Raw genomic sequence first — 108453 nt, forward strand, 5'->3', positions numbered from 1 at the left:
AGCAGATCTTACGGTTATTACAGCTGAATTTGTTCGAGCGACGCGACCTCGAAAGCCTATTCAACCCCCCGAAAATAGAGGCTTCGCCGCAACTGGTGTTGCTTTAGAAACTATGGGACAGCAGTGAGTGGGGATGAATTCGCAAGGAGTGAGAAACACCGACACATGCACTCAAAAGTTTTTACTCTTCCACCTTCAGAATATTCCGCCAAATGCTCTTTGACAATCTATCTCAAAATCTCGAATTGAGCTTCCGGTAACGTACACCGCAGTGTTGCGGAAACCAACCAGTGCATTCAGGACACATTTAATGGACGACATTCAGACCGCTGCCTGTATTAGTGCACATACGCACCCATCGTCGTTAAACAAAAAGCCTTTAAACCTAGCCCCTCATCGCTAACGCCTAACGCTCTATATTCTCAAGATACCAGCGGTAGGTATTCTTCAGCCCGTCTTCAAGACTCACCTTATGCCGCCAGCCAAGACTGTGCATCCGGGACACATCCTGAAGCTTCCGAGGCGTGCCATCTGGCTTTGACTGATCAAAACGCAGGTTACCTGAAAACCCCACGACATTACCAACGGTTTCCGCAAGCTCCCGAATGGTAACATCCTGCCCCGTACCTAGATTCACAAAGCACGGTTTCGGATAGCTTAACAGTTCTGGTTTGATCAGGTCGTCAGGCTGCTCCATGAGAAAAAGACACCCCGCTGCCATATCATCCACATAGAGCAGTTCCCTGCGCGGTGTACCGGTGCCCCATACCACAACTTCAGCAGCATTTTGCACCTTGGCCTCATGAAAGCGACGAATCAGAGCGGGCAGAACGTGGCTATTTTCAGGATGGAAATTATCGCCAGGTCCATATAAGTTGGTCGGCATGACGGCAATGAATTTTGTACCATATTGGCGGTTGTATGATTCACACATCTTGATGCCGGCGATCTTAGCCAGTGCGTAAGGCTCGTTGGTCGGCTCCAGCAGGCCGGTTAGCAAGTGTTCTTCCTTCATGGGTTGTGGCGCAAGCTTGGGATAAATACAGGATGAACCGAGAAAGAGCAAGCGCTTGACGCCATGCAGGTATGACTGGTGAATCACATTGTTCTGGATCATCAGATTCAGATAGATGAACTCGGCCGGGTAGGTGTTGTTGGCATGTATGCCGCCCACCTTGGCTGCAGCCAGGAAAACGTAATCTGGCTTCTCTTTCTGGAAAAAATCAGACACGGCCTGTTGGTTGGTGAGATCAAGCTCCTTGATTTCGGGCAGTAGCAAATTGGCATATCCACCAGCGCGCAGCTGCCTGACCAGAGCAGAACCAACCAAGCCGTTTGAGCCGGCAACGAATATTTTCGAATTCTTGTCCATTAAAGACAAACTCCAATTGTTTATATATTTTTGCTCTTAGCTACACTGCAGCAATTAGGTTTCCAGTGAAACTGGCAGTTCATAACCATACATTTTCAGCAGTGCATGACGTTGCGCAATTTTGAGATCTTCAGCGACCATCTCGGCGCACAATTCCTGCACAGCTATTTCCGGCACCCATCCAAGCTTCTCCTTGGCCTTAGTAGGATCGCCCAAAAGTGTCTCAACCTCCGCTGGTCTGAAATAGCGAGGATCAACGCGAACAATTATATCTCCGGGCTTAAGTGCAGGAGCCTTGTCTCCTTCAACCCGTTCCACTATCCCATGTTCATCAACCCCTGCCCCTTCGAAGCGAAGGGTAATACCCAGTTCTGCCGCAGCCCAGTGAATAAATTGCCTGACACTGTACTGAACGCCAGTGGCAATAACAAAATCTTCAGGTTTTTCCTGCTGCAGCATCATCCACTGCATTCTGACATAGTCTTTGGCATGTCCCCAGTCGCGTAACGAATCCATATTCCCCATATACAGACATTCATCAAGTCCTTGGGCTATATTGGAAAGTCCACGGGTGATCTTTCGGGTAACAAATGTTTCACCCCGACGTGGCGATTCGTGATTGAAAAGAATACCGTTGCATGCATACATACCGTATGCCTCGCGGTAGTTGACCGTGATCCAGTAGGCATACAGTTTCGCTACGGCATAAGGGGACCTGGGGTAGAACGGTGTGGTCTCTTTCTGCGGGATCTCCTGTACCAGGCCATAGAGCTCAGACGTGGATGCCTGATAAAAACGGGTCTTCTTCTCCAGGCCCAGCAGTCGGATACTCTCCAGAAGCCGAAGAGTTCCTGTCCCGTCAACATCAGCAGTATACTCAGGCGATTCGAAGCTGACAGCAACATGGGATTGAGCACCCAGATTGTACACCTCATCCGGCTGAACTTCCTGCAGGATACGGGTAAGGTTGCATGAATCGGTCAGGTCGCCGTAGTGAAGCCTGAAGTGGGCATTCTGAATATGAGGGTCCTGGTAAATATGATCGACGCGCTGGGTATTGAACAACGAGGCCCGGCGCTTGATGCCATGTACTTCGTACCCTTTTTCAAGAAGAAACTCTGCAAGATAGGAACCGTCTTGACCGGTGATGCCGGTAATAAGTGCTCTTTTCATAGTTTCCCGCATTCCAATTAATTTGCATCTTCTTAAAACGCTAGTGTTGTTACCATATTACGACCTCAAAGGCAACTCAATACTGGGTTCATTGTTAATAATTAATGGCATTTGCGAATCTTCTCGATAATGTTGGTTGTGGATTTGCCATCGACAAAGGTCACCAATTCGACCCTGCCGCCATAGGATTCCACCACCTCCTTGCCTACCACCCTTTCCGGCGTGTAATCCCCACCCTTGACCAGCACCAGGGGTTGCAGGGTCTCGATGAGCCTTAAGGGCGTATCTTCACCGAAGATCACCACGTAATCGACGCAATCCAGGGCTGCCAAGATATGGGCACGCTCGTCCTGACCGATTAACGGCCTGGTCTCCCCCTTCAGTCCACGGACGGACGCATCGCTATTGAGGCCGACGATGAGCAGATCGCCGAAAGTCCGAGACTTCTGCAGATATTTCACATGCCCCACATGGAGAAGGTCGAAACAGCCGTTGGTGAAAACCACCCGCTTGCCCTTTGCCTTCTCTTCGGCAATGATCGTAGCCAGCACATCCAGGTTCTTGATCTTTGCATCACTGTCCGGATGACCATGACCGATCTCGGCAATGATCTCCGCCGGCGCAACCGTCGAGGTGCCCAGTTTGCCCACGGCAATCCCGGCAGCCACATTGGCGATCCCCGCCGCCTCGGCCATGGAAAGGCCGCAGGCAAGCCCCAGGCTCAGAACCGACAGCACCGTGTCGCCAGCACCGGTCACATCGAAAACTTCGCGAGCCACGGTGGGGATGTGGGTAGGCGCCGCATTCTGCAGAAAGAGGGACATGCCCTGTTCACTGCGGGTGATGAGCAGAGCATCCAGGTCAAGGCTGGAGAGGAGCTTGTCCCCCGCCTTGAGCAGTGTCGCTTCATCGGTGATAGCCATATGGGAAGCCGCTTCCGCCTCCTTGCGGTTGGGGGTGAGGATGGTGGCGCCGCGGTACTTGGCATAGTCGATTCCCTTCGGATCGACCACCACCGGGATGCCGAGACGCCTGCCGGCGGATGTGATCGCCGCAAGTACCTTGCCGGTCAGGACCCCCTTGAGGTAATCGGAGACGAGGATGACGTGGAAGCGGGAAGCCTCGGAGGCAATGAAAGCCAGCAACTTCTCCTCGAACTCCGGCGAGATCGCATCTTTTGATTCCCGGTCGATTCGGACGATCTGCTGATTGGCGGCGATCACCCTGGTTTTTTTGCTGGTCCTGCGCAGGGGGTCCTCGAAGACGCCGGAAATGTCCACTCCCTTGCCGGTGAACGCATGGCGTAGATGGGTGCCGTTCTCGTCACCGCCGATGACGCTGCAGACCGCGACCTGGCAGCCCAGCGCCACCAGGTTGTTGACCACGTTGCCGGCGCCACCGAGACGCAGGTCTTCCCGCGTCACATCCACCACCTGTACCGGCGCCTCGGGCGAAATCCGTTCCGCTTTCCCCCACAGGTACTCGTCCAGCATCAAATCGCCGATAACCAGGGCGTTGACCTCCCTGGCGCGGGTAAAGAGTGATTCCAGGTCTTTTCTTTCCATGTTTTTCCCTCCGGGAAAAGGTTCTATGTTCTATATTCTATGTTCTATATTCTATGTTCTATATTCTATGTTCTATGTTCTGGGTTCCAGGTAATACTTCAGCCTTTTCTGTCGGAGGTTTTCAGGAAACGGATGAATCCATTGATCAAATTAGTGATTGTGGTACATCGAAAAACTATTGCCTTGAAGGCATCCCCGTCAAAATAGCCTATATCCAAAGCTGCGTAGGCTTGGCTTTTCACCTCGGAAGCCGAGCCCCGAGCAATAACCAGAAATTGAATGAACTCTCGGTTGCTGGCCCTGTCGAATCCCTCAGCGATATTCGACATCACCGAAATTGCTGCTCGTTGCATCTGATCTTTAAAACCAAAGTCATTACAAGCAGAGAGGCAACTATATATCTCTCTCACCAGGATTCGCGCTTCCTTCCACGACTCAATATCCTCAAATCGCTCAATTTTCACCCAGCCCTCGCTTCACAACCTAGAACATAGAACCTAGAACGTAGAACCGATTCTATCGAGTATTCCCGCCGCCAGGAGCGGAATCATTATCTCGTGATGGCCGGTGATGGTGTAGCCTCGGCTTTTCCCCGAAGTAGGGCGTTTGACCACGTTCTGCAGCGGGCGGTAGTGCTGCTGCATGTCGAAATTGGCCGTGGTGAAGTGATCAACGTGGTGCCCCAGGTTCTGGGCAATGGAAAGGGCCTTGAGAAAGACCTCGGGAAGCAGGACGGCGCTTCCCACGTTGAGGTAGACCCCACCATCACCCAGCTCCGAAACCACGGAAGTGAATATCCTGAAATCGGTGTAAGAGGCCTGGCCGATAATCGCGCCATCGGCGGTGGGATGCTGGTGGATGATGTCCGTCCCCAGGGCAACGTGGACAGTTACCGGAACATCACGCTCGGCGCAAACCGCAAGCAGGCTATGTTCTCGGTAGGGATTGTTATTGCCGATGATGAAGCGGCCGACCGCCTCCCCATAGCCCAAACCTTTGGCCACTCCTTCCTTCAGTGCCCAGTTGATGTCCCGGCCGGTCTCTTCGGCCATGCCAAAGGTGCCGCAGTGGAGTACCGCCCCCACGTCCTCGCTGGTCTCGCCGATGAGGGAAATTTCATAGTCATGGATGGACCCGGCGCCGTTCAGGGCAAACGCGGTAACGACATCGGCTTCAACCAGGCTCTTCAATACCGGCTGCAGGCCGCATTTTATCACATGGGCGCCCATGGCCATGACCACAGGTTTTCCCTTGGCCCGCGCGGCGACAACGGCATCTATCACCCCCATAAGTGCCTGGGAGCCCAGCTGTGGCGGCAACGCCGCCAATAGGTCGGCAACCGACATGCCGGCAGTGATGGGGGAGGCAAAGTCGTGCCCGATGCTGACTTTGTTCTGCCGTTCAGCAATGGGATAGGTCTTGACGCCGGAAAGATCCATGGGGTTGTATTTCATGGGGTAACCTTTCTTTAAAAGCCGTAAGGCCTTTACCACGAATGACACGAATCAACACGAATGGAGAACTTTAAAATCTAACGTTTTTTGTTTTAAACCTAAGATTCAGGCCCTTTGTCTTTATTCGTGACATTCGTGCTATTCGTGGTTAAACAAAGCCTTTAAAGCTTTCAGCACTTCTATAATTCGCTCTGCTGCCAGTCCGTCGCCATAGGGGTTGTGGGCCATGCTCATGGTGCGGTAGGCAGTGGCATCATCGAGCAGCAATTGCGTCTCAGCGATGATCTTTCCCTTGTCGGTACCCACCAGTTTCACCGTCCCGGCAGTGACTGCCTCGGGACGCTCAGTGGTGTCCCGCATGACCAAAACCGGCTTACCCAGGGATGGTGCCTCCTCCTGCACCCCGCCCGAATCGGTGATTATGAGATGGGAACGATTCATGAGATAGACGAAAGGAAGGTAATCCACCGGTTGGATAAGGTGGATATTGGTGAGGCTGCTGTTGCCCAGGATGCGTTTGACCGGCTCCTGGACATTGGGATTCAGGTGAACGGGATAGAGGATCTCCACATCAGGGTTAGTCCGGGCGATTTCCGCCAGAGCCTCGCATATGTGCTCGAAGCCCTCGCCGAAGTTTTCCCGCCGGTGCCCGGTGACGAGAATGAGGCGCTTGCCGGGATCGAGGAAGGAAAATTCCCCCCTGAACCGTTCCGTCAGTGCCGGATCGCTCTCAATACGTCTCGATACGGCAAGCAGGGCATCGACCACCGTATTGCCGGTGACATGAATATCCCGGTCGGCAACCCCTTCGTTGAGCAGGTTCTGCCGGGACGCCCCGGTCGGGGCAAAGTGCAGATCGGCAACGGCACCGGCGACGCGGCGGTTGATCTCTTCTGGGAAGGGGGCGAATTTGTTGTGGGTTCTCAGCCCCGCCTCCACATGCCCCACCTTGGTCCGGCAATAGAAGGAGGCAATCGATGCTGCCATGGTCGTCGTCGTGTCCCCATGGACGAGCACAACGTCCGGGCGTTCCTGCTCCAGCACCGGCTTCAGCCCCTGCATGACATTGCAGGTAATGTCGAAGAGGTCCTGCCCCGGTTTCATGATGTTCAGGTCATGGTCCGGGCGGATGGCAAAGAGCTCCAGCACCTGATCCAGCATCTGCCGGTGCTGGGCCGTCACACAGACAACGCTTTTGAAGGATTCTGGGTGTTTCTCCAGTTCCTTGACCACCGGGGCCATCTTAATGGCCTCGGGGCGGGTACCGAATACAGTCATGACCTTCAACATGGTCACCTCGCATTTCGTCGTAATGGCTGAACAAGGATGCTGCTATTAGCTCACTTCAGGATCTTCTCTACCCCCTGGACCACCGCCTCCATCGTGATGCTCTGCCGGCATTCCCGGTCCCGATCGCATTTGGTGCGGAAACACCGGGAACATTGCATGGGCGACTGGATAATCACGTGATTGTCACCCCTCGGGCCGCTCCGTTTGCCGTCGGAGGCGCGGTAGAAGGAAACCGTCGCCGTCCCCACCGCCGCTGCCAGGTGCACCGGTCCCGTATCCCCGCCGACCACCAGATCCACCTTCTTCAACAGGGCCGTCAATCCCTTCAGGCTGTAGCGGTCCGTCACCCGCGCGCCGGTGCCGATGGCCGCGGCAATTTCCATCACCACCTGGTGTTCCTTGTCGCTACCCCATGAGAGGAGCACTGACGAGTCGGGAAAGCGGGCAATGAGCTCCCTGCCCAGGTCGATCCAGCTTTCCTCGCTCCAGAACTTAGTTTGCCAGGTGGTGCCGTAGTGGAAAAGAAAAACCAGCCCGTCCCCCAAGGTGGAAAGCAGCGCCTCGGCAGCGGCATCATCTTCGGGTGCGGTGTAAATATCGGAGACGAGCTTCATCTCCCGATAGTCGCGACCGAACGGAACGCTCACCAAGCGCAGATATTGATCGGTAATATGGGAATCGTACGAACGCAGCGGGATGCGGCGGGTGGTAAAGACCATGTTCAGCCGCTCCTGGAGAGCTTCAGCATCGAAGCCGATACGGCTTTCCACGCCGGTCAGCCAGCCATAGACGCCGCTCTTGATGTTCCCCTGGATGTCAAAAACGATCTGGTAGTCCCGCTCCTGCAGGGCGCGCTTCAGGGCACCGGCCTCGGCCAGGGTGGCGGAGGAAAAAGGACTTTTCCGCCAAGCCTTGCTGCGGGCTACCTGGACCTTTGCGATCAGCGGGTTTCCCGCCACCACATCAAGAAAGGGCTCCTCCACCAGCCAGTCGATCTCGATGCCCGGACAGACCTGGTGCAGGTAATCCAATACCGGCAGGGCATGGATGATGTCTCCCATGGCGCTCATCTTGACGATCAGGACCCGCACGGTCAGTTACCTTCCGCCAGCATGGCGGCAACCGCGTCAAAGACCTCAGCCACCGTAATCTTCTCCATGCATCGTAAAAAATCTTTGTTGGTGCAACGCCTGCTTCGACAGGGAACGCAATCGACACCGCCGGCTTGAACAACACGGTGACCAGGGCCAATCGGCCCGGTCCTGGCTGGATCGGCTGCACCGAACAGGGCAACGACCCTCGTTCCCACAGCGGTAGCCATATGCATGGGACCCGTATCGCCGCTGACGAGAATGGCACATTTCCTTAAAACTGCCCCAAGTTGCAACAGATCCGTCTGCCCAGTCAAAACGAGCGGTTTGCTCCGGCACATTCCGGCAATCTCATCCGCAAGCGGCCTGTCCTCTTTGCCACCGACAATAACTACTTTAGCAGATAGTTGCTCCGCAAGCCTGTCGGCAAGCAGAGCAAATTTTTCTACTCCCCAGCGGTTCACCGGGTGGCTGGCCCCGGGGTTGAGGGCAATGACTGTCTTGCCGGTAAAACCACTTAAGCTAAACGGCTCTTGTGCATATTTCTCGCTCTCGTCCCCGAGGAAAAGCTCCAGCCGTTGTTCCACCCCAGCAGCATCGATACCCAACGGTACCAGGGGTTCTAGATGGTTCGTGACCGCATGCACTATTCTGCCCCTAGCCTTGTTATAGACCAACACCTGGCAGGGGAAAGTCGCCGAGGCAAGAAACCATGCCTTCAGGTTGCTCCGCTGGTAATTGAGGACCATATCGTAATGGCTGCTTCGTAGACGTTGCCACAACCTGAACAGAGCAGACAGGGAACGGTGTTCTCCCCTTCTGTCAAAGACGATGGTCTCATGAATCAGTGGATTATGTCGGAACAGTTCTGTGGAAGCCCTGTTACCGACAAGCACAGAAATTAACGCTTCAGGAAAATTCATTTTTAACGCCCTGAAAACAGGGGTCATCTGCAAAAGATCACCCATTGCGCCTGGTTTTATAATGAGGATATTGATTGGCTTATGCATAAGGAATTGGCTGTTGTTCTAAAATATAATTGGCAAAGCGAATTTAAATTTTATAGCAGGTTAGTTAGCAGGCACAATGCAGAGAAGCGCCCCCTGAGATTATCGACAGTTTTTAAATTTGACATGCAGTCCTTTTACAAAAACCTTGAATATAATTCGTTGATACACTTTCAGATAAAGTGGAGAAGCAAGCAAAGCCTTCCAGGCATGTGAGAACGCACTTTTTACATCCCCTCCATCAACGAAGACCACTGCCGTTTCATATTCCAGCATTGTTATTTTTTTTCTTATTATTTTGTCAAATCTATATCCAAGATGCCGGTTTATGGTTTCTGCTGCAAATATACTTTTTTGTAAAGTATCGCGTTTTTTGCTCTGGGACCAGATACCGCCGCTGTGAACTCGATAGGATGCAAGTGATTCATCAATGTAAGCAAAATGTCCGTGCTCCGCATTCAGGACATGCAACGGCCAGTCTCCCATTGCCATATCGAAATACCATTCCGGAAATTGCTCGATCAGACCGTTTCGGCACAACGTAGAGCAGGTTGGAATGAAGAAATCGGAAACTATATCTCTCAGAGTGAAAAACGGTCTCAATCTTTTCTTATGAAACAGATGGGCTGGTTTATTGTCGTGCTCATAAATGACTGTGACATTATGGAAGGAAGCAGCACAGTCGGGATGAGCGTCCAGGAAATCTACCTGCTTTTGCAGTTTTAACGGCGAAGTCCAAAGGTCGTCTCCTTCGAGTATGGCAATGTATTCACCACGGCAGTCTCTATATGTGCCGACGAAATTCCTTATCATTCCATGGTTTTTTTCCGGCAGCAGTAGGCGAATTTTATCAGGAAAGTTTTGTTGGTATTCAATGAGGATTTTTCGAGTGTCATCAGTTGAGCAGTCCTCACCAATGACAATTTCATAGTCAAAATCCACCTGCTGCATTAAGACGCTATCCAACGCCTGAGCGATGAACTGCTCGTGATTATAGGTAATCATCAAAACACTTACTTTCATCGCCTATCCCTGCAAATTCAGCTTGTTTCTAATCCCTGCTCCATGGTTGACCGCAATCCGAATAATCCCGCAGATGTTGCCGACATCATTAAGACTCACGGCTGTTCCTGTTGGTAAAGACATGACACGACTCGCTAATTGCTCAGTATTGGCAAGCAACAGTCTGGCATGAGGAAAATGCGAACGGTATGGTTCCATTTGGTGACAACCGGGATAGAAATAACGACGGGCCAAGACATTCTCCGCATGCAAAATGCTGACTAGCTGGTCACGATTAATCTTGGTGACAGTCTCATCAATCTCAAGAATAATGTATTGATAGTTGCATTTTTCTGTTTCGCTATAGTGCATTAGTTTAATACCTGGAATGTCAGCCAACTCCTGCCGATAATGCTGATAATTCCGTCGATTTACATCAATAAAGCCATCCAACCCCTCTAAAGAAGAAAGTCCCATTGCCGCAGAAACCTCAGTCATCTTGCCGTTTGTCCCTATGTAATCAACATTATCATAGCCGGCAAACCCGAAGTTCTTCATCAACCGAATCTTTGCAGCCAATTCATCATTGTCAGTAGTAACAGCCCCACCCTCAAACGTATTAAAGAACTTCGTTGCGTGGAAGCTGAAAACCTCGGCATCCCCGAAACTGCCAATCATCCGTCCTTGGTGCGAGCAGGAGAAAGCGTGGGCCGCATCGAACAGGAGCTTCAGCCGCCTCCGCTTTGCAATCTCCGCTAGGGCTTCAATGGAGCAGGGCCTTCCCCAGACGTGTACCCCGATGATGCCAGTGGTGCGGGGAGTGATAAGCTCTTCGACCCGTCGAGGGTCGAGGTTATGAGTTTCCGGGTCAATATCGCAGAAAACCGGTGTTATCTGCTGCCACTGGAGCGAATGGGGTGTGGCGACAAAGGTAAACGAAGGCACGATAACCTCCCCTGTCAACCCGAGTCCCCGGATGACTATTTCCAGAGCTACGGTGGCATTGCACATGGCTATGCAGTGCTTTACACCGATAAAATCTGCAAGCTTGCGCTCGAACTCCTGCACATATTGACCGTTATTGGTAAACCAGCGCCGGTCAAATATGTCGTTCATCCGCTCCATGAAGCTGGCACGGTTTCCTATGTTCGGGCGGCCAACAAAGAGTTTCTCGTCGAAAAGGGGATTGCCTGTGAAAATCGCCAAGTCGCTGATACAGTTTTTGTTATCCATTTGTTCATAACCTCTTAATCACTTTTGCGGGCACGCCATAAGCAAGCATACCATCGGGAATATCAGTCACAACGACCGCCCCGGCACCAATCATAACACCCGCTCCGATCCGAACCCCATCAACTACGGTAGCCCCTATGCCAACCCAAGTCGCCTTCCCGACAGAGACCCTACCAGCCAGGTGAACACCTGGACAAATGTGAACTCCCTCTCCAATGATACATTCGTGGTCCACACTGGCACACGTGTTAACAATTACATTATCTCCAATCACTGCCCTTGGGTTCACTACCGCACCGGCGGCAATTACAGTCCCCGGTCCGACTGTAACGCCTTCAGCCACTGTAGCTCTTGGATGGATTGCAGTAGCGAGGGAGAATCCCTGCTCGAGAGACCACTTTGCTAGCTTGAGCCGGGCTTCGCAATTGCCAAATCCCAAAATGATATGATCGATGCCTCTGCGCCTAAGGTCTTCCAGACAATTTCGTCCCTCAAAGACAGGAAGACCGCTCATACGATTATTAATCGGGTTGGGATTGATATCATCAAGAAAACCGATTAATTCGTAATCGCCACTCTGTTTAATGATATCAGCAACCACCATCGCATGGCCGGAAGCCCCCCAAACAATCAGTTTTGGCTTCATACCAGCTCCCCTTGTTGTTAGAGTTTTAGGTGCAATTTTTTCAAACACACCGTTTTTAAAATCTTCCAAATCGGACTTAGTATTTTGTACACTGGTACCAACGCCAGAAATTTCCAGGGAGGGCAGTGATGCGAAATTTTCGCCAGCGCCGTCCCCCTGCTTATCATTTTGTTTTTGTAAGCTTTCCATATCCTGTATTGCTGATTGTAGAGTAGAAATTTCCTCGGCATACGCCCCAGCGTCACATATGGCTTGGCCCCGTATTCATCCAACAGATCAAGCATTTCATCAACATGGACCAGATTCCGCACATTTTCCTTTGTCTGCTGGTCCGCGTGGACCCTGAATGAGGCGAGAGGGTCCCCGATAAATGAAAATTCACCCTGCTCAAGCAGATGAAACCACATCTCCAGATCAACAAGTTGACTATACCTGGCGTCAAAAAATCTAAAGGCATCCTTCTTTCTGAACATTACGACTGAAGGTTCGCCAATCAGGTTTTTCTGAGTAAGGAGACAGTTGTAGATTATTTCGGTACCTTTTTTAATCACGCCGTCCGGGAATGAAGAAGCTACCTTGATGATATTGGAATCAACATCAATAATGTTCCTTGCACATGCCACAAGAGAGGCTGATCTCTCCGAATCCAAAATTGCCACCATTCGGCTCAATGCTTCTTTGGAAGCCAGAATATCGTCACCGAACAGGAACTTGACGTATTCTCCTCTCGCTTTTTCCAGACAAGCATTCCAGTTGGTAACCATTCCCTTGTTAGTATTGTTAAAACAAGCGACAATCCTGTCATCAAGGCTTGCATAATGACTTATGACTTCTTGGCTTGCGTCGGTTGAGCAGTCATCATCTATCAGCAACTCGAAGTCTGTAAAGGTTTGCTGCAAAATAGATTCAATAGCTTCCGGTAAAAATTTAGCATTTTGATATACCGGCATGCAGACGGTGACCCGCGGGCTGGTCATGAAGGATGCCTTTCAGTCCGATGCAGTATTTCCCCATCACTCATACTCAGGTTATCGATCACGCTTTTGCGATATGACTTGGCCAGCTTTATCTGGCGTAAAGCCCCAAAGAAAGCCGCATAGTAAGGAATGTCAAACCAGAGGAAACTTATCGCCAAGCGCAATAAAGTGTGCATTGCATTCTGGGCTATAAAACGTGGGTCTGTCAAATTGATCCAGTGAAACAGAAAGCGGTTGCGGAAGTAGATAGTGCGTTTAAGCCTTTTCTTTACTTTGCCAATAGTGGCGCTTGAGTAATGATAAGCCGTAGTTTTCGGTTCATATATGCTTTTCCAGCCCCGCTTCCATGCACGATAGGAGATGTCCACATCTTCGAACAGGTAGGGTGTAAATATATGCGAGAATCCGCCTAAAGCGCTGAATTTTGCAAGATCATAGACGACGCATGCGCCAACGGCGTAAAGGTTCTCCCTTGCCCCTGAATTTTCTTTTATATTGGCAAATCCCCCCTTCAGGAAACCTTTGCCATACATGCCGAAAACTATGCCCTGGTTCCTCCCCTCACGTTCTGCTAAAATATTCGGTGTGACCGCAAATGTGTCAGGGTCTTCAAAATGACAGAAAAGGGGTTCAATCAAACCAGCCTCAACCTTGACATCATTATTCAGACACAACGCAAGTGAATACTTTGCTGCAGCCATGCCAGCATTGCAGGTACCAGCGAAACCCATATTTTGGGCATTGATGATAAGTCTGATCTGAGGATAATTCTTATTCAAAAATTGAACGCTTTTATCCGAACTGCAATCATCAACAACGATAATCTCGGAGTCCCCCCCCCAAAGTCCCAATGCCTCGACAATGGATGGCAGGTTCTGGCGCAACAAGTCCTCACCGTTGTATGTGGGAATTACGACACTTAACCCCACGCTTAAACCTGATAACTCTTCTTCACCAGCAAGATTTTGGTCATACGCCATTCTTAGCTCCAGTTGTACATTGTTGCTTCATAATCCCTTCCTCTTGGGGCTGAAGTTGCCCAAGGAGCGACTTCAAAGGGCAAAACCGTCAGAGCGAATTCACCGGTCATGATTTTCTGGGACAAGGCAACGTTGTCCGTTTTCAAGCTCGTACAGCCGAAAATATTTGTAAAATGTGCCGAATCCCCCCATGGCGGCAATAGCTGCGCCATGGACCCCATCCAAGAACCCGAGACGGATGACATAGCGCAAAAATAGCATATGGATAGGGCGCAAAAAATCAAACCAGAGGGGGCGGCGACCGCGATCATGCATATCTACAGCCGAAAGTTCTGCATAACGCATAGTACGCTGGGCATATGTCTTCAAATCTAAATCCTGGCAATGCAGGATGTCCTGGGAGATGCGGCGCACCGCTCCGCGGGGCTGGAAATGTTCGTGAACTCTGGATGTGGTCCACGAACCTCGCCCCTTATGGTAGAGACGCACCTTGTAATCGGGATATAATGACGAATGACGGATCCATTTTCCCCAAAAGCGGGTAAGCCGTCGGAACGCAAAGGCGTCGTAGCAGGTAAAGTCTTTAGAATTTAACGCAAGGATAGCCTGCTGCAATGCCGGCGAAATACGCTCATCGGCATCAAGTTCCAGCACCCACTCGTTGCGGGTCGCCTCCATGGCAAACCGCTTTTGGGCACTGAAGCTGGCAAATGAATTACTGATCACCCGGCACCCCAAGTCGGCGCATCGTTCTGGAGTACCGTCGTCACTGAAATCATCTACCACCACAACTTCATCTACAAAACTGAGCGAAGCAATACAGTCGTCAATGGAGTGGCGTTCGTTTTTGGTGATAACAAATGCCGAAATGGGCAATTTCTGAACAGGAGCATTCACTGGCGACCACCTTTTTCTACTAGAATCTGCTGGCAGGTCGATTCGACTTCGTCCACCGTGATAGCCTCGATGCAAACAGGCTTCCCATGCACAGATGGGCTACACTCGGTGAAAAATTTTTGTTTGCAGGGGCTGCAGGGCAACCGATGGTGCAGAATCCGACAGTCTTGTCCACATGGACCGAATTTAACCGGCGATTGCGGGCCGAAAACAGCCACCAGAGGGACCCCAAGGGCCGCCCCCAGGTGCATGATGCCACTGTCGTTGCAGACCAGAAGGCAGCACCGGACAAGGATCGCCATGGTCTGGCGGAGGGTAGTGCTGCCGACCACCATCACAGGCTCGGGAGAGATGCTTTCCTTGAGGACTTGTGCCTGCTCCACATCCCGGCCGCCGCCGAAGAGGACGATTCGTGCATGGGATAACTGCTGCAGCCGGTTGGCCGTCTCGATGAAGTTATCCTGATGCCACCCCCGGACCGGGTTGGCGGCAAAGGGATGGATCGCAATAAGCAAGTCTCCGGCACCAATGCCATGCTCTGCCAAGTAGCGGTCGGCGAAATCCTGCTCCTCTGGCGAAATCCACGCCTCCAGATGATCGTCGCTGACCTTCACCCCATCAGCCCGCAATACATCAAGGAAGTTCTGCACCTCGTGGCGGTCATGCCGGTACGGTACCGGTTTCGTGAGCAAAAAGCTTCGGCCTTCAGTGCTGAAACCGATCCGTTCCCTGGCGCCGCTCAGAAGCGCCATGACGGCACTGGTGAAGGATCGCTTCAACACATAAACCTTGTCGAAGCGCTTTGCCCGCAGGTCCCGCATAAATCGCCATTTGGCCGCCAGACTGCGGTGAGTCCCGCTGCTGTCAGCATGGATCGTCACCGGGTCCCAATAAATCAGTTCATCCACATAGGGTATGCCTTTCACCACTTCCGATGAGCCGGGCGCCACCATCCAGGCAATATAAGCTTCGGGCTCGGCACGGCGCAGGTTGCGCAGAAAGGGGACCGTAAGAATGGTGTCACCGATGAAGCGGTAGCGCATCACCAGTATATTTTTTCGCTGTTTGCTGGTTATTGTCATCTCCACCACCGCCGCCAACTGACGACGAAAAGGTGCATTTTTCCACATCTTGCGGGGAATTGCAAGGCTCGGTGGATGGTTTCAGCCATCCAGCTTTTCCGCTTCATCCACCAGCATCACCGGAATGCCGTCACGAACGGGGTACCTGAGGCGGCAGGCTTCGCAGACCAGGCCGGAGCCGTCATCTGTAACAGCAAGCACCCCCTTGCAGGCTGGGCAAGCGAGAATAGCGAGCAGGTCCTGGGAAAGGGTCATCGGCTTTACCTCCTGAAAAGTGCGTCCAGCCGGGCATCGATCATACCGGGATCGGAAAAGCGCAGCTCCAACGGGGCCACATGAACTGTGCCCAGCCGGGAAGCATGGGGGTGAAGTTTAACGGCATCCTTCTCGGTGGTGATAAGATATTCGGAGCGGGATGCGGTCATGAGCCGGCAAAGGGCGGCAATTTCATCCTCCCCGTAATCCGAGTGATCGGGAAAGGCCAGTGTAGCCACCGGATGGACCCCAGACTTTTCCAGGGAATCAAAAAAGGAAGCTGGGTCGGCGATGCCGGCAAAAGCGAGTCCCCGTTTTCCGCTCAGGTCACTGGACGGGACCACCGGTCCGCCACTCAATGGAACATAGCCGGAAAGCTCATGGCTGGCGCGGCAGACCGGTTTGTCCGTCATGAACGGGAGCGACACCTGGCGGTTATCCTTGCACCTGGTAAGCAATATCAGGTCGGCGCGCCCCATGGCAGATGGTGGCTCCCGCATAAGCCCTGCAGGAAAGGTCCTGCCATTGGCCAGCGGCCGCTCGCAATCCATCAGCAGGATGTTCAGGTCCCGATGCAGGGCCATGTGCTGAAAACCATCGTCGAGAATGAAGACGTCGGGATTGCAGCGCTCCTGGGCCAGGAGCCCAGCCCGGTGCCGGTCCGCACCAACGATGACGATCAGTCCGGGAATAGAGCGGGCCAGGAGCAGAGGTTCGTCGCCAGCCTCCTCAGGTGTTGCGTGGATATTCTGCCCATCGGAAACCATATGAATGGCACCGGCAAGGTTGCCGCCGTATCCGCGGGAAAGGACCGCGACCAGCTTCCCCTGCGCCATGAACCGCCGTGCCAGCCACGCAACGGTCGGCGTCTTGCCGGTGCCTCCGGCAACGAGATTGCCGACGGCTATGACCGGCTTGTCCAGTCGTCGCACCGGCAACAGCCCTAAAGAGTAGGCAAAAGCTCGCAGGCGCATAACCAGGGCATAAATATACGAGCAGCCGATGAGAAGCACAAGCAGGCATCGATCCGCAGTGCCTTTTCTCTTACCCTCCACTAGCTCCTTGTAATAACGTTCCATATCAGCCATAAAAATTTGTTCTATGTTCTATGTTCTATATTCTGGGTTCGATGTTCGAGGTTTTAACCTCACTCCTCACTCCTCACTCCTCACCAATCACAGATCTCTTCAATGACCGCACAATGCAGTTCCGCAGACCCGCTGTTTTCCGCTATAAGCCTGGCTCCATACATTCCCACCTGCCGCCGCCGCTCACTATCCTTCAATAGGTCCTGCAGCTGCACGGCCAGTTCGCCACCGTCCGCCACCTGGATGCCCGCACCACCGGCCAATACCAGCGAGGATATTTCCCTGAAGTTGTCCATGTGGGGGCCGAAGATGGCCGGCACGCTGAGGGCGGCAGGCTCGAGAAGGTTGTGCCCCCCCGTCGGCACCAGGCTCCCACCCACTAAAACCACATCCGATACGGCATAGAGATTGAGCAGTTCGCCGACCGTGTCCACTAGCAGTGTTTCGCCGACGGCAAGTTTTCCCGGCACCTCTGCCAAAGTGGAGCGAAGGCGATAGGAAATTCCAGCAGCAGCCAAAAGTTCTGCCACCTGTCTGGCACGTTCCGGATGGCGGGGCACCAGCACCATCACTACGACGATTCCCGCTTTGAGGGCAGCCTGATAAGCCGAAATTACCAGCTGCTCCTCCCCTTCATGGGTACTGCCGGCGGTAAAGATAAGGCAGTTGCCGGGCAGGCCGTAGCGACTCTTCAGCTCCTCGCACTCCGCCAAAGAACGAATCGGCACGGCAATATCGTACTTCAGGTTGCGGGTCACCTGCACCTGGTCGGGCCGGGCGCCGATGGCTTCGATGCGGCGGGCGTCCTCGCCGCTTTGCACGCAGATCGCGCTCAGCTGCCGCAAGACAGGGCCGAAGAACCAGGAAAGTTTGAGATAGCGGCGGAAGGAGCGGTCGGAAATGCGCCCGTTGACCAGCACCACCGGGATGCCGAGGGCCCGCGCTTTGCGGATGAAATTGGGCCAGATTTCCGTCTCCATGATAAGCACCAGGGTGGGGTTGACCGCCTCCAGTGCCCGCGCCACGGCAAATGGGTAATCGAAGGGAAAATAGATGCAGAGATCGACGCCTGCCATCTTTCGCGCCACCTCGCGCCCGGTCTCCGTAACGTTCGAGATAACGATCTTCTTTTCAGGGTAGTGACGGCGGAGTGCCTTTACCAGCGGCACGGCAGCGATGGTTTCCCCTACGGAAACAGCGTGGAGCCAGATCACATCGCTCCCCCGAAGCGTCTCCAGTTCAGTGGCGGAGATAAAGCCGAAACGTTCGGCAAAGGCGGTTCTCCTGCCACGGGAAAGGGACCGGTAAAGATGGTAGGAGACGACAAAGGGGATGGAAATGACGGCAATTAGGTTGTACAGCAGATGTATCATGAATGCCTCGGGCAGAGGGGGTACGCGCCTCCCGTCAACTCTGGGGCGCCCTCTTCCAGCGATTGTGGATCCAGTACCACTGGTCGGGATACCTGACGATGTAATCCTCCAAGGGAGCAAAAACACGCGCCATGTCGACACTGTCCGTGTCCTGCCGTTCCTCCAGGCCAAGCTGCACCTCTGGAAAGAACTGTACCACGTGGGTTTCACCCTCCCGATGGCCAAAAACAGGGATCAAAGGCACGCCAGTCTTCCGGGCAAGTACCACCGGCAGTCTTGTTGCCCAGCAATTGCGTCCCAGGAACTCGACCAGAATGCCGTCTTCGGGAATGACCGCCTGATCGACGAGGACACCGACGATGTTGTTTTTCCGGAACTCGCCGATCATTGCTCTCAGAGCACCCTGCTTATAGATGACCCGGTTCCCGTAGCCGCTGCGGATCTTTTCCAGGACCCTGTTCAGGTAGGCATTGTCCTGGCGCCGGGCAACAACGGATATTTCCCGATGGCGGGCACCGAAGGATAAGGCCATCAGATCCCAGTTGCCGCAATGGGCGGTGATAAAGGCCACTCCTTTCCCCTTGGCCAAAGCCATCTCGTAGTGTTCAAGCCCTTCGAACCGCACTGTGTCGATCATTCTGCCGCCACGGCCGTGGTAGATCCTGCAGTCCTCCACCAGGCATCTGCCCAGATTCTCGAAAACCCGCCTGGCGATAGTCTCAGGCGTGCCGTGCACAGGATCCCATCCCGGCTGTCCTTGGAGAAAGGGCAAAGAAGCGCGGATGTTGTCGATGGCAATCTTCCTGCGGCGTTTGAGCAGAAGAAAGAACAGGCGTCCGGTCATGCCCCCCAACCAAAGACCGACCCGGTAAGGAATCAGCGACACGGCAAAGGAAAAAACCAGGAAAGCCGCCGTCTCCAACCGCCACCGTAATTTTTTGACTACACCTGGCTTACCCTTCACTCATCACCCTTTTGTGAGTCCTGGAACTGCATGTCATGCAGTCGTGCGTAAATCCCCCCATGGGCCAGCAGCGTCTCGTGGTTGCCGGTTTCCACGATCTCCCCTTTTTCCAGCACAGCAATCTTGTCCGCATGGAGAATGGTGGAAAGACGGTGGGCGATGACAAAGGTGGTACGGTTGGCCATGAGGTTGTTGAGGGCCTTCTGCACCATCTGCTCGCTCTCCGTATCCAGGGCGCTGGTGGCCTCGTCGAGGATGAGGATGGGGGCGTCCTTGAGGATAGCGCGGGCAATACAGATCCGCTGCCTTTGCCCCCCGGACAGCCTGACCCCACGATCGCCGATGCCGGTCTCGTAGCCCATGGGCATGGTCATGATGAAATCATGGGCAAAGGCAGCCCTGGCTGCGGCCTCCACCTGCGCGTCTGTGGCCTCAGGCATCCCGTAACGGATGTTGTTGGCCAGGGTGTCGTTGAAGAGGATCGTCTCCTGGTCCACCAGGGCGATCTGTTTGAGGACGCTCTTTAACTTGAATTGACGGATGTCCTTGCCATCCATGAGGACAGCCCCTTCATTGGGTTCGTAAAAGCGAGAGATAAGGGAAACGAGGGTCGTCTTTCCCCCGCCGGACGGGCCGACCAGGGCGACCACCTCGCCCCGCCGCGCCTCCAGATTCACATTGCGCAGCACATATTCGTCGTTGTAGCGGAAAGAAACATCCTGCAGCGTCACGTTGCCGCCAACTCGCTCCAGTTCCGCCGCATCGGGGCGATCCACAATCTCCGGCTTTTCATCGATGATCTCGAAAACACGCTCTGCGGCTCCCATGGAGCGCTGCATGGCGTTGTAGGAATTGATGAGCCGTTTGATCGGCGTGTAGACCAGCACCATGCCCGTGACGAAGGAGAAGAACTCGGAGGCGCTCATTCTTCCGTGCATGACGTCATTGCCGCCGATCCAGATCACTGCAGCAACACCGAAAGAGGTAATGATCTCCATGATCGGGGCGGACAGGGCTTCATACTTGATATTCTTGCGGGTGAAAAAATAAAAATCACGATTTCTATCGAAAAATTTGGCGATTTCCCGTTCTTCCAGGCCGAAGGCTTTGACCACCTTGATGCCGGAAAAGGTCTCCTGGAGAATACTTGCGATCTCCCCCATTTTCTCCTGGCCGTGCTTGGCCAGCCGCTTGATGCGCCGGCCGATCTTCTGGGCCGGGTAGACAGTCAGGGGGATAACGACGAAGGTGATGAGGGCCAGTTTCCAGTTGCGGTAAAAAATGACCGCCAACAGGGAAACTGCAGAGAAGCCGTCACGGAACAGACCGGTGATGATATTGCCCACCGCTTCCTGCATCATGCTGACGTCGTTGAGCACCCGCGACATCAAAGCACCCGCAGGGTTCCGGTTGAAAAACCCCAGGCTGAGCCCCATGTTGCGTTTGTAGATCTCGTTGCGCACGTCCTGCACCGCCAGTTGCCCTGCCGTGCGCATGAAGTAATCGTTCGTATAGCGGCAGACACCCCGCAGGAGGAACAGGAAGATGATGCCGAAAGGGAGCAGGGTGAAAATGAACATGTCCTTCCCGGCGAAAATCTTCTTCAGGATAGGTTCCACCAGGTAGGCGAAGGCGCCGTCCATGGATCCGACCCCGATCGAGGCCGCAGCGGCGAGAAATATCCGCCACCAGTAAGGGCGGCTGTAAGCGATGATGCGCGTGAACATTGCTATGATTCTTCCGTTTCTTGTTTAATCAGGTCCAGTGCCAGTTGAGCCACCCGCTGCAAAGCCCCGCCGTTGCCGAGCTTTGCCGGAATGGCTGCAAGACCTTGGCGGATCCGGGCGGCATATTCATGGTCTTCCATTATGGCGGCAATCTCCGCCGCAACCGTCTCCGGCTCGGCGTCGTGCTGGATCAGTTCCTTCACCACCCGCTCGCCGGCGACGATGTTGCAGATTCCTATATGGTCAACCTTGATCAGACGCTTACCCACCGCATAGGTGAAGGGGGATACCTTGTAGATGATTGCCATGGGTATCCCGAGGATGGCAATTTCCATGGTCACCGTCCCCGAAACGGTAATGATGGCATCACAGACCTGGATCACGTCGTGGGTGGCATTGGTCGCGACGGCGATGTCCAGACCGGAAGCATCAATGGCAGGCTGGATCTCCTCCCTCTTCAAGCTAGAAGCAAGGGGAAGGGCGAATTGCGCGTCGGGGAAACGATCCTTGAGGAGTTTGGCAGCATCGAGAACCACCGGAAAAAGATTCTTTATTTCACTGCGGCGGCTGCCCGGAAATAGACCGATGACCCTCCGGTCTTCCGCCAGGCCGAAACGGGCCATGGCCTCGGCCCTGGTCATTTTGGGCCGGACCATGTCCAGCAGCGGATGGCCGACAAAGGTGACCGGTACCCGCTCCCGTTCGTAGTAGGGCACTTCGAATGGGAACAATACCGCCATGTGATCCACGACCCGGCCGATCTTCTTGACCCGCCCTGCTCGCCACGCCCAGACCTGGGGACTGATGAAATACAGCACCCTTACCCCAGCCTTTTTAGCGACTTTGGCCAGGCGCAGGTTGAAGTCCGGGTAATCGATAAGAATGAGGAGCTGCGGCGGATCGTGGCGCAGGATGTTTTTCAGGGTGGTGAAGGCCCTGGCAATGACCGGGAAATGGGCGACCACCTCCACCAAGCCGACGACCGCCATGTCGTTTGCATCGACAACGGTCTCCACGCCGGCAGCGCGCATGCCCGGCCCACCCATGCCGATAAAGCGCGCCTGGGGGTTAAGGGCCTGGATCTCCCGGGCCACCATGGCACCGTACATGTCGCCGGAAGCCTCGCCTGCAGAGATCATGATTTTTATGGGGTTTTCGGGCACTGATTCACCATTTTGAAAACTGCCGTTAAAACTGGTGAAGGCGACGATAACAACCGTCACCTTCAGAAAGACATGAGCCGGGAAATATCACAGGATCAGCGGCAGATACCCCGCTGGGCCGATTCGATGAATTGGATGAAATGATCGATTTCAGGGGATGGAGAGACTTCCGCTTTGATCTTGTCGATGGCGTCCTTCAGCTTCAGATCGGAGAGGGCCAGTATCTTGTAAGCCTTTTTCAGGGCAGAGACGACCTCTTCGCTGACGTTGTGGCGCTTCAGCCCCACCAGGTTAAGGCCGCGAAGTCTGGCGTCCCGACGGTCACCGGTGGCAATGGTATAAGGTGGAATGTCCGTGCCGACCAGGGTGCCGCCGCCGATCATGGCATGGGCGCCGATCCGGGTAAACTGGTGAATGGCGGTCAATCCCCCGAGGATGGCATAATCCTCCACGGTGACGTGGCCAGCCAGGGTAGCCGCATTGGCCATTACCACCCCGTTCTGTACATGGCAATCATGGGCCACATGGGAATAGGCCATAAAGAGGTTGCCGCTGCCCACCGTCGTCTCGCCGTCACCGGTTACCGTCCCCAGGTGCAGGGTGGCAAATTCGCGGATGATGTTGCGGTCGCCGATCTTCAGATAGGTTTCTTCTCCCTTGTATTTGAGATCCTGGGGTACGGCACCGACGGAAGCCAGATGGAAAATCTGGTTATATTCACCGATGGTGGTCCAGCCGTCGATAACGGCATGGGCGCCGATCTTGGTCCCGCGGCCGATCTTCACATGCTCGCCGATGATGGCATAGGGACCGACCTCCACGTCGGCGGCAAGCTCTGCCCCCGGATGTATTACTGCAGTCGAATGTATCATACTGATCTCCGGCGGTTAGTTTGATTTTTCGGCAAAGGTGGCTTTCAGTTCAGCTTCAGTGGCCAGCACATCGCCGACAAAGGCCTTTCCGGCAACACTCCAGATACCGCGGCGATGGAAGATGGTTTCAATCTCGATCCGCAGCTGGTCTCCTGGAAATACCGGTTTTCTGAACTTGGCGCTGTCGATGGACATGAAATAGCTGACCTTCTTCCTGGTCTCCTCGTCTGAGGCAAGATAGGCCATGATCCCGGCTACCTGTGCCATGGCTTCCACAATGAGCACGCCCGGCATGACCGGATGGCCCGGGAAATGCCCCTGGAAAAAGGGTTCGTTGATCGTCACGTTCTTCAGCCCGACTATGCGCTTGGCCGGTTCCATCTCCACAATCCTGTCCACGAGGAGAAAGGGGTAGCGATGGGGCAATATCTTCATGATTTCATTGATATCCATCATAACAGGCTCCTTACAATACAATTAACAGGTTGATATGGCTATTTGCCTTCAGCCGCCTTCAGCTTTTCTTCCAGCTCCATGACCCTTTTTTCCAACGAGGCCAGTGTTCTCCGGTATTCGGGCAGTTTGGGAAAAACCCCCGATGCCTTCAGCCAGTCCCGGTGGGCAAAGGCCGGTATGCCGCTGACGATCTGATTGGCGGGAATATTGCCCGGCACCCCGGATTTGGCGCCGACCATAACGTTGTCGCCGATCTGGATATGGCCTGCAACACCCACCTGTCCCCCCATGGTCACATGATTGCCCACCTTGGTGCTGCCGGAAATGCCCACCTGGGAGACGATCATGCAGTTTTCGCCGATGACGCAGTTGTGGGCGATCTGCACCAGGTTGTCGATCTTCGTGCCCCGCTTGACAATGGTCGCTTCCAGCGCGGCCCGGTCAATGACCGTGTTGGAGCCGATTTCCACATCGTCCTCCAGAATAACGATGCCGATCTGGGGAATTTTATACCACTCCTTGCCGTCGGGTGCATAGCCGAAGCCGTCAGTACCGATTACCGTACCGCTGTGGACCGTGACCCGACTGCCGATCCGGCACCGTTCACGAATGACTACGTTGGCATGGAGCGTCACGTCGTCGCCCAGCTCGACCCCCGGATAAAGCACAACGCCGGGATGGAGGGTCACGCGGTTACCCATCTTTACCCCATCGGCAACATGGGCACCGGAATGGATGGAGATATTCTCACCCATGACGACCCCCTTGCCGATGATGGCCCCATCCATGACACCGAGCGGTTTCGGAGGGGTTACATAAAACAGGGTAAGCAGTTTGGCAAAGGCCAGATACGGATTGGCGACTTCAACCACATTCCTGCCATGTCCGGGTGCCCCCGGGGGCAGGATGACCGCCGTAGCCTTCGTCGTTGCCACCTTCTGCGCATATTTGGGATTAGCCAGAAAGGTGATCTGCCCTTCCCCGGCATCATCCAGGGTGCCGAGGCCGGAAACAACGGCCTGCTCGTCGCCGATTACCCGTCCGCCTAGGTATTCGGCCACTTCCTTCAGTGTCTTGCCCACGTCGTCACCTTCATGGTGAGGAGCGAGGAGTGAGGTCCTCACCCGTTACTCCTCACGACCTTATTTTTTCTTGCTTTCGTTGAAGAGTTTCAGAATCTGGTCGGTCAGATCAGCCTTATCTTCAAGGTAAATCATGGTCTCGTTCCTGACGAAAATGACGGTATAGCCGTTCCTGCGGGCGAAGTCCTGGGTCACCTTGACGATCTCGTCAACGATACGGTTGGTCAGTTCGTCGTTTTTGGACTGCAGGTCGTCCTGGGCATCCTTGAGGAAGCGTTGGTACTCCTTGAGGCGCTGCTGGTAGTCACGCTCCTTGCTGCTGCGGGCAGACTCCGAAAGAAGGACGCTCTGCTTTTCCAGGTCGGCCTTCAGTTTTTTCAGTTCCTCGTCCTTGGCGTTCTTCTCCGCCTCATACTTGTTGGCCTTCTGGGCGAGCAGCTCCTTTGCATCCTTACCCGAGTTGGAGAGGAGGAGCACCTTCTGCACATCCACCGATCCGATTTTAGCACTGTCGGCAGCAAAAACGACCGAAGCCATGCCAAGGGAGAAGAGAAAGACTGTTGCAAGAATAATGGCTTTTTTCATCTGTTTCTCCTTAAGAAAGGTTAGAAAAAGCTACCTATGGAAAATTCCAGCTTGCCGCTGGCACTGTCGATACCGGTGCGGGGATTGATCGGGATGCCGTATTCAAGACGGAGGGGCCCGATGGGCGAGAACCAGCGGATGCCGGCGCCGTAACTGGTCTGGAAGCGGCTGCCCAAATCGCCGAGGCCGGCATAGGAATTGCCCGCATCGAAGAAGACAACCCCTTTCAGCCCCACATCCTTCAAGAGGGGAAACTGGTATTCGGCATTGAAGAAAAGTTCCGTGTCCCCTCCCAGGTAGACCTTTCCGTTGGTGGTCTCGACGATTTTGAAGGGGCTGACGGTCCTGCTGCTGTAGCCGCGCAGGGTATTGATCCCTCCCAGGTAGAACTTTTCGTCGATGGGAACCTCTTTGCCCACACTCTGGATATAGCCGAAGGTGCCGCGCAGGGAAAAGACCGTGCCCAGGCCCACCGGATAGTAGAGGGCGTTCTCGCTGATATAGCGGGCGAAGCGGTTGGTGCCGCCCAATCCGGCGAATTCAACAGAGACGGTATTCATCATCCCCCGGGAAGGATCCAGGCGGTAATCGGTGGTATTGCTGGTGAGACTTGCCGTTATGGAACTGGTGGTGCCGGTGGTCTCGGTGGTGACGGAACCATTCTTGATACTTTCCAGCAGAGAAGCAGATTCGTTATAGATATCCTTCTGCTCATATTTATATATCCAGAAGGTGCTCAGGGTATCGCTCAGGAGATAGCCCGCCTTGATGTCACCGCCGGTAACCCGCCGGGAAAAGTCCGTATAGTCGCGCTCGGTGCGATAAATGTCCGCCCCCACGGTCCACTTGGTGTCGAGGAAATAGGGGTCGGTCAATCCCACGTTGTAGGTCTGGGACTTTGCCCCCAATGAAGCGGACAGTGTCGCCTTTAGTCCGAGCCCAAGGAAGTTCGCCTGCTGCACGGACCCCTGGCCGATGATCCCGTCGAGAGAGCTGTAGCCCGCGCCGATGCTGAAAGTGCCGGTTGCTTTTTCCTTCACGTCCACATTCAGGTCAAGCTTGTTGTCGGCGCTTCCCTTGGCCGTGACCAGATTGGCCTCCTCGAAGAAGCCCAGGTTCATCAGGTTCTGCTTGCTCCGCTTCAGAGGGGTCGCTCCATATAGATCCCCTTCGGCAAGTTTCAGCTCCCGCCGAATGACCTTGTCGCGGGTCTTGGTGTTGCCGCTGATATTGATGCGGTCGATATGGACCTTTTCTCCCTTTTCCATGTCGAAGGTGATGTCGATGATCCGGGCCTCGGGGTTCACTTTGGTCAGGGGGGTGATGTTGGCAAAGGCATAGCCCTTGTCTGCGTAAAAATCGGTCAGGGTGAAGACATCGGTCCGCAGGGTACTGCGGTTGAAGACCTCGCCGTTTTTGATCTTGATCATCTTGGATAAGGCCTCCTGGGTGTCAAGCATGTCCCCCTTGAAGCCGATGGTCCCCACCTTGTACTGGTCCCCTTCGGTGATGCCGATCAGTACTTCGAGGCCGCTTTTATCCTCCAGAACCCGGACCGTCGGTTCACCGACCTTGACATTGATATACCCATCGTTGAAGTAAAGATCGGCAATGAGGTTGACATCGTTTTTCAGCACCTCTTCCTTGTAGGTGCCGGCGCCGGTCAGCCAGGAAAACATCCATTTCTCGGATGTCTCCATGGCCTTTTTCAGGCGCCTGTCCTTGAACGCCTTGTTCCCCTCGAAGCGGATGGTCTCGATGAGGACTTTTTTCCCTTCGGTTATTTTAAGAACGATCCGCACTTCCGCGGCAGAACGTTTCTCGATGCTGCTGTCTATTTCAGCCAGGTAATACCCTTCATCGGCGTAAAGTTTTTTTACCTTCCTGATGCTCTTGGTCAGATCCTTGGGAGAAAAGATGGTGTTCTGCTTTATTTCAAGGGCTTCCTTGATCTTTTCCAGTGAGAGTTCCTTGTTTCCTTCGATCTTTATCTCGCGCACCACCGGTTTTTCCGTCACCTGGTAGGTGAGGACCGCCCCGGTGTCGGTCTTGTCCAACGTTGCCTGCACATCCTCGAAATAGCCCAGCTTGAAGATAGCGCGCACATCGCTATCCACCTGGTCGGCAAAAAGGGTGTCCCCCTCCTTCAACTTAATGACCTTCTGGATGGCGGCAGATTCGATCCTGCGGTTTCCCTTGATCTGAAGCTTTGCGATCTTCTCCCCATCGGCGAAGGCAGCTCCGGAGAAGATGACCGTCATCGTCACAACGAAAGCAAATATATTGATTATGCGTAGCAAGCTTCCCCCGGATAAAAATCTGTTCACTGGTTGAAGAAATCTGGCACCGATCAGCTCAGTCTGCCATCCACCATGCGGATGGTCCTGGCCATCTTGGCCGCCAGTTTTTCGTTATGGGTGACGATGATCAGGGTCAATCCCCTTTTGGCATGAATATCCATGAGGAGGTCATGGACCTCGTCACTGGTTTTCATATCCAGGTTTCCGGTCGGTTCATCGGCCAGGAGCAGTTTGGGCGAACGAACCAGGGCACGGGCGATGGCCACCCGCTGCTGCTCACCGCCGGAAAGCTCGCCCGGCTTGTGGGTCAAGCGATGGGACAAGCCCACATCCCGCAAAAGCCCGGCAGCTATAGGTTCAGCATCCCTGCGTCTGGTGCCGCCGATTAAAAGCGGCATCATGGCATTCTCCAAAGCGGTGAATTCCGGCAGCAGGTGGTGAAACTGGAAAACGAAGCCTATGGAGAGGTTCCTGAATGCGGCAAGGGCGGCTCCCCCCAGCTTGAAAACCTCCTCACCGTCGAACCTGACCACCCCGGAGGTGGGGGTGTCGATGGTGCCGAGCACGTGCATCAGAGTGCTTTTGCCGGCACCCGAAGCACCCACCAGGGCAATGGTCTCACCTGTGGCCACATCCAGGTCGATGCCCTTCAGCACCTCGACCTTTGACCCGTTGCCGTAAGATTTATAAAGGTCGCGGACCTCCAGTAGGTTACTCATAGCGCAGTGCCTCGGCCGGAGAGAGTCGCGATGCCTGCCACGACGGATAAAGGGTCGCGACGAACGAAATGACGATGGCAGTAACGGAAATGAGGATGACATCCGAAGGAATGACCAGGGACGGAAAGCGGTCGAGATAATAGATGTCCTTGCTGAAGAGCTGGAAACCGGTGACTCTCTGTACCGCGTTGACGATCGGCTCCAGGTTCAGCGCCACGACAAGGCCTCCGAGCACGCCGATAGCCGTACCGAAAATGCCGATAATGAGCCCTTCGAAGACGAAAATGCGCATGACGCTTCTGCTGGTCGCCCCCATGGACTTGAGAATGGCGATATCCCGGGTCTTCTCCATGACCACCATAAAGAGGGTCGAAGCGATGCCGAAGGCGGCCACCAGGACGATCAGGGTCAGGATGATGAACATGACCACCTTTTCCGTCCTCAAGGCAAAGAGAATGTTCTTGTTCATCTGCATCCAGTCACGGGCGAAATAGGGGAAGCCCAGCTCACGGTTGATCCTGCGCGTGATTTCTCCGGTCTTGTAGACATCGGCCACCTTCAGCTGAATGCCGGTGACTGCCGATCCCATACCGAGAAAATCCTGCGCTTCGCCGAGCCCCACGTAGGCCAGGGTCGAATCGTACTCGAACATGCCGGTATTGAAGATGCCAACAAGGCGGAACCGCTTCATCTTCGGCATCATTCCGAATGGAGTGATGTTGCCCATGGGAGAAACCACATTGACGCTGTCCCCCAGGTAGAGGTTGAGGTTCTTCGCCAGTTCCTTGCCGATGACCAGCCCGGGCAGTGGCGGCTCGTTCCCCTTGAGCGGTACCGGCGTCCGGCGGTCAAGATCCGCCAGGGCTCCCTCTACCACCGCCTTATGCAGGTTCGTTACCTGGGCGTCGGTCTTGGTGTCTATCCCGCGCAAAACCACACCGGAGACGTTCTTGCCGGTGGAAAGCATCACCTGGCTGTAGATGAACGGGGTAGCGGCAACCACGCCGGGGAATTTCTTCAACCGCGCCATCAGCTGTGCATGGTCTTCGATCCCCTCGCCGCTTTTCAGGACGACGATATGGGCATTGGTGCCGAGAATCTTCTCTTTCAGGTCTTCCTCGAAGCCGGTCATGACGGCCAGGACGATGATCAGCGCCATCACCCCCAATGCCACGCCGGCAACGGAAATAAGCGTGATCAGCGAAATGAAGGTCGCCTTGCGCTTGGCCTTGAGATAGCGGAGGCCGATGAAGAGTTCAAAAGGCATTTCGGTATATGTCCTTAAAGACGGATGAAAGAATCCATCATCATTTTACTTCTTTTCTCAGCTGGGGAAAGAGGATGACGTCACGGATCGACGGGGCATCGCAGAGGAGCATCACCAGCCGGTCGATGCCGATTCCCTCGCCGGCGGTCGGGGGCATGCCGTATTCGAGGGCGCGGATATAATCCTCATCCATGTAGTGGGCCTCTTCATCCCCCTTGGCCTTGGCCGCCACCTGGAGCAGGAAGCGCTCCTTCTGGTCCACCGGATCGTTCAGCTCGGAAAAGGCATTGGCCATTTCGCGACCGGCACAGAAGAATTCGAAGCGGTCGACAATCTCGGGATCCTGGTCGCTCTTCCGCGACAGGGGCGAAACCTCAGTCGGGTAAGCCGTGATGAAAGTCGGCTGGATCAGTTTCGTTTCCGCAACCTCTTCGAAAATTTCGGTAATCAGTTTGCCGTAGCCGATGTCCTCGGGCAGATCAAGGCCGATTTTCTTTGCATAGGCGTACGCCATGTCACGATCTTCAAGGGATTTGCCATCGATATCGCCGTATTCAAGAATCGCCTCCTTGACCGTGAAACGTTTCCAGGGGCGCTGAAAGCTGATGGGCATTCCCTGATAACTGAAGTCCAGGGTACCGAGGACACTCTGAGCCACGTGACAGAGCAGCTCCTCGGTGTAGTTCATCAGGTCCTCGAAGGTGGCATAGGCCTGGTAGAACTCCATCATCGTAAATTCGGGGTTGTGGCGGACGGAGATACCCTCGTTGCGGAAGTTGCGGTTGATCTCGAAAACCCTGTCCAGCCCGCCGACCACGAGCCTCTTCAGGTAGAGCTCAGGAGCGATGCGGAGAAAGAGCTCCATATCCAGGGCATTGTGATGGGTGACGAAGGGACGCGCCGTAGCGCCGCCGGGAATGGGCTGCATCATGGGGGTTTCCACTTCCAGGAAGTCGTTGTTCACCATGAATTCACGGATCAGGTTGATGATTTTCGACCGCTTGGTGAAGAGTTCACGCACCTCGGGGTTAACGATCAGGTCCACATAGCGCTGGCGATAGCGAGTCTCCACATCGGTCAGGCCATGGAACTTCTCGGGCAGCGGCAAGAGCGACTTGGTCAGAAGCCGGATGCTCTCCACATGGAGGGACAACTCACCTGTTTTAGTACGGAAGGGATAGCCGGAAGCGCCGACGATATCACCGATGTCAAAGGATTCGAACTGCTCGAAGGCATCCTCGCCCACGGAATCCTTTTTCACGTAAAGCTGCATGCGCCCCTTGCGGTCCTGGAGCTGCACGAAAGCGGCCTTGCCGAAGGAACGGCGGGCAATGATTCTCCCTGCCACTATGAAATGCTGCGGATCGGCCTCGATCTCCTGCACAGTGCCATAGGCGGCAATGAGATCGGCCGAGGTATGTTTGGCCTTGAAATCGTTGGGATAGGGATTGATCCCTGCCTCCCACATGCTGTCAACCTTGCGTCTTCTCTGCAATAGCAATTCACTCAATTCTTCAGTTGCCACGTTTCTGCCTTTCATGAAAAAAGCTTTGTTGTCCATTTTCCAAACCGACAAATTAACGTATTTGCTCGCTCTTAGTCAAGGAAAAAGCCGGCGGAACAGTCAGCATAAATGTGCGTCATGTGGGCAAAGAGATGTTGACAGGCACAATAAAGCCCGTGTAAAAATGAGGCCATTAATTATGAGGAGGTTGTAAAGAAAATCCTATGGCAATTGAACCCAATAAAGTCATCTATTCCATGATCGGCGTCAGCAAATTCTACGATAAGAAACCGGTCCTGAAAGATATCTACCTTTCCTATTTCTACGGCGCCAAGATCGGCGTTCTCGGTCTCAACGGCTCGGGAAAGAGCTCGCTGCTCCGCATTCTTGCGGGGGTAGACAAGGATTTCAACGGCAAGGCAGTTCTTTCCGCCGGCTACACGGTAGGCTACCTGGAGCAGGAACCGCAGCTGGACGAGGGAAAGACTGTGCGGGAGATCGTCGAGCAGGGGGTGCAGGAAACGGTGGACTTGCTCAATGAGTTCAACGAGATTACCGCCAAATTTGGCGAGGCCGATGCGGATTTCGACAAGCTCATCGCCCGCCAGGCTGAGGTACAGGAAAAGCTCGACCACCTGGATGCCTGGGATCTGGATGCCCGGCTGGAAATGGCCATGGACGCCCTGCGCTGCCCCGCCGGCGATACGCCGGTAAAGGTACTCTCCGGCGGCGAAAAACGCCGCGTCGCCCTGTGCCGTCTTCTTTTGCAGAAGCCTGACATTCTCCTTTTGGACGAGCCCACCAACCACCTGGATGCGGAATCGGTCGCCTGGCTGGAGCACCACCTGCAGCGCTACGCGGGGACCGTCATCGCCGTCACCCATGACCGCTATTTTCTGGATAACGTGGCGGGGTGGATTCTGGAGCTGGACCGGGGTCAAGGCATCCCCTGGCAGGGGAACTATTCATCCTGGCTGGAGCAGAAGCAACAGCGCCTGGCCCAGGAGGAAAAGGCCGAGACCGAGCGGCAAAAGACCCTGCAGCGGGAGCTGGATTGGATCAGAATGTCGCCCAAGGGGCGCCATGCCAAGGGCAAGGCGCGTATCTCCTCCTACGAGCAGCTTCTGACCCAGGAGAGCGAAAAGCGGGCCAAGGATCTGGAAATCTACATCCCGCCAGGGCCAAGGCTGGGAGATATCGTTGTCGAAGCGGACAACGTCAATAAGGCTTACGGTGACAGGCTGCTCGTCGAGGGTATGACCTTCCGTCTCCCTCCCGGCGGCATCGTCGGCATCATCGGCCCCAACGGCGCCGGCAAGACAACTCTCTTCCGCATGATCACCAACCAGGAGCAGCCGGATAGCGGCAGCATCCGCGTCGGTGAGACTGTGAAGCTCGCCTACGTGGACCAGAGCCGCGACAGCCTTAACCCCGACCAGACAATCTGGGAAGCCATCTCCGACGGGCAGGAGCAGATCCAGCTGGGCAAGCAGCTGATCAATTCCCGCGCCTACGTCTCCCGCTTCAACTTCTCCGGAGCCGATCAGCAGAAAAAGGTCGGGCTGCTCTCCGGCGGTGAACGGAACCGTGTCCATCTGGCCAAGATGCTCAAAGAGGGGGGCAACGTCATCCTCCTGGACGAACCGACCAACGACCTGGATGTGAACACCATGCGGGCACTGGAAGAGGCGCTGGAAAACTTCGCCGGCTGCGCCGTGGTCATCAGCCACGACCGCTGGTTCCTGGACCGCATCGCCACCCACATCCTGGCCTTCGAGGGGGAGAGCAAGATAGTCTGGTTCGAGGGGAACTACTCCGAATACGAGGAAGATCGCCATGCTCGCCTTGGCACGGCAGCCGATCAGCCCCACCGTATCAAGTACCGCCAGCTGACCAGGGCGTGACGAAAAAAGGCCATCGGAAACGGTGGCCTTTTTTTATGGCATGTCAGGATATCATCTAAAGTTTTTCTACCTTATACCCCTTCTTCTTTAGCGCCTCGATTATCCCGTCCGGACCCACCAGATGGCCGACACCGACCAGGATGAACTCGGTCTTCGGCGTTTTGCCATAGGCGTCGATCAGGGGGAGCCAGTTAAGATTTCGATCGGTGATCAGTTTCTTGTAGAGCTTCGGTTGCCGCGATTTGATGTCTGCAACCATCAACTCGTCCAGTTTCTTCACGTCCCCAGTGCGCCATGCATCGGCAAGCGACCCTAACTGCCCCTCCATGGTTTTCATATCACTCAGGGAATGACGAACAAAGTCGTCTTCATTGCCGTCGGCCATGGTAGTGAGAAATTCTATCTGCTCATCGACGATCTCAAGCCCCTCCACAGGCTTCTTGTCCTTCACGGCCTGTCCGTAGAAATACTGGTCCACCCCCTGCTCGGTAGCCCCCTTTTTCTTCAGCTCCAGGACCGTCAGGGTCACCATGACCATCGACGGTTTGAACCGGCTCAACGCCTGCAGCGGTATGCCGTCTGCCTGGCAGAAGGCGCTCAGTTCCCCGTATACCGGGGAGGACAGGTGTTTATCGAGAGTGCTCCCATCGGTATAGAGAGCCTTTGCCAGTAACTTCTGCTGCACTGCAGGCTCCAGTAGTCCGGCGATATCCGTTTCGAAGACCAGCAGATCCGAGGCATTGTAAGCCTTCTCGAATTCGGTGGGCAAAGGATAGTCGGACTCACGCAGGATGTGACAGGTGCCACCTAGGTAAATGGTGGAGCCTCTCTTCTGCGCCTTCCAGACGGATGACTCGGCAAAAGCTCCGGTACAGACAGAGAAGCAAAGGAGTATCCCCAGTATGAGTCTTTTCATCATACCCTCCATGCAAAAAAGCCCGCTGAACCGGTTGCGGTTGAGCGGGCTTGGTACCATCCGTCCCTCAGATAATCTTGTTCAGCGGATACTCCACAATTCCCTCAGCACCAAGCTTCAACAGTGCCGGGACGATAGACCTGACTTCTTTCTCATTCAAGATGCTCTCGATGGAGACCCAGTCGGAGTTGTAGAGGTGGGACACCGTCGGCGCTTTCTGGCTGGGCAGGACCTTGGTGATGGCCTCAACCTGGCTGCCTGGAGCATTCATCTTCAGCCCCACCATTCCCTCGGCTGCCAGGGCCGATTTGAGCAGGGTGGCGATTGTTTCGATCTTGTCACGTTTCCAGGGGTCTTCCCACGACTTGCGGTTGGCGATCATCACCGGCACCGATTCCATGAGGTCGCAGACTATGCGCAGGTTGTTGGCGCGGATGGTGGAGCCGGTCTCCGTCACCTCAACGATGGCGTCGCAGAGGCCGTCCACCACCTTGGCTTCCGTTGCCCCCCAGGAAAATTCCACCGTCACCGGAATATTTCTTTCCGCAAAGTAGCGCTTGGTAAACCCGACCAGTTCCGTGGAGATGGTTGCTCCGGCCAAATCTTCCGGCTTCTGCACCTTGGAATCCTGGGCCACCACCAGTACCCAGCGCACCGGGCGGCGGGAGACCTTGGAATAAACCATCTCACAAACTTCCACCACGTCCGAGTCGTTCTCCCGGACCCAGTCGCGGCCGGCAATACCCACGTCGATGGTGCCGCGCTCCACATACTTGCCCATTTCTTGGGGGCGGATCAGCTTGCAGTTGAGCTCTGAGTCATCAACGCCGGGAAAATAGCTGCGCGAGGAGATGGAAATCTTCCAGCCCGCCTTGGCAAAAAGATCGACGGTGGCGTCTTCCAAGCTACCCTTGGGAATACCGAATTTCAATACATCAGACATTTATATAGCCTTTCTCGATTGAATTTTGGTTTTACCAACCCTTCTCCTCACCCCTCACCATGACCATCTCCTTTCGGCCTGCGGGCCCTCGGGAGAGGGAATGTAGGCAGAAAAGGCGGATTCATCCTTTTTTATATACTTCATTTGGGTCGAACAATGGATTCGAATGCTCCACCCACTCATCATTCTCCCATCTCCGGTAGAAGCAACTCCTGTTGCCGGTGTGGCAGGCGGCAGGGCCGTTCTGCTTCACCTTGATGACGACGGTGTCGGCGTCGCAGTCGGTGAGAACTTCCATGACTTCCTGGGTGTTGCCCGACTCCTCCCCTTTCATCCAGTACTTGTTGCGGGTGCGGCTGAAGAACCATGTCTTGCCGTCCTTGAGGGTCAAGTCCAGGGTTTTCTGATCCATAAAGGCCACCATCAGCACTTCCCCCGACTGATAATCCTGGATTACCGCAGGAATCAGCCCCCCCATCTTCTCGAAATCGATCTTGATCATGAATACATCCTTCCTTGGTCTTACTTCTGAAAAAGTACTTTCTAATACACCGGCGGCACTCCGCGTGTCAACCATTATGCAGCTCAGGGGCACCGGCCTGCACCATAAATGACCTCGTAGGTGGCAGGGATACCATCGGTAGTTCCATACTTCTCCTGGTAAATGTCCATCATTGCCAGCATGCGTTTGCGACCGTAGAGACCTGCTGAGGCCCTTGGCGAAGCATTTCCTGCGCCAATTTTTTTAAGAGATTTCAGCAGAGCCGGGACATCTGCATGAAGTTCCACCTCCAGCGTCGATTCCACCCGCCACTGGTCGAACCCGGCACCAGCCAGTGCCGCTTCGACCCGGGAAGGGGGAAAAAAACGGTGGGTTATATCCTCCACCTCCCCTTCCCGCTTCAGGGCCTGATAATGGGCATCCTTCAGCTCAAAAAGGGTTCGTTCGCCGAAAAGGGCGAAGAGAAAGATCCCCCCCGGAGCCAGAACCCGGCGTGCCTCGGCAAAGGCATGATCGAGGGCAGGGAGCCATTGATAGGTAGAGGTGGAAGTGACCAGGTTGAAGGCACCGTCGATGAAGGGGAGCGACTCCGCATCGGCGGTGACAAAGGCCCCTGCGGCCAGATGGGCGCCGGCAGTGATGCACATGCCCAGAGCCAGGTCCGCGCCGAAGAGCTGGGCCTCCGGGTGGAGACGATGCAGCTCGGCCAGGAGCTTTCCGGTGCCGCACCCGACATCGAGGATCCTGCCGGGAGTGCCGACCTCCTTCCGCACCTGATCCAGAAGATTTGCCACCACCCGCTTCTGCACCCTGGCGTACTGGTCATAGGTTTTCGCCTGGCGATGGAAGGAGCCTTTTACCTTCTCCCGATCAATGCCCCCCATTGATTTCCTCCAAAAAGCCCTTGATCAGGTTGTTGAATTCCGCCGGACGGGCCAGGAACGGCGCGTGGCCCCCATCTACTATTGCCAGGCGCGCCATGGGAAGTTTTTCGGCCATGTAACGGGAGGCATCGGTCAGACAGATGGTGTCCCTGCTGCCATGGATGAGAAGTACCGGCCGGTCTACCCCGGAAAGAATCGGCCGCAGATCGGCATCCGCCAACACCTGCAGCGCTTTCCGCGCCATCTCCGGCTCAGGGGAGCGCCCTTTCATGACCATCTCGTGAACGATGCGCTGATACTGCTCCCGGTCAGGCTCCCCTTCGGCGAACATGCTTTTGAAGAAATCCCCCATTGTCTTCTGGTAATCCCGCCTCAGGCGGAGCCCCATCCCTTTCACCTCCACCGGCGGCAAGCCGTGGGGGAAATCGGCGACGGCGCTGAAGCGTGGCGTCCCCCCCACCAGGACCAGCCCGGCAAGGCGCGGCCGCAGGGGCTGGAAAGCCTGCAATACCACCTGCACCCCCATGGACCAGCCGACGAGGACGGCATCGTGCAGGTCCAGCCGGGTGAAAAATTCGATCAGGTCGTTGGCAAACGCTTCCAGGGTAATATTTGCCGAGGATGCGGACTGGCCGTGGCCGCGCAGGTCCATGGCGATCAGCCGGTGACGGTCGGCCAGCTCCCGCTGAAAGTTCCAGACCATACCGGACATGGCCCAGCCGTGGACGAAGACCAGCGGCCGCCCTTGGCCCAACTCTTCATAATGAATGGCCACGCCATCGTTTGTTTCGAAAAAAGACATCTTCACACCTAAAATTAGAAGGCTTTTGAAAAACGTTAAGAGGATGCCGAGATGCAAGGCTTAAGCGAACGAAAAACCCGAGGCGTACCTTTTGTACGTTGAGGTTTTGAGTGAGCGGTAATGCAGCAGATTGGCACCACAATAGTTTTCAACAGCCTGTTACGCCGAGCTGTTTGCCCACGTGGGCAATGGCCGTTACTGCCCTGTCCACATCCGCCTCTGTGTGGGCCGCCATCAGCGTACAGCGCAGGCGACAGCTCCCAACCGGCACCGTTGGCGGTCTGATCCCCTGGACAAATATGCCCTCATCCAGCAGCCTTCTGGAAAACTCCATGGTCTCTTCCGCGCCGCCGACAAAGGCAGGCACAATCTGCGTTTCGCTTCCCATGGTATTGAAGCCTACCTTTTCAAGCCCCTCCTTGAACTGACAGCTGTTCGCCGCCAATCGTTTTCGCAGATCGGCTCCTGTCGGCGAATCGACCACGTCGAAGGCAGCAATGGATGCAGCCAGCACCGCCGGTGGCAGAGAGGTGGAAAAGATGAAGCTGCGGGCCTTGTTCACTAGAAAATCTATTATTTCCTTAGATGCAGCGGCATAGGCGCCAAAACTCCCCAATGCCTTGCCCAGAGTTCCCATATGGATGTCGATCCGGTCCATGACCCCGCACAGCTCGGCGCTTCCCCGGCCATGCTCACCCAGGACGCCAGTGCCGTGGGCATCATCCACCATCAGCAGCGCGCCGAATTCCTCCTTCAGGGTCACCAACCCGGCCAGTTTGGCCAGATCTCCGTCCATGCTGAAGACACCGTCGGCAACGATGAGCCGACGTCCCACTGTGCCGCGATGCTCCTCCAAAAGGCGGCGCAGGGCTTTAATATCGTTGTGGGGATAGCGAATCACCTTGGCACGGGAAAGGAGGGCTCCATCGACGATGCTGGCATGGTTGAGGCGGTCGGAGAAGATCAGGTCTCCCCGGCCGGCAATGGCGGAGATGATGCCGGTGTTTGCGGCATAGCCGGAATTGAAGATGAGCGCCGCCTCAGTCCCTTTGAAGGCGGCAATACGCTCTTCCAGCTGCACATGGAGCTCCATGTTGCCGGAGACCAGCCGGGCGGCGCCGCTTCCCGCGCCAAACCGTTCTACGGCTTTGATGGCAGCTTCCTTGAGCTGGGGATGATCGGCCAACCCCAGGTAATTGTTGGAGCACAGCAGCAGGACCTCCCGGCCGTCCAGGATGACCCGGCTGGACTGTCCACCCTCTATCAGGCGCATGGAGCGGAATAACCCCGCTTCTCGCAATGATTCCAGTTCTTCGCCAAAGATTTGCACAAAAGCACTCCCTCTTTCGGGTTAAATAGGCCCAGTTGTTTTAACATAGAGCGACGTCATCGTCAACCAACCAGGCAAATATGGTTAACAAGAAGGGACAATGGTGATGACCGTGATTTCCGGCGGGGCAAGAAAGCGGATCGGCGGCCCCCATGTACCGGTGCCGCGGCTCACATAGAGGGAAGAATTAGAAAGACCCATTTTTACCGGATAAAAGAGGTGTGTCAGGAGGTTGAAGGGAAATATCTGCCCCTTGTGCACGTGCCCGGACAACTGCAGGTCAAACAGCCCTAGGGAGGCAGGATCCATCACGGGCCGGTGCTTGAGAAGCAGGATGAACCGGTCGCGCGGCAGGCTGGAAAGGAAGACATGCTCCGGGAAAAGGGGCGGAGAGCCGCGATGGGCGGCAGGATCGTCAACACCGGCAAGGATGAACGCATCACCCATGGGTACCGCTTTCTGCCGCAGCAGCCGGAATCCGGCCTGTTCCGTAAATGACAGTGCCTGGGGGAAGCCGGCATAGAACTCGTGATTGCCGGTAACGGCAAATTTCCCCAGGGGTGGATTCAGATCCCGAAGCAGCGGCACCAAGTCCGCCAGCCCGTCCAGCTGGCCATCAACCAGGTCACCGGTGGACACAACTACATCTGGGTTCTCGGCTTTTATCTTTTCTAGCACAGGAATGAGCCGGTCCTTCCTCACCATCAGTCCCAGGTGCAGGTCGGATATCTGCACCAGAACAAGCTTTTCTATGCCAGCAGGCAGCTTCGAGGAAGCGAGCGTTACCCGCTCAGTTCTGATGCTGCGCGCTTCGAAGAATCCATAGACGGAAATGGCCGCAGCCAAAAGGAGCGGCAGATAGAATGACACGGCAGTGGCAGGCACAAGAAAGGAAATGTCGTGGTGCAGCAACTTGCCCAGGATAAAGACCAGGAAGCGGTACAGGTCCACGGCAATGGAAGCTGAAAAGTAGAGAAAGAGAAAGCCCATCCATGTGTAACTGATATGGGCAATGGAACTTGCCAGGGACTCCAGCCCGTGCCGTTCGGTAACTCGCACCAACACAGGGCCCACGACCATCAGTAGGAAAAAAATCGCGAGCACTCCGGACACCCCGGCGCCTAAAGAGATGGCACCGCGTATCTTGATAAACGCGTAAACATGGACGCCGCCATACAACACAAAGAATGTCAGCAGAAATAAGCTCATTGGTCTCTCCGATTTCTCATCCAGCCATGGGGCTAAGGAAGTCGGTTAAATAACCTCAGGTTTTCTTCTTTTAGCCACTTTCCCTGCTCTGACTTTTGGCACCAAAACCGGCTTCTGTCAAGCTATAGCGAGCCAGATGGCTGGAATTGTACTAAAAATAGATTCTGTTCATGGGCGTCAAGAGTCATTGATTATCAAAGGGTTAACAAATAAATTAGCATAATTTAATTTTCGGTACTTTCTTTGCTTATTAAAAACAACTAATTATTTTGATGCAAGGATATGCCCATGCCATTGCCCTTGATGATCCTTGTTTGCTTGTGCTGTCTCCCGGCCCTGGCCTCTGGAGAAAGCACGTGCTTTACGGCCAATTGCCATCGGGCGATCATGGAGCTGAAACACCTGCACGCGCCGGTCAGGGATGAGAATTGTCTCGCCTGCCATGTGAGGATCACCACCACCCATCCCATTCTTGTCGGCAACGGCAAATCCTTTGGACTCGTGGCCGAAGGGGCAAAGCTGTGCGAAAAATGCCATGATGCCCTGGGAAGGAAGAGAGTCGTCCATGGTCCCGTCAGGGAAGGCAAATGCCTGGCCTGCCACCGAGCCCATGGGGCAAGCGGCGAACAGCTTCTGGATGTTGGCGACGATCAGACCTCCTTCTGCCTGGGATGCCACGACCCGGCTTCATTTAAAGGGCAGTTCATGCATGGTCCCGTTGCCACGGGGGAATGCACCAAGTGCCACAACCCGCATGAATCTTCGGAGCCAGGACTATTGCCCGCCAAAGGACGCGATCTCTGCCTCAGGTGTCATGCCGATTTCGCCAAGGCGATGGCCGCTGCCACCGTCGTCCATCCTCCCGTCAGTGAACGGCCCTGCACCTCCTGCCACACCCCCCACAGTTCGCCGGCAGCACACATTTTGAAAAAAAAGATGCCCGACCTGTGTACCGATTGCCACGAACAGGTGGCAAGGAAATTGTCTGAAGCAACGGTCCAGCACAAGCCCCTGCAATCGAAAGAAAGCTGCGGGAGCTGCCATTCACCGCACTTTTCCACCACCAAAGGGCTGCTGCCCAACACAGAGCAGGAGGTCTGCCTTGGCTGCCATGGTAGCGACAGCCTGGGTTCCCCCCCCTTGAGCAACTTGAAAAAGGAGCTGGCCAGCAAGAAAGACCTGCACGCGCCGGTGAAGAATGGCACCTGCGACAGCTGCCATGATCCCCATGGCTCCCCCTATGGCAAGATCCTCAAGGGCCCCTATCCGGCACAGTTCTATGCCCCGTACAAGGAAGGTGACTACGACTTCTGCTTGTCCTGTCATGACAAAAGCATGCTCAAGTTCCCGGAAACGACAATCTACACCAAATTTCGCAACGGCAATCGAAACCTGCACTATGTCCACGTGGTCCATAAGCGCAAAGGCAGAACCTGTCGGGCCTGCCATGAGCCCCATGCCGGCGATGGCCTGAAACTGATCGGCAAAAACGGCCCACGGTTCGGCGACTGGAGAATTCCCATCCGTCACACCATGACCCCCACCGGCGGCAGCTGCGCACCGGGTTGCCATCGCAAATTCGACTATGACCGGGAGAAAGCGGTGGACTATCTCAAAGATCAAAAGAAATAGCCGGCACATCATCATAACAGGGAGGACCTATGCAGCAGTACCGACGAGCAGTGATGTTACTCATCTCCGCCATGGTATTTTCCGGTTGTTCCGGCGCCAAGACTGCCACCGGGCCGGTATTTTTCCCCATGGCACCCAATCCCCCCCGCGTTCAGTATCTGATGAAGGTTTCCAATTCTGAGGACATCGAAGGGAAAAAAAGCAGCTTCACCCTCTTTGCCCGCAAAGACCAGAAGGACGACCAGGTCCGACACATCATCAAACCCTATGGCGTCACCACCCACAAGGGCAGGATCTTTATCTGCGATACGGGGGGTGGGACCATTTCCATAATAGACCCGGTGGCTAAGACCTTTCTGCCGCTGAAAGGAAATTTCAGTACCGGCAAACTGCGGAAACCGGTGAACCTGGCCTTTGGCAACGATGGGACCATGTACGTGGCCGACGTTGAAAGAAAGGAGGTGCTGGTTTACGACCCGGAGGGGAATTTCAAGACCGCCTTTGGCAAAGACCTGGAGATGAAGCCTACCGATGTGGCGGTGGACGACAAGTTTCTCTATGTCATTGATATGGCCCACTCCGAGATCAAGGTGCTGGACAGCAAAAGTGGAAAACTGCTCAACCAGATCGGTAAAAGAACGGAAACCACCGATGGTTTGGCCCTGCCGTCCAACCTGGCCATGGATGGCAAAGGTTTTCTTTATGTAACCAACACCCTTTCCGGCAAGGTAATGAAGTTTGACCGGGATGGGCATCTACTCCAATCCTTCGGGAAACTTGGGGACGGCTTCGGCCAGTTCGGCAGGCCCAAGGGAATCACCGTTGACGACGCCGGCCGCATCTACGTGGCTGATTCGGCCCATCAGAACGTTCAGTTGTTCAATGAAAAGGGCCGGCTGCTGATGTTCTTTGGCGATCCGGGCTCAGCACCCGGCGGCACCATGAATTTGCCCACAAGTGTGGCCGTATCCAAAGAGAACCTGGATTTTTACCAAAAAATGGCCGACCCCTCCTTTGAACTGGAGAATGTCATTTTCGTCATCAACCAGTACGGATCCAACAAGTTGTCCGTTTATGGCCTGGGACACCGGAAAGGTGACGAGCTGGACCCTGCCACTGGTGATATTAAGGCAAAGGAACAGCAAAGCAGTGCGGACACCAAGAAATGACCTGAGGAGCTGGAGTGAGAACATCCAACTGCTGGAAAATAATGCTGGCAGTTCTTTCACTGCTCATCTGCCTCCAGTCGACGGGATGCAGTGAAATTACCAGACATGAGGTCATGTCGACCATTTTTGACGGTGTTCCAAGCTATCCGCCCCCGGAACAATTTTGTCGCGAGTACCTGGAGAAGGCCGAGTTGGCTCAAAATGGCGAAAAGCCTGCGGCTGACACCAAAAAGCTCATGTCGCGGCATGCGCCCTACGAGGAGAAAAAGTGCGACGACTGCCACGACAAAACTAAGGAGAATGGGCTGGTTGTTGGGAAATCCCAGCTGTGCTCCATGTGCCACGATGATTTCATCAAGGGCTCATTTGTCCACGGCCCGGTGGCAGTGGGAGAATGCCTGGCGTGCCACGAGCCCCATACTTCCCAGTACCAGTCATTGCTCAAGACAAATAAAGACCAGGCCTGCTCCGTATGCCACCAAGAGAAAAGACTGTCTGCAGCCATGCACGACAAGGTCTCACAACGGAAGGTCAACTGTGTAGACTGCCACAACCCGCACTATGGCAACAGTCTCTACTTTATTGACTGACAGGACAAGCGGATGCGGCTGAAAATAATCTTCATATCCATGGCCATCATCCTTATTGCAGCCAAATCCGACACCGCCTTGTGCCAACAGAGAAGTCTTTTCCTCTTAGGGGATGTACAGCAATCGGTGAATTTCAAATACCAATACGATGGCGATGGAACATCCTATGGGAAAAGCCGCGACTTTTCCTCATCGGACCATCGCTTTGAGGAAAACTACCACTTTCAGATACCCTATGCCATTTACTCACAGCATTTGCTCAAGGGTGGACTGGGTGTCGACCTGGGCTTCTACCAGGAAAACTTTTCCAGCAGCGGCATGTCATCGGGAACCGGAGCCGGAATCAATTTTCAATATATGATCGATGGCATCCTGCTGGACCGGAAGCCGGTGCCGGTCAGGTTTTTTTCCGGTTCAGCCAGAAATCATGTGCAACGTGATTTTTCAGGAAGCTATGACTTGCTGAGCGACAGTAACGGCGTCGACATCACTTACAAGAACAAGTATGTGCCGGTCAAAGCCAGCTATTCCGTCGTCAACAGCAGAACCAGTGGCCAGAGCCAGGACAGGACCCAGGACACGGAAAATTTCTCCATACGGGCCACCAACAAGATTGCAAACCTCAGCCAGACCGATGCCTACATTTACCACACCGATAACCGTTCCGGCCTGATCGGTGGGGGAGACAGCGTCCGCTACCTTAATACCGAGTATTCAGCCAGGAACCAACTGACCTGGAACGGTGCAAAAAGCGAGCTGATCTCCATTTACAAATACCGTGACGCATCTGGCTTCGATGACAGCAAGTACGTGATCTGGTCCGAGAACTACAGCGCCGTGCTCGGCAGGGCCCTGGACGCTGGCATTGACTATGAGAACACCCACAACTGGGGTGAGGGACAACGGGAGCTCTCGTACCGGGCGGATGGATGGCTGCAACACCGGCTCTATCAAAGTCTCTCCACCCGCATCGCCGTAGATGGCAGACGCAGTGACATAAACGACGGCAATGAAAGCGGTTATGGCGGGTCGCTGAATCTGGCCTATCACAAGAACCTGTCTCTTGGAAAAAAGCTGACGCTCAACTTCACCCAGGGAATCCACGTGACGGACAGCAACCGGGGTGAAAGCAGGGCAAAGATAAACGACGAGCCGCTGACCGCACGGTACTTCGAGCAGAACTTTCTGGCCAGCCCGAATGTGGTAGCGACCAGCATCAGTCTTCGCAATGCCGATCCGGCAAAAGGTTCTATTTCCTATGTGGCGGGCATGGATTATTGGGTCGAGCAGGTGGGCACCCGGACGAGGCTGATCTTCATGGGCAGCCCCACCATCAACGATGGAGACTCTTTGCTCGTCTCCTATAGCTGCTTCGTCAACCCTGCAGTTACCTATGCAACCTACAACCGCGGTATGGGGGGCTCTTTCTCGGTATTGGACGGCAGGTTCAGATTGTTCAGTGAGTACAGTGTCCTGAACCATGAGCGGCTCGCCGGGCGGGACGATGTGATCAGACTGGGCTCACAACACTATTATCGCGTCGGTTTTGACGGAAGAACGGCAAGTAATTCCTTTGGCGCCCATTATCTCAACTATGTGGCCATGGATGACAGCCATTGGACCGTGGAGTGCTTCATCAACCACGACCGCCCCTTTGCCCGGGGATCCCTGTCTCTCTATGTGAAAGATGCCTACAACAGCTATGATGAAAGAAGGTTCGCCAGCGCCGGCACAACACAAGCCTATGGGGAAAATCTGCTCAAGGTGGGGGCTTTGTACCGGCGCGTGCTGTTTGGATTTGTGGATATGAGACTCAAGGGGGACTATGCCAACAACACCGGCGGTCCGGTTCACATGGATCTGTTCTCTGTCAGCGTCAATATGCAGATGACCTTGAGAAACATGAACATCTTCCTTTTTTCCCAGGTGAACTGGCAGGACCAGGGGAATTACAGCAATCGCAATGAACAGATCCGGCTGGAGCTGACCCGTTTCTTTTGACTCAGGGAGAATAGCAGCGATGACCTTCAATGGAGCCCGTATATGGATGATGGTCCCCCTGACCTGCTGCCTGTGGCTGACAGCCTGTGCATCATCGGGGATTACGGAAAATTCAGTGGGAAGACCACTGCAATGGCCCCAAAAGCCCCTGGAGCCAAGGATACAGTGGGTGAAGGAGATCCGCGATTTTCGGGATGCGGGTATCAATACCGGTTTTTGGCAGCGCCTGGGTGACCTTCTGTTCGGCAAGGGGCAAGGCCGCATCATCAGGCCATATGGGGTTTTATGTGATGAGAAGGACCGGCTTTTCATCGTCGATGCGGGGGGGGCTGTCGTTCATGTCATGGACATGAAAAACAAAGACTATTTCAGGATCGGCATCAAGGAGGGTCAATCTCTGCTGAAAATGCCCATAGCCATCACTGAAGATGAACAGGACAATCTCTACATCACTGATGCGGCAGCGGCGACTGTCTACCGTTACAGCCTGAAAGAGAGAGAACTCACCCCCTGGTTGAACTTTCCACTGGGAAGACCAACCGGCATCGCTTTCAGCCGCAAGAAACAGTTGATCTACGTTACAGACACCAAGGCCCATCAGGTTGTCGCTTTCGGCCTCGACGGCAGGGAACGGTTGCGTATTGGGCTTCGGGGCGATGCTCCCGGGCAATTCAACTATCCCACCGATCTCTTTGTTGATAGGGGGGGGAATCTGCTGGTGACCGATGTTCTGAACTTCAGAATCCAGGTGTTTTCCGCTGAAGGGCACTTCTTGTCTGTAATGGGCACGGCAGGGGACTCTTCAGGCAGTTTTGCCAAGGCAAAGGGGGTGGCCACGGATAGCGATGGCCATATCTACGTCAATGATGCCCTGCTGGATGCGGTACAGGTTTTTGACCGGTCCGGACGGCTCCTGCTGGATTTCGGCGGTAATGGCAGCGGAAAAGGGGAGTTCTGGATGCCGTCAGGCATCTACATCGACGGCAAAGACCGGATCTATGTGGCGGACACCTACAATCGTCGCGTTCAGGTCTTCAAATATCTGAAAGCAGCGGATCGGCAGAAGGATGGCAGTGAATGAGCGGACGGAGCCTCGTAATAATGCTTGCAAGCCTGGTCACAACCATGCCATGGCAGGTGAATGAGGCACTGGCATCGGCAAGGGGAGTAAACGTGGCGGATACCCCCCATAACCTCTCCGTCTCAGGAAAAGGTGCTGAGGATAAAGGCAACGGGTCTCTTTACCAATCCGCCAAAGAGGAACGCATCTGCATCTTCTGCCATGCCCCCCATCATGCCAATAGCGAGGGCCCTTTGTGGAGTCGCGGCATTTCAAGCGTGACCGCCTATATTCCCTATGCATCGCCGACTCTCAAGGCCAAACCAGGGCAACCCAGGGAGGCATCCCGTCTCTGCCTGAGCTGCCACGACGGCACCGTCGCCCTGGGAGCGCTAAATCCTTCTTTCAATCTGGATGAGGGGCTGCCGAACATGGGCAACAAACCTGAAGCCGAACCTGCCACGAAGACCAGCCTCGGCTGGGACCTCTCCGATGATCACCCCATCTCCTTCCTCTATTCTGCGGAACAAAATGGGGAGATCGCGGATCTGCCAACTATTGCCGCCGCCGGCATCAAGCTCTCGCAGGGGGCCTACCTGGAATGTACCTCTTGTCACAATCCCCATAACAACCAGAATGACAATTTCACCGTCATCAACAATCTGCCCCAGGAAAACCCGGGCACGCCGCTCTGTACAACCTGCCATAGAAAGACTGGCTGGCTCGACGACAGCAGTCATCGAACCGGCGGGACGAGGGATAGCGCCAATGGTCCCAGAATCGCCCAGTGGGGGTGCATCAACTGCCACCTGCCCCACAATGCACCCGGTGCAGCCCATCTGCTGAAAAGTGCCGTGCCCGCCGCCAACTGCTACCAGCCCGAGGAAGTGGGCAGTTGTCATAACGGCAAAAATAATGATGGCAATATCGCCGCGCTTTTCAGAAAGCCTTATACCCATGCACTCTTTTCGGAGAGTGGCGTCCACGTGCAAACGGAAACGCTTCCCGCCAGGATACGGCATGTGGAGTGTGCGGACTGCCACGATCCACATCAGGCCAGTTACCAGGGAGTTCCACTGGGTTCGGCGGATCCGGCAGTGCCGCCAGCCTCCATGGCACCGGCCATCAACGGCCCTTTACGAGGCGCAAGGGGGGTAGACGAATGGGGCAAGACTGAGGTTACACCGGCAACGGCCGAATATCAGGTTTGCTACAAGTGTCACGCCTACACCAATGCCGTTTTCGCCAAATACGGGGACCGGCCGGTGCGACAGTGGGATAATCCGGACCAGAGCGCCCGTTTCTCGACCGCTAATCAATCCTATCACCCGGTCACCGGCAACCGGAGAGGAACGGGGAGAAGCCTGCTCGTCCAGTACCAGTTCACCATGACCCGCATTTATTGCGCTGACTGCCACAGCCCCATGGGTGCCGATGAGAAACACATGCTGCGGGAGAGAAACAGCGACACCTTCCCCGCCATGGATCAGACCTATCCCCTCTGCTTCCGCTGCCATGATGCCGAATACCTGTTGAACCCGATGCGTCCCCCTAATGCTCCGTCTGTTGCCCTGCACAAGGCCCATGTGCTTGACCATCTAGGCAAGGAGGCTCCCTGTTCTGCCTGCCATGATCCCCATGGAGTGGCAGCAAATGAGTACCTTATCAACTTCGACACCCGGTACGCAGGACTGACGCCGTCCTTCGCCTCGAGAAGCTGTTCGGTAAGCTGCCACGGCAGCAACCCCCGCAGTTATTAACCATACCATCAACACAAGGAGGGGCACATGAAGAACATATTGCGCATTGCAGCTGTTTTCCTGGTTTTCCTGTTCCTGCTCCCCTCGGCAGTCTCTTCCACACACTCCGAGAAGCCGGTGATACGCTTTGGGGTCAACCTCCAGTACAACCCGATCAGTATGTACAAGCGCTATCAACCACTGATGGATTACCTGACCCAGAATACCCCCTATCGGTTTGAACTGAAAATCAGCCGCGACTACCTGGAATGCTTACGGTACCTGAAGTACAACACCACCCAGATCAGCTTCCTCGGTGATATCGCCTTCGTGGAGGCGCGGCTTCGGTTCGGAGCCATCCCCATCCTGAAACCATTGGGTGAGGATGGCCGTCCTGCATATCGGAGTGCCATCGTAGTCTCCAGCTCTTCATCGCTTCATTCCCTGCAGGACCTCAAGGGAAAGAAGGTTGCCTTTGGCAACCTGCACTCCACCTCGGGAAACCTTTTCCCACGCTACATGCTGCTGAACAAAAGGGTTTACCTCCAGGAACTGGGCGGTTTTACAAACTTCAGCAACCATGATGAAGTGGCCAAGGCTGTGCTGAGGGGGGATTATGACGCCGGAGCAGTCAATGACACAACCGCCGACAAATACAGCGCCTCCGGCTTGCGCGTGTTGGCCTATTCCGACCCTATCCCCACCTCCCCCATTGTCGTCAGAAGCGATGCACCGAAGGCTCTGACAAAGGCGGTTACCGACGCCCTGCTCAAGCTGGACCGGAATAATCCCACCCACGAAAAACTCATGGCCAGTTGGGATGATTCCTTAAAAAATGGTTTCACCACGGCGAGCTTGTCCGACTACCGGCTCATCTCGCGCATGTTCAAGACTATCCCCTACAGCTGCGGCAAGGGCTGCCACAGATGAAGACCCACTTCGTCTTCAGCCTGAAAACGAAATTTGTTCTGGCAGCGGCAATGATTGTCGCCATTACCTCCTTTACCGGCGGAAGCTGGTTCTTGCGCATGGAAGAGCAGGCGATGACGGAAAAACTGCAAAGCGGCGGCAGGCTGGTTCTTTCTTCGGTGAAAGTCCCGGTCATCAACACCATTATCAACGAAGAACTGGGCTCCCGCGACCCCACCGGTTTTCTCGATGACATCCTGGCGGACATCATGGCCAATCCCCAGTTCACCACCGAGTATGCATTCATCATCGATGCACAGGGCAAAGTCATCGCCCACAACCGGATGGGGGAATATGGCAAAATCTATCGAGATCCATTCACCATGGCAGCCCTGGCTGATGATGATTACCGCATGGTAACCATTCCGGCCACCAAGGGAAGGGCGCCCGTGCTGCACATGGCCCTCCCCCTAAAAATCTACGGCAAGAGCTGGGGAGTGCTGCAAGTGGGCTTCTCCCTTGCTCCTTTGCAGGCCAAGCTCAAGGCCATGAAGCGCACCATCTGGTGGTTCTCACTATGTTTTTTTCTCATCGGCACGAGCATCTTCTACCTGATCGGCCTTACAATGACCAAACCATTGCAGCATCTTTCACTGGCCATGGCCGAGATAACCCATGAATCCATGGCAACAGCCCCCTCCGGCCAGCGGCGTGACGAGATAGGCCTGTTGCAGAGAAGCTTCAATGCCATGATTGAGCGCCTGCAACAGAGCGAAGCCGAGCGGCACAAGGCGATCGACTCCCTTGTGCAAAGCGAGAAACTTGCCATGACGGGCAAGCTGGTGGCAGGGGTCGCCCACGAGGTGAACAATCCATTGGCAGCTATTGCCACCTGCCTGTACAACTTGGAAATGAGGGTGTCGGAGGAAATGCGCTGGGACCTGGATATTGTCAAGCAGGGCTTCAACCGGATCGGCAACATCGTCAAGCAGCTCTCCGATTTGAGCAGCGCCGCCAGGCTTGACCTGCATCCTGTAGCCAGCGATCTGTTTTTTCATGAGGCCACTTCCTTTGCCCGCATGGCCCTCAGAAAATACCCGGTCACTCTGAGTGCTGCCGATGGTTGTGTCCCGCAGCTCTTGATCCCCATGGACAGGGGAAAGATCCATCAGGTCATGCTCAATCTGCTTGTCAATGCCGCCGACGCCTCGCCCCCTGATGGCAACATTCATTTCGCCACCTTTGTGGCGGATGATCGGTTTTGTTTTTCCATCACCGATCAGGGTAGCGGCATTAGCGACCATAACCGGGAAAAGATCTTCGAGCTCTTCTACTCCACCAAGGGGGCCGGATCTGGCAGTGGCATCGGTCTGGCCATCTGCAAGGCCATCATTGACATGCACCAGGGAAGCATCGAATTTGAAAGCGGGCCGAGCGGTACGGTATTTACCGTCGCCATTCCGTTGCACAAGGAATAACACCATGGAAATTCGGGTTCTTATTGTTGACGATGAACCGCTCTTGGGGGCGCCTCTGAAGCGGTCTCTGGAGGGTGCCGGCTACCAGGTAACCATTGCCCGGAACGGTGCCGAGGCACTGCGAACCATCTCCGGCAGCAGCTTTGATCTGTTGTTGCAGGATCTTGGGCTGCCGGACGCCGATGGCCTTGAGATCATGGCTGAGATTCTGGGCAGAATTCCGTGTTGCCGGGCATTGGTCATGACCGGCCATGGCACCATTGAAAAAGCTGTGGCCGCAATGAAAATCGGCGCCTGTGACTTCCTTACCAAACCCTTTGCCATGGAGAGTCTTTTTCAGAAACTGCAGCGTATTACCGACCTGCGACAGATTGAACACCAGGTGGACCTGATGGATCTGGAGCAAACCTTCCACAAAAGTTGCGTCACCCGCAGTCCCATCATGAAAGAGATATTGCACACGGCCGCCGTTGTCGCCACCACCGATGCCACAGTTCTGCTTTTAGGAGAAAGCGGCACCGGCAAGGACCTGTTGGCAGACATCATTCATCAAACCAGCAGAAGAAGCAGCAAAACATTTATTAAGGTTAATTGCGCCGCCATTCCCGAGTCACTGTTCGAAAGCGAACTGTTTGGTGTGGATCGAGGCGCCTTTACCGGAGCCGAAAGGAGCCGTAGCGGTCGAATCGAAGAGGCAGACCAAGGGACGCTGTTTCTGGATGAGATCGGGGAGTTGCCCCTTTTCCTGCAGGGCAAATTTCTGCGGGTGCTGGGAGAGAAGAGGATTTACCGGATCGGCGGCAGCAGGGAATATTCCGTAGATTTCCGTCTCATTGCAGCAACCAATAAGAACCTTCTCCAGCTGATCGCTTCACATGCCTTTCGGGAAGACCTCTATTTCCGCATCAATGTAGTACCGATTACCGTTCCCCCCTTAAGGAACAGGATCGAGGACATCCCGCTTCTCATTGCCTATTTTGAAAAGACGTTCTCCAATCAGGACCCAACCCGAAAAAAGCCGATCTTTTCCCCAGAGGCCTTGGAGATGCTTTGCAAGTACCATTTCCCGGGCAACGTCAGAGAGTTGCGCAACATGATCGAGCAGTTGTTCATTCTCTACCCGGGTAGCAACATCAAACCCCACCACCTTTCCCTTTCCATGCAGAACCCTGTCATGGCTGACCGTCTAGGAGAAGGCATCAGCATTGGCAAACCGCTGCGGGATGCGGTTGCTGACTTCGAAAATCGCTACATTGAAAAGGTCATGGAAAGCGTAGGTGGTCACAAATCAAAATCCGCCAGCATTCTCGGCCTTTCCCGTAAAGTACTGTGGGAAAGGTTGAAAAAAACGCGATCCTGATCTCCCTATCACCCTGCCTCACCATCGGCCTGACCGAATCTCGCATCACCCACCCCTACATTAATTTATTTATTTTAATTATTTGGCACCAATAATGCTCCCTTCTTCGTACGAACTGCTACGGGATGGGACATATGATGAGAAAAAGACTTGTACACAGCTCGAAATTGGAGATCCGCACCAGCACTTACCACATTGCTGTCTATGCCTACGGTAATGGCCGACATTCGGCAGAAACGCAACTGGCAGACAGCACCATGATCATCAATGATGCTGATTCACTGGAAGAGGTGCTCGCGGTCCACAAGAATATTCTGTCACTGGCTGTTCAGGCCCGTGAAATAAGGCAGCAGACAAGAAATGCTTGGGGATGGAGATTTTTTAAATCTTCGAGAAAATAAGACGTTATTTCGCCGCCAGTGTTACAGCAGCGTAACACTGCCTGGCTTCCTTAGAAGAAGGTCTCGTGCAGTTTTCCATTTTTAAGTTCGGGAGAGGAGGTGATGATGGATACAACCAGAAACAAAAGACAGCAGAAAAGATGGGAAAACCTGACGCCACAGAATCCAATCAAGATCACAAAAGGAGATAACAAAATGAAGAAGAAAAACCTATTGGCACTGCTCAGTCTTACCGCAGTCGTAACCGCCACTACGGCAACCGCTTTGGCCTTTACCGCTCCAGGCGGGGGTGTATATGGGTCCAAGCATGACATCAATGCTTACGCCAAGATCTATAACGGGGTTCCCTCCGCAATTTCCGGTGATGAGCAGGAGCGAACCTGCGCCTTCTGTCATACTCCTCACCATGCTTTTGATCCAGCAGCGAACAATGCCGATTACCTCCCCCTCTGGTCCCACGACCTCACTGAAAAAAACTATACACCTTATATCAGTGACACCCTTCAGGCAGCCATCGGCGATCCCCTCATCGGCCCATCCCGTCTTTGTATGAGCTGCCATGATGGGGTCGTTGCCATTGACACCCATTACCGGAAGTCCACCGATACCCTCAACCCGGCACAACTGACCGGCGATATCTTCTCTGACTCCGACGCTGAACATGGAGCAGTGGGCGCCGGAGACAGCCTCATCGGTGACCACCCGATCGGGTTCAACTATCTGGATGCCATGAATGCCGACAAGGCGGCCGGAAACAAACTGGCACAGGGCATCAGGGATATAAGCACCCCCTTCAACGGCAATCCCGCCGGCGTGACAATCAAGGATACGCTGCATCTTGGCACGACCATGACCTGCGCCACATGCCATGACGTTCATAATAAGGACAACGTTGCCAGCAAAACAGGTAGCGCCCTTGATAACACCGGCGGCACCGAAACCGGCTTCAATTATTTCGTCTATGCACCACAACAGCGGTCGCAACTGTGCACCACCTGTCACAACAAATAGGAGCACCTAACCCATTCACAGAATCCCAAGCAAGGAGAATCCAATGTTAAAAAGACTCACGTATCTATTAACATTGTCACTTGCCCTGCCGGCATTTGCCAATGCAGCAACATGGACGGTAAAGGCGACCTCCGCTCAGCCTGCAATGGGGAGTGTGACCCCAAGCGGATATCAAAACTATACCAGCAGTTCGGCAAAATCGTTCCAGATCACTCCAGCCACCGGCAATGATATTTCCAAGGTATTGTTGAACAACGTCAGTCTGGGGGCGGTCTCCACGGTCAGTGTCTCTCCCAGGTCCACCATGCAGACGATAATCGCTTATTTTGCCGCAAAGACGTTTCTGGTAACGGCCACGGCCAATGCCGGAGGCGGTGTCACCAGCGCCACCAGCAACACGGTAGCCTATGGGAAATCCAAGTCTTTTAGCATCAAACCCAATGTGGGCTTTAAGATCCTGTCCGTAATAGATAATGATGTTCCGCAGACAGTAACCAATACGGCCGGCATGACTTACACCATCGCCAGTTTTACGGCGCCGCACACGGTTGCGGTTACCTTCGCCAGTAACACGGCAAATGCGGGTCCGGACCAAAAGATCGTGCTTGGGGAAACAGCCAATCTGAGCGGAAGCGGGGATGGGACCGCCTTTGCCTGGGCCGTACTGTCGAAACCGTCCAATTCCATTGGAGGCACATTTACCGGTTCCGGAGCGAATGTAGGCTTCACTCCTGACGTGACCGGCATCTATGCCATCCAGCTCACGGTCAGCGACACCCTGGGCAATGGCGTCACCGATATCGTCGCCGTCAGCGCTTACGCAACCAACGCTCTGGATTCCAATCAGTGCGCCGGTTGTCACTATAGCAAAGACAATGCATTTACCGCCAGCTATCACTGGAACAATCATCTTGAAACCGGTCCTGAATTTACCGATCCGGGCACCGGAATAAACGGCGTACTCAATGCCAATACAAGCTATACCACCCTTGAAAATGGCGTCCAGGTCACCTGCTCCATTCGCTGCCATTTCAGGAACATCACCCAAAAGTCGGTGTATGGCTGCAGCGCCTGCCACTCCGATGGTCTGAAGGCGGGTGGTTCGTTCAAGAACGCCTCCTCGGCCCATAAGGAAAAAGTAGCCACCTACCAGAATACCTGCATGTACTGCCATACCGGCATCAGAGCAAACGGTACCGGTCATGGAGTGGTTCCCGCTGAGTTCTGGGGCAGCAAGCACTGGCAAAACAATTTCGAGTATGGCCCCGAATTTGCCAACCAACTGAATACCACGGTCAGCGGCGGCATTGTCACTTCCGACGGTTCACATACCGATGAGTATCTCAATGCCAATGACAGTTACACCACAACGGAAAATGGCACAACCGTCACCTGCGCCTACCGCTGCCATTTCCGCCCCGGCATGGGTCCCTCACAAAATGTGGGAACGGTGCTGGCTAACGGCAAATCCACCGGCTACATAACCTATACGGACAGCACCGGCAAATATGGTCCTGCCAACACCGTCTATTCTCGTCCTGGTGGCGACGCATGCATGGCCTGTCACGATTCACACAACCCTGATACGGCCACAGCACAATCCACCTGCTACACCTGCCATGCCGGCGGCAATCACGGCTGGTCGGTGGCAGCCTTTGAGAAGTCGAGCCACTTTAACGGCACCTATGCCAAACTGGATGGCATGGATAAGGAATCGTGTCTTGCATGCCACAATGCCCATTCAACCGAAGCCACATTCGGCGCTTACAGCACCCTGACCCCCGTTGCAGCCACCGGTTGCCAGACCTGCCATACACCCGGCGCCCCTTATGGCATCTACAACGCCGACCAAACGGGTAAAGCACCCCATGTCCAGACCGGCACAGCCGATGCCGGCGGCTACTACCCGACTGCATCCTACATCACGAAAGGGGGCGCGACCTGCGCCAGCTGCCATTATCACAACAACAGTGTCAACGCCGGATGGGCCGAAGGTGGCCACGGCAAAGTCGATGCACCTGCATTTGTCAGCAATGCAACCCACAACTGGAACGGCCAAGGCACTGACGGCGTCAATTACCAAGTCTCACCCCAGAAGACCAACTGCATCCGCTGCCACAGCTCCCGCGGATTTGCCCAGTTCTGGGATTCCGGTTTCAGCAACATCGACAAGGTCTATCTTGACCCGGTCGCCAAGACCCTGGACAAGGCCAGCGCGCCGCTCACCTGCGACGGCTGCCATTCCGGCGCGAAAGGTGTCAGGGGTGCCGTACGACCGATGCCCACAGGCTTCACCAAGGTGAAATCTTTCTATGGTTACAGCAATGCCACCATTGCTGGGGCAAAAATGACTACGTCACTGGAATTTACCGACAACAAGAATTCGAACATCTGCCTCCCCTGCCACAGCCAGCGTGCTGCAGGAACGGGCATCAAAGCGCTGTTTGCCCAGGGTGCCTTCAAGCAGTACTCCGTCGGTACCGCCATGTATCCCCACGAGGCACAACCTGCCGCCATCGTTGACGGCAAGGGCGGTTACGAGTTTGCTTCCGCCCAGGGATACCAGGACCGTATGCGTCATATCCGCATCGGCAACTATGGCACCGGCACCGGCTACAACAACACCGGCATCACCTCCGGTAACTGCGCCGGCTGTCATATGACTTCAGAAAAAACACATGCACTTGAAGCAGTAACCGAAGATGCAACAACGGGACAGATCAACGGCATCGCCACCACCCTCTGCTCCAACTGCCATCCGGTGGCCTTCACCTACCAGGACATCCAGAAGAAGAAGGATGCATTCAATGCTTCTGTTGCAGCACTCGGCAAACTGCTGGTACAGAAAGGCTTCACCCAGGACGGCGTCAATGTCCTGCCGGAGCGCAAGGCCTTCGACATGAGCCTCGGCACCAAGGACAACGCCATTGCCGAAAAGAACATCGGCGCCTGGTTCAACTGGTACCTTTTCAAGACCGCCGACTCGGCCGCCTACGTTCACAACCCGGCCTATTCCAGGCGGCTCATCAACGACTCCATCGACTGGCTGGATGACCATGTCATAAACGACTCGGCAGCAGCAACGATCCAGAACCTGGCCACCGCCGGAACCATCACCGCTGCAGAGAAAGACCTGGCAGTGGCCCAGTTGAACAACCCCGGCTGCATGGGCTGCCACTTCGGTACCGGCAGCACCCTCGGCGCCGAAGCAGTACCCGGCATCGAGCAGGCACCACACTTCAACACCAATGGCGCTCTGGTCCCCGGTCAGACCTTCACCCAGGCCCAGTATGTGGTGCCGAACACACAATGCAACTACTGCCACGGCTACGGCCACGGCACCGACAGTCCGGGCAGCACCGTCATCACCGAGTATGCCGCTTCCGGCCATGGTAGCATCGATGGTATGGCCTGGACCGACTACGACTTCAAGACCCACCAGGGCTGCGTCCAGTGTCACACCACCAAAGGTTTCGTTGACAACGTCGGCGCAGCCTTTGCCGCCGGCACCGCCGCACCAAGTATAAATGCCTATGGTATTACCGGCGATGCCACCAAGCAGGTACTGGGCTGCAACGCCTGCCACAGCAGCACCGCCTGGAAGACCAGTATCCGCAACAGCGGCGCCGTCACCGCACCCATGGGTGTGGGCGGCAATACCCCGAAAGCGGTCATGAACTTTGCCGACGTGGGTGAATCCAACGTCTGTATCCTTTGCCATGCTTCACGGGAGAACGGTGAATCACTTGTCGCCGGCAACCCGACCAACGCAGCAGGCAAAGGCTTCACCAACCCGCACTATCTGGGCGCTGCCGCAGTGTTCTACGGCAAAGGCGGCTTCAAGTTCTACACCTCCGGTGTCCGCTACAATGAATACGGCGCCGCCGGAAAAGTGGGCAAAAATGCCAACTGGAGCCATGGCCGTCTCGGCATGGATAACTACAGCAGCAGTGGCAATAATGACTTGGCCGGGGTGTCGAACGACACGGGCAACAAGGGGCAATGCGTTGCCTGCCACCTTGGGCCTAAAAACACTCATACATTCGGGGCTGCCGAAGTAGCTAATGCCACCATGGCAGGGGCTACCAATCTTGTCAGTGACAAACCCATGACCCGCACCTGCTACGGCTGCCACAAAGCCAATGCGGATTCACCCGTGGCAAGCATCGAGCAGTTCATCGACGAGGAGAAGGAGATCTGGTACCGCATGTTCGACTTCTTCAAATGGCAACTGGCCCAGTACAACATCATTTACGCCGACGCCTATCCATACTTCTCCGGCAGCTTCGATGTGACGGTCGGCACCACCTTCGGCGGCGCCGGCATCGTCGACAACAACAAGACCCGCGGTGCAGCCATGAACCTGAAGCTCCTTCTTGCCGAGAAGGGTTCCCATGTTCATAACCGCGCATTCGGCCGCGCTCTCATCGCTGACTCCATCGTCTATCTGCAGAAGGGCGACGTTGGCGATCGGACCGTGGTTTACCCTGACCAGAACCAGGTAATCAAGTTCTCCGATTACTCGGCTGCTCGTCCGACGAGCTATCCTGGCCAGGTCGGACCCGATGTCAGCATTACCACACTGAAATCATACCTGACCAGATCTGGCACTGGTGGCTACACCCGCAGATAGTTCAATGATAAAGCTGTATACCTTGCCCCCGCTTCCCTCGAAGCGGGGGTTTTTTTTATATTCAACGTCCCAACCTGCAAATTCATAAGCCATCCGTCTTTCCCCATACCTTTCCCATCACCTTCACTCTCAGGACAAATACTATATAATTGACAAGTGTGGGTACCTAACGCAAGGAAGGGGGCACATTCAAAGAAGGCAGTTACGCAGCAGACGATCAAGAGGGTACCTTTGCCAACGAAAGGAGCGCCTATGAGGATCTTGAACTTGCTGATGATAGCTGTGGTAGCAACAAGTACTGCACCGGCGGACGCCTTTGCCGGGGTGGCTTCGGGTACGGGAATCGCCCTGTCAAAGCATGATATCAATACCCTGGCGGGCGCTGCCCGAGACGACCAGCAACGCATTTGCGCCTTCTGCCATACCCCTCACCACGCCATGGACCCCAGCGCCCAAGACTACATGCCCCTCTGGTCCCACAACCTGACCCAACAGAACTACATCTCTTACAAATCCCCCACCATCGAGGTGGATGCCAGGAACATCACCGATCCGCTGGCGGGACCCAGCCGCCTTTGCATGAGCTGCCACGACGGCATCATTGCCGCTGACCAGCACTATGGAGATATGGCCACGGGGACGAAGTTTCTCACCGGTGACAGCTTTACACCGGAGGCAAATATGGCCATTGGTGCCTCAGGCGATCTGACCCGGGATCATCCTATCGGTTTCGATTACACGAAGGTAGCCGGTGCCGGAGCAAACGCGGATGGCACAGACAAACGCATTTTCGCGGCTGACGGCACTTTGACGTTCAGGGGAAATCCGGCGGTGCTGGTGAGGGATCAACTGTATCAGGGAAGGATCATGACCTGCGCCACCTGCCATGATGTGCATAACCGGGACAACAATAACGGTGGCGCGGATAAAAACTACTTCGTTTATGCGCCCCTCAAGGATTCACAGCTCTGCCTGACCTGCCATGACAAGTAGCAGCGGGACATGGCCATTGCACCCACCCCATCCATCGTACCTGAGATTGTTGTAGTTACAGATAAAAAATCCCCGGCGTATTCTAAGGGGTATACGCCGGGGCAAAAGAAATAGAGCAAAGCTTATGGGGGTCTTTGTCTATTTCAACACTGCGTTTTTCTTGGTTTTCTCGTAATCTTCACGATAGGCGGCAAGGGCAACCTCGAAACGGCCGTCATGGACACTGAGCACATAGGCCATCCGGTACTGTATATCGCGCCTGGCATCTTTAATCTCGCCGGTTTTAAGGTCGCTATAGGTGTAATCCCAGTTTTCTTCGGTGAATACAACCGCCCTGCCCCGCTCGGGCTTCTCCAGACCTTTTACGGAGATGGATTTGACCTTGGCCATCATCCGCACATTGTGGCTCTTTAATCCGGCAATCAATTCTCCGATCGTTTCCTTATCCCGAGGTGAATCAAGCTCCCCCATGATGCCCGCATCCCCGGCAGCGTAAGCTTTTATCAGCCGATCATCGTATGCCTGAATCACCGGCAGGAAATCTTCGGCTTTCATGGTCTCCATGTCGGTCCTTTTACAGCCGGCGGCAACCAGCAGCATCAAGAGCAGCATTATTATGTTACGGGTACGAGCCATGGCAAAACCTGCTAGAGAAAGATATTATGGGAGTTGACAAAAATATAGGGCACGCAGAAAAAGGCGAACAGTACCGAGCCGAGAGCAGCGACGGACATCCACGCCATTCTGTTCCCCTTCCAGCCATGAATGGTGATCAGGTGATAGAAAATGCCGTAGGTCAGCCAGGAAATCAGGGACCAGGTCTCAATGGGATCCCAGCTCCAGTAGCTGCCGAAAGCCACGTTTGCCCAGACCGATCCCGAAACGAGCATGACGGTGTGATTGAGAAAGCCCAGAGTGACGAATTTCCGGTTCAGTTCCTCGTTGACGGGATTCACGGGAAACCGTCTGAGCAGCCGGCTGTCCCGTCCCTTTTCTTTCATGATGTAAGCAGCGGCCAGCACACAGGAAATCAGGTACGAGCCAAAGGTAAGCTTTGCCGTCAAGACATGCACCACGAGCCAGGAACTGTCCAGCATAGGGGAGAGAGCTACCGGGTCCTTGACGGAAAGGGCACCGAACCCCATGAAAAGGAACACTGTCGGCAGAATGAAAATACCGAGTATGCGCACCTTCGGGTACTTCCACTGGGCCAGCAGAAAGATGATCATGGCGATGATGCTGTTCGAGGAGGCCACCTCATAGAGGTTTATGTACGGGCCGTGTTTCACCTGTACCCAGCGCACCGCCACCCAGACAAGATGGAGGGCTACACCGGCAATGCTCAGGCGAACCCCCATGGGGATCCAGCGTTCCTTGTCGAAAATGACGCCGAACATGATCGGCAGCCACGATGCCAGGTAGAGGAAAATCACCCCCCAGAAAATCACCCGCTGATATGTTATCAGACCCGTCATTATCCCAATTTCTCCTTCATATCGTGAAACTCGTCGAGAAACATGTTCCGCCACCGTCCCCAGCCGACGATTTCCAGGATATCAGTGCCGTCCCGGCTCACCCTCCGCGCCCAGATCTCCCGTGGGTCGAAGAGCCCCATTACCGCAATTCCCAGGATCGCCAGGATGAAGCCGGTGAAGATAACCGGCACCGCCCGGTCGTAGACGACCAGAAGACCGGTCCATTTGTTAACCGCTTCAAGCCGTATCAGAAAGTCATCGGCCTTGAGTGTCTGACCGATGGCGATGGGCCCCTTGTAGACCACTTCGTTCCGGTCATGAACTTCCATCTCCAGAGAACGGTCAGCGGCATGATAATCGATCTTCGCCTGAAAGGGGGTACCGGGCAGAGAGAAGATGGCATTACTGCCGTTTCGGGACTGGAGATTGACGTAACCTGCAACAGACTCGGGTGCCCCCGGACTGGTAACGACGAAAAGCGCGGCAGGACCGACAAAATCCGATTGATACATCTTCAGCCCGTGAAAATACAAGGGATCGTTCATGGTCAGGGTCTTGTGTACTTCCTCCCCAGATTTATGATCCATAACGGCAACCGCACTGGTAACAATGTTCATTTTGCCGTTTCTGTGCTCTTCCGTGCCGTCCAGGCGCAGGGTCACATCCTGCAAATGACCGGGAAAGAAAATGCCCTTGTTTTTCTGCGCATATGCCTGGTCGTTCTCCGGGACCTCCTGCCCCGCACCCAATTCCATATAGCCGTTGAACCGTGACAAGCCGCTGATCAGCGCCCCTACCAGCAGGACAACCAATCCCAGGTGGAGGATCGTCCCCCCCCAGATACCGAGCCAGCCCTTGCGCCCATAGATTTCATCTGTGCCCTGCTTCAACACATACCCTCTACCGCGTAGCACCGCTTCGAATCGGTCGAGACGTTCACGGCTGAAAGCGGTCTCATCAAGGGTGAAATAGCTGACTGCCTCATGGCTATAACGATGGAGCCCCCGCGCTTTTACCAGGGTGGTCCTGGCCAGATCCCAGGTAACAAGGGCCATATTGAGAAACAAACAGCTGAAAATACACAGGAACCACCACGAGGTATAGACATGATGGAAACCTCCGACCAGAACCGCCTTCCCTACCAAAGGATGAGCCTGCTGCCACTCCTGGATTGCAGCCGGGGAGACCCTCCCAGTTTGCGGCAAAAGATTGCCCGCCATGATCACCGGGATCAGGAGGATCATCAGCCCCATGGAGAGCCGGAGGGATTTTATGCACTGGAGTGACTTTTTCAGCATGTGCTTTTCGTCGGAACCCCCAGGGCAGCCGGAGTGTGCTCCCCGGCTGCCGTGCCTGTCAGTTTACAGCTACCACGTATGGGTCTGGGTGCTAGGGTCACCCGTGTAGGTGGATGGCGTCGCCGCGCAGTTACTGGTGGTCCACTGGCCGCTGGTGGCGAAGGACTTGATGACCAGATAGCAGTCGGCATTGCTGGTACAGGCGCCGCCGGTGCCGAAGCCCTGCCCGGAATAGGTGCCACGGTAAGGGGGCTTCACCTGTCCGCCGTCGATGAGGAGCATACCCCGCGGCGTGCCGGAAAGTGCGGTTGCCCGTGTTGCCCAACGGCCGGCGCTGTAATCCCAGCCATGGGGACGGGCCACATGGCAGACCTTGCATGGGACCCCCCAGCCGTTGTGATCCGCATGGAGCGTATGGGTGCCCTGCTGACCGAAGCCGCTGCTGGTGGTGTTGGTGCCGCCGCTCACGTAAGCTTGCACATCGTGACAGTCGAAACAGATGGTCGCGGCAATGTTGGTAGTGTCGGAGGTGCCGTTGATCCTGGCGCCGGTCCATGGTTTTTTCAGCACAAAGGCATTGGCCGAGGCATGGGGTCCACGGGGGTCGTTGACCGTCTGCTTGCTGTTGCCGTGGCAGTCAGAGCAGTACATAAGCTTGCCGTCAGCCCAGGGTGATTTGAGGGCCATGGTGGTGTTGCGGCTGGCGTTGATCCCTGCTACCGGGTGGAAGCCCGCGTTGTTGGCGGTGCTGAACTCCTTGTCCACCTTGGTCCAACTACGTACCGATGCTGTGGAATACGGGCTCCAGGCAGAAAGCCTGGTGTTGTAGGAGCTGTGGCATTTGAAGCAGATCTGGTATTCTGCAGTTGCCGGTGTCGGTGTCGTGGCGAAGCCGGTGGCCGAGGTCCATTTGTTGAAGGTGAGCGCCGTACCGACGCCCGGGGTGCCGTAGAGCATGCTTCCCGCCGCAACGGCATTGCCGGTGGTGCCGGCCACATGCACGGTGTTGCCCGCCGCATGGGGGTCGTGACACTCGGCGCAGGTAACCTGCTTTTTACTTGAGATGTAGCTCCTGGTCTCGTCGGTGGGACTCGGCTTGTGGGTGGTATAGGAAGCGAACTGCACCTTATGCTTGCTGGTCAGGGTCGAATCGTTGAATGCAGCATAGAGGTTCTTCGAGCGGGCAGTCATGTTCTTGAAGGCGAAGATATCCTTATTCCCTTTAGTGGTAATATAGGTGCTGGTCGGGGACCCGGTACCGGTAGCGTTACTGTGACAGCGGAAGCAGAAATTGGCGTCGTTGTTCTGGCCATCCACTGAATTGCCGCCGAGGGTATTGTAGCTGCGACGCACGCTCCGGTCATGGAGACCGGTGGTCATCTGGGAGAAGACCGCCACTTCGCCGTTACGGCCGTTGTGGCACTTGGTGCAGTTCGCTGAGAAGCTGCCGCCGTCGTTCTTCATGTTCGAGGCAATGGCGTAGTTGTGGGTCTTGGTCATGGAGCTGTAATCGGCATAGACAATGGCCGGTGTCTTGGTGGAGGTTGTTTCGTTCTTCCGGTTCACCGTGCTCTTGGTCCGTTCCGTATTGTGGCAGCTGATGCAGATACCGCCGGTGCCGTTTTTAGAAACGTAGTCGGAAGAGGCATAGCCGCTGGTCGCGGTCGGGGTAGTGGCGATGGACAGACGCAGATTGCCGGACCGGTTGGAAACATTGCTGTTTAACGCCGGGCTGAAGATGTCATGATTGACATGGCACATGACGCAGCGCCGTGAGGCGGCATTGGTGCCCGAGGTGGCGCTACCATCGGGAATGGCTGTTGGATAGCCGGAGCCCGTCGAGTAGTTGTTCATGGCATGGTGGTAGCCGGCAGTATTCTGCAGATCCACCTTATGGCAGTCAGTGCAGTTATGCCGCTCATTCCAGCTGGGGTTGGTCCCCAGGCCGGTGGGATGACAGGAAACAGCACTGCAGGTGGCTGCGCCGGGCTTGGCGCCGGCGGTGTAGGTCACGGTCACGTTGGCCAGGGTGCCGCCGGAGACAAATGTTGCATCGTCACCTTTTTTGTACTGGGAACCGGAACCGGACCCGGTGACGGAATAGGCGTTTTTCCTCAGGCTGTGGGGGCCGTTGGTGGCGGAATCCGCAGGCAGTGTGCTGTTGATGGAGGTATCGGTCTGGGTGATATCCCAGTGGCACTGACGGCAGAGGGGACCGGCGTTGGTTGCCCGCACATCCGCATGGTGCTGGTGCGAGTTTGGCTTGTTGACGCTGGCGATCGGATAAGAGGTATAGAGCGGGAATGCCTTACGCCAGTCGGTACCGGTATAGTAGGACTTGCTGTTACCGTGGCAGGCCGAACAGGTGCCGGCAGTGCCCCAGGTAAGGGTGCTGCCGGTGCCGACGGTTCCCTGCCAGAGGGCGCGGCCGTTACTGTGGCAGATGATGCTGGTGCATGAACCATAAGTGGCGCCGCCATCTGGAGTTTTGGTCCGAGGTGTGGCCACGCCGCCGTACTGGGCGCCGCTCACTGCTGAGGTGCTGATCTCGAAAGCAACATTGATGGCTCCGCTGACATGGTTGGCGGTGTTTTTGATGGTCGTGGCATTGCTTGCCGTCTGGGCATGGCACTTGTCGCAGGCGAAGGTTGCCACATGCTTCACGTGGGAGCCGGAGGTAAGGGTAGTGCTGCTGTTGCCGTGGCAATCGCTGCAGGTAAGGGAATTGCCCCACTGGGGAACGGTGCGCGGTGCACCGGGGGTGGCCAGGTTCTGGCCGCTGCTGTGGCAGTAGAGATTGTTGCAGGTGCCGTAAACGGCACTGGGGGCAAGATTGCCGGTTGCACCGCTGGATGCAGCCGCTTTGCCGTTTGCCGTATACGTGGCGCTGCTGCCGATAAGGCCGTTGGTGGCGGTGCTGAGGCGCCATTGGACACTCCCCTGCACGTGGCTCTTGGTATTGGTCACGTTGGGATGACACTTGGTGCAGGAATACCCATAGGTGCCCACGTGCTTGGGATGGTTCGCCTTGGTGGGTGGAGCTGCCTGTGTTGCGCCGTGGCAGGTGCCGCAGGCCCCTTGACTGGAGCCGCCGACCCAGGAAGGGTTGCCGATCGAGCCGCCATTACCGGTCCAGTTCCCATGGCAATAGACATTGCAGCTGTTCTGGTAGCTGGTGGAGCTGACCCCCACCGCCGTACCGGGTGCAGCGGCAAACCCGGTATAGGGAGCGGTCAAGGTGTGCCCCGTATAGGAACCATAGGCCACGTTGCCCACGAAGCCGGGCACGTTTGCCGAATTGGCGGCAAACCCCATATAGACCATGTTGTTCAGTGTGGGCATGACGGTATTGCTGTGACAGGTGGCGCACCTCATTGCCATGTCAATGGCGTGCTGCTGGTGGGCACCGGGACTGGCCGGATTGGTGGCGCCGGTGGCCGGCGTGGCGAGACCATTGAGAGCGCCGCCGCCAATGCTGGCAGTTATCGGTGGATTGCCGTGGCAGCCGTCGCAGCCGGCAGCCTTGAAACCATTGCTGTGCATATGGCAGCTACTTGCACAGTCCTGATTGTTGAAATGGGGATTCGTGCTCCGGTCGGCAATCTTGGCTGAACTATACTGGTGGTGAAGGGTCTGATGGTGGCAAACCTCGCAGACGTTCTGGGAACCATTCTGGGAATAGGTTCGCAGGTCATTGCCGAAGACACCGGTCGTGCCGTTATTGCTCGACGCTGTCGTCGTGCGGGCAAAAACCACGTTCCGTGCACCGATGGGGGTATTGATGGCCTGGCTGACCCTCTTGATATTGGCAGTGGAGGTGCTGTGACAGGTTGTACAGTCGTATGTGGTACCCCAGTTACCGTACTTGGTGCCGAGGTTGGCGCTGCTGTGCAACAAAGGGCTTACCGCCTGCGCCGGTTTCGCCCACCCGAAAACGATCAGGGTTAAAGCGTAAAGCAAAGCAAAATAAACCGAAAACTTCAGGCAATGCTTTTGCTTGCCGGCACATGTGGGATTCTGTACATTCATCCGCTGCCTCCAATGCATATTAATATATAGATCAAAGAGATCCAGGCCCGGCGCTGCTGTATTCGGACGGGCCGCTGTGCGCACTTTTCACGAGACTACGGGCTAATATATCCAAGTGACACCGATTAGTATGTAGGGGAGGTCTTATTTACTTGTAGGACTGGGATTAAATATTTGTAGGCGAAATCTTACAAACTTGCGGAAGGAACCCGTAGCGAAGGCAGGAAATTTGGAAGACTATTTGACTATGTCGTGTTTTAAGGCATAGGCGGTGATTTCGGCATCGTTTTTTAATCTCATTTTCTCTGTAATGCGCGAGCGGTAAGTGCTGACCGTCTTGACACTGATGGAAAGCTCATGGGCCATGTCGGCCGAGGATTTTCCCGAGGCGATCATGGTGAGCACCTGGAATTCCCTGTCGGACAAAAGTTCGTGTGGCAGGGCGTCCCTTGACTCCCCGAATTCGGCAATAAGTTTTTCGGACAGCGCCGAACTGACGTATTTACCGCCGCCTGATACCCGCCGGACTGCCTTCACCAGTTCATCCAGGGCACTATCCTTGGTCAGATAGCCAGACGCTCCGGCCTTGAGAGCCCGAATGGCGTATTGTTCCTCCGGGTACATGCTCAGCATCAATACCCTCACCTCCGGATACTCGTGCCTGAGTTGCTTGAGGATATCCAGACCGTTGCGGTCGGGCATGGATATGTCCAACAGAACCAGATCCACTTCGTTGTCGTGCAGAAGAGTAAGAAGTTCCAGCCAGTTGCCCGCTTCGCCGACAACCAGTATATCGCTGGTCTCTATCAGGATCTCCCGCACCCCCTTGCGCACTATGGCGTGGTCATCACATATGGCAACCTTGAACATGCTCACAACTCCTTGTCTTCCAGGGGAATAGCCACCGAGATACTGGTGCCGCGCCCCGGCTCGCCGGACACCATCATGGTGCCCCCCCATTCCCGGGCGCGTTCCTGCATGCCCAGCATGCCGAAAGAGGATTCCCCTTTCATCTGCCCGGCAGAAATTCCTTTGCCGTTATCCATCACCTGCAGCAGGAGCATGCCGCCTTCTTCCCGAAAGGCAATGGTCACCCGACTTGCCTGTGCATGGCGGATGATGTTGGTCAGAGCCTCCTGCAGGATCCGGTAAAGGGCCGTGGCACGCCGACGTTCCACTACCATGTCGTTCCGTTCCAGCTGCAGTTCGCAGGGGATACCCGTCCTCTTGGTGAATTCACTTACCTGCCACTCCAGAGCCGCCACCAGGCCTAGATCGTCTAAAAGCCTGGGACGCAACTCAGTGGCAATCCGCCGTACCGATTTTATGGTGCCGTCCAATAACCGCGCCATTTCAGCGATCCTTGAGGCGACATGCACTTGAGTGCCGTCCAGTCTTTTGCTTATCCATCCCAGATCGAAACGCAGAGCAGTCAACTGCTGCCCAAGTTCGTCATGGATCTCCCTGGCAATGCAGGCCCGTTCGTTTTCCCGCGCATCCTCTATATACATGGAGAGATGGCGCAGTTGTTCATTGGCGAGCCGCAGTTCTTCAGCTTTTTTCAGATCGGTGATGTTACGGATGATGATCACCACCTGGTCTCGGGCCAATGGAACTATCCGTGTCTCAAAATGATTATCGCCAGTATCTCCCGGCAGGCAATATTCGAATGTTACCATGGCGCCGGAGTCAAGGGCTTGCTCTACCTTGCCGCCATAACGTGCGGCCACATCTCTGGAAAAGGTCTCGGTCAGGCGTTTGCCCGCTATTCCACCAGCCGGAGGGATCATGTCATGCATCCTGCCACGGCAATCGAGCACTGTCGTTTCCCGGTCCACGACCAGGCAAAGGTCCGGAAAGGCCTGAAAGATGGCCATTAGCTCAGAGACCGCCTGCCCCAGCTTCTCTTCAGCCTTCCGCCGTTCCTGATTCTCCCGGCAAAGTTCCCGATTCCCTGCAGAAAGCTCGCCAAACTTCTCCGACAAGGAGGCAGCCACATTGCGGAAATTGGTTATGAGGGAGTCAATCTCGGCAATATGGCTGACAGGCCAATCAATCTTTTTCTGGGATGATACCGTGTCCGGCAGGCCCGTAGTGGCATTTCGCAGCCGTTCCAGCGACAATGCCAGGCGCTTGCCTATGAGGTGCGAGCCCACCAGCGTCAGCATGGTTACGACGATCATGAAGAACAGGTCTTTTATGAACAACTGGTTCAAGGCATGCAACCGCTGTCCCTGCGGCACTTCCAGGATGAGCCGCCACGAGATGTCGGGACTGAGCTGAATTTCCCGGACATAATACGAGTGCCGCCACCGCTCAGGCTGACCGGAAGCTTCCATGCTGTCTGGGCTCCACCGGTAGGTTGCATCATTCAGCTGAGCGATTCTCCCGCCGTGCCGGTCGAATTTCTCCAGCAATGGCCAGGAAGCATCACTGGCTGCAATGATCCTCCGCTGACTGTCCAGCAGGATCGCCCTGCAGGACCAGTCGCGCGCTAACTGGGACAACAGCCCGCTCACCCCCTGCAGGTCCACAACGCCGGTCACGAAGCCTTGAAATTTGCCTGCAGTTAAAACCGGCACATTGACAACAACCTGGGGATGCTGATCCAAGCCCCGTGTCACAGGGGACAGGACCGGCTTCGCTGCGGCATGCAGGGCCTTCAGTTTTGCCGTGTCTGCAAACCTGAGGCCCACATTAGCCCGCCCGGTCACCATATCAACCGGTGGATCGAAAGCAATACTGATTCCCCGGCGATCGATAAACCCAATCTGCACGATGTTCCGGTCCAGCTCGTTGATCTGGTGAATATTGATGCGCTTTCCCGCTACGTTTGCGAAACTGCTCTGCAACTGGGCCAGGGAATTGAAATCCGCAAGCCGTTCATTCAACCACGCCTGCACCGTCCCTTGACTGTGGGCAACAACACGGTCAAGCTCCCGTATAGCCTGCACAGCCATTTCATCCTCGAATTCCTCGCGAATGCTTAAAATGGTCAACGTCAGGAGCGGAAATAGCACGCATGCGGCAAGAATGGTGGAAATCAGTTGTTGAAAAGAGGTATGCCGCCGGTGGGTAATGTGTGACAGACCGGGGGAAAGGAGAAAGAGGTTTACCAGCAGTTGGGCTACAAGGGCGTTGGAAATGCCGTTGATCCCCTGTTTAAGCATGATCAGCCAGGGAAGGTCGTCACCTGCCGGCAAGCGCAAGGTAAAGTAAAGCCATGCCAGGGGCATTCCCAGCAGAATCCAGTAAGTGGCGGAAAGATAGACGAATCCCCTCTCTCGCTTCTGCAACAGATACCCAACAAAGGCAGCCTCACATACGGCATTTATGCCGGAAGAAAGATGACCGAAGGCAAACCAGGCAGAGGCGCTGGATAAGACGGCAGTGATAATTCCCCAGCGGAAACCGAACAATTGGATGACCAGCATCGTAAAGATGCTGCCGAACAACAGATCCAGCTTAAAGTAGAGCGGTAGCCTGAGACAATTGGCTGTAACGGCCCCACATACGAGAGCAACAAGTAAAAGCTTAGCCCCCCGTGACATCCGTGTCTCCTCACTGTTGAGCATCCCTTTCATATCGGTCACTATACAGTAAATCGTCATCTGCTTAGCAAACTGAAAAAATTATTTTTCCCAAAGATGATTGGAAAAAACTTTGGCAAGATCCATAGACTTTTTTATAATGAAACCACATTGTTTTTCATGAGTGCTGGCCGGGAGGTGAAGCATGATAGACATGAGCAAAAAGCTGCAGCGCATCATCGACCTCGGTCTGGAAATCTCCCGCATCAACGACATCGACCTGCTGTTGGAAAAGATCCTTCTCGAAGCCAGAAGATTCACCAGGGCAGACGCCGGCTCCATCTACATCCGTGAAGACGACCGGCTGCACTTCAGCTACACCCAGAACGATACTCTGCAGAGGAACCTGCCGCCTAGCAGGAAGCTGATCTATTCCACCTTTTCCATCCCCATCGATCACCATTCAATCGCCGGGCATGTGGCCGCCTCGGGTGAGGCCATTAATATCGCCGATGTTTACCGGCTCAACCGTGATGACCCATTTTCGTTCGACAGAAGCTATGATGACATAGCTGGTTATCGGACCAGGTCCATGCTCACCTTTCCGCTGAAAACGGTTCGCGGCGAAGTCACCGGCGTGCTGCAGCTGATCAATGCCAAGGATGGTGCCGGCGAACCGGTGCCTTTTGCAGCAGAGGATGAACCACTCCTGGTGCATTTCGCCAACAACGCTGCCAATGCCGTCGAGCGGGCCAAGCTGACCAGGGGAATCATTATGCGCATGAACAAGATGGCCGAGTTGCGCGACCCCAAGGAAACAGGTCCCCATGTAAAAAGGGTCGGGGCCTATTCTTCTGCCATCTATGAAACCTGGGCCGCGAAAAGGAACATTCCCCCTGCCGAGATCGAACGGAACAAGGATATCCTCACCATGGCGGCCATGCTCCACGATGTGGGCAAAGTGGCCATTTCCGACATCATCATGAAGAAGCCGGGGCGATTCACTCCGGAAGAATACGACATCATGAAGCAACACACGGTTTTGGGGGCACGGCTCTTTGCCGAGCTCTATTCCGATGTGGACGAGGCAGCATACGTGGTGGCGCTCAATCACCATGAAAGGTGGGACGGCCGCGGCTATCCCGGCCACGTGGACCGGGAGACCGGTCTGCCACTCCCGGGCCATGTGGATGAGAACGGTGCCCACCTGGGCAAGAAGGGGGAGGAAATCCCTCTGTTTGGCAGGATCGTGGCCATTGCCGACGTCTACGACGCCCTCTGCTCCCAGCGCTGCTACAAGGAGGCCTGGAGCGAGGAAGAGGTGCTGGACAACCTGCGCAGCGAATCGGGAAAACAGTTCGACCCGGAGGTGGTCGAGGCCTTTTTTGAGACGCTGGATACCATACGGCATATCACCAGCATCTACCCCCACGATTAGCGCAGCAACCCAATAATGAGAAAAAATAAAGACAAGAACCCACCCTGAAGCCTGATCAGCTCAATAGATACATTTTTAGCCATTGCCTTACCAATCCCTTGGTGGTATTTATAGTGCCTGAAAAAAATCCATCACACTGAGAGGTCCACCACCATGAACGCCGCGCAGCGAGTCGTCCTGTTCACCGTCCTGTGCATCTCCTTGACCGCCCCTTTTGCATTTTGCCAGGGGCTTGAGGACAAGGTGCAGGAGTACACCATGAAAAACGGCATGAAACTCCTCTTGGTAGAACGGCATACCTCCCCCACCGTCGCTGCCTGGATCAGGTACCGGGTCGGTAGCGTCGACGAGCGCAGCGACGAGCGGGGCCTGGCCCACCTTTTGGAGCACATGCTCTTCAAGGGTACCAAGACCCTTGGCACCATCAATTATGCGGAGGAAAAGCCGATCCTGGACAAGATCGAACAAACTGCCCAGGCGCTCATGGCCGAAAAGGCGAAAAAGGATAAGAGCGATCCGGCAACCCTTGACAAGCTGAAGAAGGAGCTTTATGCCCTGGAGAGGGAAGCTGAAAAATACACTGTGAAGGAAGAATTCTTCCAGATTTATGCCAGAAACGGCGGCACCGGCTACAACGCCTTCACCAGCAAGGACGGCACCACCTATCTCATCAATATGCCGGCCAACAAGATGGAGCTGTGGGCGGCCATCGAATCGGACCGGATGAAAAACGCCGTGCTGCGCGAATTCTACACCGAGCGTGACGTGGTCATGGAGGAGCGGCGCCGCTCCTATGATACGGAGCCGGAAGGGCAGCTCTGGGAGAATTTTGCCGCCACCGCCTTTGTCGCCCACCCCTACGGCCAGCCCACCATCGGCTGGATGTCCGACATCGAAAACCTCTCCCGCACCAAGGCAGAGGCCTTTCTCCATAAATATTACGCCCCCAACAATGCCATCATCGCCATTGTCGGCGATATAAAGCCTGCCGAGATCATCGTCATGGTGGAAAAATATTTCGGCGACATCCCCCCCGGCGTACCGGTGCCCCCTGTTACCGTCGAGGAGCCCCAGCAGCTGGGTGAAAAACGCATCCAGGTGGAGGCGGAAGCCGAATCGCAGCTGATGATCGCCTTCCACAAGCCAACCTTCCCCTCCCCCGACGACTATGTCTTCGACGTCATCGATATGCTCCTGGCAGACGGGCGCACCTCAAGGCTCTATAGAAAGCTGGTGGTGGAAAAGCAGCTGACAACCGATGTGGCTGCCTTCACCGCCCCCGGTAGCCGTTATCCCAACCTCTTTATCCTGGCAGCGACCCCACGCGATCCCCACACGACCGCGGAAGTTGAAAGTGCCATTTACGACGAGCTGGAGCGCCTGAAGAAAGAGCCTGTCACCACCGCCGAATTGCAGCAGATCCTCAACAAGCTGGAGTATGAAGAGTCGCGGCAGATGATCTCCAACGGCGGTCTTGCCCGGAATCTGACCGAATACGAGGCGACCACCGGCAGCTGGCGCTATCTGATCGAGCACCGACGTCACGTTGCCAAGGTCACCCCCGACGACGTCATGCGTGTCGCGCAGAAATACCTGGTGCAGACCAATCGGACCGTGGGCACCATCGTCAAGCGGCAGTCCAAGTAGCAGACATCAAATTTTACCGAGGAAACCGCCATGAAACATATACGAAGATTCACCACCAGCCTTTGCCTCGTTCTCAGTACCATCCTGATTTTTTCCGGCTGCGCCGCGACGCCCCCGGTCACCACCCCGCGGAGCATGACCTTCGCCCCCCTCAAGTTCGAGATTCCCAGGAGCGAACGGGTGCAGCTGAAGAACGGCATGATCGTCTACATGCTGGAGGATCACGAGCTCCCTATCGTCAGCATGACCGCATATGTGAAGACCGGCAGCATCTACGAGCCGGCCGACAAGGCGGGGCTGGCCGCACTGACCGGGGCAGTGATGCGCAGCGGCGGCACAACCTCCATGGCGCCGGAAAAGCTTGACCAGGAACTGGAATACATGGCCTCGGCCATCGAATCTTCCGCCGGTACCGATGCGGCCAATGTCTCCATCAGTTGCCTGAAACGAAATCTGGACAGGACCCTGGTGCTCTTCGCCGATGTGGTCATGCATCCCGCCTTCCGCGAAGACCGGGTTGCTCTCGCCAAAAACAGGACCATCGAGGGGCTGCGCCGGCAGAATGACGACGCCAAGGAAGTGGCCGACCGGGAATTGCAGAAGGCCCTCTACCCCAACCACCCCCTGGGGCGCATCCCCACTATAGAAACCGTCAAAGGGATTACCAGGGACGACCTGGTCAATTTCCACAAGCACTACTACCACCCCAACGCCATGATGCTGGCCGTTGCCGGTGATTTCGACAAGAAGGAACTGATCGAAAAGCTGGAGACGCTGTTCCCCGGCTGGGAAAAGACTGCCGTCCAGTACCCCGTCGTGCCGCCGGTACAGCGCGATCTGAAACCGGAGGTCCTGCTGGCAAGGAAAGATATCAGTCAGTCGGTGATCCGCATGGGGGAACTGGGTATAGACAAGAACAACCCCGACCTCTACGCCCTGAAAGTCATGGACTACATCCTGGGGGGTGGGTTCACCTCGCGCCTGACCCAGGAAATCCGCTCCAACCAAGGGCTCGCCTACAACGTTGACAGCCGCTTCGATGTGGGAAAAATCTTCGTCGGCACCTTTGTCGCCGAAACCGAGACCAAGAGCCAATCCACGGTCAAGGCCACCATGCTGATGCGGGACATCATCGAAGGGATGACGAAGGGACCGGTAACGGACGAGGAGCTGAAGCTGGCCAAGGATTACCTGATCAACTCCTTCATCTTCGGCTTCGCCCGCCCCGATGCGGTGGTCAATCAGCAGCTGCGGCTGGAATACTACGGCTACCCGGCCGGCTACCTGGAAAATTACCGGGATAACCTGGCCAAAGCAACGAAAGAGGATGTGCTGCGCGTGGCCCGGAAATACCTGCACCCGGAAAAGATGATAGTGGTGGTGGTCGGGGATGAGCAGAAATTCGACAAACCACTGTCGACACTGGGGCCGGTGCGGGAATTGAAGCTGGAGAATGGGAAATAGTGTAATGTGGTGACGGATTGCCGCGACTTCGTCCGGTCGTTCGGTCGAAAAGAACGACCGCCAAAGAAAGGTCTCCAGTCAAAGCTGGGGGCCTTTTTATTTACTTCCTCGACGTCACACCATCCCATGGACCCGTTTCCCCGTACGGGGACTTCTGTCCCGGGAGGGATGGTGAAAACGTCAAATGCCGCAGAACAAAAAAGGTCCTGCACGGGGGAAGCCCTTGCAATTCACCGTTAGATCGTTGCATTGAGCCGATCTTTGGGTCATAAAGGACTGGCCGAACGGTAATGCATCTAGGCCTGATATGGTTAATTAACTATTATTTCTTGAAATTTACCATCAACTTGGCATATAAGACTAAAACGGTAGGTAAAAATTTCTCATTATTACCATTAAAGTTGCAGCCAATCTGGGCAATAAATTATTTGCTTTACAGATATATCTGCTCACTCTACTGCAACTTATTTACAAGGAGGGAACCTCATGACGAAAAAAAAATCTCTGTTGGTATTGATGGTGGGCTTACTGTCGGCAACGGTGCTGTTCGTACAAAGCGCATGTGCCGCGCAGGATGACGAAAAACTCGCAAAACTCCTTGCAGACTACTTGTTGAAAGGAAGGGCAGTTGTCGCCAACAATCAGTCGATCATCAATACGTCCGGTAAAGCAGACAAAGGATTTACAGCGGCAGCATATGAAGCGCAGCTTGCCGGCGATTTCAAGAAGATGACCGGCCTGGATATCAGGAACCTGGATACCTCTGACCATAACAGCAACCTGTTGCTGAAACTGCACAATTCAGCCAAAGAAGTGGTAACGGAGGCGCAACCCCAGATCAATCAACCGGGAATTGCATTTAAAGGCTTTTCTCCCGCCATATACGGAAAGAGAACGGGAGATAAATTCTTCAAGAAGACCGGTATCTCCATCAAGCAGACCAGTCTTAAATATCGCAACCCTGCCAACAAGCCTGACAAATTCGAAACGGCAACCCTGAAAAAATTCGAATCCGGCTGGGTACGGGGCAAATCCTATTCGGAAACAACGGGCAGCGGCGGCAAAAAGAGCTTCCGTTACATGGTCCCCGTCTACATAACCCAGATGTGCCTCACCTGCCATGGCGCACCAGTCGGGGACAATGACATCACGGGCAGAAAGAAGGAAGGTTACAAAGAGGGGGATGTGCGCGGGGCCATCAGTATCGTTATACCCGCAAAATAAAGAAAAAGAGAAGTCACCCGGCATTCCTTCGCAGCCTGAAGGAATGCCGGGTGTTTATTTTCAGCATAGCTATTCTTCCGTGGAGGGAACTGAGAGATGCAGAGATGGAATCTTACGAGAAAATTTTTAGCAGGAATCCTGATAACACTTGTCCTGGTCTTCTCTGTGATGAGCATCTCGCTCACCCTTTATCAGAAATATTCCGTCATGGAGGATATGGACCGGAGGGGTAAAAACCTTGTCCAGTTTCTTGCCACCATCGGCATGGAGCCGATTTTAAGTTTCAACTATGTCTATCTTGAGAATTATGTACGGGACATCTCGGCAAATGACCGGGAGATTGTCTATGCCCTCTTCATGGACAAGCAAGGAAATATTCTCACCCCCCTTGACGAAAAGCATGCTTCCCGGGCAAAAGCTGAAAAAGAACACCTCTTGGTATTCACCAGCCCGGTAAAGCAAAGCGGCGAAAAAATCGGCGCCGCACAAATTGCACTGAGCACAAAGGCCAGTAAGGAGAGGTTCCGCGAGGCGCTGCTTATAATACTGGGCCTGGCAGGCGCCTCCATAGTGGGTATTTCCATCGTCTTTTACCTGCTATTCCGTCGTCTGGCGCTTCGTCCTCTCGGGGAGCTGAAAGACCGGCTGGAAAGAATAGCCGACGGAGACCTGACCCAAACCATGGAGGTGAGGGCAAACGACGAGATCGGCGAAATAGCACGGTCAATGAATGTCATGCTGGGAAATTTGCGAACCATGGTCGGCAAAATCCGTGAAACCTCCGGGGAAGTGGCCTCCGCAGCCGACCGGATCTCCGCCAATTCGTCCCAAATGACCACGGCAGCCCACAGCCAGGCGTCGGCAAGCGAGGAGACTTCCAGCAACATGCTGGAGATGTCGGCATCGATCCAGACAGTCGCAGAGAGTGCCGAATCACTGGCGGGATACGCCGAGGAAGTATCCTCCTCCATCCAGGAGCTGGGGGCATCCAGCGAGCAGGTGGCAAGAAGCGCCGATATGATGGCCACCTCCGTGGCCGAAACGTCGGCAACAATCGAAAAGATGACCATCTCCATTGAACAGGTCGCTCAAAGCAGCGAAGAGCTGCAGCAGGTGGCGGGGGAAACCGCGGTGACCGTTGAGCAGATGGCGGTTTCCATTCGACAGGTGGCGAAGAATGTGGCGGATGCCGACAGTGTGGCAAAAGTGGCGGCCAAGGAGGGTTATTCCGGTCAGCAGGCGGTCCAAGAGGCTATCGCAGCTATGCAGCAGGTGGCCGAAGTCATCGAGATGACGGCCTCCTCCATCGTCACCCTTGGAAAACGCTCGGCCGAAATCGGCAACATCGTGAAAGTTATCAACGACATCGCCGATCAGACGAACCTGCTTGCGCTCAACGCCACCATCGAGGCGGCCCAGGCCGGTGATGCGGGGCGCGGTTTCGCTGTAGTAGCCGACGAAGTACGCAAGCTTGCCAAGATGAGCTTTGGGGCGACAAAAGAGATCGGACAGGTAATCAAGCAGGTCCAGGCCGACACCGAGGATTCCATCAAATACAGCCAAAAGGCCTCAAGAGAGGCCCGGGCATCCATGGAACTTTCTGCCAAGGCGGAGAGCACACTGGCCAACATCGTCAGCAGCATCGAGCAAACGAGTAACCTGATGAGCGACATCGCCTCCATGACTGCGGAACATGCCACCGCCTCCAGCCAGGTGCTGAAAGCGGTGGATAAAATGAGCCGGAGCACCGTGCTGGTGGCCGGTTCCGCAAAGGAACAGGCCCAGGGAAGCGAGCAGATCCGACTTGCGGTGGACAACATGAACCAGTCCACCAAACAGGTGAATATAGCCACCCGCGAACAGGAGCAATCCGCAAGATTGATCGTCTCGTCCGTTGACGGCATGGCCACCATGACCCAGCAAGTTGCCAACGCCACCTCCGAACAACGAAAGGGAGGGGGGATGGTGGTCAAGGCAATGGAGAACATCAGCGACCTTGCCAGAAACAACCTCTCCTCGGTGGAACAGCTGGCCAAGTCGGCCGAAAGTCTTTCCCAGCAGGCGATGGACCTGAAGCAGATGGTGGCCAGATTCAGGCTTGAATGATCCTGCCTCATGAGAAATGGGCTGAATCAACAGCCTGAAGACAGAAAGCCCACAATAAGTTCGTTGATAATTCCCGGTTGTTCTTGATGCACAAAGTGGCCGGCAGCAGAGATGATATATCTTTCAAAATGCCCGAGAAAGCTGTTCTCCATCCCCTCGGTCGTCTCCGCGCCGATACAGCCGTCATCCGCACCGTGGAGATACATGGTCGGGACCGGTATCGGTTCCGAAAGCCGTTTGCGGATCTCGGCCAGACCCGGATGCTGAAGGGTCGGATTGAATTGGGAGCGGTAGTACTCCAAAGCGGCCTTCAGCACGGATGGATGACGAAAAGCACCTTTGACTTCCTCCATGACATCCTTCGGGCAATGCCAGCCGGGGGACCACTCCTGCCAAAGCCGTTCAATGAAGGCCAGATCGTTCTCAGCCACAGCCAATTCCGCAAAGGGGAGTTGAAAGAAATACGCGTACCAGGAGCGGCGCTGCTGTAGGGGATTGCTCATCAGGGCCTTTGCAAAATTGCCGGGGGTAGGCACCGACATGCAGATGATGCGGGCAACCTTTTCCGGCGCAATGATCGAGGCGCCGCGAACGACGGTAGCTCCCCAGTCATGCCCCATCAGCGTTGCCGGTTGGTCGGTCAGATGATCGATCAGGTCCAGCAGATCCAGCACGAGGGTGGCGACCTCCAACGACCCGGCCTGGCAATTGTCATTTGGAAAGTAGCCCCGCAGGCAGGGTGCCACCACCCGGTAACCACACTGCGCCAGAAATGGGATCTGATGGCGAAAGGAAATGGGGAGATCGGGAAATCCATGCAGCGCTATGACCAAAGGGCCATTACCTGCTTCGATGGCATGAACGGTCCGCCCCTTGATCCGGAAGGAATTTCTTTTAAAAGAAGTCATGGTTGCGCATTCTGAGTCTGGTGCCATTTTTCTGCCTCCTGTCGAGTGTAATTGATCATTAGACTCACCAGGTAGAAAAAGGTTACCGACACTCAACAAAAATTCCCCACTCCTTCTTCCTGATCCCCTCCTTGATTCTCTGTACATAGGCTTTATCCGCCGTCTCCGGGTACAATTCGCAGTAAATTTCCCGTAACGCCTTCATCTGCCCGATCTCTTCCCTGGCCCTTGCTGGGCTGACTACAGGCGGCCTAACCTGAGCATCCGAGTTGAACCACCCTTGCGACAGGCCAAAGCGGCCCCATTGGCTGCAGGAACAGGGGTTGCTCTTTTTGATGAGTCCACACCGGTCTTCCATGTAGCCGAACCATCTTTTCCTGGCCCGGTGCAGCGTTGTCTTCACCGAACCAAGGGAGCAATCCAGGATTTCAGCAACCATTTTGTGGGGTAAGCCTAACGTGATCGCCAGACAAAAAATCCTGCGTTGCTCCGGAGTGAAACATTCGGTCAGGCTGTGCAGACACTTGACTTTAGCCTGCCCGGCAAGGAGTTCCATCTCGGGATTCACGGCAGGATCGGGATCAAGGATTTCCTCAAGGACATAGCCGTAATCCTCGGTGAGAGATTGGCAGGGAAACTTCGCTCTCTGCTTGAGATAATCATTGGCCACGTTCATGGCAATGCGGTAGATCCAGGTGGAAAAGGCGCAATCGCCACGAAAATCGTCATAGGAGCGAAAAGCCCGCAGGAAAGCCTCCTGGGTGACCTCCTCCGCATCATGGTCGTTACCGGTAAGACCAATGGCAAGCTTGAAGATCAATTCAACGTTGTCGCGATACAAGTGATCAAAATGTTCTACGCGAGCGTTTGACATTGCAGCTGCTTTCATAAATTCCATAATCAGGAGCGGTACTTTTCCATGAAAAAGAGGGAAAGGTGGGGATTAACATCCTCAACTCTAAAACGCCGGTAGCCGAGCCGCTGGTACAGGCGGATGTTGTTTTCGCTCCTGTCGCCGGTATAAAGTTCAAACCGATCGACGGCAGTAAAGCGGCTCTCGATGGCAGCCATCAACTGCGTGCCGAGGCCCCTTCCCTGGCGTGCCGGGTGGACCATGAGCCGGCCGACGAAGCAGGTATCCCCCACCTGGAATCCCTGCACCGAGCCGACAATTCTCTCTCCGTCCACCGCCTTCAGGACCGTGCGTAAGTGGAATTCGGCCACCAGTTCGTCCAGGCTCTGAGCGAGGGGCGGAATAGTGAAATCATCGTAGAGTTCCGCCTCACTCCTGTAAGCCAGCCGCTGCAGGGCCAGTATTTCCGCTGCATCCGCCACAGCGGCGGGTCCAATGATCATCTGCATAAAAAGGTCCCTATCATGTCGATATTCCTTCCATGAAGTCTCGCTATCAGAGTCGGCACCCAGTATCCTGCTACCACAGGTTGGCCGCAGGCGATGCGGCGCGGTCTTCGAGCCTGATGGCGTTTGTGCTGCAGACTGAACGGCAAATGCCGCATCCGTAACAGAAGGTTTGATCCACAAGGGTCTTTTTGGTGGCAGCACTGTAACTGAGGGCTCCGAACTGGCAGAGGCGCATGCACTGCCGGCAGCCTTTGCAGGCTTCCGGATCTATGGCGGCAATATATTCGGCCCGGAACATGACCGGGATCTGATGGGTGATAGTCGAGCGCATGGCGTGACAGTCGGACCGGTCGCAGTTGCAGATGCCGCCAATGAAGGGGGTCTGGAAGGTCCAGACGGTGTGGCAGAGACCTTCGCGCTCGTGGGCGCGGAAAGCGGCCAGCGCCTCCTCCTTGGTGAGCATTTCGAAGCGTGCGTCATCGACTCCACCAGTAAATTTCTCTTCGAGAGCCTGAAATATTTCCATAAGCTTTCCACCATTGGGGCCGAGGCTGATCCCGTAGCAGTAGCGCTTCTCTTTCCCCAAGGTCGATTCGCGGCAGACGCAGGCAACACGGACGATGGAGTTGGTGAATTCGAATATCCGCTCCACATCTTCCAGGGGAACGACCTGGCCGAAGTGCACCTTCTTCATCTTTCTCGTAATGATGCGACTGAAGAGGGTCCTGATGAGCCACGGCATCTTCTTCATGCGATCGAGCCCGATGTTCATATTCTGGAATTCACGCTCCCGGGCCTGGGGGTCGGCGAAAAGCTCCATGAATTTGAGGCGCTTCAAGTCGCTCAGCATATCCTCCGAGTAGTTCTGGGCCTGCAGGTACCACTTTTCACCTTCGCCGTGCTTCAGACAGAACTGGCACATGGCTTTTTTCTCCTCCCGATTGTTGTACGTCCCTCTGGGTTACAGTTTTCATGAACCGACCGGGGGGCGGCTGGATGAACAGGGGATGTTCCAGCAGTCGACATTTTGCCTCCTCGGATCCAGACTTTTGCGGAATACCATCGCACTCACTTCAAGAGCAGATCCACGTAAGCGCCATCAATAAGCTGCGACCGCTCTATTCCCAGTTGGGCCATGAGGTCGTGGGCCTCCCGGACGCCGTTCTCGGCCGATTCCCCCTCACCCAGGACAACTTCAAGTTCCAGGAATTCCCCCAGTCCTTCCACCTTGTCCAGGTGAATGCGCGTTCTGCCGGCGAGAAAGAGGGTGCGGTGCTTCCGCACCCGGCCCGCCTGTCCGTAGGCCAGGGATAGGGAATCCCGCAATGTCTCGGGCGCAGGTGTCGGCGAACGGAGATAGAAGGACTCCTTTGGCCCTTGTCGATCAGCCCTGCAGTAGAAGATCAGCTCCCCTTCGTCCCGGGAAAACGCCCGCAACTTCAAACGGCCCGAATCGCAGCGGAAAAAGGTGTCATCCTGAACGATCTCCATTGGTCCCTGGTCTGCAATCGCCGCCGCCTTCGGTACCAGCGCCTCAATGCTGTCGATGCGCGCTTTGATTTCGATGTTTCTTGCCATGTTAGATTGTCTCCCCCTGCTTCAACTGGCCTACAAATCGCTGCCAGGCAACGTCGATCCCCACTCCATAGGCACTTTCGAAAGCTTCACTGAATTCCCGCCCCTCCACTGCCGCAAGAAGGAAGGCCTTGAAGCGTGCTTCGTCCATCCTCCGCAGATAGCTGACGAACATCCCGCTCTGGCGGTAGAACATGGGGGGCTTCAACCCATAGGAAGCGGCAAATTTCTTGAAGAAGAAACTGCCGGTATCCTCTGGAGCCAGGCTCTTCCCTTGGAGAATGGCTTCGGCCGCCCCGGCCTCGCTCATCTTCTCCGCCCCGCCACCACCGGAAACGATAACCGCTAGCCCTTCCTGGAACCACGAGGGAAGAGCGGCGTTGTAGCCATAGATGCCGAGGCGCTGCCCCAGGTGGAGATGGGACAGTTCGTGGGTCAGTATCCTCTTGATCCGGTCCGGCTCTTTCCTCAGGCCCCCGGAAAGGAACAGCTTGAGAATCACCGCCCCGCGCACCTCCTTGGGCACGCCGGTGAATGAAGCGAAGCTCTCCTCGTCGCGGGTGACGTAGACCTGAACCGGCTCGGCAAAGAGATGATACTGCTCCCGCTCCACCGTGGCAATGGCCTCAGGCAGCTCCTTGGCCGCAATGGCAGCCACATCCTCTGATCCGGGTTCGGCGAAGACACGCCCATCCGCAGCCATAGGAACGAAATCGGCGGTCGATTTCAGCGAAGCAATACCGCTTCGAACAAGACTGCAGCCGGAAAGTGCTGCGGCCAAGGCCAGCATCATGACAATGTGTAGCAATCTCGTGAACATATCCCCCCTGTAATTTGGCTTTTACCCATAAAGTGCAGGGCATTAAAGGTTCTGCTCCGGCAATGGCTCTGAGGTCCCTGTAGCGGACGATCTCGGCCCCTTTTTACATGGACAGCATAAAAAACTTCCGGGCATGTGATCACCCATTCGTAATAAAAACCCCATCAGCAAGAGCCGATGGGGCTATGGACACTGAGCTTGCAGACCCTCGCCACCAGCGGCGGACTCTGGCGGCGTCAAGGGCATTTCTGGGCTATGATTATGATCTAGTTCAGGATCATGTAATTCTTTCAGCAATTAAATTTAATTTCGGCGCAAATTACCGGAAAACTTTTCCTTAGTCAATCCACTTTTCGCTCGTGAGTATGTGCGGCCGAGATTATCCCGCAGTCGCCAGCCTGGCTCTTGGCCACAACCAGCTCCCATATCCATCACATGGTAACCGGCTTCCCCTGAGGGACCATCTCATGGAGGAATCTAAGGTATGCCTCCCTCGCAACCTCGGGCTTCTCAATCATGGGGCAGTGACCGACCCCATCGATGACCTCTTTGTGACTCCCGACCAGTTTAATGTGCAGCAGCTCTGCGTTGTCCACATGCAGTATTTTGTCTTGTCCCCCCCAGAGGATAAGAGCTGGCGACTTGATGGACGAAAGGATGCTCATTTGGTCCAGATCCGCCATGATATCGGCAAACATCTTTTTCTCCAGGGCCCTCCGCTTCAGCTTTTCCTCCACCAGCACGTTGATAATGAATCCCGGGATATAGGGCGGGTCAACGAAGACATATTTGGCCATGGTAGCTTGAAAGTCCTTGGCAGTCTCGATTTCAAGCAACGGGTTTTTCCCCGTTGTCTTCATGTACGTTTGAAATTCGGTAGCGGTCTGCTCAGCCCCCGCGCCGTCAAACAAGGCAAGAGAAGAAACAGCCTGCGGGTAAAGATAGGCATAGCGCAGGGCAATGGCGCCCCCCATGGAATTGCCTACCAGATGGGCCTTCTTTACCCCCAAAGCATCAAGAAATTGTTTCAGCCGTTTTGTCTGCTCTTCGATCCCGTAATTCAGAGCCGGATCCTGCACACTTTCCCCGTGCCCCGGAAGATCCGGAATTATGACACGATAATCATCGGTCAGCTTTTTCGAAAATCGGTTCCAGTTGTCTTTTTCTCCGCCAAAGCCGTGGAGCATCACAATTGGAGGTTCGCTTCCGGTCACTGAATTCGTGAGATACGTAATCTTTCCATATGGGAGTGTCTCTGTCTTTACAGTCAGTTTTGCACTTTCACGTTCATGGTTCATGATGGACTGAAAGAGCGAATGTTTGTCGCACCCACTAAGCCCCATCAGCACGACCAATGCCAGCAACACGATGAGTCCGCGTGCCTTCAAGGATGCTACCCAAGCTCTCCGCTTCTGCATGTGAAAACCTCCTTTATAACTCTGAATGCTTGCCATAGCTCCTCCTGTTGTTAAGTCTGTGTCACCAGCTCCGACGGATAGCCATACGCAGTCGGCGGGCGGCATCTAGGGCGCCGAAGCCTCCGGCACCAGATCCGTAGGGGGCCTCGCCTCCCACTGCCAGTTTCCATAGGTCGGTGAGGTTATAGGAAAGCTCAGCTTTAACGAGCCCATCGCCGCGCTTCAGCCCCACGCTCCAGACCGCCTTCCACTCCCCCCACTCCTCGGTTCGGGTCCAGGCGGTGATGAGCGCGGGGAGGATTGCCCGGTCGAAGAGCAGGATCTCATCCACGGGCGGATCGATGGCGTTTCCTGCCACGGTTATGAGCAGGGTCCCGTCGCCAAAGCCTTTTTCGGCGCTCAGTGCCCCAATGACAGCATTGCCCAGCTCCCTGTCGCGGGAAAAGAGCCCGGCAACCTCCCCTCGGATCACCCAGGAGCCCACCACCCGCGAAAGCTCTATCCCTACCCCTTCTTCCTCCACATAGCGGCGCTCTACCGGAATCGCCAGCCCGTCGGCAGTCTCCATGGCCTGATCAACCCGGAATTCCAGGAGCGGCGAGGGGCGGATTCCCGCACGCACCCAGCCCCCCACATCCCACTGGTCCATGGTGGCCAACACGCGAATTGCGCCGAATCCGGGCACCGGCGGCGAGCTGTCCCTTTCTTGGAGAGTCACGGTGGCGGGGATCTCCCCGTTAAGCGGCGCAGTCCTGCTGCCGAGCACGGGAAGGCGCCAGGGGGTGGTAATGGGGCTGCCTACCGCTTCATAGCGCACGGAGCCTCTTTGTCCGGACAGCCGTACCGCCCAGAGGGGCAGTTTCTCGTCGGCAAAGGGATCGGTCAGATCACGGGGGAGAAAGGCATCGGCCGGGGAGTACCCGTCGGTCTTGCCCCAGCCCAGCTGAAAGCGCCCCAGTTGCAGGTCCACGTCGGGCGACAGGGGCAGGCGCAGCCAGAGGTCCTGCACCGAAAAGGGAGGGCGGCGGATGTGCCGGTCGGCGGGATCGAGCACGCCCCCCTGATCATCGGTGGAAAGCCACTCCCCCCGCAGCGATCCGGTCAGTTGCGCATCACCCAGCCTCTGTTCCACCTTGTTGAACAGCGTGCCCCAGCCCTCCAGCGATGGACTGTGACCGTGGGTCCGTTCGGGATAGAGGAAACCCTTTCCCTCGGCATAGCCGGAAATTTCCGCCGCTGTGGCTGTAACGGGAAAAATAAGCAGTGCCAGGCAAATGGGAAGGCAAAAAAGATTCAATCGCCACCTTCGCGGTTGAGGTTTTGCAGGGTGAAGCGGCCGACCGGCTGCGGCTTGTCGAAGGTTATTTCCTTCAGGATCACCGTCGTTTTGCTGCCTTTCTTCAGGTCGCTCATCTCCCATCTCTTTGCTACCCAGTGTCCCTCCACATTCTGCAAGTCGGAAAGCGTGAATATCTTGCTCGGCTGTTTGTCACCTTTGCGAAAAAGATCTTCCCGCAGCAGATAGAGGATGTCCTTGCGCAAATAGAGGATCTTCTTTTCGTAGATCGACCTGCCGCCGCTTTCCAATGGGATGGCCGTAATCACGTAGCAGGGCTGCCCATCCACGGTCTGTTCCCCCTGCATGGCCACCTTGTATTTTTCGTGGTCGAACTCCTCCATGTCTTCGTAATTGAAGTCCGTTCCCACGAAAGATGCATCACGGTCCTGAGCGGCAATGCGCCGTTCCCGTTTCATGGAGGGGAGGTAGAGCCATTGATCCGCATTTTGCCCGGCGGGCCGGGAAATGGAGAGGAAACCCACACCCTTCACCTCCGGGGGCTCGGTGAATCGCACCAGGTTCTTTGCGTCACCCGCATACCCCTGCCGGTAGCTCTTCCACCCCTTTTTGCGCACCTTCCCCTCCTTGTTCACGACGGTCAGATGCCCCGCATATTGCTGGGTCCTGGTACGATGCCTGTTTTCCGACTCCTTGAGGAGTGCCCGGGCATCGGGAGCGGCGAAGACGGTAGCGGCCATAAGGCCGGAAATAACCGTCATCGCGAGAAAGAGCGAACTAATCCATATTTTCCTTGTATTCATCTCTGCCTCCTTCTGCCATAGGTCTCTTACCTCCTGATTCATTCGTACTCGATTGCCTCGGTAATCTTCAGCCGTGCCGCCTGGCGCGCAGGAATACAGGCGGCCAGGGTCGAAACGAACGGAAGGGTGACGAGAAGCTGGGCCATAATTTCCCAGGGATACTCATGGGGCATGCTCCAGCCGGTGTAGAACCGCGCCACCGCCCCTTCCATGAAGGCGGCGAAGAGATTTCCGGCCGGAATCGCCACGATCACCGCCACCAGAGAGATTACCAGCGCCTCCACCACGACGCTGCGGACTATCTGCGACGGGATCGCACCGAGGGCTTTCAGCACGCCGATCTCCCTGGTACGCTCGGCCACCGAGATGAGCAGCGAAGTGACGATCCCCAGGAAGGCCACCACCAGAGCTAGGAACACGGTAACCCGCGTCAGGGCGTGAAAGGCGTCGATGGCCTTCTTGATCTCGGCGATGAACTCCTGCCGGGTGGAAATCAGCGCCGGCATCTTCCCCGCAAGCTTCGCCCGCATCAGGTTGCGAACCTGGCCCACATCCGCTCCGGCAGCCACCGATACGTCGAATATGTCCACCCGGTCATCCTGCCAGTGGCGCAGATAGGTATTCCTGTCCATATAAATGGCGCCCTGGTCGGAGCCGTAGTCCCGGACCACCGCGGCTATGGGAAAACGCACTGGTCCCGTGGGAGTCATCAGCTCCACCGACTGCCCGACCCCAAGGTTGAAGCGGCCGCAGAAATTCTCCGAAACGAAGCACATCCCCTGTCGGCCGACCCCCTGCACTATCGATTGCTCATTGCCGCTGAAGTATTCGTACTTGATCCGTTTCATCACCGGCCCAACCTCAAAGGAGCTGATGACGATCTGATGTCCCTGGTAGAAGGGACGGATGGTCCTGACGGATTCCACCGCCCGCACTCCCGGCACCTTCAGCAATTCCTGCCGCAAGGTTCCGGGAAAGAGGAAATCGGGGCGCGACCAGTTGGCGGACGCCCGCACGTAGAGGTCGCTGGTAAGGACGTCGTCCATCCATTTGACCATCGTCGCCGTCATCGATCCCATGTATCCGCCGAGCCCGAACACGAAGGTGAGGGAAAAAGCCATGGCCATGACGGTGCCGGAGGTCCTGCGGGGAGCCCCCAGGAGGGCGTCGGAGCAGAGCCTACCCGCGACCGGCGACAGCCCCATGAGCAGTGGGGCAAGGAGTCGCAGGATCAATCGGGAAAGCGGCCCTACGAGAAGCACCATTCCAACTCCGCCGAGGGCCATGATGGAAAGGATGAGGGGGTTTCCCGCATAGGGGGGAAAGAGGGCCATGAGAATGGCGCAATCTAAGGCAACAACGCCTGCTGCGATGCGGGGTGCCTGGTTTGCGGCGATCTTCGCCTGGAAAGCTCCTTTGGCAAAGGCCTCGGTGGGGGAAATCCGGGAGGCTGCAAGTGCCGGATTCCATGCCCCTATCAGAGACGCGACAATTCCGAGCAGCACCGACTCCAGGATGATGCCTGGAGGAAACCGGACGGAGCCTCCGGAAGAGGTGACCCCATAGATGGTATCTGTTGTCTGCCCCATCATCTTGAGGAAACCTTCAGCAATGGCCCCCCCGGCCAGACAGCCGACAGCGCCGCCGATCAGACCGATAACCAGCGCCTCCATGAGAAAGAGGGACTGCACCTGCCGCGGTGTGGCCCCCAGGGCGCGCAACGTACCGATATCGCGGCGTCGGCGGTTCACCGCCACATTGAAGGCGTTGAAGATGAGAAAGGTGCCGATGGAGAGGGCAAAGCCGCTGGTGATGTTGAAGCCGGCAACGAAATTGTTAACCGTCTGCTCCATCTGCTTGCCCCGGCGGTCCGGGGTTTCCACACGATAAGCAGGGCCGAGGGCCTTCGCCAGCGTCGCCGTCCCCTGGGCCACAGTTGTCCCCTCCGCCAGCCGCACATCGATGCGGTCGAAGCGGCGGCCCCGGCCGAAGAGCTCCTGGGCGGCATAAACATCCACCACCATCAGGTTGCCGCCGAAGGCCTCGGCAAATCCCTTGGGAGAAAGAAGTCCCCGCGCCGCAACCCGTCTCACCCCGGTCGGCACCCGCACCGGCAGTGTATCACCGGTCTTGAGCCCCGCCCTCTGGGCAAAATCGCGGGTGAAGATCGCCGAGTCGGGTTGGGCGAGGAAGAGGAGCGGATCGTCCAAGTCGGCATCCTCCCCCTCGAAACCGTATTCCCGCATCTCCCGGTCCCCCAGGAGATCGATGCCGATCACCATCAGGCTCCCCAGTTCTCCCCGCTCCGGCACCACGATCTGTTCGATGACCGGCGAGATCGCCCGGATGCCCGGAAGGGCACGGACCTTCTCCTGGACCTCCTCCGGCACCCCTCCGGCCATGGTTATCTGCAGATGGGCCTTGCCGGCGACCCGGTCTACCGTGGAACGTATCCCCTTGACCAGGGTCCCCTGGGCGCTGCGGATGGCGCTGAAAGTGGCAACGCCGACCACCACCCCCAACAGGGTCAGCATTGTCTTCATCAGGTGGCGCCTGACATAGGAGAGGGACAGGGTGCGGAGCAGGAAGTTCATCTTCCACCTCCGGCCACGGGACCGTCACCCTCCACCCTGCCGTCCCGAAGCCTGATGAGCCGGTCGCAGGCGGAAGCGGCATGGTGGTCGTGGGTGACCATGGCGATGGTGGTTCCACGCTCCCGGTGGATGGCGCGGAGCAGGTTCAGGATCTCTTCTCCCCGGGCGGTGTCCAGGTTGCCGGTGGGCTCGTCGGCCAAAAGCAGCGGCGCACCGGTAACCAGCGCCCTGGCGATTGCCACCCGCTGGCGTTCGCCGCCGGAAAGCTCATCGGGAAGATGACTCGATCGCCCCTCCAAACCGACGTCTTTCAGGGCTTGGGCAACCCTGCGACTGACCTCGGCGGAAGATTCTCCGGCCAGGTGCAGGGGCAGCGCCACGTTCTGGCTCACCTTCAAGGTCGGCATGAGGTGATAGGCCTGGAAAATATAGGAAATCGTAGTCCGGCGGAACATGGAACGCTCCTTCTCCCCCTTGTCAGCCAAGTCGGTTCCTGCCACCAGAATCGAACCGGATGTGGGGACATCGAGCCCCCCGAGCAGGTTAAGCAGGGTCGATTTACCGGAGCCGGACGGCCCCATGATGGCCACCATTTCTCCCCCAGTGACGGTGAGATCGATTCCGGCCAAAGCCGTTACTGCCGATTTGCCTCCGTAGGTTTTAACCACATTCTGGAGTCTCAGCATCCTTTATTCTCCTTTGTCCCGGCTGCATCCGGATGAACCCAGGCCAGTTCCTGCATATAGATCTTCCTGAACTCGCAGCGTCCCTTCAACCGGCAGCAGAAAGCCCGTCCCCCAAAAATGAAGCGATTGGACCAGAGGTACAGGGGATTCCCCCGGGTATATCTCTTGCGCGTCATCTCCATGAGGTTGTCGATGCCGCGCCGGAAAAACTCCCGGTCCCCGAAATCGAACAGTCCCTCGTGCAGCCACGGTTCCATGCTCCAGCAGACCCCGCGCCGGACAACGTCCAGCCGCTCCGGCTCTATTTGTTCAGGGTCGTCGAACAGGCAAGCTGTAGCAACGATCCTGTTCAGGCCCGCCTCGTCGCGGTCCAGAATCGCCCGCTCCAGATCGCGGATCAATTCCCACTCATCATCGGTGATAATCCGGGTACAGCCGAAATCGATCAGCCCAAGACGGCCATCTTCCATGAATATGAAGTTGCCAGGGTGGGGGTCCGCTAGAAACCAATGCCGCTGGAAGTAGGCCCGGAAGGTCGCGACCGTCAGCAGGGTGGTAAAGTGGTCCCGTTCGTCCTGGCTCGGATTTCGGGACAGGAACTGGTCAAGATGGCTGCCGGCCAGGTAATCCGTTGTCAACACCCGCTTGGTGGTATACTCGCCATAAACCTGCGGAACTACAACCCGATCAGCCTCGGTAAAAAGCTCGCGGGCTTTTTCGTTGAAGTACGCCTCCTGCTCATAGTCGGTCTCCATGAGCAGCATCTGCTCGATATCTGCCAACTTGTCGAGGGTGTTCTGCCAATCGCTGGTAAGGCAGAGCGGCTGGAGCAAGAGGCGGAAATTGCGCAGGTCTGTTCTGATGGTGCGGGCTATGCCAGGATACTGGATCTTTACCGCCACCTCCTCACCGCTCTTGAGCCGTGCACGGTGAACCTGTCCCAGTGAGGCAGCGGCGAAAGCCTCGCGATCGAAGAAAGCGAACAGCTCCTCCGGCTCGCGGCCGAACTCGTCGAGGACGACCTCCCGCACCATGGCGTAGTGCATGGGGGGTGCCTCGAAATGCAGCGCTGACAGCACCTCGGCAAACTCTTCCGGCACCACCTCGGGTAGATTCGCCAGCAATTGGCCGATCTTCATCACCGCCCCCCGCAGGTACCCCATGGTCCCAAAGAGCTTCAGTGCCGCCGCCAGATGGGCTTCACTCTTCAGGCGCTGCCGCTCGTCCTGCCCAACGAACAGACTGCGCAGCCAATAGGCAAAATACCCGGCGGTTAACCGGGCATTGAGGGAACCAAGGCTCCAGATCCGGGCAAACGAGCTGACTGGCACCTTTTTGCCGGCAATGCCGTTTACCAGTTCCGCAAGGCGCTGTCCCGCCGGGTCCATGGCAGGGTCCTTCGGCAAGGCTTTCAATAATAGACTGTGAGAGGTGGCGGTTCTATCACTCTGCCCCATGGAGGGCCTCCTTTTCGCTGCCGGAGATGACCTGGACGAAGGTGCGGACAGCATAGTCAACGAGCGCCTGGGTTTCTTCCTGGTTGGGGGATGTGTCGTTGGTCCAGAAAGCAAGGATGCCCAGGTACAGGGACCAGTAAATGGTCATGGCAACATAATCGGGTGCTTCCGTAAAGCCATGCCGGCCGATGATCTGCTGCACGGCCTTGAGATGCTCGCAGCGCGCTGTTTCACCCTCCTGGCAGACGTTCTTGCGAGGAAATGGGCTTAAGCTCCGCTCCAGGACCGGACCGAGGAACGACCGCAGCGGTCGCAGCCGTCGCAGCCCTGAGTTGATCATTAGGAACAATTCCTCGGACAATTCCTCATCACCGGTCCGACGGCAATGGAAATCGCCGATGCCCGTATGTAGGGCCTCGGTAACAAGGGACATGCCAAGTGTTTCCTTACTGGGGAAATAGTTGAACATGGTTCCGGCAGCCAATCCTGCGGCTATGGCGATGTCCCGGGTGGTGGTATCCTCGAATCCCTTATCGATAAAGAGCTCCGCAGCCTTTTCCAGAATGCGGGCCCGGCTTTCCTGCTTGGCTTGTTCGCTGATGCGCATACCTTCTCCGTAAATGAGTGTGCTCATAATAATCGACAAAAAAGAATGTGGCAAGCAGAAAAATGAGCATGCTCACAAAAAATGGTGGCAATTCAGCTGTCTTGGAATTGGTTTCAGAGGGACTTGATCTGGCAGAACTCGCTCGCAGGCTACCCCAGAACAATTCGAGATTTTCCAATAATTCACCGGGGAGTGACGGAACTGTAACATTTACCAGGTATGTTTCCTTCCTGAAAGGAGCCATCATGTGGAAAGAAGATATCGTTGATCTAAAGCTGAGTCGTTTCTTCGAACAATCGGCCCGGGTTCTCCTGAGCCTTCTGATCGTTGCCATCCTGGCGGCAGTCATGGCCGGAGTCCTGTACACCATCTACGATCTGCGGCTGATCGTGGAGAAGGACTTCCATGGAGCTTTCAAGGCCATTCTCGTTGACATCCTGACCGTTCTCTCACTGGTGGAGGTACTGCGGACAGCCCTCGCCTATTTCACCGAAGGGCGGGTCAAGGTCACCTACATCATCGATACGGTCATCGTCACCGTGCTCACGGAAGTCATGGCCTTCTGGTACCGGGAAATGGAGTGGCAGGAGCTGGGCATGGTCATCATTCTCGTCCTCTCCCTGGCCCTGGTCAGGATCATCGCCGTCCGCTTTTCCCCCAAAAGCCATCGTGCGGAGCTCTGATCCGATGTTAAAATTGTCGTAGTGCAGTTTTCACCTGATCTTTCCCCATCTGTAACACAGTTGTAACATTGCAGCGGTATCACCGTAGCCAACACGAAAAGGAGGCAATCAATGTTCAACTTTGTTCGAAACATTACCCTGTCCTTAACCATTATCGCATTGACAGCCATGGCCGGTCAGGCTTCGGCAGCAACCCTCATCAACGGCGCCGGGGCGACTTTCCCTTACCCCCTCTATTCCAAATGGTTCACCGAATACGCCAAGGTCGATCCGACCGTGAAATTCAACTACCAGTCAATCGGCAGCGGCGGCGGCATCAAGCAGATCACCGCCCAGACGGTGGATTTCGGGGCTTCGGATAAATTCTTGGGGGACGACGAGCTGAGGCGGGTACCCGGCAGGCTGCTCCACATTCCCACCGTCATGGGAGCGGTGGTGGTCACCTACAATATCCCCGGGGTGGGCAAAGGGCTGAAGCTTACCCCTGAGACCCTGGCCGACATCTACCTGGGCAAGCTGAACAAATGGAATGATCCCCGGATCGTCAGGGACAACCCTACGCTGAAGCTCCCCGCCAAGCCGATCATTGTCGTCCACCGCTCAGACGGAAGCGGCACCACCAGCATCTTCACCGACTACTTGTCTTCCGTTAACCAGCAATGGGGCAGCAAGGTGGGCAAGGGAAGCTCGGTAAAATGGCCGGTCGGTCTTGGCGGCAAGGGTAACGAAGGGGTCGCCGGCCAGATAAAAACCACCCAGTACACCATCGGCTACGTTGAGCTGGCCTATGCTGTGGAAAACAAGCTCCCCTATGCAAGCCTGAAGAACAAGAGCGGCGTCTTCGTAGAGCCGACCATCAAGTCAACCAGCGCCGCCGCTGCCGGCGCCGCCAAATCCATGCCCGCCGATTTCCGCGTCTCCCTGGTCAACCAGCCGGGCAGGGATGCCTACCCCATCGTCGGCTTCACCTGGCTTTTGGTCTACCAGGATCAGAAGGACAAGGCCAAAGGGAAGAAACTGGTGGAGTTCCTCAATTGGGAGCTTAAGCAAGGCCAGAAAATGGCTGCAAATATCCTCTATGCGCCACTTCCCGCCAACGTGGCAAAGATGGTGGAGAAGACAGTCAGGACGATCAAGTAGCATCTCCCACGGCTGCCGCGGCTTCGGGAGAGAGTGACAGAGCCACAGCGGTGAGCGGACACCCGCCGATGCATGATCGGAAGCAAGGCTGGAAATAGCAGCTAGCGATGATGCAGCAGCGAACACAAGAGAAAACGCAAGGCCCGCAGCTGTAGCGACCAAACGAACGGACGAAGTTGCGGCAGCCCCATTCCATGACTAATTTCGGAGTATATAGTGTCTCAGGCAGCAATAACCAGCAGATGGAAAATTAAAACAGGCTTGAATGGTGATTTCATCTTCAAGGGGATCACCGTTCTCTTTGCCTTCAGCATTCTCGTCATCCTTTTCCTGATGATTTACGAGATGGTCGAACAGAGCCTGCCCTCCATGGCCAAGTCCGGCTGGCGCTTCATCACCGACCAGAATTGGGATGCAGTGCAGGAGGAATTCGGCGCCCTCCCCTATATCTACGGCTCGGTGGTCTCCTCCATCCTCGCCCTGGCCCTGGCCACCCCCTTGAGCGTCGGCAGTGCCATATTCATTACGGAAATAGCGCCAAAGCGACTCGGCGCCGTCATGGCCTCCCTGGTTGAACTTCTGGCAGCCATCCCCAGCGTCATCTACGGCCTCTGGGGGGTGCTGGTCATGGCCCCCTGGCTGCAAAGCACCGTCCAGCCCTTTCTCATCGACCATTTCGGCTTCCTCCCATTTTTCCAGGGGGCTCCCTACGGGGTGAGCATGCTGGCGGCCATCTTCATCCTCATGATCATGGTGGTGCCGATCATTACCTCCATCAGCCGTGAGGTGCTGCTGGCAGTCCCCAGGAGCCAGAAGGAAGCCGCCATCGCCCTTGGGGCCACGCGCTGGGAGATGATCCGCATGGCGGTCCTCCCCTATGGCAGATCGGGCATCCTCGGTGCCGTCATTCTCGGTATGGGACGGGCCATCGGCGAAACCATGGCCGTAACCATGGTCATCGGCAACACACCGCAGATTTCCCTGTCGCTCCTCTCACCTGCCTATACCATGCCGAGCGTCATCGCCAACGAATTCGCCGAAGCGACCTCCAAGATCCATTCCTCGGCCCTCATGGAAATCGGCCTGATCCTCTTGGTGGTAACTCTCATCATCAACGCCATGGCCCGGCTGCTCATCTGGAGCGTGACCAGGAGACAGAGCGGGGGTGGCCGATGAAAAGCGTCATCCTGCGCAAAGGGGCCAATATGGCCATGACCGGGCTGATGCTGGCGGCAGCTCTGGCGGTGTTGGTGCCGCTGGTCCTGATCTTCGTCCATATCATCAAGATGGGCTTAAGCTCCATCAGCCTGGACTTTTTCACCCAGATACCGAAACCGACCGGCGAAACCGGCGGCGGCATGGCCAACGGCATGGCCGGATCGGCGGTAATGATCGCCTTGGCTTCGATTATCGGCCTCCCCATCGGCATTTTCGGCGCCATATACCTGTCCGAATACGGTGGCAGCCGCATCTCCACCGTCATCCGCTTCGCTGCCGACGTCCTGGCCGGCATTCCCTCCATCATCACCGGCATGGTCGCCTATACGCTGCTGGTGGTGCCCATGAAGGGATTCTCCGCCCTGGCCGGTGCCGTAGCCTTGGCCATGATCATGATCCCCATCATCCTGCGCACCACTGAAGAGCAGCTGAAGATGGTCCCGGGCAGCCTGCGCGAGGCATCCCTGGCCCTTGGGGTGCCCCTGTGGCGGACCAGCCTGAAAGTAACCCTGAGAAGCGCCATGACCGGCGTCATGACCGGGGTCCTGCTGGCCATCGCCCGCGTTGCCGGAGAAACGGCGCCTCTGCTCTTCACCGCCCTGGGCAACCAGTTCTGGAGCAGCAAGCTGACAGCGCCCATGGCCGCCATGCCGCTGCAGATATTCAACTTCGCCATTTCCCCCTATGAGGACTGGCACCGGTTGGCCTGGGCCGGGGCGCTGGTGCTGGTGACGATCATGTTCGCCCTGAGCCTGTCGGCCAGATACTTCGGCAGAAGCAGACAGAAAAACTGATAAGGATGAGATTTCAATGCAAAACAAGGTAAAACTGGAACAACTCAATGTCCATTTCGGCGCCACCCATGCCGTCAAGGACGTCTCCATGGATTTTTTCGAGAACAGCGTCACCGCCATCATCGGCCCGTCCGGCTGCGGCAAGTCCACGGTGCTGCGAGCCATCAACCGCATGCACGATCTGGTACCGTCGGCCCGAGTGACCGGCAGGATTCTCCTGGACGACAAAGACATCTATGACAAGGTTGCCGACCCGGTCTCCATCCGGCGCCGGGTAGGCATGGTTTTCCAGAAGCCCAACCCCTTCCCGGCCATGTCCATCTATGATAACGTCATCGCCGGCTATAAACTGAACGGCAGGGTCAATCGGAGCGAAGCGGACGAGGTGGTCGAATCCTCCCTGAAGCGGGTCGCCCTCTGGGACGAAGTGAAGGACCGCCTCAAGGGAAACTCCATGGAGCTTTCCGGCGGACAGCAGCAGCGGCTCTGCATCGCCAGGACCATCGCCGTAAAACCGGAAGTGATCCTCATGGACGAGCCCGCCTCGGCCCTCGACCCCATCTCCACCCTGAAAATCGAGGAGCTCATCGAGGAACTGAAGGAGAAATACACCATCATCATCGTCACCCATAATATGCAACAGGCGGCCCGGGTTTCCGACCACACCGCCTTCTTCTATCTGGGTGAACTGGTGGAAGCCGGAGAAACGCGCAAGATTTTCACCACTCCGGACAAGAAACAGACGGAGGATTATATTACCGGACGGTTTGGTTAAAAAAACAGTTCGAGGTTTGGGGTTCGAAGTTCGAGGTTGTAACCGATGAACCTTTAACTTCGAACGTCGAACTTCGAACATCGAACTTTGAGAGGGTTAAAATGGAACGGGAACATTTCAGTAAACAATACGACGCGGAATTGAACGCCATCCGGGAAAAGCTCCTGGAAATGGGGGGCAAGGTGGAGGTGATGATCACCAATGCCATGAAATCGGTGGTGGAGCGGGATACCCCCCTGGCAGAAGAGACCATCGCCTTCGACCACCAGATCAACGGCCTGGAGATGGAGATCGACGAAAAGTGCCTGGAGGTCCTTGCCCGCCGCCAGCCGGCCGCCCGCGACCTGCGCTTCATCACCCTGGCATTGAAGATCGTCACCGACCTGGAGCGGATCGGCGACCAGTGCACCAACATCTGCAAACGGGCCAGGGAATTGAATGCGGAACCTCCCTTGAAGCCTTTCATCGACATGCCACGAATGGCCCTGGCCGCATCAAAGATGGTCAAGGAAGCGCTCGATGCCTTCGTCCGCGCCGATGCAGACCTGGCCATCAAGGTCTGCACGGACGACCAGGTGGTGGACGACCTGAATGAACAGATCCAGCGGGAGCTTTTGACCTTCATGCTCAGCGACCCCAAGACCATTAGCCGCGCCATCAAGATCAACTACATGTCCAAGTGCCTGGAGCGCATCGCCGACCACGCCACCAACATCTCCGAAATGGTCATCTTCATGGTCAAGGGCAAGGATATCCGCCATACCATTGCGTGATACTCAAAAATGGACGCTTAATACGTACGGCCGGGTAGAAATGCCCGGCCTTTTTATTTCCCCCAATGGGCTATCCAGGTGGGTTCGCAGCCGGTGGCGGGGCAACGCTGGTGATGTTGGTGCTGTTTCTTCTGTTGATGAGAAGGAATAGTAAGGCCTGAGTTCGGAATTAAAGTGCTATTCCCCCAATCCCCCAACTCCTTTCTAAATAACTCAAAAACAAATGAAAAAGGACCGTCCTTGTAGGATGGTCCTTTTTCGTTGGGGGTCTGTCGGAATATCACACCCCTCTCACTCAGTCAGGGGCTAAATCAAGAGGACTTTTCGGCTCCTGGATGGTTCTGACCGGCACGCAGTGGGTATAGATCATGGTGGTCTTAAGACTGGAGTGGCCGAGGAGCTTCTGAATGGTGCGGATGTCGTAATTGGCCTGCAATAGGTGCGTTGCGAAGGAGTGGCGGAAGGTGTGAGCGGTGACACGTTTGGTAATGCTGGCCCTGCGCACGGCAACGTAGAGCGCCTTCTGCAACCTGCTTTCATGCACATGGGCCCGTCGTCGCTGCTCACTCGCCTCCACCAGGGTAAGCTCCTTCTGGGGGAAGAACCATTGGTGGAGCAGTTCCCTGGGCGCTTTTGGAAATTTCTTCTCCACCGCATCATCCAGAAACACCCCGTCGTACTCCTCGGCCATATCCCTCTCATGCAGGGTTCTAACCCTTTTAAGCTGCCTGTGTAGCTCTTCGATGATAGATTCCGGCAGCGGCACCGTCCGATCCTTCTTCCCCTTCCCGTGTATTGTCAGAATTTTCGCATCAAAGTTGAAGTCCCGCACCCGCAACTGCAGGCACTCGAAAAGGCGCAGGCCACAACCGAACAACAATTTCACGATCAGTTTGTACGGGTGGTAGAGATGCGTCAGGATGCTGTCGATCTCCTCACGCGACAGCACGACCGGGATATAAAGCGACTTTTTGGCCCGCGGCACGTCACACAGTTCACCAAAGTCCCGCTTAAGGGCGTGGCGATAGAGGAACAGCAGGGAGTTAAAGGCTTGATTCTGTGTGGATGCCGCAACATGGCAGGTAACCGCCAGATGGGTGAGGTACTCTTTTACATCAGCCGTGCCAAGATCCTCTGGCGGCTTGTTCTTCAGGAAACGCTGAAATTGCCGGGACCACAGGGCGTATGTCTTGAGCGTCTTGCGTGAGTAGTGCCGGACCTTGATCTCCGCCGCCAGCTTGCCAATCACCTCATCCCATTCCGGAGAGTCGGACTTTTCTTCATAACCCGCCTCTGAATACCGTGATGCTCTGAGACAGCCGAATAGCTCGCTACGCGGCGTTGGCGCCATTGGCTCAGATGCGGGGCCGGCCTTGAAACGCCCCTTTTCAAACTCGGCCGGTGCCTGATCATCGGTGTTATTTACTGCTATCTTGTTCTGTTCCAGAAGCTCGAAATACAAGGCAACAGCATGGGCTGCTTGCTGGCACTGGGCCGTTGACTGGCCTTTGCTTTTGAGCTTGTCAAGAAACAGCTTAACCTGAACCATCTGATCCTGCTCACTCAGGTATTTACCTGAAAAATCGTAAAAATAGCGCAGCCACTTTTGGTAATACTCCTTGTGCCTCTCAGGGACTCCCCGGACCCTTAACAGGGTCACAAAATTGGTCATCACCTCGTGTGGTACGGAAATCATTGCAAACTCCCCTCAACAAATTCTCCTTTGCACCTGTATGCTTACCGCGGATGCCCTACATCAGTCAACTATGATTAATAATAAACTTCCGAAGGTAGAGCAAATGTGCTAAAAGCGTATCCCAAAAAAATGCGTATCCGAGGGCTGATGAAAACACGAGTAAAGCTCAAACCAGGGCAGCATGGCACGAAAAAACACGTGGAAAAATATGGAGACGCTCTTGTCTGCGTACGGTATCGCTATGATGCTCAAAAGCACAAACAGTATAAAACGGTCGAAATCATCGTGAGTGAATCCGACTGGACTCCGCCACCTGCAAAATATCCAGATAGCACCTTGGTAGCACTGAAAATTGGACCACGGGAAACAGCCATGCAGTCCCGGGTAAAATCAGTCGGTGGTCGATGGAATCCCGACACGAAAGTCTGGATAGTACCATATGGTTGCATACGAGGGACCAACATGGAAAAGTTTATAGTAATAGAAATAGAAGCCGGGACATCACACGGCAAAAATTTATAATACTATAAATTCTGAGGACCAGGATTTGCTAGATTATTTATACTATTATAAAGGTACTGCCTTTATAGTATTATAAACTTCTTTATAATATTAGAAATTTATTTATACATCTATAAAGGGCAGTCTAACTGCTCAATTACGAGTTGGGCAGAAGAAAAGAGAAAAACTATGGACGACGATAAATGGAGACAAACTCTGCAATGCTGCCGTCGTATTTTAGGGCGAGGTAGCTGGAATCCGCATTTAAGTGAATCTTGGTGTGCTTACACGACGTTTAGCAGCCTTGAGCACGGCATTCACTACTGGAGTTGCGGATTTCCAGAAGAGGATGAGTGCTTGGATGACAAAACCGTTGATGGCGGACTGTGGAGCCAATCTTTTCATTATCAAGACCTGGCTCATCTGGTAGTCCCTGCGAAATTCTATTGGGAAGAATACATAGATGGAAAGTTTGAATTTGGCTTTAAAAATCAAAAGATTACGGAATTATCTGAAGAGCTTAAAAAGTTGAAAGTGCCTCACAGGCTTACTGATTTGGTATTAGAGATCAAGCTATATTGAAGGATAATCGAAACACCGGCCCAACAGGCCCTTGGACACCGACCGGGGCTGAGAAGCGCCCCGGCGCGGGTCAAGGGCGCAAGCCGTTAGGCCAAGAAAGGAGCAATCATGGAATATATAAAAGTCTATAAGACGAAAGTTCCAAACGCGGCTATAACCTTGGACCGCATGATTCAACTTGCTTCTGCATTCAGTAAAATTAGGTCAACGGAGATAAGGACACGTTTTTCAAAGCTTCTTGACCATGAGAAACTTAATTTTTGGGATTTCGGTGTAAAAGCAACGGCGGCACTAAATAAGGGAGATTCCGTAAATATTATTTGTGGTTCAAAAGGCTATTTATGTCAGATCATAGAAATAATCAAAGACCCAAATGGCGAGCTTGGAGATATATTCGGGTGGACTCGCATGTACGACGCTCCATATAAAAACGTTTGTGCCTTGACGATAAAATCAGCAAAACAACTTAGTCCTATTGAAATCAAGCAGTTGCTATCTAATTCAAAACAACTTGTCAGCTCCTTCTATAGTCGCGGCCCTTCTCAAACCCCACGAAAACCAGAAGCTTTAAGCGAAGGAAGAGTTGTAGAGTTATCACTGACAACTTTTGAAAGAAACCCTGCCGCAAGAAAATCATGCCTTGACCATTTCGGGCCACAATGCCGTGTCTGCGAATTTGATTTTGAAAAAAACTACGGAGAGCTTGGCAAAGGCTTCATCCATGTCCACCACATTACCCCCTTGTCTCACATAAGAGAAAACTATGCGGTCGATCCCATTAAAGACCTTATTCCTGTTTGTCCCAATTGCCATGCAATGTTGCACATAAGGCAAGGCGAGCCGCTCACGGTTTCAGAATTGAAGACCATCTACAGCTCAACAAAGGCCTAACAATCGGCGGCACTCAGTCGGCGCGGGAAAGGCCCCGCGCCGCTGGTGCGCCTCATCACCGTTGGACATAAAAGAGACGAAAAACCGATGAGTAGCTCGGTGTTGCTTTAGAGCCGCCGGGAGTGGCAGTAATTAAGCGGCGCGAACGGCGAGAGATGGAAACCCAGTCTGCTAGGGCCACGTTGGTGCCGAGAACTAAACTGGGATTGGAAAGGAAGATTACATGACGAACAAAACTTTAGCCGATTTCATCTTTGATTTTGTACTGCCTGCCACTGGGATCTCTTGGATGGGCTTTATTTATTACTCTGCTTATTTATCAAAAAAATACAAAACATTAATCCCATGGGCAGAGGCTAATAAAAAGGAACGCCTGTTCTTCAACTTGTTTATATCGGGATCTTTAGGCGGAATCGCTTTAATTGTTATGGTAGCCATCTACAACAAGTGAATTTAATTTCAGGTCTGAAGCTGCTTCTGTCATTAGGCAGGTGAAAGACGAGAAAAAAGAGGTTCCAACCAAGCCCTTGGACACCGACCGGGGCTGAGAAGAGGCCCCGGTGCGGGTCAAGGGCGCAAGCCGTTGAGTGAGTAATAATGATAGATAGAAAAGCAAGAGACATACTCGCTGAGAACTTCCGGCACCTGATATGCGGACAAATTTCGAACGACCAATTTGAAGACAGGCTGAAAAGAAGCAAAGATGCTGGAGTATGTGAGGTGTTCTACAACGGAGCTTGGCCACTTTACGACGATCTCCACGAACATAAACTGACAGGCAAGTGGGCAATTCCGGAGGAAGGAAAACCGATTGCTGCTCGGTATATCCTCTTCCTGAAAACAGAACTTGAATACGAATGGCCGAGGAAAACAGGGATAAAAGAAGTCCCTTGGGCTTTCCTTGGCCTCTTTACTTTCGGAATATCGTCATTAATCCGCAACAGGATAAAGACTAAAGGAGAAAGAGGCGACAAATCTGTATGGCCATTTTATCGCCGCTCTGACTATGAAGCCGCTCTGAAAGCACCGCCATACCTGAATAGAGAGCACTCAACCAGTAGGAAAACTAGAGGGGACGTACTTAAGAACTTTACTGGCAAATGAACGATTGTGGGTTTTAGTAAAGTTTTTAAGAACGTCCCCTTGGACTCCCAGGAGAAAAGATGAAAAAGCTGATGATTGCTGCAAGTATCCTTTTTATGGCGATTTCAGCATATGCGAATGACTCTGCTGTCGAAGTTTCAGTAGGCGGTCTTAAGCTTCGGAAAGAACACAGCGTGCTAATGGAGACTGAGCGCCTCTTCATATCAAAGGAACTTGTAAGAGTTGAATATGAGTTTAGGAACACCTCAAAAATCCCTGTTTCAAGCGAGGTAGCCTTTCCCCTCCCCGCTATTCTCTATGAGAACCCTGACTATCAAGGAGGGCGGTACTTCGACGATTTTAAAGCTTGGAGTGACGGCAAGGCAATTAAGCTTGAAAAAGAAGTCAAAGCATTTGTGAAGAAACGAGATGTTACCGCCGAGCTCCGTAAAGCTGGAATATCCATTGGTGAGTTCGGTTATTTTGCCCCTGGTGGTGACAACGAAATTACGAAGCTAAATCCTGCCGTCAAAAAGAAACTCGTCAGCATTGGCGCACTCAAGGCTCCAGGTAATAAAGACAGAGATCTGGACTACTGGCCTGAGTGGGAAATACGGATAACGTATCACTGGCGGCAAGAATTTCCGCCAGGGGCTGTTGTGCATATTAGGCATGAATATCCCCCCGTCCCCGGTTATCGTCCTGTACAAGTTCCAAAACTTAAGAGGGAATTCAAGGACACCTGCCTCAACGACAGCGCGTTCAAAGAAGCAAAAAATCGCATATCTAAGAAGATGCAGAAAGAGCCAGGAATCAATAACTATTTCACTGCCAGTTGGGTAAGTTACATTTTGACTACGGCAAACACCTGGCAGACTCCCATAAAAGATTTCGAGATGTCAGTGAAAGGCGAGAAAGATGATCTGGTGTCTTTCTGCTGGGATGGCGTCATTGAAAAGACTGGAGAGGCTGAGTACAGAATACGGAGAACTGATTTTGTTCCAAAGAAGGATCTGAAGGTCTACTTTCTGAACCCATAGGTTCAACTTGCGCCAAGACCGGTCGGCAGAAAACCGCCGCCGGTCAGGCTTATGACGTTGAGCAAGTAAAACTGAAAAAGACAACAAAGCTGATTTAATCAATGGAATAAGACAGCTGGGAGAGTTATGCGTTTTGAGTACATTGCTGGCATCTGTGGAATAGCGGCCTTAACTTGCCAAATGTTGATAGTGGTCGGATTGATAAGGAACATGATCATCCGAAAGAGCTTCATCGGATGGATTTTCCCAGATGGAACAACAAAGAAGGAAAAAATATATTTCGCTGTCACCTTCACACTGATGTTTATATTTGCCGCCACAGGAGCCTTCTTACCAAGAGCAGACGGATAAAACCTTCAAAGCAAGGCAGGAGCTTCTTGTCCCAGAATATTTTCAACAGCAAGAAGGGGTTCTGCCGAGACAATGAACGCTCAACCAGCCGGTTGGACGCCGCCAGTCCCAAAAGGCCGGGCTTGCGGGTCAACCGGGCCCCCGTTGGAAAGGAAGAGTACATGACGAACAAAACATTAGCAGATTTCATCTTTGATTTTGTACTGCCTGCCACTGGAATTTCTTGGATCTGCTTTATTTATTACTCTGCTTATTTATCAAAAAAATACAAAACCTTAATCCCGTGGACAGAGGCTAGTAAAAAGGAACGACTGTACTTCAACTTATTCATATCGGGATCTTTAGGCGGAATCGCTTTAATTGTTATGGTAGCTATATACAACAAGTGACTTGCATTTCAGGTTTGAAGCTGCTTCTGGCGTTAGGCAAGTAAAAGATGAGAAAACAAGAGATTCCAACAAGGCCCTTGGACACCGACTGGGGCTGAGTAGCCGCCCCAGTGCGGGTCAAGGGCGCAAGCCGTTGGCGAGAAAATGGAAGAAAACATGAACAAATTTAAGAAAGCTTGGATGTGCACCAGAACACTTAGCTATTACGCTCTTGGCATGTTGTGGAAAGGCTTTCTTATGGACGATGAAAATGAAAAAAAATATTCAAAATTTAGGCTCAAACGGATTGTAAAAAGTGAAGGTATTCCATACAGGCGTCGCCTCGCCGCAATCAGGCTTTATGAAATTGGCGAACAAGAAATTGCCATCAACTTCCTAATTCAACAAATGAATCTCTATAAGCTCCCCGAAACTTCACCTACAACAATTTATGAGTCATGTGTCAATACGGCTATTGCCCTTGGAAGACTAGGTGACAAACGAACAGAGAAACCTCTGCTTGATGCGCTTGGTAAGCTTCCGTATTTTGGGGCTTCATACGCTTTGAGTCAAATGAACGGCGTGGACATTACTCTTGAGCTTGAAAAACAAGCTTCACTTGAAAACGAAAAAGGGATTCATGCTGTTATAGCTCTTGGTTATCTGAAGAGCGAACGAGTCTTGCCGTGGCTGATCGAAATAGTCGAAAATAAAAAACAATATGATGAACAGCTTAAAAATCAACCATACACCTATGCGCTAACACACTTTGCTTTCAAAATTCTCGGATTATATGACTCGAAAAGAGCTGAAGATATTTTCAAATCAATCCTCGATAGAGACTGGATAGACATATTGTTAGGGGAATATGTTTCCTATGAAAAGTATCCTAATTCTTACGCAATAGGTAATGAAGTTGGTTGGCAAGTTTCAAAGAAATATGGATGGGACAAATATCTGGACACTGATGGAGCGCTGTTCCCTTTCATTCATACCCACATAAGCCACTGGAATACTTATATGAAATCACCATGCCCTTTCAATTCACAAGAAGAGATCGACTCTTTAAAAGAAAAAATCCTGAATGACATTTTGAGGGAATTGGGCAAGCTAGATTAGAAATAGATCGCCAACACTCGGCGGCAGACGGTCTGCGCTTCGCTTGCCGCTACGCCTCACAACCGTTGAGCATAAAGAAAAAGGGGTAACGAATGAGACAGATGTCATTAGCAATATTGATCTCTTTATGTTTGACAGGATGTTTTAGAGAGAGCTCTCAAAAGCATGAGATGGTATTTTACGATCTATGCCTTGCCAATAAAACGGATAAAGATGTTTATGGATCATATGTGTTAGACAATGGTTTTAAAGGTACAGATGGAGTAATAAGTTCCTGGGGTGGAAAAACTGAAGGATTTATGCCAACTAACCCGAATACTAAAATCACGGTAACTTTCAAGGATGACCTAGATTCTATTATCGCAAGCGAAACATTTGAACCAATGAAATACTTTCCTCGTAATCTGGACAAGAGCATTACCACTACTTACACATTATTTCCAGATTCAAAAATACAACTGAGCTTTGAAGTGCATTTAGGTGGAGGCAATACTAAGACAATTATTCCTGGTGAATCAGATAGCGACAAACAAAGACGGGAGAGAGACGACGAATTAGTTAACGCTGCACGTGACGGGGATATCTCCAAAGTTACACGGTTATTAGCTGAAGGTGCAAACATAAATGCACGAAACTCATTTGGTATGAGTCCAATTATGATGGCAGTAATGGGAAAGCATCACGCAATAGTAAAACTGCTCATGACGAAAAACCCGGATCTAACTTTCACGAATGGCAACGGAAAGTCAGTATACGACATTGCACAACAGGATGAAATCTTACGCCATATTCTCCCTAAAAAGTAAAAGATGTCCCAACTCTCGCGTGGACGCGGGCGCGATAAACCCGCGCCGGTCACGCTCATACACGTTAGGAACAGAGGATGAAACAACACCAGAAGGATTCAGTCTTAGCACTCTGCGCAAAAAGCATTGAACCGGCCGAATTCTTTGAACGGTATGGAATTACACCTGATGAAGTCGGAGACGAGGTCAAGCGGATACTGAGCAATGCTCTTGAGAGCAGGGATGCCGAAGAAGTTGAGTACGCTCTCATGCTTGGCTTCTGCTTTTCATTTCCGGACAAGATCCTTCCCCTGATTCATGATTTGCTCGGAGCCGATTGGCATGAAAGTCATGAGAATATGATCAGCATTCTTCAGGACAGAAAGCATCCCTCTAGTGTGGAGTTTATACGGCGGGCAGCCCTGCTGAAACCCGAGTTGCAGTATCTAGAGTATGATGACTATGGTGCATATTACAAAAAGTGCATGTGGGCGCTGCAAGCAATAGGCACCGAGGAAGCCATAGAAGCTATTAAGAGCTTCGCGAGTGCAGAGGACCCTATTCTAGCCAGAGAGGCAAGGTACCGGTTGGAAAACTTCAAACAAAGTAGTTCCTAACCCGCGGCGGCACGCGGTCTTCGCTTCGCTCCGCCGGTGCGCCTTTTGACGTTGAACAACAAAAATGGAATAGGAGAAACACGAATGATGCGATGCCAAATATTACGGGCTCTTCTTAAATCGGAACGCCCCCTTTTAATGCCTGACGCATATGATGCTATGAGCGCTCGAATGATAGAAAATGCAGGATTCAAGGCCATACAATGTTCAGGATTCAGTATGGCTTTGGCTGTAGGCTGCAAAACAGAAGATGATTTGAGCTTAGAACGGAACTTGCAGATAACCCAGGATATCATACGTGCGGTTAGTGTTCCGGTAATGGCCGACGGAGAAGATGGCTTTGGCCCTCCTGAGAAAGTGGCCGCAACCGTTAAAGCGTTTGTGAACATCGGTGCATCAGGAATTAATCTCGAAGACCAGATCCTCAGGTCAAGCGGGCATAAAGGTGTGATTGATACTGATTTAATGGTTGAAAAGATCATTGCAGCCCGCAAGGCTGCCGAAGAAAGTGAAATGTCCGATCTCGTCATCAATGGCAGAACCGATGCTTTAGCTGTGGCAACGGACCGAAAGAGCGGCCTTAGAGACGCGATCGATCGCGCCACTCGATACCTGGAGTCTGGGGCTGATTTGGTTTTTGTTACTTCAGTTGTCACATTGGACGAAGCGAAAACTTTAGCGAAAGAAATCCCCGGCCCTTTAAGTATTGCCGCTGGGCTCCCCAACAACATTGGAACCTTATCAATAGATGATCTTACAAACTGTGGTTTGGCACGAATTAGCCTTCCGACAATTGCAGTCTTCGCGACCATCCGAGCCCTTAAACAAACATTTCGTGCATTCACAGAAAAGAATGACTTACAGGAGTTGCAGCGACTCAACCTACTCTGTTTCATGGATGACGTAGCTAAATTGAAATGAAGTAAAGTGTTCAACCCGCGGCGGCACACGGTCTCCGCTTCGCTCCGCCGGTGCGCCGCTGCCCGTTATGCGAGAGAAAAAATGAAATTGAGAACCGAAAGAATGGCATCTGGTTCGCTATACATTGTCTTGCAGGAGGAGGCGTCCTGGGACTCTTTTGGACAAGATGCTTCAAAATGGATAAAGCGAATTGGAGCAAAGCTAATCAACAAAGCTGATAGCATCGACGAGAGGGTATGGGAGGTCGAATATTCCGGCATTAGCTTTTGGATTTCCTATGATGATTACCAATCATCCATTACGCTTGAACCAAAAGTAAAAGTATCTGATTCCACGGTCGAACGAATTGCGGCTCAAATAGAATCGACTGTATATGCGATGAACAAGACAGATGAAGGCAAACCAGGAGGCGGCACGAGCAAGACGCTTTTCATAGTCGCAACTATTTACGTGATTTTCTACCTAATCTCAATTTTACCGGCATTTGGAAGTAGTCAGAGCCATTACATTCAGAAGTACTCAGCAACAGAAAGGGAAAAGGCGATCATAAAAGACGTATATGAGAACATGCAGCTTCAAGGGAGAATCTCAGCGTGGAGCGTTCTCGGCATCTATTCGCTTTTTGCTTGCTCTTTCATCGGAAGACATAAAAGACGCAGCGCATAACCAGGGCCTTGGACACCGACCGGGGCTGAGAGACGCCCCAGTGCGGGTCAAGGCCCGGCCCGTTATGTGACAAAGAAGGAGAGATTTTTGGACCCAACAATAATGGCGCGCATTGACGCGGCAGTTGCTAAAGCGAAGTCAGTTCCTCCTGAAGAAGCCGCTCGTATTTCGGAACTTGAGCACAAACGTGTTGTCGCTGAGTATGAAAGATTCAGCGAAGATTTCTCAAGAGGCTATTGTTATCTCTGTCACTCTCCATTGAAAACCTTTAGCGTGTCGAAGCCCTGCCTGCATTGGTTATTGCATCCCAAAGGCTTTAAGAAAAAGTCATTTCCCCTCATCTATCAACGCTTCGGGTACTTTCAGATCGAATCATACCTCCGATGGGTCGCCAACTTAGACAAACCGCTGAAGAACATCAACGACCTCTCCGAAGAAAAGAATCCTAATAAGATCATTGAAACAACCATTAAGTATAAGCATTTGGAGTGGTCATTCTCATGCGCACCTAGTGACTTTGAGGGTCATGGCAACTCAGCTTCAGGCAAAGATCCTCATTTTCATTTCCAGATGAAAATGGATAAACGACCGCTCATTGTGTTTAACGATTTCCACATCCCCTTCAAGGAAGAAGACATCTGGAAATTAAAACTTATCATGCAACCAGACTCCAGATTTGAGCACCGTTTTACTTTTGGCGAAAGCATGGAAAATCTGTTTAAGGAAATTCCACTCGAAACACTTATTGACACCTCAGAGGCTACAGAGGACGAAACTGAGGCCAGTTTGAGTCTTGACACTTTAGTGATGGCTAAACCTGGTGAGACAATTAAAGGTGAAGACCTGTATAAAATAATTCAAGAAAGCAAAGCAACTGGGGTGCCATTAGCAAAGCTCGTAGGAAAACTGGATGCTAATGTAACAACTATTGTTTCCCCTGGTCCAGGTGTTCCAGAACTGGCGCAACGCCATGGCAGAGGTAGCGGAAAGAAAACTGAGGACACATAACCAGGCGGCGGCACGCAGGCGCTGAGGCGCTGGTGCGCCCCCACACCGTTAGGCATATCACCTGAGAAAAATGAGTTTTCCATTGAAACCCAAAACACGACAATTTTTAGAAAGAATGGTGGTGCTAGCTTTGGGCGCTGCACTTGTCTTGATAAGTTGCAGCAACCTCTATAATTCCGTATTTTCTTGGTACGACTTTTTGAGCGCACAGAAACACTGGTGCCCAGTTCAAGCAAACATCAGAAATGTTGTCTCGGCTGATAACCCTGGCAAATGGAACGAACCGAAGATCCAGTTTGATTTTGCTGTTCAAGGTAACCATTACGTTGGCAAGCGAATCGATATTTATGATAATGGCAAAGGCAGAAAGGGAATATTTCAATTCCTTGCACAGTATGAACCTGGACAGAGGATTATAATATACTATGACATAAGAGACCCAAACCGCTCAGCGATACAGAAACCAGCTTTTAGCAATGGAATGCTGCTGGTAATTCCTCTCGGAAATCTCTTAATTCTTCTCCCACTCGGACTCAGGCTCATCAAGGAATCACTAGTAAAGACTGCGTCTCCAAAGAAACCATCTAAAGTACTTGCGCCTATCATGCATTACGGAATAGACAGTGACTTAAGTATTATTGAAAATGGCGTTGTGTCTCTAGAACAGGCTCTCAAGATCATTACCCAGAAAAATGCGGAGAATAGTACCATCATGCACACTGACTGCGAAACTGTTATCTCCAAGAGTATGTTCGGTTTTTCAAGAAGCGACGATACATTTGTTGAAATTGCCATTGGAGACATAAACAATTTTGATGTCAGAATTGAAGTTGACGGAAGCTTTGAGAAGGAACTACATTCCATTCCATTTGAAGTATTAATTAATATCACAAAGAACTTTTTTGCTTTAAAACCGAAAGCTTTTAAGCGGTTCATATGCGAAGCGCCCAACAGGCCAGTGGAGCGGTGAACCCGCTCACCGGCCCACCGTTGAGCGAGGAGAAAGATGAAAGGCATACCCCATATGAAATTTGTATCCTTCGTTTTATTGGTAGTCATGTTGGCAGCACCGTCATTGCTCAAAGCCGAGAGTGCACCATCAAACCTTGTTTCA

General features: G+C 54.4%; 95 protein-coding genes. 39 read left to right on the forward strand and 56 right to left on the reverse strand.

Features of this window, described 5'->3' with window-relative positions; genetic code table 11:
* Positions 1–406 precede the first annotated feature (406 nt).
* The 29 genes from ML541_RS14765 to lysS form a co-directional block, all read right to left on the reverse strand.
* Positions 407–1372 carry a GDP-L-fucose synthase gene (locus ML541_RS14765; protein WP_243374007.1) on the reverse strand — a complete coding sequence of 322 codons (966 nt, stop codon included), beginning with the start codon at positions 1370–1372 and terminating at the stop codon, positions 407–409.
* Between the two features lie 54 nt (positions 1373–1426).
* On the reverse strand, positions 1427–2545 hold the full coding sequence (gene gmd / locus ML541_RS14770; RefSeq protein ID WP_243374008.1) for a GDP-mannose 4,6-dehydratase: 1119 nt from the start codon (positions 2543–2545) through the stop codon (positions 1427–1429).
* Between the two features lie 101 nt (positions 2546–2646).
* On the reverse strand, positions 2647–4110 hold the full coding sequence (gene rfaE1, locus ML541_RS14775; protein ID WP_243374009.1) for a D-glycero-beta-D-manno-heptose-7-phosphate kinase: 1464 nt from the start codon (positions 4108–4110) through the stop codon (positions 2647–2649).
* Positions 4111–4208: 98 nt separating this feature from the next.
* The gene (locus ML541_RS14780; RefSeq protein ID WP_243374010.1) at positions 4209–4574 is read right to left on the reverse strand and encodes a four helix bundle protein; all 366 of its coding nucleotides are present in this window, start codon (positions 4572–4574) and stop codon (positions 4209–4211) included.
* A 33-nt stretch (positions 4575–4607) separates the two neighbouring features.
* Positions 4608–5564, reverse strand: a complete 957-nt coding sequence (locus tag ML541_RS14785) for a hypothetical protein (RefSeq protein ID WP_243374011.1) — start codon at positions 5562–5564, stop codon at positions 4608–4610.
* 138 nt (positions 5565–5702) lie between these two features.
* Positions 5703–6854 (reverse strand): UDP-N-acetylglucosamine 2-epimerase (non-hydrolyzing), encoded by a 1152-nt coding sequence (gene wecB / locus ML541_RS14790; protein ID WP_243374012.1) that lies wholly within the window; start codon positions 6852–6854, stop codon positions 5703–5705.
* 50 nt (positions 6855–6904) lie between these two features.
* Positions 6905–7945: a lipopolysaccharide heptosyltransferase I gene (gene waaC / locus ML541_RS14795; RefSeq protein WP_243374013.1), complete on the reverse strand. Its 1041-nt coding sequence runs from the start codon at positions 7943–7945 to the stop codon at positions 6905–6907.
* Between the two features lie 2 nt (positions 7946–7947).
* The gene (locus ML541_RS14800) at positions 7948–8868 is read right to left on the reverse strand and encodes a glycosyltransferase family 9 protein (RefSeq protein WP_243374014.1); all 921 of its coding nucleotides are present in this window, start codon (positions 8866–8868) and stop codon (positions 7948–7950) included.
* 186 nt (positions 8869–9054) lie between these two features.
* Positions 9055–9975 carry a glycosyltransferase gene (locus tag ML541_RS14805; protein ID WP_243374015.1) on the reverse strand — a complete coding sequence of 307 codons (921 nt, stop codon included), beginning with the start codon at positions 9973–9975 and terminating at the stop codon, positions 9055–9057.
* Between the two features lie 3 nt (positions 9976–9978).
* The gene (locus ML541_RS14810) at positions 9979–11187 is read right to left on the reverse strand and encodes an aminotransferase class I/II-fold pyridoxal phosphate-dependent enzyme (RefSeq protein ID WP_243374017.1); all 1209 of its coding nucleotides are present in this window, start codon (positions 11185–11187) and stop codon (positions 9979–9981) included.
* 4 nt (positions 11188–11191) lie between these two features.
* Entirely contained in the window at positions 11192–11902 is a 711-nt protein-coding gene (locus ML541_RS14815; RefSeq protein ID WP_243374019.1) for an acetyltransferase, read from the reverse strand.
* Entirely contained in the window at positions 11851–12810 is a 960-nt protein-coding gene (locus ML541_RS14820) for a glycosyltransferase (protein WP_243374021.1), read from the reverse strand. The genes ML541_RS14815 and ML541_RS14820 overlap by 52 nt, the downstream gene beginning before the upstream one ends.
* Positions 12807–13790 carry a glycosyltransferase family 2 protein gene (locus tag ML541_RS14825; protein WP_243374024.1) on the reverse strand — a complete coding sequence of 328 codons (984 nt, stop codon included), beginning with the start codon at positions 13788–13790 and terminating at the stop codon, positions 12807–12809. The genes ML541_RS14820 and ML541_RS14825 overlap by 4 nt, the downstream gene beginning before the upstream one ends.
* A gap of 99 nt (positions 13791–13889) precedes the next feature.
* A complete protein-coding gene (locus ML541_RS14830) occupies positions 13890–14687 on the reverse strand; it encodes a glycosyltransferase family 2 protein (RefSeq protein WP_243374025.1) in 798 nt (265 codons plus the stop codon).
* A complete protein-coding gene (gene waaF / locus ML541_RS14835) occupies positions 14684–15769 on the reverse strand; it encodes a lipopolysaccharide heptosyltransferase II (RefSeq protein ID WP_243374026.1) in 1086 nt (361 codons plus the stop codon). The genes ML541_RS14830 and waaF overlap by 4 nt, the downstream gene beginning before the upstream one ends.
* Positions 15770–15850: 81 nt before the next feature.
* Positions 15851–16024, reverse strand: coding sequence for a Trm112 family protein (locus tag ML541_RS14840; protein ID WP_243374027.1), 174 nt, complete (start codon positions 16022–16024; stop codon positions 15851–15853).
* Between the two features lie 5 nt (positions 16025–16029).
* Positions 16030–17112, reverse strand: coding sequence for a tetraacyldisaccharide 4'-kinase (lpxK, locus tag ML541_RS14845; RefSeq protein ID WP_243374028.1), 1083 nt, complete (start codon positions 17110–17112; stop codon positions 16030–16032).
* 80 nt (positions 17113–17192) lie between these two features.
* On the reverse strand, positions 17193–18485 hold the full coding sequence (locus ML541_RS14850) for a 3-deoxy-D-manno-octulosonic acid transferase (RefSeq protein WP_243374029.1): 1293 nt from the start codon (positions 18483–18485) through the stop codon (positions 17193–17195).
* Positions 18486–18519: 34 nt separating this feature from the next.
* Complete coding sequence (locus ML541_RS14855; protein ID WP_243374030.1) at positions 18520–19449, reverse strand: lysophospholipid acyltransferase family protein; 930 nt, start codon at positions 19447–19449, stop codon at positions 18520–18522.
* Positions 19446–21176, reverse strand: a complete 1731-nt coding sequence (msbA, locus tag ML541_RS14860; RefSeq protein WP_243374031.1) for a lipid A export permease/ATP-binding protein MsbA — start codon at positions 21174–21176, stop codon at positions 19446–19448. Before msbA ends, ML541_RS14855 begins: the two co-directional genes overlap by 4 nt.
* A 2-nt stretch (positions 21177–21178) precedes the next feature.
* Positions 21179–22339 (reverse strand): lipid-A-disaccharide synthase, encoded by a 1161-nt coding sequence (gene lpxB, locus ML541_RS14865; protein WP_347710809.1) that lies wholly within the window; start codon positions 22337–22339, stop codon positions 21179–21181.
* Between the two features lie 95 nt (positions 22340–22434).
* A complete protein-coding gene (lpxA, locus tag ML541_RS14870; protein WP_243374032.1) occupies positions 22435–23211 on the reverse strand; it encodes an acyl-ACP--UDP-N-acetylglucosamine O-acyltransferase in 777 nt (258 codons plus the stop codon).
* A gap of 15 nt (positions 23212–23226) precedes the next feature.
* A complete protein-coding gene (gene fabZ, locus ML541_RS14875; protein WP_012647184.1) occupies positions 23227–23667 on the reverse strand; it encodes a 3-hydroxyacyl-ACP dehydratase FabZ in 441 nt (146 codons plus the stop codon).
* Between the two features lie 38 nt (positions 23668–23705).
* The gene (gene lpxD / locus ML541_RS14880; protein ID WP_243374145.1) at positions 23706–24749 is read right to left on the reverse strand and encodes a UDP-3-O-(3-hydroxymyristoyl)glucosamine N-acyltransferase; all 1044 of its coding nucleotides are present in this window, start codon (positions 24747–24749) and stop codon (positions 23706–23708) included.
* A 60-nt stretch (positions 24750–24809) separates the two neighbouring features.
* A complete protein-coding gene (locus ML541_RS14885) occupies positions 24810–25334 on the reverse strand; it encodes an OmpH family outer membrane protein (protein WP_243374034.1) in 525 nt (174 codons plus the stop codon).
* A gap of 20 nt (positions 25335–25354) precedes the next feature.
* Positions 25355–27595, reverse strand: coding sequence for an outer membrane protein assembly factor BamA (gene bamA / locus ML541_RS14890; RefSeq protein WP_243374147.1), 2241 nt, complete (start codon positions 27593–27595; stop codon positions 25355–25357).
* 89 nt (positions 27596–27684) lie between these two features.
* The gene (locus tag ML541_RS14895) at positions 27685–28353 is read right to left on the reverse strand and encodes an ABC transporter ATP-binding protein (protein ID WP_243374035.1); all 669 of its coding nucleotides are present in this window, start codon (positions 28351–28353) and stop codon (positions 27685–27687) included.
* A complete protein-coding gene (locus tag ML541_RS14900) occupies positions 28346–29620 on the reverse strand; it encodes a lipoprotein-releasing ABC transporter permease subunit (RefSeq protein WP_243374037.1) in 1275 nt (424 codons plus the stop codon). The genes ML541_RS14895 and ML541_RS14900 overlap by 8 nt, the downstream gene beginning before the upstream one ends.
* 40 nt (positions 29621–29660) lie before the next feature.
* Positions 29661–31160, reverse strand: coding sequence for a lysine--tRNA ligase (gene lysS / locus ML541_RS14905; protein ID WP_243374039.1), 1500 nt, complete (start codon positions 31158–31160; stop codon positions 29661–29663).
* Positions 31161–31348: 188 nt separating this feature from the next.
* On the opposite strand from lysS, the gene ettA reads away from it, so the two are divergent.
* On the forward strand, positions 31349–33028 hold the full coding sequence (ettA, locus tag ML541_RS14910; RefSeq protein WP_243374041.1) for an energy-dependent translational throttle protein EttA: 1680 nt from the start codon (positions 31349–31351) through the stop codon (positions 33026–33028).
* A gap of 55 nt (positions 33029–33083) precedes the next feature.
* Here the strand turns inward: ettA and ML541_RS14915 are convergent, their stop codons facing one another.
* From ML541_RS14915 to ML541_RS14945, 7 genes are all read right to left on the reverse strand, one after another.
* Entirely contained in the window at positions 33084–33944 is an 861-nt protein-coding gene (locus tag ML541_RS14915; protein ID WP_243374043.1) for a TraB/GumN family protein, read from the reverse strand.
* A gap of 67 nt (positions 33945–34011) precedes the next feature.
* Positions 34012–34887, reverse strand: coding sequence for an ATP phosphoribosyltransferase (hisG, locus tag ML541_RS14920; protein WP_243374045.1), 876 nt, complete (start codon positions 34885–34887; stop codon positions 34012–34014).
* A 121-nt stretch (positions 34888–35008) separates the two neighbouring features.
* The gene (hisI, locus tag ML541_RS14925) at positions 35009–35389 is read right to left on the reverse strand and encodes a phosphoribosyl-AMP cyclohydrolase (protein ID WP_243374048.1); all 381 of its coding nucleotides are present in this window, start codon (positions 35387–35389) and stop codon (positions 35009–35011) included.
* Between the two features lie 83 nt (positions 35390–35472).
* A complete protein-coding gene (locus ML541_RS14930; RefSeq protein ID WP_243374050.1) occupies positions 35473–36273 on the reverse strand; it encodes a methyltransferase domain-containing protein in 801 nt (266 codons plus the stop codon).
* A complete protein-coding gene (locus ML541_RS14935; protein ID WP_243374052.1) occupies positions 36260–37075 on the reverse strand; it encodes an alpha/beta fold hydrolase in 816 nt (271 codons plus the stop codon). Before ML541_RS14935 ends, ML541_RS14930 begins: the two co-directional genes overlap by 14 nt.
* Positions 37076–37223: 148 nt before the next feature.
* On the reverse strand, positions 37224–38405 hold the full coding sequence (gene bioF, locus ML541_RS14940) for an 8-amino-7-oxononanoate synthase (RefSeq protein WP_243374054.1): 1182 nt from the start codon (positions 38403–38405) through the stop codon (positions 37224–37226).
* Positions 38406–38489: 84 nt separating this feature from the next.
* Positions 38490–39614 (reverse strand): metallophosphoesterase, encoded by a 1125-nt coding sequence (locus ML541_RS14945; RefSeq protein WP_243374056.1) that lies wholly within the window; start codon positions 39612–39614, stop codon positions 38490–38492.
* Positions 39615–39902: 288 nt separating this feature from the next.
* On the opposite strand from ML541_RS14945, the gene ML541_RS14950 reads away from it, so the two are divergent.
* The 13 genes from ML541_RS14950 to ML541_RS15010 all read left to right on the forward strand — a co-directional run bounded on the left by ML541_RS14950 (position 39903) and on the right by ML541_RS15010 (position 58590).
* Positions 39903–41246 (forward strand): cytochrome c3 family protein, encoded by a 1344-nt coding sequence (locus ML541_RS14950; RefSeq protein ID WP_243374058.1) that lies wholly within the window; start codon positions 39903–39905, stop codon positions 41244–41246.
* A gap of 29 nt (positions 41247–41275) precedes the next feature.
* Complete coding sequence (locus ML541_RS14955) at positions 41276–42415, forward strand: hypothetical protein (RefSeq protein WP_243374059.1); 1140 nt, start codon at positions 41276–41278, stop codon at positions 42413–42415.
* 14 nt (positions 42416–42429) lie between these two features.
* Positions 42430–43005 (forward strand): cytochrome c3 family protein, encoded by a 576-nt coding sequence (locus tag ML541_RS14960; protein ID WP_243374060.1) that lies wholly within the window; start codon positions 42430–42432, stop codon positions 43003–43005.
* Between the two features lie 12 nt (positions 43006–43017).
* Positions 43018–45006: a hypothetical protein gene (locus ML541_RS14965; protein WP_243374061.1), complete on the forward strand. Its 1989-nt coding sequence runs from the start codon at positions 43018–43020 to the stop codon at positions 45004–45006.
* A 19-nt stretch (positions 45007–45025) separates the two neighbouring features.
* Entirely contained in the window at positions 45026–46087 is a 1062-nt protein-coding gene (locus ML541_RS14970) for a 6-bladed beta-propeller (RefSeq protein WP_243374062.1), read from the forward strand.
* A 20-nt stretch (positions 46088–46107) separates the two neighbouring features.
* Entirely contained in the window at positions 46108–47826 is a 1719-nt protein-coding gene (locus ML541_RS14975; RefSeq protein WP_243374063.1) for a cytochrome c3 family protein, read from the forward strand.
* A gap of 27 nt (positions 47827–47853) precedes the next feature.
* Positions 47854–48735, forward strand: a complete 882-nt coding sequence (gene phnD, locus ML541_RS14980) for a phosphate/phosphite/phosphonate ABC transporter substrate-binding protein (RefSeq protein ID WP_243374064.1) — start codon at positions 47854–47856, stop codon at positions 48733–48735.
* On the forward strand, positions 48732–50192 hold the full coding sequence (locus ML541_RS14985; RefSeq protein WP_243374065.1) for an ATP-binding protein: 1461 nt from the start codon (positions 48732–48734) through the stop codon (positions 50190–50192). The genes phnD and ML541_RS14985 overlap by 4 nt, the downstream gene beginning before the upstream one ends.
* 4 nt (positions 50193–50196) lie before the next feature.
* Positions 50197–51552 (forward strand): sigma-54 dependent transcriptional regulator, encoded by a 1356-nt coding sequence (locus ML541_RS14990; protein WP_243374067.1) that lies wholly within the window; start codon positions 50197–50199, stop codon positions 51550–51552.
* A 134-nt stretch (positions 51553–51686) separates the two neighbouring features.
* Positions 51687–51953 (forward strand): hypothetical protein, encoded by a 267-nt coding sequence (locus ML541_RS14995; protein WP_243374068.1) that lies wholly within the window; start codon positions 51687–51689, stop codon positions 51951–51953.
* 195 nt (positions 51954–52148) lie between these two features.
* The gene (locus tag ML541_RS15000; protein WP_243374070.1) at positions 52149–52964 is read left to right on the forward strand and encodes a hypothetical protein; all 816 of its coding nucleotides are present in this window, start codon (positions 52149–52151) and stop codon (positions 52962–52964) included.
* A 43-nt stretch (positions 52965–53007) separates the two neighbouring features.
* Positions 53008–57597, forward strand: a complete 4590-nt coding sequence (locus ML541_RS15005) for a hypothetical protein (RefSeq protein WP_243374071.1) — start codon at positions 53008–53010, stop codon at positions 57595–57597.
* 252 nt (positions 57598–57849) lie between these two features.
* Complete coding sequence (locus ML541_RS15010) at positions 57850–58590, forward strand: hypothetical protein (RefSeq protein ID WP_243374072.1); 741 nt, start codon at positions 57850–57852, stop codon at positions 58588–58590.
* Between the two features lie 138 nt (positions 58591–58728).
* Here the strand turns inward: ML541_RS15010 and ML541_RS15015 are convergent, their stop codons facing one another.
* From ML541_RS15015 to ML541_RS15040, 6 genes are all read right to left on the reverse strand, one after another.
* Positions 58729–59226 carry a hypothetical protein gene (locus tag ML541_RS15015; protein WP_243374073.1) on the reverse strand — a complete coding sequence of 166 codons (498 nt, stop codon included), beginning with the start codon at positions 59224–59226 and terminating at the stop codon, positions 58729–58731.
* A gap of 11 nt (positions 59227–59237) precedes the next feature.
* Positions 59238–60065: a cytochrome c biogenesis protein CcsA gene (gene ccsA / locus ML541_RS15020; RefSeq protein WP_243374074.1), complete on the reverse strand. Its 828-nt coding sequence runs from the start codon at positions 60063–60065 to the stop codon at positions 59238–59240.
* The gene (locus ML541_RS15025; RefSeq protein WP_243374075.1) at positions 60065–61363 is read right to left on the reverse strand and encodes a cytochrome c biogenesis protein ResB; all 1299 of its coding nucleotides are present in this window, start codon (positions 61361–61363) and stop codon (positions 60065–60067) included. Before ML541_RS15025 ends, ccsA begins: the two co-directional genes overlap by 1 nt.
* Before the next feature lie 69 nt (positions 61364–61432).
* On the reverse strand, positions 61433–65392 hold the full coding sequence (locus ML541_RS15030; RefSeq protein ID WP_243374076.1) for a CxxxxCH/CxxCH domain-containing protein: 3960 nt from the start codon (positions 65390–65392) through the stop codon (positions 61433–61435).
* 237 nt (positions 65393–65629) lie between these two features.
* Complete coding sequence (locus ML541_RS15035; protein WP_243374077.1) at positions 65630–66262, reverse strand: response regulator transcription factor; 633 nt, start codon at positions 66260–66262, stop codon at positions 65630–65632.
* Positions 66263–66264: 2 nt separating this feature from the next.
* Positions 66265–68943 (reverse strand): ATP-binding protein, encoded by a 2679-nt coding sequence (locus tag ML541_RS15040; protein WP_243374080.1) that lies wholly within the window; start codon positions 68941–68943, stop codon positions 66265–66267.
* Positions 68944–69127: 184 nt separating this feature from the next.
* Between ML541_RS15040 and ML541_RS15045 the strand changes: the two genes are divergently transcribed.
* The 5 genes from ML541_RS15045 (at position 69128) to ML541_RS15065 (ending at position 76801) form a co-directional block, all read left to right on the forward strand.
* Entirely contained in the window at positions 69128–70360 is a 1233-nt protein-coding gene (locus ML541_RS15045; RefSeq protein WP_243374082.1) for an HD domain-containing phosphohydrolase, read from the forward strand.
* A 153-nt stretch (positions 70361–70513) separates the two neighbouring features.
* A complete protein-coding gene (locus ML541_RS15050) occupies positions 70514–72007 on the forward strand; it encodes a pitrilysin family protein (RefSeq protein WP_243374085.1) in 1494 nt (497 codons plus the stop codon).
* 30 nt (positions 72008–72037) lie between these two features.
* Positions 72038–73471, forward strand: a complete 1434-nt coding sequence (locus ML541_RS15055) for a pitrilysin family protein (protein ID WP_243374088.1) — start codon at positions 72038–72040, stop codon at positions 73469–73471.
* A gap of 486 nt (positions 73472–73957) precedes the next feature.
* Positions 73958–74695, forward strand: a complete 738-nt coding sequence (locus ML541_RS15060) for a DUF3365 domain-containing protein (protein ID WP_243374090.1) — start codon at positions 73958–73960, stop codon at positions 74693–74695.
* A 96-nt stretch (positions 74696–74791) separates the two neighbouring features.
* Positions 74792–76801, forward strand: coding sequence for a methyl-accepting chemotaxis protein (locus ML541_RS15065; protein ID WP_243374091.1), 2010 nt, complete (start codon positions 74792–74794; stop codon positions 76799–76801).
* Between the two features lie 26 nt (positions 76802–76827).
* Here the strand turns inward: ML541_RS15065 and ML541_RS15070 are convergent, their stop codons facing one another.
* The 13 genes from ML541_RS15070 to ML541_RS15130 form a co-directional block, all read right to left on the reverse strand.
* On the reverse strand, positions 76828–77736 hold the full coding sequence (locus ML541_RS15070) for an alpha/beta hydrolase (RefSeq protein ID WP_243374094.1): 909 nt from the start codon (positions 77734–77736) through the stop codon (positions 76828–76830).
* A gap of 55 nt (positions 77737–77791) precedes the next feature.
* Positions 77792–78583, reverse strand: a complete 792-nt coding sequence (locus tag ML541_RS15075) for an RNA polymerase sigma factor (RefSeq protein ID WP_243374096.1) — start codon at positions 78581–78583, stop codon at positions 77792–77794.
* A 26-nt stretch (positions 78584–78609) separates the two neighbouring features.
* Positions 78610–79071 carry a GNAT family N-acetyltransferase gene (locus tag ML541_RS15080; RefSeq protein ID WP_243374097.1) on the reverse strand — a complete coding sequence of 154 codons (462 nt, stop codon included), beginning with the start codon at positions 79069–79071 and terminating at the stop codon, positions 78610–78612.
* 70 nt (positions 79072–79141) lie between these two features.
* Positions 79142–79993: a 4Fe-4S binding protein gene (locus ML541_RS15085; protein WP_243374099.1), complete on the reverse strand. Its 852-nt coding sequence runs from the start codon at positions 79991–79993 to the stop codon at positions 79142–79144.
* 146 nt (positions 79994–80139) lie between these two features.
* Entirely contained in the window at positions 80140–80649 is a 510-nt protein-coding gene (locus ML541_RS15090) for a class IV adenylate cyclase (protein WP_243374100.1), read from the reverse strand.
* Between the two features lies 1 nt (position 80650).
* The gene (locus tag ML541_RS15095) at positions 80651–81466 is read right to left on the reverse strand and encodes a hypothetical protein (RefSeq protein ID WP_243374101.1); all 816 of its coding nucleotides are present in this window, start codon (positions 81464–81466) and stop codon (positions 80651–80653) included.
* Between the two features lie 431 nt (positions 81467–81897).
* The gene (locus tag ML541_RS15100; RefSeq protein WP_243374102.1) at positions 81898–82884 is read right to left on the reverse strand and encodes an alpha/beta fold hydrolase; all 987 of its coding nucleotides are present in this window, start codon (positions 82882–82884) and stop codon (positions 81898–81900) included.
* 61 nt (positions 82885–82945) lie between these two features.
* Positions 82946–84181: a hypothetical protein gene (locus tag ML541_RS15105; RefSeq protein ID WP_243374103.1), complete on the reverse strand. Its 1236-nt coding sequence runs from the start codon at positions 84179–84181 to the stop codon at positions 82946–82948.
* Positions 84178–84984 (reverse strand): outer membrane lipoprotein-sorting protein, encoded by an 807-nt coding sequence (locus ML541_RS15110; protein ID WP_243374104.1) that lies wholly within the window; start codon positions 84982–84984, stop codon positions 84178–84180. Before ML541_RS15110 ends, ML541_RS15105 begins: the two co-directional genes overlap by 4 nt.
* Before the next feature lie 38 nt (positions 84985–85022).
* Positions 85023–87578 carry an FtsX-like permease family protein gene (locus ML541_RS15115; RefSeq protein ID WP_243374105.1) on the reverse strand — a complete coding sequence of 852 codons (2556 nt, stop codon included), beginning with the start codon at positions 87576–87578 and terminating at the stop codon, positions 85023–85025.
* A complete protein-coding gene (locus ML541_RS15120; RefSeq protein WP_243374106.1) occupies positions 87575–88264 on the reverse strand; it encodes an ABC transporter ATP-binding protein in 690 nt (229 codons plus the stop codon). The genes ML541_RS15115 and ML541_RS15120 overlap by 4 nt, the downstream gene beginning before the upstream one ends.
* Positions 88258–89721 (reverse strand): AarF/ABC1/UbiB kinase family protein, encoded by a 1464-nt coding sequence (locus ML541_RS15125; protein ID WP_243374107.1) that lies wholly within the window; start codon positions 89719–89721, stop codon positions 88258–88260. The genes ML541_RS15120 and ML541_RS15125 overlap by 7 nt, the downstream gene beginning before the upstream one ends.
* On the reverse strand, positions 89708–90328 hold the full coding sequence (locus ML541_RS15130) for a TetR/AcrR family transcriptional regulator (protein WP_243374109.1): 621 nt from the start codon (positions 90326–90328) through the stop codon (positions 89708–89710). Before ML541_RS15130 ends, ML541_RS15125 begins: the two co-directional genes overlap by 14 nt.
* A gap of 245 nt (positions 90329–90573) precedes the next feature.
* Here ML541_RS15130 and ML541_RS15135 point away from each other — a divergent pair, with 245 nt between their 5' ends.
* The 6 genes from ML541_RS15135 to phoU all read left to right on the forward strand — a co-directional run bounded on the left by ML541_RS15135 (position 90574) and on the right by phoU (position 95711).
* Positions 90574–91011, forward strand: a complete 438-nt coding sequence (locus ML541_RS15135) for a phosphate-starvation-inducible PsiE family protein (RefSeq protein WP_243374111.1) — start codon at positions 90574–90576, stop codon at positions 91009–91011.
* Between the two features lie 111 nt (positions 91012–91122).
* Positions 91123–92151 (forward strand): phosphate ABC transporter substrate-binding protein PstS, encoded by a 1029-nt coding sequence (pstS, locus tag ML541_RS15140; protein ID WP_243374113.1) that lies wholly within the window; start codon positions 91123–91125, stop codon positions 92149–92151.
* 216 nt (positions 92152–92367) lie between these two features.
* The gene (gene pstC, locus ML541_RS15145) at positions 92368–93327 is read left to right on the forward strand and encodes a phosphate ABC transporter permease subunit PstC (RefSeq protein WP_243374114.1); all 960 of its coding nucleotides are present in this window, start codon (positions 92368–92370) and stop codon (positions 93325–93327) included.
* A complete protein-coding gene (pstA, locus tag ML541_RS15150; RefSeq protein WP_243374115.1) occupies positions 93324–94163 on the forward strand; it encodes a phosphate ABC transporter permease PstA in 840 nt (279 codons plus the stop codon). Before pstC ends, pstA begins: the two co-directional genes overlap by 4 nt.
* Positions 94164–94179: 16 nt before the next feature.
* Positions 94180–94938, forward strand: a complete 759-nt coding sequence (pstB, locus tag ML541_RS15155; RefSeq protein WP_243374116.1) for a phosphate ABC transporter ATP-binding protein PstB — start codon at positions 94180–94182, stop codon at positions 94936–94938.
* Between the two features lie 101 nt (positions 94939–95039).
* Positions 95040–95711, forward strand: coding sequence for a phosphate signaling complex protein PhoU (phoU, locus tag ML541_RS15160; protein ID WP_243374117.1), 672 nt, complete (start codon positions 95040–95042; stop codon positions 95709–95711).
* 295 nt (positions 95712–96006) lie between these two features.
* Here the strand turns inward: phoU and ML541_RS15165 are convergent, their stop codons facing one another.
* The gene (locus ML541_RS15165; protein ID WP_243374118.1) at positions 96007–97407 is read right to left on the reverse strand and encodes an integron integrase; all 1401 of its coding nucleotides are present in this window, start codon (positions 97405–97407) and stop codon (positions 96007–96009) included.
* A gap of 147 nt (positions 97408–97554) precedes the next feature.
* Between ML541_RS15165 and ML541_RS15170 the strand changes: the two genes are divergently transcribed.
* The 14 genes from ML541_RS15170 to ML541_RS15235 all read left to right on the forward strand — a co-directional run bounded on the left by ML541_RS15170 (position 97555) and on the right by ML541_RS15235 (position 108309).
* Positions 97555–97929, forward strand: coding sequence for a hypothetical protein (locus ML541_RS15170; RefSeq protein ID WP_243374119.1), 375 nt, complete (start codon positions 97555–97557; stop codon positions 97927–97929).
* A gap of 168 nt (positions 97930–98097) precedes the next feature.
* Positions 98098–98490, forward strand: a complete 393-nt coding sequence (locus ML541_RS15175; RefSeq protein ID WP_243374120.1) for a hypothetical protein — start codon at positions 98098–98100, stop codon at positions 98488–98490.
* 108 nt (positions 98491–98598) lie between these two features.
* Entirely contained in the window at positions 98599–99381 is a 783-nt protein-coding gene (locus ML541_RS15180; RefSeq protein WP_243374121.1) for an HNH endonuclease, read from the forward strand.
* Positions 99382–99604: 223 nt separating this feature from the next.
* The gene (locus tag ML541_RS15185) at positions 99605–99832 is read left to right on the forward strand and encodes a hypothetical protein (RefSeq protein ID WP_243374123.1); all 228 of its coding nucleotides are present in this window, start codon (positions 99605–99607) and stop codon (positions 99830–99832) included.
* Positions 99833–99978: 146 nt separating this feature from the next.
* Positions 99979–100485 (forward strand): hypothetical protein, encoded by a 507-nt coding sequence (locus tag ML541_RS15190; RefSeq protein ID WP_243374125.1) that lies wholly within the window; start codon positions 99979–99981, stop codon positions 100483–100485.
* Positions 100486–100544: 59 nt separating this feature from the next.
* On the forward strand, positions 100545–101504 hold the full coding sequence (locus ML541_RS15195) for a DUF4424 family protein (RefSeq protein ID WP_243374127.1): 960 nt from the start codon (positions 100545–100547) through the stop codon (positions 101502–101504).
* A 377-nt stretch (positions 101505–101881) separates the two neighbouring features.
* Positions 101882–102244, forward strand: coding sequence for a hypothetical protein (locus ML541_RS15200; RefSeq protein WP_243374129.1), 363 nt, complete (start codon positions 101882–101884; stop codon positions 102242–102244).
* A gap of 156 nt (positions 102245–102400) precedes the next feature.
* A complete protein-coding gene (locus ML541_RS15205; RefSeq protein WP_243374131.1) occupies positions 102401–103342 on the forward strand; it encodes a hypothetical protein in 942 nt (313 codons plus the stop codon).
* 92 nt (positions 103343–103434) lie between these two features.
* Positions 103435–104148 (forward strand): ankyrin repeat domain-containing protein, encoded by a 714-nt coding sequence (locus ML541_RS15210; RefSeq protein ID WP_243374133.1) that lies wholly within the window; start codon positions 103435–103437, stop codon positions 104146–104148.
* A gap of 77 nt (positions 104149–104225) precedes the next feature.
* A complete protein-coding gene (locus ML541_RS15215; protein ID WP_243374137.1) occupies positions 104226–104744 on the forward strand; it encodes a hypothetical protein in 519 nt (172 codons plus the stop codon).
* Between the two features lie 87 nt (positions 104745–104831).
* Positions 104832–105665, forward strand: coding sequence for an isocitrate lyase/PEP mutase family protein (locus tag ML541_RS15220; RefSeq protein ID WP_279342536.1), 834 nt, complete (start codon positions 104832–104834; stop codon positions 105663–105665).
* A gap of 81 nt (positions 105666–105746) precedes the next feature.
* Complete coding sequence (locus ML541_RS15225) at positions 105747–106331, forward strand: DUF3630 family protein (protein WP_243374139.1); 585 nt, start codon at positions 105747–105749, stop codon at positions 106329–106331.
* Positions 106332–106418: 87 nt separating this feature from the next.
* Complete coding sequence (locus ML541_RS15230) at positions 106419–107339, forward strand: hypothetical protein (RefSeq protein WP_243374141.1); 921 nt, start codon at positions 106419–106421, stop codon at positions 107337–107339.
* 82 nt (positions 107340–107421) lie between these two features.
* On the forward strand, positions 107422–108309 hold the full coding sequence (locus ML541_RS15235; protein WP_243374143.1) for a DUF3592 domain-containing protein: 888 nt from the start codon (positions 107422–107424) through the stop codon (positions 108307–108309).
* Positions 108310–108453 lie beyond the last annotated feature (144 nt).

This window comes from Geotalea sp. SG265 (genome assembly GCF_022808985.1).
Taxonomy (GTDB): domain Bacteria; phylum Desulfobacterota; class Desulfuromonadia; order Geobacterales; family Geobacteraceae; genus Geotalea.

What these genes read in the sequence shown, in the direction of transcription:
- ML541_RS14765 (WP_243374007.1), bottom strand. Translation starts at nt 1,372, where the DNA reads ATGGACAAGAATTCGAAAATATTCGTTGCCGGCTCAAACGGCTTGGTT.
- gmd (WP_243374008.1), bottom strand. Translation starts at nt 2,545, where the DNA reads ATGAAAAGAGCACTTATTACCGGCATCACCGGTCAAGACGGTTCCTAT.
- rfaE1 (WP_243374009.1), bottom strand. Translation starts at nt 4,110, where the DNA reads ATGGAAAGAAAAGACCTGGAATCACTCTTTACCCGCGCCAGGGAGGTC.
- ML541_RS14785 (WP_243374011.1), bottom strand. Translation starts at nt 5,564, where the DNA reads ATGAAATACAACCCCATGGATCTTTCCGGCGTCAAGACCTATCCCATT.
- wecB (WP_243374012.1), bottom strand. Translation starts at nt 6,854, where the DNA reads ATGTTGAAGGTCATGACTGTATTCGGTACCCGCCCCGAGGCCATTAAG.
- ML541_RS14800 (WP_243374014.1), bottom strand. Translation starts at nt 8,868, where the DNA reads ATGAATTTTCCTGAAGCGTTAATTTCTGTGCTTGTCGGTAACAGGGCT.
- ML541_RS14805 (WP_243374015.1), bottom strand. Translation starts at nt 9,975, where the DNA reads ATGAAAGTAAGTGTTTTGATGATTACCTATAATCACGAGCAGTTCATC.
- ML541_RS14810 (WP_243374017.1), bottom strand. Translation starts at nt 11,187, where the DNA reads ATGGATAACAAAAACTGTATCAGCGACTTGGCGATTTTCACAGGCAAT.
- ML541_RS14820 (WP_243374021.1), bottom strand. Translation starts at nt 12,810, where the DNA reads ATGACCAGCCCGCGGGTCACCGTCTGCATGCCGGTATATCAAAATGCT.
- ML541_RS14825 (WP_243374024.1), bottom strand. Translation starts at nt 13,790, where the DNA reads ATGGCGTATGACCAAAATCTTGCTGGTGAAGAAGAGTTATCAGGTTTA.
- waaF (WP_243374026.1), bottom strand. Translation starts at nt 15,769, where the DNA reads ATGACAATAACCAGCAAACAGCGAAAAAATATACTGGTGATGCGCTAC.
- ML541_RS14840 (WP_243374027.1), bottom strand. Translation starts at nt 16,024, where the DNA reads ATGACCCTTTCCCAGGACCTGCTCGCTATTCTCGCTTGCCCAGCCTGC.
- lpxK (WP_243374028.1), bottom strand. Translation starts at nt 17,112, where the DNA reads ATGGCTGATATGGAACGTTATTACAAGGAGCTAGTGGAGGGTAAGAGA.
- ML541_RS14850 (WP_243374029.1), bottom strand. Translation starts at nt 18,485, where the DNA reads ATGATACATCTGCTGTACAACCTAATTGCCGTCATTTCCATCCCCTTT.
- msbA (WP_243374031.1), bottom strand. Translation starts at nt 21,176, where the DNA reads ATGTTCACGCGCATCATCGCTTACAGCCGCCCTTACTGGTGGCGGATA.
- lpxA (WP_243374032.1), bottom strand. Translation starts at nt 23,211, where the DNA reads ATGATACATTCGACTGCAGTAATACATCCGGGGGCAGAGCTTGCCGCC.
- fabZ (WP_012647184.1), bottom strand. Translation starts at nt 23,667, where the DNA reads ATGATGGATATCAATGAAATCATGAAGATATTGCCCCATCGCTACCCC.
- ML541_RS14885 (WP_243374034.1), bottom strand. Translation starts at nt 25,334, where the DNA reads ATGAAAAAAGCCATTATTCTTGCAACAGTCTTTCTCTTCTCCCTTGGC.
- bamA (WP_243374147.1), bottom strand. Translation starts at nt 27,595, where the DNA reads ATGACGGTCATCTTCTCCGGAGCTGCCTTCGCCGATGGGGAGAAGATC.
- ML541_RS14895 (WP_243374035.1), bottom strand. Translation starts at nt 28,353, where the DNA reads ATGAGTAACCTACTGGAGGTCCGCGACCTTTATAAATCTTACGGCAAC.
- ML541_RS14900 (WP_243374037.1), bottom strand. Translation starts at nt 29,620, where the DNA reads ATGCCTTTTGAACTCTTCATCGGCCTCCGCTATCTCAAGGCCAAGCGC.
- lysS (WP_243374039.1), bottom strand. Translation starts at nt 31,160, where the DNA reads ATGAAAGGCAGAAACGTGGCAACTGAAGAATTGAGTGAATTGCTATTG.
- ettA (WP_243374041.1), top strand. Translation starts at nt 31,349, where the DNA reads ATGGCAATTGAACCCAATAAAGTCATCTATTCCATGATCGGCGTCAGC.
- ML541_RS14915 (WP_243374043.1), bottom strand. Translation starts at nt 33,944, where the DNA reads ATGAAAAGACTCATACTGGGGATACTCCTTTGCTTCTCTGTCTGTACC.
- hisG (WP_243374045.1), bottom strand. Translation starts at nt 34,887, where the DNA reads ATGTCTGATGTATTGAAATTCGGTATTCCCAAGGGTAGCTTGGAAGAC.
- hisI (WP_243374048.1), bottom strand. Translation starts at nt 35,389, where the DNA reads ATGATCAAGATCGATTTCGAGAAGATGGGGGGGCTGATTCCTGCGGTA.
- ML541_RS14930 (WP_243374050.1), bottom strand. Translation starts at nt 36,273, where the DNA reads ATGGGGGGCATTGATCGGGAGAAGGTAAAAGGCTCCTTCCATCGCCAG.
- ML541_RS14935 (WP_243374052.1), bottom strand. Translation starts at nt 37,075, where the DNA reads ATGTCTTTTTTCGAAACAAACGATGGCGTGGCCATTCATTATGAAGAG.
- ML541_RS14945 (WP_243374056.1), bottom strand. Translation starts at nt 39,614, where the DNA reads ATGAGCTTATTTCTGCTGACATTCTTTGTGTTGTATGGCGGCGTCCAT.
- ML541_RS14950 (WP_243374058.1), top strand. Translation starts at nt 39,903, where the DNA reads ATGCCATTGCCCTTGATGATCCTTGTTTGCTTGTGCTGTCTCCCGGCC.
- ML541_RS14955 (WP_243374059.1), top strand. Translation starts at nt 41,276, where the DNA reads ATGCAGCAGTACCGACGAGCAGTGATGTTACTCATCTCCGCCATGGTA.
- ML541_RS14965 (WP_243374061.1), top strand. Translation starts at nt 43,018, where the DNA reads ATGCGGCTGAAAATAATCTTCATATCCATGGCCATCATCCTTATTGCA.
- ML541_RS14970 (WP_243374062.1), top strand. Translation starts at nt 45,026, where the DNA reads ATGACCTTCAATGGAGCCCGTATATGGATGATGGTCCCCCTGACCTGC.
- ML541_RS14975 (WP_243374063.1), top strand. Translation starts at nt 46,108, where the DNA reads ATGCTTGCAAGCCTGGTCACAACCATGCCATGGCAGGTGAATGAGGCA.
- phnD (WP_243374064.1), top strand. Translation starts at nt 47,854, where the DNA reads ATGAAGAACATATTGCGCATTGCAGCTGTTTTCCTGGTTTTCCTGTTC.
- ML541_RS14985 (WP_243374065.1), top strand. Translation starts at nt 48,732, where the DNA reads ATGAAGACCCACTTCGTCTTCAGCCTGAAAACGAAATTTGTTCTGGCA.
- ML541_RS14990 (WP_243374067.1), top strand. Translation starts at nt 50,197, where the DNA reads ATGGAAATTCGGGTTCTTATTGTTGACGATGAACCGCTCTTGGGGGCG.
- ML541_RS14995 (WP_243374068.1), top strand. Translation starts at nt 51,687, where the DNA reads ATGATGAGAAAAAGACTTGTACACAGCTCGAAATTGGAGATCCGCACC.
- ML541_RS15000 (WP_243374070.1), top strand. Translation starts at nt 52,149, where the DNA reads ATGAAGAAGAAAAACCTATTGGCACTGCTCAGTCTTACCGCAGTCGTA.
- ML541_RS15005 (WP_243374071.1), top strand. Translation starts at nt 53,008, where the DNA reads ATGTTAAAAAGACTCACGTATCTATTAACATTGTCACTTGCCCTGCCG.
- ML541_RS15010 (WP_243374072.1), top strand. Translation starts at nt 57,850, where the DNA reads ATGAGGATCTTGAACTTGCTGATGATAGCTGTGGTAGCAACAAGTACT.
- ML541_RS15015 (WP_243374073.1), bottom strand. Translation starts at nt 59,226, where the DNA reads ATGGCTCGTACCCGTAACATAATAATGCTGCTCTTGATGCTGCTGGTT.
- ccsA (WP_243374074.1), bottom strand. Translation starts at nt 60,065, where the DNA reads ATGACGGGTCTGATAACATATCAGCGGGTGATTTTCTGGGGGGTGATT.
- ML541_RS15025 (WP_243374075.1), bottom strand. Translation starts at nt 61,363, where the DNA reads ATGCTGAAAAAGTCACTCCAGTGCATAAAATCCCTCCGGCTCTCCATG.
- ML541_RS15030 (WP_243374076.1), bottom strand. Translation starts at nt 65,392, where the DNA reads ATGAATGTACAGAATCCCACATGTGCCGGCAAGCAAAAGCATTGCCTG.
- ML541_RS15035 (WP_243374077.1), bottom strand. Translation starts at nt 66,262, where the DNA reads ATGTTCAAGGTTGCCATATGTGATGACCACGCCATAGTGCGCAAGGGG.
- ML541_RS15040 (WP_243374080.1), bottom strand. Translation starts at nt 68,943, where the DNA reads ATGTCACGGGGGGCTAAGCTTTTACTTGTTGCTCTCGTATGTGGGGCC.
- ML541_RS15045 (WP_243374082.1), top strand. Translation starts at nt 69,128, where the DNA reads ATGATAGACATGAGCAAAAAGCTGCAGCGCATCATCGACCTCGGTCTG.
- ML541_RS15050 (WP_243374085.1), top strand. Translation starts at nt 70,514, where the DNA reads ATGAACGCCGCGCAGCGAGTCGTCCTGTTCACCGTCCTGTGCATCTCC.
- ML541_RS15055 (WP_243374088.1), top strand. Translation starts at nt 72,038, where the DNA reads ATGAAACATATACGAAGATTCACCACCAGCCTTTGCCTCGTTCTCAGT.
- ML541_RS15060 (WP_243374090.1), top strand. Translation starts at nt 73,958, where the DNA reads ATGACGAAAAAAAAATCTCTGTTGGTATTGATGGTGGGCTTACTGTCG.
- ML541_RS15065 (WP_243374091.1), top strand. Translation starts at nt 74,792, where the DNA reads ATGCAGAGATGGAATCTTACGAGAAAATTTTTAGCAGGAATCCTGATA.
- ML541_RS15070 (WP_243374094.1), bottom strand. Translation starts at nt 77,736, where the DNA reads ATGGCACCAGACTCAGAATGCGCAACCATGACTTCTTTTAAAAGAAAT.
- ML541_RS15075 (WP_243374096.1), bottom strand. Translation starts at nt 78,583, where the DNA reads ATGTCAAACGCTCGCGTAGAACATTTTGATCACTTGTATCGCGACAAC.
- ML541_RS15080 (WP_243374097.1), bottom strand. Translation starts at nt 79,071, where the DNA reads ATGCAGATGATCATTGGACCCGCCGCTGTGGCGGATGCAGCGGAAATA.
- ML541_RS15085 (WP_243374099.1), bottom strand. Translation starts at nt 79,993, where the DNA reads ATGTGCCAGTTCTGTCTGAAGCACGGCGAAGGTGAAAAGTGGTACCTG.
- ML541_RS15090 (WP_243374100.1), bottom strand. Translation starts at nt 80,649, where the DNA reads ATGGCAAGAAACATCGAAATCAAAGCGCGCATCGACAGCATTGAGGCG.
- ML541_RS15095 (WP_243374101.1), bottom strand. Translation starts at nt 81,466, where the DNA reads ATGTTCACGAGATTGCTACACATTGTCATGATGCTGGCCTTGGCCGCA.
- ML541_RS15100 (WP_243374102.1), bottom strand. Translation starts at nt 82,884, where the DNA reads ATGCAGAAGCGGAGAGCTTGGGTAGCATCCTTGAAGGCACGCGGACTC.
- ML541_RS15110 (WP_243374104.1), bottom strand. Translation starts at nt 84,984, where the DNA reads ATGAATACAAGGAAAATATGGATTAGTTCGCTCTTTCTCGCGATGACG.
- ML541_RS15115 (WP_243374105.1), bottom strand. Translation starts at nt 87,578, where the DNA reads ATGAACTTCCTGCTCCGCACCCTGTCCCTCTCCTATGTCAGGCGCCAC.
- ML541_RS15120 (WP_243374106.1), bottom strand. Translation starts at nt 88,264, where the DNA reads ATGCTGAGACTCCAGAATGTGGTTAAAACCTACGGAGGCAAATCGGCA.
- ML541_RS15125 (WP_243374107.1), bottom strand. Translation starts at nt 89,721, where the DNA reads ATGGGGCAGAGTGATAGAACCGCCACCTCTCACAGTCTATTATTGAAA.
- ML541_RS15130 (WP_243374109.1), bottom strand. Translation starts at nt 90,328, where the DNA reads ATGCGCATCAGCGAACAAGCCAAGCAGGAAAGCCGGGCCCGCATTCTG.
- ML541_RS15135 (WP_243374111.1), top strand. Translation starts at nt 90,574, where the DNA reads ATGTGGAAAGAAGATATCGTTGATCTAAAGCTGAGTCGTTTCTTCGAA.
- pstS (WP_243374113.1), top strand. Translation starts at nt 91,123, where the DNA reads ATGTTCAACTTTGTTCGAAACATTACCCTGTCCTTAACCATTATCGCA.
- pstA (WP_243374115.1), top strand. Translation starts at nt 93,324, where the DNA reads ATGAAAAGCGTCATCCTGCGCAAAGGGGCCAATATGGCCATGACCGGG.
- pstB (WP_243374116.1), top strand. Translation starts at nt 94,180, where the DNA reads ATGCAAAACAAGGTAAAACTGGAACAACTCAATGTCCATTTCGGCGCC.
- phoU (WP_243374117.1), top strand. Translation starts at nt 95,040, where the DNA reads ATGGAACGGGAACATTTCAGTAAACAATACGACGCGGAATTGAACGCC.
- ML541_RS15165 (WP_243374118.1), bottom strand. Translation starts at nt 97,407, where the DNA reads ATGATTTCCGTACCACACGAGGTGATGACCAATTTTGTGACCCTGTTA.
- ML541_RS15170 (WP_243374119.1), top strand. Translation starts at nt 97,555, where the DNA reads ATGAAAACACGAGTAAAGCTCAAACCAGGGCAGCATGGCACGAAAAAA.
- ML541_RS15175 (WP_243374120.1), top strand. Translation starts at nt 98,098, where the DNA reads ATGGACGACGATAAATGGAGACAAACTCTGCAATGCTGCCGTCGTATT.
- ML541_RS15180 (WP_243374121.1), top strand. Translation starts at nt 98,599, where the DNA reads ATGGAATATATAAAAGTCTATAAGACGAAAGTTCCAAACGCGGCTATA.
- ML541_RS15185 (WP_243374123.1), top strand. Translation starts at nt 99,605, where the DNA reads ATGACGAACAAAACTTTAGCCGATTTCATCTTTGATTTTGTACTGCCT.
- ML541_RS15190 (WP_243374125.1), top strand. Translation starts at nt 99,979, where the DNA reads ATGATAGATAGAAAAGCAAGAGACATACTCGCTGAGAACTTCCGGCAC.
- ML541_RS15195 (WP_243374127.1), top strand. Translation starts at nt 100,545, where the DNA reads ATGAAAAAGCTGATGATTGCTGCAAGTATCCTTTTTATGGCGATTTCA.
- ML541_RS15205 (WP_243374131.1), top strand. Translation starts at nt 102,401, where the DNA reads ATGAACAAATTTAAGAAAGCTTGGATGTGCACCAGAACACTTAGCTAT.
- ML541_RS15210 (WP_243374133.1), top strand. Translation starts at nt 103,435, where the DNA reads ATGAGACAGATGTCATTAGCAATATTGATCTCTTTATGTTTGACAGGA.
- ML541_RS15215 (WP_243374137.1), top strand. Translation starts at nt 104,226, where the DNA reads ATGAAACAACACCAGAAGGATTCAGTCTTAGCACTCTGCGCAAAAAGC.
- ML541_RS15220 (WP_279342536.1), top strand. Translation starts at nt 104,832, where the DNA reads ATGCGATGCCAAATATTACGGGCTCTTCTTAAATCGGAACGCCCCCTT.
- ML541_RS15225 (WP_243374139.1), top strand. Translation starts at nt 105,747, where the DNA reads ATGAAATTGAGAACCGAAAGAATGGCATCTGGTTCGCTATACATTGTC.